The 89,622-nt window shown below is 44.4% G+C and carries 79 protein-coding genes; 32 read left to right on the plus strand and 47 right to left on the minus strand.

The window, feature by feature from the left end:
* Window positions 1–635: 635 nt before the first annotated feature.
* Together secA and K5R16_RS14105 are read right to left on the minus strand one after the other, a co-directional pair.
* Window positions 636–3,359 (minus strand): preprotein translocase subunit SecA, encoded by a 2,724-nt coding sequence (gene secA / locus K5R16_RS14100; RefSeq protein ID WP_220738201.1) that lies wholly within the window; start codon window positions 3,357–3,359, stop codon window positions 636–638.
* A gap of 59 nt (window positions 3,360–3,418) precedes the next feature.
* Window positions 3,419–4,318, minus strand: coding sequence for a M23 family metallopeptidase (locus K5R16_RS14105; protein WP_220738202.1), 900 nt, complete (start codon window positions 4,316–4,318; stop codon window positions 3,419–3,421).
* A gap of 27 nt (window positions 4,319–4,345) precedes the next feature.
* Between K5R16_RS14105 and K5R16_RS14110 the strand changes: the two genes are divergently transcribed.
* Entirely contained in the window at window positions 4,346–4,798 is a 453-nt protein-coding gene (locus K5R16_RS14110; RefSeq protein ID WP_220738203.1) for a DUF721 domain-containing protein, read from the plus strand.
* Window positions 4,799–4,805: 7 nt separating this feature from the next.
* Here the strand turns inward: K5R16_RS14110 and lpxC are convergent, their stop codons facing one another.
* The 15 genes from lpxC to mraZ form a co-directional block, all read right to left on the minus strand.
* The gene (gene lpxC, locus K5R16_RS14115) at window positions 4,806–5,726 is read right to left on the minus strand and encodes a UDP-3-O-acyl-N-acetylglucosamine deacetylase (RefSeq protein ID WP_220738204.1); all 921 of its coding nucleotides are present in this window, start codon (window positions 5,724–5,726) and stop codon (window positions 4,806–4,808) included.
* A 177-nt stretch (window positions 5,727–5,903) separates the two neighbouring features.
* The gene (ftsZ, locus tag K5R16_RS14120) at window positions 5,904–7,088 is read right to left on the minus strand and encodes a cell division protein FtsZ (protein ID WP_220738205.1); all 1,185 of its coding nucleotides are present in this window, start codon (window positions 7,086–7,088) and stop codon (window positions 5,904–5,906) included.
* A 31-nt stretch (window positions 7,089–7,119) separates the two neighbouring features.
* Window positions 7,120–8,355 (minus strand): cell division protein FtsA, encoded by a 1,236-nt coding sequence (gene ftsA / locus K5R16_RS14125; protein ID WP_220738206.1) that lies wholly within the window; start codon window positions 8,353–8,355, stop codon window positions 7,120–7,122.
* A gap of 3 nt (window positions 8,356–8,358) precedes the next feature.
* A complete protein-coding gene (locus K5R16_RS14130) occupies window positions 8,359–9,123 on the minus strand; it encodes a cell division protein FtsQ/DivIB (protein ID WP_220738207.1) in 765 nt (254 codons plus the stop codon).
* Between the two features lie 105 nt (window positions 9,124–9,228).
* Window positions 9,229–10,698, minus strand: coding sequence for a UDP-N-acetylmuramate--L-alanine ligase (gene murC, locus K5R16_RS14135; protein WP_220738208.1), 1,470 nt, complete (start codon window positions 10,696–10,698; stop codon window positions 9,229–9,231).
* A gap of 1 nt (window position 10,699) precedes the next feature.
* Entirely contained in the window at window positions 10,700–11,797 is a 1,098-nt protein-coding gene (murG, locus tag K5R16_RS14140; protein WP_220738266.1) for an undecaprenyldiphospho-muramoylpentapeptide beta-N-acetylglucosaminyltransferase, read from the minus strand.
* Window positions 11,798–11,808: 11 nt separating this feature from the next.
* Window positions 11,809–13,026 carry a cell division protein FtsW gene (gene ftsW / locus K5R16_RS14145; protein ID WP_220738209.1) on the minus strand — a complete coding sequence of 406 codons (1,218 nt, stop codon included), beginning with the start codon at window positions 13,024–13,026 and terminating at the stop codon, window positions 11,809–11,811.
* A complete protein-coding gene (murD, locus tag K5R16_RS14150) occupies window positions 13,019–14,335 on the minus strand; it encodes a UDP-N-acetylmuramoyl-L-alanine--D-glutamate ligase (RefSeq protein WP_220738210.1) in 1,317 nt (438 codons plus the stop codon). Before murD ends, ftsW begins: the two co-directional genes overlap by 8 nt.
* A 14-nt stretch (window positions 14,336–14,349) precedes the next feature.
* Window positions 14,350–15,432 (minus strand): phospho-N-acetylmuramoyl-pentapeptide-transferase, encoded by a 1,083-nt coding sequence (gene mraY, locus K5R16_RS14155; protein WP_020912338.1) that lies wholly within the window; start codon window positions 15,430–15,432, stop codon window positions 14,350–14,352.
* Window positions 15,432–16,799, minus strand: coding sequence for a UDP-N-acetylmuramoyl-tripeptide--D-alanyl-D-alanine ligase (gene murF, locus K5R16_RS14160; RefSeq protein ID WP_220738211.1), 1,368 nt, complete (start codon window positions 16,797–16,799; stop codon window positions 15,432–15,434). Before murF ends, mraY begins: the two co-directional genes overlap by 1 nt.
* Complete coding sequence (gene murE, locus K5R16_RS14165; protein ID WP_220738267.1) at window positions 16,796–18,265, minus strand: UDP-N-acetylmuramoyl-L-alanyl-D-glutamate--2,6-diaminopimelate ligase; 1,470 nt, start codon at window positions 18,263–18,265, stop codon at window positions 16,796–16,798. Before murE ends, murF begins: the two co-directional genes overlap by 4 nt.
* A complete protein-coding gene (locus K5R16_RS14170) occupies window positions 18,262–19,998 on the minus strand; it encodes a penicillin-binding protein 2 (RefSeq protein ID WP_220738212.1) in 1,737 nt (578 codons plus the stop codon). Before K5R16_RS14170 ends, murE begins: the two co-directional genes overlap by 4 nt.
* Complete coding sequence (gene ftsL / locus K5R16_RS14175; RefSeq protein ID WP_220738213.1) at window positions 19,995–20,309, minus strand: cell division protein FtsL; 315 nt, start codon at window positions 20,307–20,309, stop codon at window positions 19,995–19,997. The genes K5R16_RS14170 and ftsL overlap by 4 nt, the downstream gene beginning before the upstream one ends.
* Window positions 20,310–20,317: 8 nt before the next feature.
* Complete coding sequence (gene rsmH, locus K5R16_RS14180; RefSeq protein WP_220738214.1) at window positions 20,318–21,274, minus strand: 16S rRNA (cytosine(1402)-N(4))-methyltransferase RsmH; 957 nt, start codon at window positions 21,272–21,274, stop codon at window positions 20,318–20,320.
* Between the two features lie 30 nt (window positions 21,275–21,304).
* Entirely contained in the window at window positions 21,305–21,763 is a 459-nt protein-coding gene (gene mraZ / locus K5R16_RS14185) for a division/cell wall cluster transcriptional repressor MraZ (RefSeq protein ID WP_220738215.1), read from the minus strand.
* A gap of 842 nt (window positions 21,764–22,605) precedes the next feature.
* On the opposite strand from mraZ, the gene K5R16_RS14190 reads away from it, so the two are divergent.
* Window positions 22,606–22,938 (plus strand): hypothetical protein, encoded by a 333-nt coding sequence (locus K5R16_RS14190; protein ID WP_220738216.1) that lies wholly within the window; start codon window positions 22,606–22,608, stop codon window positions 22,936–22,938.
* On the opposite strand, the gene glpK is transcribed toward K5R16_RS14190, so the two are convergent.
* From glpK to leuA, 7 genes are all read right to left on the minus strand, one after another.
* On the minus strand, window positions 22,935–24,416 hold the full coding sequence (glpK, locus tag K5R16_RS14195; RefSeq protein WP_220738217.1) for a glycerol kinase GlpK: 1,482 nt from the start codon (window positions 24,414–24,416) through the stop codon (window positions 22,935–22,937). The genes K5R16_RS14190 and glpK overlap by 4 nt on opposite strands.
* Window positions 24,417–24,426: 10 nt before the next feature.
* Complete coding sequence (locus K5R16_RS14200; protein ID WP_220738218.1) at window positions 24,427–24,948, minus strand: nuclear transport factor 2 family protein; 522 nt, start codon at window positions 24,946–24,948, stop codon at window positions 24,427–24,429.
* 224 nt (window positions 24,949–25,172) lie between these two features.
* The gene (locus K5R16_RS14205; RefSeq protein ID WP_220738219.1) at window positions 25,173–26,486 is read right to left on the minus strand and encodes an outer membrane protein transport protein; all 1,314 of its coding nucleotides are present in this window, start codon (window positions 26,484–26,486) and stop codon (window positions 25,173–25,175) included.
* A 509-nt stretch (window positions 26,487–26,995) separates the two neighbouring features.
* Window positions 26,996–27,601, minus strand: coding sequence for a 3-isopropylmalate dehydratase small subunit (gene leuD, locus K5R16_RS14210; RefSeq protein WP_220738220.1), 606 nt, complete (start codon window positions 27,599–27,601; stop codon window positions 26,996–26,998).
* An 11-nt stretch (window positions 27,602–27,612) separates the two neighbouring features.
* Window positions 27,613–29,013, minus strand: a complete 1,401-nt coding sequence (gene leuC, locus K5R16_RS14215; protein WP_220738221.1) for a 3-isopropylmalate dehydratase large subunit — start codon at window positions 29,011–29,013, stop codon at window positions 27,613–27,615.
* A 2-nt stretch (window positions 29,014–29,015) separates the two neighbouring features.
* Complete coding sequence (leuB, locus tag K5R16_RS14220; protein WP_220738222.1) at window positions 29,016–30,110, minus strand: 3-isopropylmalate dehydrogenase; 1,095 nt, start codon at window positions 30,108–30,110, stop codon at window positions 29,016–29,018.
* A gap of 71 nt (window positions 30,111–30,181) precedes the next feature.
* Window positions 30,182–31,753: a 2-isopropylmalate synthase gene (gene leuA, locus K5R16_RS14225; protein WP_220738223.1), complete on the minus strand. Its 1,572-nt coding sequence runs from the start codon at window positions 31,751–31,753 to the stop codon at window positions 30,182–30,184.
* Between the two features lie 516 nt (window positions 31,754–32,269).
* Here leuA and K5R16_RS14230 point away from each other — a divergent pair.
* Window positions 32,270–34,018 carry a lipopolysaccharide assembly protein LapB gene (locus K5R16_RS14230; RefSeq protein ID WP_220738224.1) on the plus strand — a complete coding sequence of 583 codons (1,749 nt, stop codon included), beginning with the start codon at window positions 32,270–32,272 and terminating at the stop codon, window positions 34,016–34,018.
* An 8-nt stretch (window positions 34,019–34,026) separates the two neighbouring features.
* On the opposite strand, the gene recQ is transcribed toward K5R16_RS14230, so the two are convergent.
* Window positions 34,027–35,850 (minus strand): DNA helicase RecQ, encoded by a 1,824-nt coding sequence (gene recQ, locus K5R16_RS14235; RefSeq protein ID WP_220738225.1) that lies wholly within the window; start codon window positions 35,848–35,850, stop codon window positions 34,027–34,029.
* Between the two features lie 173 nt (window positions 35,851–36,023).
* Here recQ and K5R16_RS14240 point away from each other — a divergent pair, with 173 nt between their 5' ends.
* A complete protein-coding gene (locus tag K5R16_RS14240) occupies window positions 36,024–36,488 on the plus strand; it encodes a thioesterase family protein (protein WP_220738226.1) in 465 nt (154 codons plus the stop codon).
* A gap of 162 nt (window positions 36,489–36,650) precedes the next feature.
* Entirely contained in the window at window positions 36,651–37,538 is an 888-nt protein-coding gene (gene rarD, locus K5R16_RS14245; RefSeq protein ID WP_220738227.1) for an EamA family transporter RarD, read from the plus strand.
* A gap of 89 nt (window positions 37,539–37,627) precedes the next feature.
* On the opposite strand, the gene K5R16_RS14250 is transcribed toward rarD, so the two are convergent.
* From K5R16_RS14250 to radC, 5 genes are all read right to left on the minus strand, one after another.
* Window positions 37,628–38,146, minus strand: coding sequence for a PH domain-containing protein (locus K5R16_RS14250; RefSeq protein ID WP_220738228.1), 519 nt, complete (start codon window positions 38,144–38,146; stop codon window positions 37,628–37,630).
* A gap of 79 nt (window positions 38,147–38,225) precedes the next feature.
* Window positions 38,226–39,545 carry an amino-acid N-acetyltransferase gene (argA, locus tag K5R16_RS14255; RefSeq protein ID WP_220738229.1) on the minus strand — a complete coding sequence of 440 codons (1,320 nt, stop codon included), beginning with the start codon at window positions 39,543–39,545 and terminating at the stop codon, window positions 38,226–38,228.
* Between the two features lie 443 nt (window positions 39,546–39,988).
* Window positions 39,989–40,162, minus strand: coding sequence for a 50S ribosomal protein L33 (gene rpmG / locus K5R16_RS14260; RefSeq protein WP_011494790.1), 174 nt, complete (start codon window positions 40,160–40,162; stop codon window positions 39,989–39,991).
* 6 nt (window positions 40,163–40,168) lie between these two features.
* Complete coding sequence (gene rpmB, locus K5R16_RS14265; protein ID WP_020912316.1) at window positions 40,169–40,405, minus strand: 50S ribosomal protein L28; 237 nt, start codon at window positions 40,403–40,405, stop codon at window positions 40,169–40,171.
* Window positions 40,406–40,533: 128 nt separating this feature from the next.
* The gene (gene radC / locus K5R16_RS14270) at window positions 40,534–41,211 is read right to left on the minus strand and encodes a DNA repair protein RadC (RefSeq protein WP_220738230.1); all 678 of its coding nucleotides are present in this window, start codon (window positions 41,209–41,211) and stop codon (window positions 40,534–40,536) included.
* A gap of 140 nt (window positions 41,212–41,351) precedes the next feature.
* Here radC and coaBC point away from each other — a divergent pair, with 140 nt between their 5' ends.
* The 5 genes from coaBC (at window position 41,352) to folE (ending at window position 46,673) form a co-directional block, all read left to right on the plus strand.
* The gene (gene coaBC, locus K5R16_RS14275) at window positions 41,352–42,548 is read left to right on the plus strand and encodes a bifunctional phosphopantothenoylcysteine decarboxylase/phosphopantothenate--cysteine ligase CoaBC (RefSeq protein WP_220738231.1); all 1,197 of its coding nucleotides are present in this window, start codon (window positions 41,352–41,354) and stop codon (window positions 42,546–42,548) included.
* Window positions 42,545–43,003, plus strand: a complete 459-nt coding sequence (gene dut / locus K5R16_RS14280; protein WP_220738232.1) for a dUTP diphosphatase — start codon at window positions 42,545–42,547, stop codon at window positions 43,001–43,003. Before coaBC ends, dut begins: the two co-directional genes overlap by 4 nt.
* 96 nt (window positions 43,004–43,099) lie before the next feature.
* Window positions 43,100–43,693 (plus strand): nucleoid occlusion factor SlmA, encoded by a 594-nt coding sequence (gene slmA / locus K5R16_RS14285; protein WP_020912312.1) that lies wholly within the window; start codon window positions 43,100–43,102, stop codon window positions 43,691–43,693.
* A 137-nt stretch (window positions 43,694–43,830) separates the two neighbouring features.
* On the plus strand, window positions 43,831–45,795 hold the full coding sequence (locus K5R16_RS14290) for a S9 family peptidase (RefSeq protein WP_220738233.1): 1,965 nt from the start codon (window positions 43,831–43,833) through the stop codon (window positions 45,793–45,795).
* A gap of 218 nt (window positions 45,796–46,013) precedes the next feature.
* A complete protein-coding gene (gene folE, locus K5R16_RS14295) occupies window positions 46,014–46,673 on the plus strand; it encodes a GTP cyclohydrolase I FolE (RefSeq protein WP_220738234.1) in 660 nt (219 codons plus the stop codon).
* A 118-nt stretch (window positions 46,674–46,791) separates the two neighbouring features.
* Here the strand turns inward: folE and pyrE are convergent, their stop codons facing one another.
* Complete coding sequence (gene pyrE / locus K5R16_RS14300; RefSeq protein WP_220738235.1) at window positions 46,792–47,433, minus strand: orotate phosphoribosyltransferase; 642 nt, start codon at window positions 47,431–47,433, stop codon at window positions 46,792–46,794.
* 118 nt (window positions 47,434–47,551) lie between these two features.
* The gene (rph, locus tag K5R16_RS14305; protein ID WP_020912308.1) at window positions 47,552–48,265 is read right to left on the minus strand and encodes a ribonuclease PH; all 714 of its coding nucleotides are present in this window, start codon (window positions 48,263–48,265) and stop codon (window positions 47,552–47,554) included.
* Between the two features lie 199 nt (window positions 48,266–48,464).
* Between rph and K5R16_RS14310 the strand changes: the two genes are divergently transcribed.
* Window positions 48,465–49,328, plus strand: coding sequence for a YicC/YloC family endoribonuclease (locus tag K5R16_RS14310; RefSeq protein ID WP_044555825.1), 864 nt, complete (start codon window positions 48,465–48,467; stop codon window positions 49,326–49,328).
* Between the two features lie 94 nt (window positions 49,329–49,422).
* Here the strand turns inward: K5R16_RS14310 and K5R16_RS14315 are convergent, their stop codons facing one another.
* Window positions 49,423–50,196 carry a DUF1223 domain-containing protein gene (locus K5R16_RS14315; protein WP_259649887.1) on the minus strand — a complete coding sequence of 258 codons (774 nt, stop codon included), beginning with the start codon at window positions 50,194–50,196 and terminating at the stop codon, window positions 49,423–49,425.
* 89 nt (window positions 50,197–50,285) lie between these two features.
* Here K5R16_RS14315 and K5R16_RS14320 point away from each other — a divergent pair, with 89 nt between their 5' ends.
* Window positions 50,286–50,549 (plus strand): Rho-binding antiterminator, encoded by a 264-nt coding sequence (locus K5R16_RS14320; RefSeq protein WP_220738237.1) that lies wholly within the window; start codon window positions 50,286–50,288, stop codon window positions 50,547–50,549.
* Here K5R16_RS14320 and K5R16_RS14325 read toward each other — a convergent pair.
* Window positions 50,542–52,023 (minus strand): Na+/H+ antiporter NhaC family protein, encoded by a 1,482-nt coding sequence (locus K5R16_RS14325; protein ID WP_220738238.1) that lies wholly within the window; start codon window positions 52,021–52,023, stop codon window positions 50,542–50,544. The genes K5R16_RS14320 and K5R16_RS14325 overlap by 8 nt on opposite strands.
* A gap of 179 nt (window positions 52,024–52,202) precedes the next feature.
* Here K5R16_RS14325 and K5R16_RS14330 point away from each other — a divergent pair, with 179 nt between their 5' ends.
* Complete coding sequence (locus tag K5R16_RS14330) at window positions 52,203–52,406, plus strand: cell division protein ZapB (protein ID WP_220738239.1); 204 nt, start codon at window positions 52,203–52,205, stop codon at window positions 52,404–52,406.
* Between the two features lie 184 nt (window positions 52,407–52,590).
* On the opposite strand, the gene K5R16_RS14335 is transcribed toward K5R16_RS14330, so the two are convergent.
* From K5R16_RS14335 to K5R16_RS14360, 6 genes are all read right to left on the minus strand, one after another.
* On the minus strand, window positions 52,591–52,803 hold the full coding sequence (locus tag K5R16_RS14335) for a DUF1107 domain-containing protein (RefSeq protein ID WP_020912289.1): 213 nt from the start codon (window positions 52,801–52,803) through the stop codon (window positions 52,591–52,593).
* A gap of 793 nt (window positions 52,804–53,596) precedes the next feature.
* A complete protein-coding gene (locus tag K5R16_RS14340; RefSeq protein WP_220738240.1) occupies window positions 53,597–54,208 on the minus strand; it encodes a thiol:disulfide interchange protein DsbA/DsbL in 612 nt (203 codons plus the stop codon).
* 155 nt (window positions 54,209–54,363) lie between these two features.
* Window positions 54,364–55,398, minus strand: a complete 1,035-nt coding sequence (locus K5R16_RS14345; RefSeq protein WP_220738241.1) for a serine/threonine protein kinase — start codon at window positions 55,396–55,398, stop codon at window positions 54,364–54,366.
* A 36-nt stretch (window positions 55,399–55,434) separates the two neighbouring features.
* Complete coding sequence (locus K5R16_RS14350; protein ID WP_220738242.1) at window positions 55,435–55,734, minus strand: DUF3630 family protein; 300 nt, start codon at window positions 55,732–55,734, stop codon at window positions 55,435–55,437.
* 41 nt (window positions 55,735–55,775) lie between these two features.
* The gene (locus K5R16_RS14355) at window positions 55,776–56,069 is read right to left on the minus strand and encodes a hypothetical protein (protein ID WP_220738243.1); all 294 of its coding nucleotides are present in this window, start codon (window positions 56,067–56,069) and stop codon (window positions 55,776–55,778) included.
* A 111-nt stretch (window positions 56,070–56,180) separates the two neighbouring features.
* Entirely contained in the window at window positions 56,181–56,945 is a 765-nt protein-coding gene (locus K5R16_RS14360) for a hypothetical protein (protein WP_220738244.1), read from the minus strand.
* A 346-nt stretch (window positions 56,946–57,291) separates the two neighbouring features.
* Here K5R16_RS14360 and K5R16_RS14365 point away from each other — a divergent pair, with 346 nt between their 5' ends.
* The 14 genes from K5R16_RS14365 (at window position 57,292) to K5R16_RS14430 (ending at window position 72,626) form a co-directional block, all read left to right on the plus strand.
* The gene (locus K5R16_RS14365; RefSeq protein ID WP_220738245.1) at window positions 57,292–57,687 is read left to right on the plus strand and encodes a nitrous oxide-stimulated promoter family protein; all 396 of its coding nucleotides are present in this window, start codon (window positions 57,292–57,294) and stop codon (window positions 57,685–57,687) included.
* Window positions 57,688–57,901: 214 nt separating this feature from the next.
* Window positions 57,902–59,119 carry a SpoIIE family protein phosphatase gene (locus tag K5R16_RS14370; RefSeq protein WP_259649888.1) on the plus strand — a complete coding sequence of 406 codons (1,218 nt, stop codon included), beginning with the start codon at window positions 57,902–57,904 and terminating at the stop codon, window positions 59,117–59,119.
* A 12-nt stretch (window positions 59,120–59,131) separates the two neighbouring features.
* The gene (locus K5R16_RS14375) at window positions 59,132–59,464 is read left to right on the plus strand and encodes an STAS domain-containing protein (protein ID WP_220738246.1); all 333 of its coding nucleotides are present in this window, start codon (window positions 59,132–59,134) and stop codon (window positions 59,462–59,464) included.
* A gap of 13 nt (window positions 59,465–59,477) precedes the next feature.
* On the plus strand, window positions 59,478–60,671 hold the full coding sequence (locus K5R16_RS14380) for a sugar phosphate nucleotidyltransferase (protein WP_220738247.1): 1,194 nt from the start codon (window positions 59,478–59,480) through the stop codon (window positions 60,669–60,671).
* Between the two features lie 9 nt (window positions 60,672–60,680).
* A complete protein-coding gene (locus K5R16_RS14385; protein ID WP_259649889.1) occupies window positions 60,681–61,130 on the plus strand; it encodes an ATP-binding protein in 450 nt (149 codons plus the stop codon).
* 100 nt (window positions 61,131–61,230) lie between these two features.
* Window positions 61,231–63,090 carry a glycosyltransferase gene (locus tag K5R16_RS14390; protein ID WP_220738248.1) on the plus strand — a complete coding sequence of 620 codons (1,860 nt, stop codon included), beginning with the start codon at window positions 61,231–61,233 and terminating at the stop codon, window positions 63,088–63,090.
* The gene (locus K5R16_RS14395; protein WP_220738249.1) at window positions 63,077–64,411 is read left to right on the plus strand and encodes a DUF3131 domain-containing protein; all 1,335 of its coding nucleotides are present in this window, start codon (window positions 63,077–63,079) and stop codon (window positions 64,409–64,411) included. The genes K5R16_RS14390 and K5R16_RS14395 overlap by 14 nt, the downstream gene beginning before the upstream one ends.
* A gap of 10 nt (window positions 64,412–64,421) precedes the next feature.
* Complete coding sequence (locus K5R16_RS14400; protein WP_220738250.1) at window positions 64,422–65,816, plus strand: DUF3131 domain-containing protein; 1,395 nt, start codon at window positions 64,422–64,424, stop codon at window positions 65,814–65,816.
* A gap of 23 nt (window positions 65,817–65,839) precedes the next feature.
* On the plus strand, window positions 65,840–67,228 hold the full coding sequence (locus K5R16_RS14405) for a DUF3131 domain-containing protein (RefSeq protein ID WP_220738251.1): 1,389 nt from the start codon (window positions 65,840–65,842) through the stop codon (window positions 67,226–67,228).
* Window positions 67,218–68,195, plus strand: a complete 978-nt coding sequence (locus K5R16_RS14410; RefSeq protein ID WP_220738252.1) for a hypothetical protein — start codon at window positions 67,218–67,220, stop codon at window positions 68,193–68,195. Before K5R16_RS14405 ends, K5R16_RS14410 begins: the two co-directional genes overlap by 11 nt.
* A 191-nt stretch (window positions 68,196–68,386) precedes the next feature.
* On the plus strand, window positions 68,387–69,664 hold the full coding sequence (locus K5R16_RS14415; protein ID WP_259649890.1) for a glycosyltransferase: 1,278 nt from the start codon (window positions 68,387–68,389) through the stop codon (window positions 69,662–69,664).
* Window positions 69,665–69,773: 109 nt separating this feature from the next.
* Window positions 69,774–70,100 carry an Hpt domain-containing protein gene (locus K5R16_RS14420; RefSeq protein ID WP_220738254.1) on the plus strand — a complete coding sequence of 109 codons (327 nt, stop codon included), beginning with the start codon at window positions 69,774–69,776 and terminating at the stop codon, window positions 70,098–70,100.
* Between the two features lie 8 nt (window positions 70,101–70,108).
* Entirely contained in the window at window positions 70,109–71,572 is a 1,464-nt protein-coding gene (locus tag K5R16_RS14425) for a DUF3131 domain-containing protein (RefSeq protein WP_259649891.1), read from the plus strand.
* Window positions 71,573–71,630: 58 nt separating this feature from the next.
* Complete coding sequence (locus K5R16_RS14430) at window positions 71,631–72,626, plus strand: hypothetical protein (protein WP_259649892.1); 996 nt, start codon at window positions 71,631–71,633, stop codon at window positions 72,624–72,626.
* 22 nt (window positions 72,627–72,648) lie between these two features.
* Here the strand turns inward: K5R16_RS14430 and K5R16_RS14435 are convergent, their stop codons facing one another.
* Genes K5R16_RS14435 through K5R16_RS14445 form a run of 3 tightly spaced genes read right to left on the minus strand, consistent with a single transcriptional unit; the run spans window position 72,649 to window position 74,446 of the window.
* The gene (locus K5R16_RS14435) at window positions 72,649–72,903 is read right to left on the minus strand and encodes a hypothetical protein (RefSeq protein ID WP_259649893.1); all 255 of its coding nucleotides are present in this window, start codon (window positions 72,901–72,903) and stop codon (window positions 72,649–72,651) included.
* A 2-nt stretch (window positions 72,904–72,905) separates the two neighbouring features.
* Window positions 72,906–73,946, minus strand: coding sequence for a hypothetical protein (locus K5R16_RS14440; RefSeq protein WP_220738256.1), 1,041 nt, complete (start codon window positions 73,944–73,946; stop codon window positions 72,906–72,908).
* 2 nt (window positions 73,947–73,948) lie between these two features.
* Entirely contained in the window at window positions 73,949–74,446 is a 498-nt protein-coding gene (locus K5R16_RS14445) for a hypothetical protein (protein WP_220738257.1), read from the minus strand.
* A gap of 100 nt (window positions 74,447–74,546) precedes the next feature.
* Between K5R16_RS14445 and K5R16_RS14450 the strand changes: the two genes are divergently transcribed.
* The 4 genes from K5R16_RS14450 to K5R16_RS14465 all read left to right on the plus strand — a co-directional run bounded on the left by K5R16_RS14450 (window position 74,547) and on the right by K5R16_RS14465 (window position 81,131).
* The gene (locus K5R16_RS14450) at window positions 74,547–77,201 is read left to right on the plus strand and encodes an ATP-binding protein (RefSeq protein ID WP_220738258.1); all 2,655 of its coding nucleotides are present in this window, start codon (window positions 74,547–74,549) and stop codon (window positions 77,199–77,201) included.
* A 147-nt stretch (window positions 77,202–77,348) separates the two neighbouring features.
* Complete coding sequence (locus K5R16_RS14455; protein WP_220738259.1) at window positions 77,349–78,230, plus strand: hypothetical protein; 882 nt, start codon at window positions 77,349–77,351, stop codon at window positions 78,228–78,230.
* A 108-nt stretch (window positions 78,231–78,338) separates the two neighbouring features.
* Window positions 78,339–80,408, plus strand: coding sequence for a S9 family peptidase (locus tag K5R16_RS14460; protein WP_220738260.1), 2,070 nt, complete (start codon window positions 78,339–78,341; stop codon window positions 80,406–80,408).
* Between the two features lie 156 nt (window positions 80,409–80,564).
* A complete protein-coding gene (locus K5R16_RS14465; protein WP_220738261.1) occupies window positions 80,565–81,131 on the plus strand; it encodes a YSC84-related protein in 567 nt (188 codons plus the stop codon).
* 95 nt (window positions 81,132–81,226) lie between these two features.
* On the opposite strand, the gene K5R16_RS14470 is transcribed toward K5R16_RS14465, so the two are convergent.
* Window positions 81,227–81,754: a MarR family winged helix-turn-helix transcriptional regulator gene (locus K5R16_RS14470; RefSeq protein WP_248976024.1), complete on the minus strand. Its 528-nt coding sequence runs from the start codon at window positions 81,752–81,754 to the stop codon at window positions 81,227–81,229.
* Between the two features lie 698 nt (window positions 81,755–82,452).
* Between K5R16_RS14470 and K5R16_RS14475 the strand changes: the two genes are divergently transcribed.
* Window positions 82,453–84,003, plus strand: a complete 1,551-nt coding sequence (locus tag K5R16_RS14475) for an Ig-like domain-containing protein (RefSeq protein WP_259649894.1) — start codon at window positions 82,453–82,455, stop codon at window positions 84,001–84,003.
* Between the two features lie 91 nt (window positions 84,004–84,094).
* Here the strand turns inward: K5R16_RS14475 and K5R16_RS14480 are convergent, their stop codons facing one another.
* The 3 genes from K5R16_RS14480 to K5R16_RS14490 form a co-directional block, all read right to left on the minus strand.
* Window positions 84,095–84,679: a hypothetical protein gene (locus tag K5R16_RS14480; protein ID WP_220738263.1), complete on the minus strand. Its 585-nt coding sequence runs from the start codon at window positions 84,677–84,679 to the stop codon at window positions 84,095–84,097.
* A gap of 595 nt (window positions 84,680–85,274) precedes the next feature.
* Window positions 85,275–88,313 carry a molybdopterin-dependent oxidoreductase gene (locus K5R16_RS14485; protein ID WP_220738264.1) on the minus strand — a complete coding sequence of 1,013 codons (3,039 nt, stop codon included), beginning with the start codon at window positions 88,311–88,313 and terminating at the stop codon, window positions 85,275–85,277.
* Window positions 88,314–88,322: 9 nt separating this feature from the next.
* Window positions 88,323–89,018, minus strand: a complete 696-nt coding sequence (locus K5R16_RS14490; RefSeq protein WP_220738265.1) for a 4Fe-4S dicluster domain-containing protein — start codon at window positions 89,016–89,018, stop codon at window positions 88,323–88,325.
* Between the last annotated feature and the right edge of the window lie 604 nt (window positions 89,019–89,622).

Genomic DNA, 89,622 nt, shown 5'->3' on the forward strand with positions numbered 1-89,622 from the left:
GCGTGAAGTCATCTTTCATACTTCGCCGAAGACGCTAGGTCGTTGGCTTGAGGAGGCGTATTCTACACTCTCCAGTGGCGGCGTCAAGCGCTTATTTTAAGAAGTTTTTCAAGCGATGATTTCTTAATCACTCTCGTGAAAAGAAGCATTACCCGAAGCCCTTAAAGCGTTTGTCACCTGAGGTTAATTCCCGAAGAAGTTAATCTCTCTAACACCGCTGCAAGTCCCGTACTACCTAAGCTTTCGTTTAGTTAGTTGGCCTGCTGTGCCGTGTCAGTGGTTGCGCATTATAGGGAGATCTTGAGTAAGCGCAAGCGCTTTTTAAAGAAATAATACCTTTTTTATCATGTTTTTAGTTAAGCACATTTTAGCCACTAGTTACCCTCAGAGTTATCCACAAACAACAGTTGAAATGGCTATTTTATCGGCATGCGGTCTCAATACCGTTATGGAGTACATTATATAACTGAGCCTTTAATGTTAGTGGTGTTTTCAATTCGTGCTAGTCAAAGTGCTAAGAACTTTAGAACAAGCAGCATGAAGCCCTTATTCGTTTAAAAATACATTAGCTAATAATAAGCAAAAAAAAGGGCGACTTTAATAAGTCACCCTTCTATATCTTGTGTATGGCAGTCTTAGCTTAGCTTACCGTGACACTGTTTGTACTTCTTACCAGAACCACATGGACAAGGATCATTTCGGCCCACTTTCTCGCCTTCACGTACCTGAGGTTGAGTTGCAGCTAATGCTGCGCTCTCTTCTGCACCGACTATAGCTTCTGCTGCAGCGTGTTGGTAATCACGACGGATCTTTGCATCTTCTTGACGACGACGCTCTTCCATCTCTTCAACATCTGACTGCGCTTGAACTTGTACCTTAGACAAAATACTAATCACGTCGTGCTTTAATGATTCAAGCATCTGCTGGAATAGCTCAAACGATTCACGCTTATACTCTTGTTTAGGATTCTTTTGCGCGTAACCACGTAAGTGAATACCTTGACGTAGATGATCCATTGCCGATAGATGTTCTTTCCAAAGCCCATCTAATGTCTGCAGCATAACGGCTTTTTCAAATTGACGTAGAACTTGCTCGCCTACCATCTCTTCTTTTGCTTTATATGCATTTATCCATGTATCTACAATACGCTCACGTAATGTTTCTTCATGAAGATCATCTTCCTTATCTAGCCACTCTTGGATAGGAAGTACCATCGTATATTCTTGCTGCAATCGCTGCTCTAAACCAGCGACATCCCATAACTCTTCTACTGACTGAGGCGGGATATACTGATCCATTAATTCATTGATTACATCAGTCTGAATATTAGTAATGGTATCTTTGATACTTTCAGCATCCATAAGCTCATTACGTTGAGCGTAAACAACCTGGCGCTGATCGTTAGCTACATCATCAAACTCAAGCAGTTGCTTACGAATATCAAAGTTACGAGCTTCAACTTTACGTTGTGCGTTCTCAATGGCACGAGATACCCACGGATGCTCAATAGCTTCGCCTTCTTCCATACCAAGTTTCTTCATCATTGAAGATACACGGTCTGACGCGAAGATACGCATTAAGCTATCTTCCATTGATAGATAGAAGCGAGAAGAACCTGCGTCACCTTGACGACCAGAACGACCACGTAGTTGGTTATCGATACGGCGAGACTCATGACGCTCTGTACCTAAAATATGTAAGCCGCCAGCGTCAACAACTTCGTCATGACGTATTTGCCAATCAGCCTTAATTTTAGCTCGTTGCTCATCGGTAGGATTAGCAAGAACTTCAATTTCCATATTCCAATTGCCACCCAACACGATATCGGTACCACGACCGGCCATGTTAGTTGCGACTGTTACTGCGCCAGTACGACCCGCCTGGGCAACAATGTCAGCTTCACGCTCATGGAATTTAGCATTCAAGATCTCATGTGGGATCTTTTCTTTCTTCAATAAGCTGTGCAGTAATTCTGATTGCTCAATTGAAACAGTACCAACTAGTACTGGTTGACCGCGCTCACGACAACCTACGATATCTTTTACAATCGCGGCATACTTCTCTTCTGCAGTTAGATAAACCAAATCAGGATTATCTTGACGAACCATTGGGCGGTTAGTCGGTACCACTACGGTATCGAGGCCATAGATATGTTGGAATTCGAAAGCTTCAGTATCGGCAGTACCTGTCATACCAGCAAGCTTTTCATACTGACGGAAGAAGTTCTGGAAAGTAATCGATGCTAAAGTTTGGTTTTCATTTTGAATATGAACGCCTTCTTTTGCTTCCACAGCCTGATGTAGACCCTCAGACCAACGGCGTCCAGGCATAGTACGACCAGTGTGTTCATCAACGATGATCACTTCATTGTCTTGAACTATGTAGTCGACATCTTTTTCAAATAAGGTGTGTGCACGTAGCGCTGCATTTACGTGATGCAATAAAGAGATGTTAGCTGCAGAATACAGAGAATCGCCTTCGGCTAACATGCCACGCTCAGTCAACAAGACTTCGACCTTTTCTTGGCCTCGCTCTGTCATATGAACTTGCTTAGCTTTTTCATCGATAGAGTAATCACCTTCACCGATCTCTTCTTCAGTATCTTCTTTCTCTTGCTGAATTAGATTTGGGATCAAGGTATTTATCTTGGTGTATAGTTCTGAACTATCTTCAGCTGCACCAGAAATAATAAGTGGTGTACGCGCTTCATCAATTAAGATTGAATCGACTTCATCGATAAGTGCGTAATGCAAAGGACGTTGAACACGTTCGGCAGGTGAGAACGCCATGTTGTCACGCAGGTAGTCAAAGCCAAACTCGTTATTGGTACCGTAAGTGATATCGGCATCATAAGCGGCTTTCTTTTCTACTTGTCCAAGGCCTGCAACGTTAATTCCTACGCTTAAACCAAGGAACTCAAAAAGAGGACGGTTATTTTCAGCATCACGACCAGCTAGGTAGTCGTTAACTGTAATAACATGAACGCCTTTACCTGTTAAACCATTTAAGTATGCTGGCAACGTCGCCGTAAGCGTTTTACCTTCACCGGTACGCATCTCTGCAATTCGGTTACTATCTAGGATCATGCCACCAATAAGCTGCACATCGAAATGACGCATTTCGAAAACACGCTTTGATGCTTCACGTACGGTTGCAAATGCCTCAGGTAAAACGTCATCTAGGGTTTCCCCAGCCTCTAGACGTTCACGAAAGATTATTGTTTTTGCTTTTAAGTCTTCATCTGATAACTGCCCGTACTCTTCTTCAAAACCATTAATTTTATTAACGACTTTACCGAAAGCCTTAAGCGTACGATCGTTGCGACTACCAAATACTTTTGTCAGTAATTTACCAAACATCTGAACCACTTCTATGTTGTTGGCCAAGTCCCTTTTAGAGCCTGAAAGCCTATTTTCGATTAACCTGCCTTGCGGTAGACATATTTTTGCGGATCAATTTGCTGTCCACCGCGCAACACTTCATAGTGCACATGAGGCCCGGTTGAGCGCCCAGTACTTCCCATAACAGCGATCTTATCGCCTTTAGCGACCACGTCGCCTACGGTTACTGACAAAGCTTTATTGTGACCATAACGAGTTCGCAGACCATTACCATGGTCAATTTCAACTAGCTCGCCATACCCAAACATCTTGTCCGCCCACATAACTACGCCACCTGCGGTAGCGACTACATCGACGCCCTCTTCTCCAGCAAAGTCGATGCCTTTGTGCATCGTACGTTTACCGCTAAAGGGATCATTTCGTAAACCATAGGGCGATGATAACCAACCTTTCTTAATTGGTCGCCCAGATATATAACGTTCTTCATCTATATGGAGATTAGATGCTACCGTTTCAAGTAGTGAGAGCTGAACATTATTATTATCCATTCTTAATACCAGCGCATCCATATCTGCAATGAGCTGTTCGAGTTCGATATTAGTGCCTAATTCACTCACACCACCAACACCGACTTCTGAAGAGAAATCAAATTGATCTTCTAATTGATTATTTAGAGCAACTTGCTGACCCAACGCTTCTATACGCGTGAGTTTAGCTTGCATACGTGCAACGTGCGCCACTAACATCGACAATTGAGTCTCAGTTGCACTCTTTAAAGAGATCAACTCGCTTTTTTGCTCTTCACGAGCCAAGCGTTCACTGTCGGCATTGGTCTGTTGCTCTATAAGCTGCTTAGCATTGTGTTGATAAAGACCTGTTCCTGCTGCAATGAGCAAGATAGGTAATAACAACCAACGCTTTCCCGGTTGCCAGCGTGTGGCACCGTTTCGACCTTGAATAAAAACTGTTACACTCATAGCCTAATTAAGCCATTTTATTATCATATGAAAAAGCCCCCACAGGATCTCAGTCAATTACTGCATCAGCAAGGGAACATGCCCAACTTGGCTGAAAAAGCAGAACTGCTATTACACTTAGATCACTACGTCAAAAAAGTGCTTACTGGTCCAGTGATAGAGCAGCTAAAGGTTGCCAATCTACGCCAAGGTACCTTGGTAATTGAAACAACAACGGCGGCCTGGGCTGCAAGAATTAACTTCCAAAAACCCAAAATATTGCAAATACTGCAAGCCGAAACGCTACCCATGCTTACCGCTATCGAAGTCAAAGTCAACCCAAGCTTGTTAATGTATGAAACAAAATCCAAACCTGCTCACAACCACATAAGTGAAAATGCGGCAGCTCACATTGAAGCTTTAGCTGAACATGCAGAAGGTACGTTGGCGGTAAAACTAAAACGGCTGGCTGCATTAGCCAGCCGTTCAAGGCAATCTTAATTCGTTATTAAGCGAATACTGCACCCGAAGGTACTGAGAAACTTACTGGAGCATCAGCTTCTTTTTCAAAGCTAACGATCTCCCAAGCATCTTGCTGTGCAAGCATTGCACGCACTAACTGGTTATTCAGTGCATGCCCTGTTTTATAGGCACAGAACTCACCAACAATTGCATGACCAGCAACATAGAGGTCACCAAATGCATCAAGAATCTTGTGCTTAACGAACTCATCCTCATAACGCAGGCCATCGGGGTTGAGGACTCGATATTCGTCAAGTACAACTGCATTTTCCATACTGCCACCAAGCGCAAGATTATTTGCTCTCAAGTATTCAATATCGCGCATAAACCCAAAGGTTCTCGCACGACTAATATCTTTTACAAAGGCGGAAGATGAAAAATCCATCACCATATGCTGTTGGCTGCGGGCGATCTCAGGGTGATTAAAGTCAATGGCAAAATCAACTCTAAAACCTTTGAAAGGTTTTAACTCAGCCCACTTATCACCGTCTTCAACACGAATAGGTTTAGTGATCTTGATGTACTTCTTAGCGGCTGCTTGCTCTTCTATACCAACTGATTGGAGTAGGAATACAAAAGGACTCGCACTGCCATCCATGATCGGGATTTCAGGAGCATCGACTTCAATAATAGCGTTATCAATGCCCAAACCAGCAAGTGCCGCAAACAGATGCTCAATTGTCGAAATACGAACACCGTCGTCATTTACCAGCGCAGTACACATTGTCGTTTCACGCACTTGATCAGCAACAGCTGGAATTTCAACTGCCGGAGACAAATCGGTACGAACAAGCATGATGCCAGTATTAACAGGTGCGGGTTTAATGATCAAAGTAACCTTGTTGCCGGAATGCAATCCGACACCAGTAGTTTTAACCATTTCTTTGACTGTTCTTTGAAAAATCATGTATTTACCCGTTTATTCGCTCAACAAAAAAGCACAAACTATACACTTTTTAACCGTGTACAGGCGATGCTGGTCGGATATCTTAGCATATCTTTGCAAATACACCAAAAACACACCCACTATAAGACAATACATTAGTATAGCCTTATAATAGTTAACACCTTATTAACATTCGTTTTAATCAGCTTGCTTACGCAAAAATGCTGGAATGTCTAAGTAATCAAGGTCGCTCTTTTTCTCTGCTGTTGGTGCTGCTGCTGGTTGAGTTGCAGCGGCTGTATTCCCGTGTGATAACGTTGGCGAAATTGGATCTTCCGCAGCAAAGGTTTCAGTACGAGTTTCCGCCGGAACAATCGGCTCTGGACGCGGAGCAGGCTTTGTTACCAACTGAATATCAGGCTTTTTCTCAGCGCCAATACCAGTTGCTACAACCGTTACACGCAGCTCATCTGACATTTCAGGATCAATAACGGCACCGACAACCACAGTCGCATTGTCAGAAGCGTAAGCTTTAACGTGGTTACCCACAGTCTCAAACTCTTCGATGCTCATATCCATACCGGCTGTGATATTCACAAGTACACCACGAGCACCAGCAAGATCGATATCTTCTAGTAGAGGACTTGCAACAGCGGCTTCTGCCGCTTCTTCAGCACGATCTTCGCCACTTGCTACACCTGTGCCCATCATGGCATTACCCATTTCTGACATAACCGTTTTCACATCGGCGAAATCGACGTTAATCAAACCTGGACGCGTGATAAGCTCAGCAATACCTTGCACCGCACCAAGTAGTACGTTGTTTGCTGCAGCAAAAGCGTCAAGCAATGATGTACCGCGACCCAGCACTTTTAATAACTTTTCATTTGGAATCGTGATCAGTGAGTCAACATTTTTAGCCAGTTGCTCAATACCTTGATCAGCGAAGGTCATGCGCTTCTTACCTTCGAATGGGAATGGCTTAGTCACAACTGCAACAGTAAGAATCCCCTCTTCACGAGCAACTTCTGCCACTACTGGAGCTGCACCCGTTCCGGTACCACCGCCCATACCCGCAGCAATAAAGATCATGTCAGATCCTTTAATCGCGTTGCGAATACTTTCTTTATCTTCTTCAGCCGCTAGACGACCAATTTCTGGATTCGCCCCAGCACCTAAACCTTTAGTGACATCGCGGCCTAGCTGAATCGTTGTGCTAGCAGCTGATTTACGTAATGCTTGCGCATCAGTATTTGTCGCTACGAATTCAACACCTTCGATATTGTGCTTAACCATATGCTCGACAGCATTACCGCCACCGCCACCGACACCGATGACCTTGATCACCGCTTCATCTGTATGACTATCCATGATCTCAAACATGGTATTTTCTCCGTTTGCCTGCGTTACTAAATTAAAACTCGCCTTTAAACCAACTTTGGACCCGATTCCAAAGACTGGTGACCCCTTGTCGTTCTGGGCGCTCAAACTGACGTTCAATCACTCTGCGCGCACCATAATGAAGCAGCCCAACCCCTGTGGAGTAGATAGGCTGATCGACATATTCATATAAACCTTTAACTGGTAACGGTTGTGCCATTCTTACGGGCATACCGAACGTTGCTTCAGCAACATCAACCGCGCCTTCAATTGAAGCCGTACCACCTGTTAGCACAATGCCCGCTGCGACTTGATCTTCAAGCCCACAATCGCGCAACTGCTTTAAAATTAATTCAAATAGCTCTTGGTATCTTGGCTCAACCACTTCTGCCAGCGTATGCCGAGACATACTGCGCGATGGACGCCCACCGACGGAAGGTACTTCAATACTGTCTTCTCGGCTTACCATTGAGCTTCGCGCACTAGCATGCTGCACTTTAATTTGCTCAGCATGGGATAACGGAGTGCGGAAAATCTTAGCGATGTCGTTAGTCACCTGGTTGCCAGCAACTGGAACTACCGCACAATGGCGTAATGCACCGTTGGTATAAACTGCGATATCAGTTGTACCGCCACCCATATCAACTAAGCAGACACCCAGATCTTTTTCATCATCGGTTAACACCGAGTCAGCAGAGGCAATGGCCGAAAACACGAGGTCATCAACTTTTAGCCCGCAACGCTCAACACTCTTAGTAATATTCTTAGCCATGTCATTAGCACAAGTCACGATATGCACTTTTGCTTCCATACGCATACCCGACATACCAATAGGGCTCTTAATCCCATCTTGTACGTCGATAGCATATTCTTGCGGCAATACGTGCAAAATTCGTCTCTCAGTTGGAATCTTTACTGAGCGCGCTGTATGAATAACGTTGTCGACATCTTCTTGTGTCACTTCTTCATCATTAATCGATACCATGCCATTTTCGTTCTGACATTCGATATGCTTGCCTGAAATACTCAGGTAAACCGAAGAGACTTGGCAGTCTGCCATTAATTCTGCTTGATCGAGTGCGCGTTGCACACTGCGTACAATAGAATCAAGATCGTTTACACCGCCTTTATCCATCCCTCTTGAAGGGTGGTTGCCGAGGCCGACAATACTGATCTCGCCATCAGGCAATACTTCACCAATGATCACAGCAACTTTTGAAGTTCCTATGTCCAAGGCAACGATCAGATTTCTATCTAGATTCTTAGTCATTAATTAACGGCTCTCTGTTTGTGCATCATCCCAATCTACGGCCAGTCCAGTGTCGTAGCGCAAATCCACCACCCCTACCTTTTTATCTTGCGCTGCAAGCTTGGGGTAGACGTGAATAAACCTTTGTATCCTTGTCATACTATCTTCTCGGCCAAGCTCAAGCCTGATACCGTTATTTAACTCTGCATGCCATGCATGTCTTGCACTTAAGCTCAAACTCTTCAAGCTAAACCCATTGATTGTTAACAGCTCACCTAGTTGCTGGTAGGTTGTCAGCACTGACTTACCTTGTGCCTCAGGCCCCGTCAACGAAGGTAAATTGGGTATCCCCTCTTTTGCTGGAGCATCAAACACATCACCATAGGTGTTGAGCCAAGCATCCCCATTCCAATGGGCAACAGGAACTTGTTCGATTAAATACACTTTTAACTTTGCAGGCCACTCGCGCCTTACCGATGCCTGATAAACCCATGGCAGCGCTTCCAATGCCTGCTGCACTTGATTCACGTCTGCAGAGAAAAAACTCCTTTGCATCAAATCTTGCAGTGCAACTTGAATCTCTTGGTCAGCGGTATAATTCCGCTCACCGTTAATCGCGACAGCTTCAATCGGTAACGCATCCGCATCATTCAATACTGCATTGAGCTTAAAAGCCGCAGCCGAAAGTCCAATTAAAACGCACGCTAAAAACACTAACCCAAAGCATAAATACCAGTCGGTTTTTAACAGCAAAACACGAACACGTTGGCCTTTATCGCTCCAAGACATCCTCACGCCCTCTTTTTAGGTCGTGAAGACGGAAAACCGGCCATTATATAGACCTTATCCTGAGCGTCAAAATTTGCAGTGTAACTCATTGTATATATTTCTAAGTTACTCATTTTTATCTTCAGCTTCTTTTGCTTCGAAACCTAAATTTGACTGTGCCAAATTTCGTGATAACACGCCAATGTTACCCGCGCCTTGAGTGAGAAGCAGATCACCATTTTGAAGTAATTCTGGCAATACCGTTTGTAACTGCTCATTATTGGCAACAAATACAGGCTCTAGCTGACCACGGACTCGAATAGAGCGACACAAAGCACGACTATCGGCCCCTGGTATAGCGGCTTCTCCAGCGGCATAAACATCAAGCAATAACAAGCAATCAACCTGAGACAGTACTTCAACAAAATCTTCATAAAGATCACGAGTACGACTATAACGATGCGGTTGATAGATCATCACTAATCGGCGCTCTGGCCAACCCTGTCTTGCCGCTTTTATTGTTGCTGCGACTTCACTTGGATGGTGACCGTAATCATCTACCAGTTTTATCTCGCCTTTACTGGTTTCAAAATCACCGACCTGCTGGAAACGGCGACCAATTCCCTGAAATTCAGCAAGTGCTTTTACGATAGCCTCGTCTTCTATATCATCTTCACTCGCGACAGCAATTGCCGCTAAGGCATTTAACACATTGTGTTCGCCCGGCAAGTTTACCGATAGTTGCAGATCTGCCACGCCGTTACGCTTAACAGTAAATTGACTGCTATAACCTGTTTGAGTGAAACCAACCGCTTGTACATCGGCTTCGTCACTAAAGCCATAGGTGACCACTCTTCTGCTAAAACGTGGTAATAATTCGCGCACGATAGGATCGTCGATACAAACCACCGCAACACCATAAAATGGCAGATTATGGATGAAATCGACAAAAGTATTCTTAAGCTTTTCTATATCGCCGCCGTAGGTATCCATATGATCGGCTTCGATGTTAGTCACCACACTGACCATTGGCTGCAGGTGCAAAAAGCTCGCATCACTTTCGTCGGCTTCGGCGATCAAGTAACGGCTATGACCTAAGCGGGCATTAGTGCCTGCGCTATTTAATAAGCCACCAATAACAAAAGTAGGATCACGATCTGCTTGGCCATAAACACTGGCAATTAAACTGGTTGTGGTTGTTTTACCATGGGTGCCAGCAACCGCAACGCCGTGGCGGTAACGCATCAGCTCAGCCAACATCTCTGCACGCTGCACCACAGGGATCCGCAACTCTTTCGCGGCTACCAATTCTGGGTTATCAGCACTAATTGCAGTAGAAACTACAACTACATCAACATCTTTAACGTTTGCTGCACTGTGGCCAACATGGATAACAGCACCTAACTGGCTTAGCCGCTCGGTAACTGCATTTTCAGCGATGTCGGAGCCACTTAACTTGTAGCCCTCGTTAACAAGCACTTCCGCTATGCCGCCCATACCCGCACCACCTATTCCAACAAAATAGATATGCTTCACCCTACGCATTTCAGGGATCATGGTTCTTAGCTGCGAATACTTCTCTGCTTTGTTACTCATCTCAACCCTTTTCCGCTAATTTAATACAGACGTCGGCTACTCGTTGTGTTGCATCGAGTACAGCCACATCTCGGGCGCGCTCGCCCATTTTGCATAACTCTTTTCTGTCTGACGCTAGCATCGACAATTTACTTATCAACTTACTGCTATCCACTAAAGGTTGTGGTAGTAAAAATGCAGCACCTGCTTCAACCAGTACTTGGGCATTTTTGGTTTGATGGTCATCTACAGCATGGGGATATGGCACTAATAGGCTCGGCAAACCAACTGCTGCAAGTTCTGACACCGTCAATGCACCCGAACGGCACACAACCACATCAGCCCAACGATATGCGGCTTCCATATCATCAATAAACTCAGCGACCTTCACGCTACCATCTTGGCCTAAGTGCTGATATTCGGCCTTAACCGAAGCTAAATTATTACGTCCAACTTGATGCCAGACAGTCATAGGATGAGTTTTACTTACGCCCTCAAGCGCTCCAGGCATGACATCGTTAAATATCTTGGCACCTAAGCTCCCCCCCACGACTAAAACCTTCAGCGCTTCCTCTTCACAAGCTTTATCTCTGTTACCACCCAGTGCAATTAACTCTTTACGAATAGGATTACCTACAGTTTCAGCACTGACATCTGTAAATGTGTCCGGGAATGCGCACAACACTTCAGAGGCGACCTTGGATAAAAGCTTATTGGTCATCCCTGGAATAGCATTTTGCTCATGCAAAACTAATGGGATGCCTGATAATCTTGCAGCAACTCCGCCGGGGCCGCTGGCAAAGCCACCCATGCCCATCACCACATCAGGTTTAAAATCTTGGATCACTGAGCGAGCTTGCATAACTGAACGCAGGATCTTGAAAGGAGCAGCCAATTTACGTAATAAACCGTTACCTCGGACTCCCTTGATATCAAGAAAGTCGATATCGAAGCCGTGTTGAGGCACTAATCTCGCTTCCATTCTATCGGCTGTACCTAACCAGCGTACCTTCCAGCCCTGCTGACTTAGGTATTTAGCAACCGCAAGCGCAGGAAAGACATGACCGCCAGTGCCGCCTGCCATAATTAAAATGCGCTTCTGTTGTGCTTGGTCAGTCATTAATTCACTCATTATTTTGGACCTCGGCCTTCAACGGCTTGGATCACACTTAATCGTCTTTCATAATCAATTCGGATCAACATCATCGCAGCTGCCGTCATGACCCATAAACTACTACCACCATAGCTAATGAATGGCAGAGTCAAACCTTTTGTGGGTAACATGCCGATACTTGCTCCCACATTGACCACCGTTTGAAAGCAGATCCAAATACCAATGCCGTAGGCAAGGTAGCCATCAAATGCGCGCTCAAGCGATAAACACATATTCCCCAGTTTTATCGCTCTCAAAGCGACAAACAGCAGCACCGCAAGTACCACAATAATGCCGATAAACCCTAATTCCTCACCAATAACGGCAAAGATGAAATCGGTATGAGCTTCAGGCAGGTACTCTAATTTTTGAATGCTATTTCCTAAACCTTGTCCAAACCAGTCGCCACGCCCATAAGCCATCAACGATTGAGTTAGCTGATAACCACTACCAAATGGATCTTGCCAAGGGTCTAAAAATGACGTCACTCGTCGCATACGGTATGGCTCTAATGCCACCAAAGCCACAAACGCTAATACTCCGGTGAGGATCAGTGCGAAAAAGTCTAACAATCTGGCTCCAGCCAAAAAGAGTAAGCCTACAGTGCCAACAAATAGCACTACTACGGTACCTAAATCCGGCTGCATTAAAATTAGAAATGCATACACCGCGAAGACAGCGATTGGTTTATAAAACCCTTTGGCATTTTCTCTAATCTCTTGGTGACGTCTTACTAAGTAGCCCGCCATATAAATTGCAAAGACAAACTTGGCGATCTCTGCAACCTGTATCCGAATCGGCCCGACAGCTAACCAGCGCGTGGCACCATTTACGGTGGTCCCCACTAACAATACTGCGACCAGCATGATGCCAACAATCAACAGTAAAAATGGACTAAAGTTTTGCCAATGGCGCATCTCTACTTGTAAAACGACTGCCGCGATAATCATACAGCCCACCAAATACGCGCCATGGCGCCATACAAAGTGAAATGGATTACCCGTTAAACTCTGCGCTTCAGGCATGGAGGCGGACATCACCATCACAAATCCAAAGCAGATTAACGACAATACCGCGAACAGCAATGCTCGATCATACAGCTGCATGCCAGGCGCAGCTCTATCTGCAAATAGGTTTGCTAGCGACCACTTAAAGCGGCCGCTAAACAGACTGAGTTGCTTCTCAGCGCTAGGCATTTAACTTGCCAACTTCAGCGCGAAAGTCATCGCCACGCGCCATAAAATTAGGGTACATATCTAAACTGGCACATGCTGGTGACAGAATAACGATATCACCTGCTGTTGAAATTTCATTGGCTAACGCTACCGCTTCAGCCATGGTTTCAACGGACTGTGCGCCCTCTTTGAGAACGGCAATTTTGTCACCATCTTTACCTAAGGTGATTAAACTACTGACCTTTTCGAGTGCCGCTGCTAAAGCGGAAAAATCTGCACCTTTACCGTCACCGCCAGCAATCAAAATCAATTCACCTAAGTGCTCACTCAAGCCTTCGATGGCTGCTACTGTTGCACCGACATTGGTTGCTTTAGAGTCGTTAACATAAGTCACTCCAGCAATATCGGCGACCACTTCACAGCGATGAGTCAGCCCAGTGAACTGTTTAGCAACTGCGACTAAGTCTTTCCTGCCGATATCAACGCTGCTCGCCAGCGCCATTGCCGCAATCAAATTAGCGTAGTTATGGCTGCCCACCAAAGCGACTTCGCTAATAGGCATAATCACACTGCTACCACGCACGATATTGCCATCGGCAATGCCCCAAGCATCCACTTCTGGCGCATCTAAACCAAAGCTATTTTGGTTCATAGGGCTATTTGGCAACGTCAACAGATCTTCTCGATTAAACAGTACACTTTTGCTTTGGTCATACAGATTCAATTTGGCTTGTCGGTAAGACTCCAAATCACTGTAACGATCCATATGATCTTCACTAATGTTTAAACAGGTTGCCGCAATACAGTTGAGGCTATGGGTGGTTTCAAGCTGGAAACTTGATAACTCAAGCACATAAAGCTCTTTTGGATTCAATAACAGATCCAATACAGGAATACCTATATTGCCACCCAAGGCATAAGATAACCCTGCCGCGGCGGCCATTTCGCCGACTAAGGTAGTGACTGTAGACTTACCATTTGAGCCGGTGATGCCTATGACACGAGCGGAGCTATTGGCGATCGCTCTAGCGAATAGCTCGACATCACCAATCACTTCAATGCCCATATCAAATGCAGCGCGTACCTCTGGCGTTTCAACAGAAATACCCGGGCTAATGATAATCTGAGAGGCTTGAACTAAGTAACGGCAATCAAACCCGCCAGCGATTAGCTCAACATCAGGGTAAGCGGCAGCCAGTTGATCTGCACCAGGAGGCTGCTCTCGACTGTCCATCACCAAAGGGATTACTCCCTGATCACACAGGTAGCGAACAACCGATAAGCCAGTTGCTCCCAAACCTAATACTATGTGTGAATACTGCTGCGCCATGTTATATGTCCGTTTTATCTAAGCTTCAACGTTGCAAGACCAAGCAACACTAAGAACAAGGAGATGATCCAAAAGCGTACGATAACCCGCGGCTCTGGCCACCCTTTTAACTCATAATGATGATGTATCGGTGCCATACGGAAGATACGCTGGCCTCTTAGCTTGTAAGAACCGACCTGCAATATAACGGAGACGGTCTCCATCACGAACACGCCGCCCATAATGACAAGCAAGATCTCTTGACGCACTAATACCGCGATTGCGCCAAGTGCTGCACCAAGTGCTAGAGAACCTACATCCCCCATAAATACTTGTGCTGGATAGGTGTTAAACCATAAAAACCCAAGCCCGGCACCGACAATCGCAGTACAGACAATCACTAACTCACCCGCTCCGGGTAGATAAGGAATGTGCAAATAGTTTGCAAATTGAACGTGTCCAGAAAGGTATGCTATCAATGCAAAAGCAGCTGCGACCATAACGGTTGGCATAATAGCTAGACCATCGAGACCATCTGTTAAGTTAACCGCGTTACTTGAGCCCACAATCGTGAAGTACACTAATACAATAAAGAAAGCACCCAGTTGTGGCATCACATCTTTAAAGAAAGGCACGACTAACTGCGTTTCTCCAGCCGTATCAGCTGATGCGTAAAGGTAAACAGCAATCACAATGGCAGCGATAGATTGCAATAGGTATTTCCAGCGTGCGATCAAGCCTTTAGTGTCTTTTCGAACCACTTTACGATAATCATCGATAAAACCAATGGTGCCGAAACTTGCCAGCACAAACAGCACAACCCACACATAGCGACTACCTAAATCGCCCCAAAGCAGTACACTAATAAAAATACCAGCAAGAATAAGTAAGCCACCCATTGTCGGTGTTCCACGCTTACTAAAATGAGACTCTGGGCCGTCGTTACGTACGACTTGGCCAATTTGTAATAACTGCAAGCGTTCTATCATCTTTGGTCCCCACCAAAGACTAAACATCAATGCCGTCATCAATCCAAGAATGGCTCGGAAGGTGACATAAGAAAATACGTTAAACCCACTGTAAAACTGGGTTAAATACTCCGCCAGGTAAACCAGCATTAAACAAACTCCCCGCGACCAAAGGCCATTGTTAAAGCTTCAACTACACGTTCCATTCTCGCACTGCGAGAACCTTTGACTAAGATTGTGATATCGCCATTAGACTCATTAATGTGAGCGACTAATTTTTCGACTAATCCATCAATATTTTTGTGGTGTGCAGCACCAAAAGCATGACTCGCACCTTCACTTAGCTCGCCAACACAAAACAGTGCATCAACACCTTTTGCTTTAGCTTCTGCGCCTAGCTCATTGTGCAAAAGGGCGGCATTGTCGCCTAATTCTCCTAAATCACCCAGCACTAAACACCGATTTCCGTTAATTTCTTGAAGCCAGTCAATCGCAGCGCCTACTGAGGCGGGGTTAGCATTATAGCTATCATCAATTACTGTCACTCTGCCGAAACGAGTTGGCAACATTCTGCCCTTAACGGGTTCAAGCAGGCTCAGTCCTTGATTGATAAAGCTTAATGACATACCAAGTGCCAAACATATACTACTAGCAGCCAATGCATTAAGTACCTGATGGCGGCCTGCAAGCGGTAAAACCACAGATTCAACTTGCTCAGCATAAGAAATATCGAAGCGGTATCGCCCACCTTTATCGGCGTGCAAAGCAGTCGCTTTCACATCAGCGTCCGCATCAATAGCAAAGGTCAACTGAGTTAAATGGCTAGATGCCGCTAACATCACTGCAGCAAAAGCATCGTCAGCATTGATAACAGCGGTACCATCTGTAGCAACGTGATTGAATATCTCAGATTTAGCCTTGGCAACTCCCGCTAACGAGCCAAACCCTTCAAGGTGTGCCGAGGCGACATTATTCACCATCGCCACACTGGGTTTCACTAGGCTAGAGGTATAATCGATTTCTCCAGCATGATTAGCACCAAGTTCAAATACACCAAACTGATCACCAGCTTGTAAACGTAACAATGTCAGCGGTACACCGATTTCGTTGTTAAAATTACCTGCGGTATAAAGCACTGGGTGTTGTTGTGTCAGAATCGTAGCAACCATCTCTTTTACGCTGGTTTTGCCGTTTGACCCTGTTAATGCAACACAGACTGGCGCTAGCTTTTCGCGTACATAAGCGCCAATTTCACCCATCGCTCGCTGGCTGTTATCTACAATGATTTGCGAGATGGCAAGAGGGAGTTCCCGTTCAACCATCACCGCTCTTGCACCATTTTCAGCGGCTGATGCAACAAAGTTATGGCCATCAAAGTTGTCACCCTTCAGTGCTACAAATAGTGTTTGCCCATCCACAGCGCGACTATCACTCGATACCTGTTCTATCGACAAATCTTCCCCAAGCAACTTGCCACCAAGGTGCTCAGCGATTTCAGTTAACGATAGCTTTATCATGCGTTACCTTCCGCTATGGCTTTGGTAAACGCGCGTTCGTCATAATTCAATTTTTCACCATTAACTTCTTGGTAGGTTTCATGCCCTTTACCGGCAAGTAGCACCATGTCACCAGGCTTTGCCTGTGCAACAACTTCTCTAATAGCGGCTTTACGATTAACTTGAGATTGTGCCTTTTGCGGCTCAGTAAATCCTGAAAAAACATCTGCGATGATATCTTCAGGGTTTTCACTGCGTGCATTATCGCTGGTCACCATCACGTGATCGGCAAACTGCTCTGCACTGCTTGCCATCATAGGTCGCTTACCCGAATCTCTATCTCCGCCACAACCAAACAAGCACCATAATTCACTCTTACAGTGCACTCTCAATGCTTGTAAAGCCTGCTGGATAGCATCTGGCGTGTGGGCATAATCGACGACTAAGGTTACATTAGCGGTGGTGGTAAATCGCTCCATTCGACCAGCAACAGGCGTCAGGGCTGAGGCGAGTTTAACCAGTAGCGCCATATCTTCGCCTACCAGATAGAGTGCGCCTAAAGCTGCCACTAAATTGGAAAGGTTAAAGTCACCTAATAGCCGCGACTGCAACTTAGCTTCACCTTCAGGCCAAACTAACGTGCACGACACGCCGCCATCATGGTATTGGCACTGCTTGGCATAGATATCCGCTTTGGCATTACCCTTAATGCTGAAACCTAGCGTTTTAGTTGATGTAGCTTGTGCTAACCATGATGCTCCGGTTTCGTCATCACAATTTATCAAGCCTGCACGTAATGAGCTGAAATTAAACAGACGTTGCTTAGCTGCGCCGTATGCTTCCATCGTATGGTGGTAATCGAGATGATCACGGCTCAAATTGGTAAATACGGCCACATCAAAAGGCACCGCTTCTACGCGGCCCTGTACTAAGCCATGACTAGATACTTCCATAGCGCAGGTATCAGCATGGCTTTTTTCAAAATTCTGTAACTGCTTAATCAGGGTAATAGCGTCGGCAGTCGTGTTGCCACTATCGACGAGCTCGCCCCATAAACCATTACCAAGTGTACCCATCACGGCAGTTTGCTTCTGTTGCAGTTGCTGTAATTGAGCAATTAACTGCGTCACAGAGGTTTTGCCGTTAGTGCCTGTCACACCGATAATCCGTGGACGCTGACTCGACAAAGGGTATGCCTGCGCAGCTAACGCTGACACTTGACGATTTAATTGGAAAAACGCAATCTGCAAGCCATTTTCGTTGCTAATTTTGCCATGTTCTTCTGGCGAGTCGGTATGTACCAACACTGCTGCAGCACCGTTATCCAATGCGGTTTGAATATACTGTCGTCCATCTACCTGATAACCAGGTACTGCGACAAAAAGATCGCCCGCTTTTAGCGCACGGCTATCAAGCGTGAGATCATTGAAAACTTCTATTCCTGAATAGTGAAACCAGGGAGCAAGGAGATCTCGAATTAACATTATTCTGCACTCCTAGATAAAGCCGCCAAACGAACTTTTTCGCGGCTGGAAATGGGTTCAACATTCAACATTTGTAATGCACCGGACATCACTGATGCAAATACGGGAGCAGCAATATCGCCACCATAGTATCTATCGCCCTTAGGTTCATTAACGACCACCGCGATAGCAAGTCTAGGGTTATGCACTGGCGCCACACCGGCAAAAATAGCCACGTAGTCTTCGCCGTAACCACCGGCAACGGCTTTACGTGCGGTGCCCGTTTTACCCGCAACTGGGTAACCTTCAATATGGGCCTTACGTGCTGTGCCGCCTTTCTCGGTGACGCCAACCAGCATTTCCATCACATTCTGCGCGACATCAGCAGATATGACCTGGGTACCTTCAGGCTTTTTCTTAAGCTTGAGAATAGAGGTAGGATAAAGTACCCCTTTACTGCCAAGCGTTGCGTACATTCTGGCGATCTGTAATGGCGTAGCCATTAAGCCGTAACCGAACGACAGTGTCGCTCGCTCAAACTCAGACCAACGACGTCGATCATGAATAAGGCCCGCACTCTCGCCCTCAAGGTTAATGCCTGAGTAGTTGCCGAGTCCCATCGCTTGATACGAACCAAGCAACTCTTGCACAGGCATCGATAATGCAATTTTTGTCATGCCAACGTTACTTGAATGCACCAAGATTCCGGCTAGCGACAGATCGCCATAGTTGCGAGTATCACGTACAATTTTACCGCCAATACGCATTCGACCGGGATTCGTTTTAATGATGTCGTCGAGCTTAATAGTCCCCGCTTCAAGCGCTGCCGCGACTACGAAGGGTTTAATGGTTGAGCCTGGCTCATAAGCATCAGTAAGTGCACGGTTGCGCATCCGATAACTCTGCAAGTTCTCACGCGAATTTGGGTTGTAAGAGGGAGTATTAGCCATCGCCAACACTTCACCAGTATTGACATCGAGCACCACAATCGACGCTGATGTTGCTTGGTTCGCTTCAGTGGCCTTTTTTATCTCTCGATATGCCAATTGCTGAATACGTTGGTCGAGGCTTAAAACGAGATCATTGGGGCTTTCACCCTCTTGCACCATGTCGAGTCTTTCAACAACATGGCCATCGCGAGATTTACGCACTTTCTGTTTACTCGGCGTGCCCGTTAACCAATCGTTATAGGTATTTTCTATCCCTTCAATGCCTAAATCGTCAATATTGGTAATCCCAACTAACTGAGCCGAGATCTCGCTAGTTGGATAGTAGCGACGTGATTCAGGCTTGAGGTAAACACCGGGTAATTTGAGTTTTTTAATATAATCAGCAACAGCTGGGGTAACTTGACGCTTTAAGTAGGTAAATCGTTTACGCGGATTACTTTGGACTCGTTTTAGAATTTTATCTTTCGGTTCATGCAGCACATCAGCAAGTGCTTGCCAACGGCGCATATCAACAAAACCATTTTCGTCATGCACCACTTTAGGATCGGCATATACAGCTTTAACAGGCACACTGACCGCTAACATCTCACCGTTTCTGTCGGTGATCAGTCCGCGTTGCACCTCTCGGCTAGTGGTTCTTAAAGTGCGCATATCACTTTCATGGCGCAGCTTCTCTGGCTCGATAATTTGAATATAAGCCGCTCGACCAATAAGACTGGTAAATAGCATGCAAACAAACGCCACAACAACGTATAAACGCCATTGAATCAATTGTGGTTTCTGCTTACGCTTTGCCTGTTTACTCATGGGACTCTAACTACCACCTCTTCTTTGGGTAAAGGGCGCCTCATATTGAGCTCTTTAGTCGCCATCCGGGTTACTCGGCTATGTTCTGAGCGAGACTGCTCTTCAAGTAACAGGTTTCGCCATTCAATATCTAATCGGTCACGCTCTTGCAGCAACTGTTCCCACTTACTGGTGTACTTTCGCCCTTCGTAACTGGTGTAAACCACTGCAATAGCGTTGAGCATGACGAGTAATGCGACAACCATGACCCATTTGTGATGCCATAGATCTAGCAACACAATGCGGGTTAGGTTTAGCTGCGATTTACTCACCAAAGCCTCTACACAGACTCGAGATCATAAGGTAAGCGCTCACCAATACGCAGTACTGAACTTCTCGCTCTAGCGTTACGTTCTATCTCTTCTGCCGACGGCTTAATCGCTTTGCCTATACCTTTCAACTTACGAGATTTGTTGATTTCAGCTTCGGTGATAGGCAGCCCATGTGGCACGCTTTCACCTTGGCTATGACGACGAATAAAGCGCTTAACCATACGATCTTCCAATGAATGAAAGCTTATTACTGACAAACGCCCTTCAGGTGCAAGCACTGTCAACGCACCTTCTAGTGCTTGATCAATCTGCTCTAGTTCACTATTGATATAGATACGAATAGCTTGGAATACTCGTGTCGCGGGGTGTTTATTGCGCTCTTTATTCTTAGTAATACGTGCAATAAGATCGGCTAACTCTTTAGTTCGTAAAAAGGGTGTCTTTTCGCGATCAGCTGCAATGCAACGAGCAATATGACGCGAGTTTTTCTCTTCGCCATAGGTTTTAAATACCCAAGCCATATCTTCAATTTCGGCACGAGCAATCCACTGTGCTGCAGTTTGGCCTTGAGAGTTATCCATACGCATATCCAGCGGACCATCGCGCAGGAAGCTAAAACCACGTTCAGCATCATCAAGTTGAGGTGAAGACACACCGAAGTCCAGCAGTACACCGTCAATCTTGCCCTTTAGCCCAAGCTCTTCTACATACTGCGCTAACTGACCAAAGCCACCATGCACAATCTGAAAGCGACTGTCGTCTTTAAACTGCTCTGCGGCCAAAATGGCCTGTGGATCTCTATCAATCGCAATCAAACGGCCATTAGGCCCGAGTTGCTCAAGCACTTTTCTTGAATGACCACCGCGGCCGAAAGTACCATCTATGTAGATGCCATCTTCGCGTATATTTAGGCCCGCTACGGTTTCTGTCAGCAAAACCGATAGGTGTTCAAATGATTGCATCATGTTTATCTTCTATTTGGTTAATATCGCTCATTAGAGCGAAAAATCAGCTAAACGTTGGTTAGCTGCTAAATCTTCATTAAGAATCGCAATGCGACTCTCTTCAATCTGCTGTTGCCATGCAGCTTCATCCCATAACTCAAACTTATTAAGTTGCCCGACTAACATCGCCCGTTTTTCCAAATTGGCGTATTGACGTAAGGGAGTTGGTAACAGAATGCGGCCATTGCCGTCTAATTCACATTCATGGGCATAGCCGAGTAACATGCGCTTAATGGCTCGCTCCGCTGGCTGGGTATCTGATAATTGAGATAATTTAACCGCTATTGTCTGCCACTCTTGCACTGGATAGAGCAGTAAACAGGGCGATTGGATATCGACAGTGATCACTAATTGACTGTTATGATGGGCGTGCAAAGGCTCACGGTGCCGTTTTGGCATCGCAATTCGTCCTTTCGCATCTAAATTGATAGCGCTCGCCCCAGAAAACACGTTATGTCGTCCTTGTTAAATTATCAAAAATCCACAAATATCCACATTTACCCACAACAGCTAAGTTTAGGGACACAATGCAAGAATTGTCAAGGGGTCGGTGTTATTTAAAATCCAGTAACCAAGCGGGTTAGCAGGGAGTTTTAATCTAAATGCTATCGAGTGCACAAATAGGGATTTTTGTGGGAGATGGGTTATTATAAATATCTAAAAAGTAGGAAAAACAGACAGAAGAGAGCGGTACAGTGGACTTGCAGTAACACTTAAGTGGAGTTTATTCCCCTTTGCTCTTCATTAATGAAGCCTAAATTACACTCGCTATTGGCTAAAAATCTAGCTTCAATATCTAGCAACTAAAATTAGGTTAACGATATTTAACCCATTTTCGATTCTATCGAGAGCCATATGCACTTCGCCGCGCTTTCAGATAAGGGATCTGCTTTCACAGCAGATCAAATAGTGTCATTCGCAATAATTTTTATTATATAGCTCATATTTGACTAAATTTTAACCGCAAGCTGCCGATATATAAGTAATCAATAACTTATACCAATTGCATTAAGTATTTGATCCGTTCAGAGCCCATCAGTCTTTTCAATTCAAAGCGCATTGGTAAAGAAATGGTTATTCCCTTTTAAGCCAATGCAAAGCAGAAGTGGAAAGACTGAGGGACTCACGAAGTGCGGCAGAGGTAAAAAATTGGCAAAACGCTGTATGCTTCATTATGGGATTTGGATATAGAATAACTATTAGCACAAATCCCACTACTTGCCTGCAGCGTTTCGAATTCCCGTTGAATGGTCAAACTTTTAATGCAATTGGTATTACAACATGGAGGTTCTATGATTAGTTTAGACAGCGTTTATGCCATGCTAGCTCGGCCACCTCTACGTGAAATCAAACAGAAAAAAGGCGTAAAGCCGGTTGATAGCAGCGCAGCAATAGCCGCTGATAGCCATGAACAGCCTCAAGCTCAGCTGCCACCCCACTTAGAAAGGCGTCAGTCCCGTGAAGATAGACGTAAAAACCCGTCAACACTTTATCAACTCGATCCTAGCTTAGAAAGGCGTAAAAATTACGTTGAAGACAGAAGAGAAGATGAGCCACAGCAAGCATCAAGTCATATAAAAGACGAGGATGACTCGCCTTTTGGGCATATTGACATCAATGTTTAGCGCGTTCTCGCCACAGCCTCTTGCCAGCCGTTATAAAGTGTTACTCTCTGCGCATCATTAAGCTGTGGTTTGAAGCGTCGCTCAACGACCGCCTTATGTTTAAGCTCTGCTGTAGAGTTCCAAAAACCTACCGCGAGTCCAGCTAAAAAAGCTGCCCCCATGGCTGTGGTTTCGGTTAACTCTGGGCGCAACACATCCACATTGGTAATATCGGCTTGAAACTGCATTAAAAAGTCATTGGCAACCGCTCCACCATCGACTTTTATCTGTTTTAGCTCTACCCCGCTATCTTTACTCATAGCATCAAGCAGATCCCGACTTTGATAAGCAATCGCTTCCAAGGCTGCACGAATAATATGATTGCGATTAGCCCCGCGAGTTAACCCCACTAAAGCCCCTCTCGCATCAGGATCCCAATAAGGTGCGCCTAATCCAACAAAAGCTGGCACTAGATATACGCCATTGGTGTCGTCGACTTTTGATGCAAAGTACTCGGTATCTTGCGCATCTCGGATCAGGCCAAGTTCATCACGCAGCCATTGAATCGTTGCTCCGCCCATAAATACCGAGCCTTCAAGTGCATAGTTGATTTCACCTTTAGCGCCCACGGCAATGGTTGTTAATAAGCCATGTTGAGATCTTACCGCCTCAGCACCGGTGTTCATCAGTAAAAAACAGCCTGTTCCATAGGTATTTTTTGCCATCCCTTCATCAATACAGAGTTGGCCGAATAGCGCTGACTGTTGATCACCAGCAATACCTGCGATGGCAATACTACTGCCTTCACCTGCAATGCGGGTTTGACCATAGACAGCAGATGAAGGTTTAACCTCTGGCAGAAGAGAGCGCGGTATATCTAACGCTTCCAGCAGCTTTTCATCCCAAGCTTGTTGGTGAATATTAAACAATAGCGTTCGGGAGGCATTGGTTGGGTCTGTGACATGCACTTTACCTTCGGTAAGCTTCCATACCAGCCAGCTATCGATGGTACCAAACAGTAACTCGCCCTTTTCAGCCCGCGCCCTTGCACCTTCAACGTTATCAAGGATCCACTTAATTTTAGTCCCTGAAAAGTAAGGGTCTAACAATAAGCCAGTTGCGTCTTTTACGTACTCTTCTAACCCTTGCGCCTTTAACTCATCACAGATAGCTTTGCTTCTTCGGCATTGCCACACAATGGCGTTATACACCGGTTTACCAGTCACTTTATCCCAGATAACCGTGGTTTCACGCTGATTGGTGATCCCTATCGCAGCGACATCTTCACTATGAATATCAGCTCGTGCTAGCGCTTCAATTAAGGTTGAGCTTTGTGATGCCCAGATCTCCATAGCATCATGCTCTACCCAACCTGGTTGTGGGTAAATTTGGCCAAATTCTCGTTGTGAGCTCGCCACCATATTGGCATCGTGATCGAAAACAATCGCTCTTGAACTCGTGGTACCTTGATCCAATGCGATGACATATTTCTTTGACACAAAAACTTCCTTATTGACGTGTATCTTTTAGTAAACCGATTTCTGGTTGCACGATATTATCGCCGCCAGACTCAAGGTCACAGGCATGGGCAGGGTAATACCACACAGCATTAATTTTTCCCTGTTTTAGCTCATAAACCCCGATGCTACATTGGCTGTCTAGCTCACCGTCATGACTCCAAGTCACCTTTTCTACAGTGCTCACATAATTGGCTGAGCTCACCGCCTGCGTCAACGTGGCTTTGGCATCCGGCAGCGTTTGAAAATAGTCCGCCATCGCCGAACCAAGCTCATTTTTAGACGAGGTCTCTATCAGCATTTTACTGCCCGATATATTGAGCCAATGCACAGTGTCGGTTGTGTGCGATAAGAGTTTCCCGACGTTATGTTCATTAAAAGACTCTATAAACTGCTCAACAACCTCAATCGAAGCATTAGTATTGCTTGGCATTACATCATCGGCACTAGAATAGGCAGGGACAAAACTGATTAACAGCAAACAAACCGATAAGTTCAGAGATCTAATATTCATTTGAAACCTCTATTTTTAGTTAAAGTGAGTTCCAGCAAAAACACGGGGTTATGTCGAGTACTGAATTTGAAAATCAGCCGCTCTTATACCACTGCAAGTTAACTCTTTTACCATGAAAGCCACCTAATAATCCAATAGCTAACAAAGTAAAAAGCCCCGCTAATGCGAGGCTTAAACTTACCGGCAAACATGTTAAATACATGCCAACTTGTTAGTCGTACACTTTAAAAGCGGTAGCTTGTTTGGATACCGACTAACAAAATATTACCGCTGGTAGTGCCGGTAAAAGTACCACCAAAGTAAGCAGAAGAATCATCTGATGGGATACCTGGACGCGGTTCAACAACTGGAGATTCATCAGCAAAGATATAAGTCAGACCAAAATCCATATCAAAATTTTCGCTAATACGGTAACCCATACCTGCACTCAACCATAGACGATCCATCTCAGGAATTGTCAGAGTACGGTTAGCATCAGACACTGCAGATTTGTCGTAAGCAACACCCGCTCGCATGCTTACAGTGTCGTTCAACTGATAGGTCGTACCCAGCGCAAAACGGTAGTTATCTTCCCAGTTTTCTTGCTTCACTAGCTGAGTAGGCTCAGATAATTCAGGAATAACCGCTTCTAACTTCTCGAAAGAACTCCAATCAGTCCAGTTAATGCTGGCATGAATAGCAAGTTTTTCACTTAATTGATGGTAAGAAGCAAGCTCTGCCGTTGCAGGTAATGACAGCTCCATAGAACCCGCCATTTTCAAAGTTGGGTCCATTGGGTTAAAGGCTAAACCATTAGCTTCGCCTTCAAGGTTTTGATCTACTGCTGAGCGGTAGTTAAAACCAACTCTGTTGTCAGCATTTATCTGCCAAGCACCGCCTAATTGCCATCCCCAAGCGGTATCATCTCCTTCCATGTACTTCAATGCGGTACCTTTCGGTACTGGTAAGTTACCAACTGGTGTAGGAAGAACAGTATCAGCTGAGCTTTTTGCGCCAATGCTACCTTCACCAATCACAAAGCGCACACCGCCACCGATACTAAACTGATCGTTGATACGGTAAGCGACGTTAGGATTGATCTCTATCGTGGTAACTGATGCTTCATTACCAAACTGAGTGCCACGGAAGTTGTCATCCAGTTCAGTTGCCATACCAAAATTACTGCCAAGTGCTAAACCAACAAACCAGTTATCATCTATCTGGTGAGAGACATAGAAATTAGGAATAACAGCATCATCGGCAATGTCGTGAGCAGATGTAGGATTAGTGCCATCGACATAAGTCACTTCACCATTGATATCAATATTCGGCATGACCAAGATCGCACCAGCTGTCATTTGAGTACCATTTAAATAGGTAAGCATTGCAGGGTTACGAAACTGTGCAGCCGCGTTATCAGCCATTGCCGCTTCACCAGCAAACGCACGCCCAAGTCCCGTAGCTGAGTATTCAGCTAACTGAAATCCAGCAGCTTGAACCTGTGTTACATTCCCCAAAAGTACCGTACTAACGGCAAGTGTTAATAAACGCTTATTCATTTGTATTCTCTAATTATGTAATTACAACAAGTAGAGCAATTACTCCACTTAAAAGTGGAGCGGATTTTACAACCACAGAATATCTTTACAAGTGTTTTAATAAAAACAGCGTAAAACACTGGAGAAACACAAGAAGGGCAGTGAAAACAAAAGAGAGATCACGTTTTAAAATAAGAAATAGAATACAAACCGGCAAAAAAGCTCGCTAAGTAGAAATGAAACATGGGCACATAACCAGACAAAACCTAGAAATACAACAACTTACAAAAGAACAGCAAGTAGACAGGTGTTCACTCAAAATAAGCTCAACCAACAGCATAAATGACTAGCACAAAACCAAAATTCAAAGCCTTACTAACAGATGTGAAAAATAACCTTTTAATACAGAACATTAAATCAATGCCATCTGCAATTAAAACAAAAGCCACCTAGCTTTAACGCTAAATGGCTTTGATATATCAACAGCATGGTACAAGTGTACGCTTAAAGCATATTACTTAAGATTCGCGTTAAGCTCTCCAAGCCGGAAGATTTTCTTCGTAGTGACTGATTGCATCGGCATGAGCCAAAGTTAGCCCAATAGCATCAAGTCCATTAAGCAGGTTATGCCTAGCCGATTCAGCTATCTCAAAGCTAAACGCGGCGCCAGATGGTGAGGTTACTGTTAATGCTTGCAGATCAACGGTCACTTCTGCACCTGGTAACGCTACAACTTCAGCCATAATTTGCTCAACTTCAGCTTCAGTCAACTTAACGGGCAATAAACCGTTATTAATCGAATTACCATAGAAAATATCAGCAAAGCTCGGCGCAATAATCGCTTTCAAACCGAAGTCAGCTAATGCCCACGGCGCATGCTCACGGCTTGAGCCACAGCCAAAGTTCTCTTGCGATACCAAGATTGACGCGCCTTTATAGCGCGGTTTATTTAAATTAAAATCAGGATTAGGCTGATCGCCAGCATCATCTAGATAGCGCCAATCATGGAATAGGTGAATACCGAAACCATCACGAGTGACCTTCGACAAAAACTGTTTTGGAATGATCTGATCAGTATCAACGTTTGCGCTATCAATGATAACCGCAAGCCCTGTGTGTGCAATAAATGGTTGCATAACTTAACTCTCTAGTAAGGTTTACGGATATCAACAAAATGACCAGCAACTGCAGCAGCTGCAGCCATAGCAGGACTCACTAAGTGAGTACGACTGCCTCGCCCTTGTCGCCCTTCGAAGTTACGATTACTTGTCGACGCACAGCGATCGCCAGCTTCTAGCTTATCGTCATTCATCGCTAAGCACATTGAGCAACCAGGTAAACGCCATTCAAAGCCTGCATCCAAAAATATTTTATCTAAGCCTTCGGCTTCGGCTTGCTCTTTGACCAACCCTGAACCTGGCACGACTATCGCCTTAACGCCGTCTGCAACCTGACGCCCTTTGGCATGCACGGCAGCAGCACGTAGATCCTCTATGCGTGAGTTAGTACACGAACCAATAAAGACCTTATTGATCCCAACGTCTGTCATTAAAGTACCTGCGCTTAAATCAACATATTCAAGCGCTTTTTCGATGCTTGAACGAACTGTTGAGTTAGTCTCTTCAGCAGGATTAGGTACCAGTTGGTCAATCGCGACCACTTGTCCAGGGTTAGTCCCCCAAGTTAGCTGCGGCGCAATGTCACTAGCTTGCAATACCACTGTTGCATCGAATGTCGCATCAGCATCAGTTTTCAATTCAGCCCATGCCGCTAAAGCCTGCTGCCAGTTATCGCCTTTAGGTGCAAATTCACGCCCTTTAAGATACTCTGCAGTCGTTGCATCAGGCGCTATCATGCCCGCTTTAGCGCCCATCTCAATCGCCATGTTACACACCGTCATGCGCCCTTCCATTGTGAGCGCTTCTATCGCTTCACCACAGAATTCAACCACATAACCAGTACCACCATCCATGCCGATTTTACCAATAATCGCAAGCACAATATCTTTAGCAGTAATGCCCTCTGCCACGTGACCGCGTACTTCAATCTTCATGGTTTTGGCTTTTAGCTGACGCAAGGTTTGCGTCGCCATAACATGCTCAACTTCTGAAGTACCAATACCAAAGGCTAGTGCGCCAAAGGCACCATGAGTCGCGGTATGTGAATCACCACAAACAATCACAGTTCCAGGTAAAGTGATGCCCAACTCAGGGCCCATAACATGCACAATACCTTGGTTCTTATGATGGATATCATAAAGTCTGACGCCAAATTCTTTACAGTTTCGCTCAAGAGTTTGTACTTGAGTGCGTGCCATAGGGCTAAGTGCATCAAGACTTGCACTAGTTGTTGAGGTGTTATGATCCATAGTGGCGAAAGTCTTTTCAGGCGCACGCATTTTACGACCTGCGACCTCTAAACCACTAAACGCTTGAGGTGATGTCACCTCATGCACTAAATGCCTATCAACATAGATAATTGGCGCTTCACCTTCGGCGGCAACCACGATATGTGCATCCCATACCTTTTCATATAATGTCTTAGCCATTGTTAAACACCTTCTTTTACAAGCTGGGCAATATAATCGCCCATTTCACTGGTTGATTTTGCATTATGACGCTCTTCGCTCGATAGCAACTCGCCAGTCAGGTAGCCATCACTTAATGCTTTGCCCACTGCAGTTTCAATTGCAGTAGCAGCCGCTTCTTGCTTTAGGCTATGGCGAAGTAGTAGTGCTGCAGACAAAATCTGCGCCACTGGGTTAGCAATACCCTGACCAGCAATGTCTGGCGCACTGCCGCCTGCGGGTTCATATAAACCAAAACCAGAACTATTCATACTGATAGACGACAATAGCCCCATAGAGCCTGTAAGCATGGCTATTTCATCAGAGATAATATCACCAAATAGGTTTGAACAAAGCATGACGTCAAACTCATCAGGACGACGCAGTAGTTGCATAGTCGCATTGTCGATATAGATATGTTCAAGCTCAACATCTGGGTAATCTTTAGCAACCGTTTCTACCACTTCACGCCAAAGTACAGAACAAGCAAGTACATTCGCTTTATCAACAGAGGTCACCTTTTTGCGGCGACCTTGAGCAGTCTCAAAGGCAATCTTAGCAATACGGGTGATCTCTTTACGGGTATAACGCATGGTATCGAACGCTTCTTCATTCTCACCTTCGCCTTGACGCCCTTTCGGTTTACCAAAGTAAATGCCACTGGTGAGTTCACGTACACACAGCACATCAAAACCACGTGATGAGATATCACTACGTAGCGGCGACATATGCTCAAGACCCGCATGCAATTTTGCTGGGCGCATATTACAGAACAACTCAAAGTGTCCACGTAGCGGCAATAATGCACCGCGCTCAGGTTGATCATTGGGTGCTAGGTGCTCCCACTTAGGACCGCCTACTGAGCCAAAAAGAATCGCATCAGCAGCTTCACAGCCTTTAAGTGTCGCGTCCGGCAGCGGACAACCTTGGCTATCAATCGCAGCGCCACCAACATCGTAATCAGTATACTCAATAGAAAGGGCAAAACGTTCCTCTACAGCCGTAAGTACTTTACGGGCTTCCGCCATGACTTCAGGACCAATCCCATCTCCAGCTAATACAGCTATTTGATAACTCATACGACAACTAACTCCTTTAATTTTCTTTATAATCTAAAATCGGGTACATGAAACACTTGGGTGCCTAAAGCCTAAACACCGCCTAACACGCGCTTCTCTTGTTGTATTTTTTGTTTGCAATCAGCAACTTTATCCGCGCGCCAAGTCAGGTTCATCACATGAATTAAGGCCTTCACAGATGCTTCGACAACATCAGTTGCCAGGCCAACACCATGGAAATTCTGGTTGCGGTAACTAGCAGTGATATCGACTTGACCCAGTGCATTTTGCCCCTCGCCTTTCGCGCCCAGTTGATAACTGGTGATATCAATTTCACAACCACTTGCGCGTGCGACCGCTTTATAAGCGGCATCAACAGGGCCATTACCAATGGCCGCTTCGGTAACTGTTTCGCCATTCACCTCAACTTTAACCGTGGCAGTTGCACTGCCTTCTGTTGAATCTGAATGTACAACTAACTGCTGCAATTTAAAATGGTCATCATCTTCAGCTTGCGCTTCCATAAAGGCCAATGCTTCAAGATCATAATCAAATACCTGCCCTTTCTTGTCTGCAAGTACAAGGAAGTCTTCGTATAGAACATCCATATCATAGTCTTGCTCACCGTAACCAAGCTCACTCATGCGGTGCTTAATGACATGTCGGCCTGAGCGCGAAGTCATATTCAAGTTGTTACGGTTAAGACCAATACTTTCAGGCGTCATAATCTCATAGGTATTTTGCGCTTTAAGCATGCCATCTTGGTGAATACCTGAAGAGTGTGTAAAAGCATTCGCGCCAACAATTGCCTTATTAGCTTGTACTGGCATATTACATAGCTGACTGACCAAACTAGAGGTGCGGTGGATCTCTTTTGCATTAATGCCTGTTTCTAAACCTAGCTCACCTTGACGGGTAGAAAGGATCATCGCTATCTCTTCCAGAGAACAGTTACCAGCGCGTTCTCCGATGCCATTCACGGTACACTCAATTTGGCGAGCACCATGCTGCACAGCTGTAATAGAGTTAGCTACGGACAAACCCAAGTCATCATGACAATGCACAGAGATGACCGCTTGATCGATATTCGGGACGCGATTAAACAAGGTCTGAATAATACCGCCAAATTCACTTGGTACTGTGTAACCCACGGTGTCAGGAATGTTAATCGTGCGAGCGCCAGCCTTAATCGCTTCCTCTACCATTCGGCATAAGTTATCGATGGGAGTGCGGCCAGCATCTTCACAGGAGAACTCGACATCATCAGTAAATCGGCGCGCATATTTAACCGCACCAACAGCCATTTCTAATACTTGGTCGAATGAGCGCTTTAGCTTGCTCTCAACGTGAATGGTTGATGTTGATATAAAAGTATGGATACGGAACTGATCAGCAGCCGATAATGCTTGTGCCGCAGCATCAATATCTTTCTCTAGTGCTCTGGATAGGGCACAAACACGGCTATTTTTTACCGTTCTAGCAATTGTCTGTACTGATTCAAAGTCACCAGGAGAAGAAACGGGGAACCCCACTTCCATAACATCAACGCCTAATCGTTCCAATGCTAACGCTATTTGAAGTTTTTCCTTAACCGTTAAACTGGCAGCTAATGCTTGCTCACCATCACGTAGTGTCGTGTCAAATATAATTACGCGGTCAGACATCTATTCTCTCCATTGAACTTCAAACGTTCAGTTATGCTTTCAGGCAATTTAAATACAAAAAACCCCGCGAATTGTTCGCGGGGTTTATAAATGCAGGCTTTCTTAAGCGTGTAGCACTATATCCTCCGCGCAGTGACTGCGAGAATGAGACTGAGGAGTATGAGTAAAGTGCTTGTATGCTTCATAAATGGTTATTCAACTTTTCTAGATAACTATGTCAGCGTGTTCTGCTGCTTGGGTTAATTTTTAACGCGAGCAGCCATCTATGTCAAGCCTAAATTGCTCAACTTAGGCATTTCACAAACTGAACATTGCTCACAAAAATTACAACCTTGATGATTAACCCTACAAAAAAGACTTTGAAGGCGATATTATTGCGCAGCATCTCTAATAATGCTGTTAAGTCGCAATATTCTCAACTGTTAAGCTTTTTTATGCATATTTTTAGATAAAATGGTTATAATAGCCCCACTCTGCTATTGGAAAGCGGATATAGAGTCACTACTGGAGCTACAAATGGACTTTAGGAGCATCGTACTATGTCTAATACTATGGGTTTCCCCAGTATTTGGCGGTACGTTGGAACAACTAGATCAGTTAAATACACTCGTCTACCAATATCCAAGCAAAGCATTATCAGAGATCAATGCGCTTGAGCGTCACTATTTGGGTGTATCAAGATCTGACACTATATTGATGCGCTTAAACGCACTCAAATGTGAGTCCTATATTCAATTGGGTGAAAATGCTGCCGCCATTAATCTGGCTCGCTTGAATGATGCCAAAGCAAAGCAATTAGCGCTTGAGCATGCCAGGCCCTATTTTCTAAATTGCATGGCGCAAGCTTATGCAAGTTTTGGCGACTACCAGCAAGCACTACCGCTTCTATACTCTTCCATTTCATTGTCGCGCAAACTAAAACAACCTCAAGCCCTAATCGGTGGGCTCTGGCTGCGAAGTAAGCTCAATGCCGATGTAAAACACAACAATGCTGCAATTGAAGACATAAGACTTGCCCTGGATATTTATCCCGAGATCACTTTACAAGATCAGCGCTGGACTTGGCCTCCAAAAGGTTACTTATATACCTCAATGGCTAAGCAGTTAGCCGATATTGGTGAGCCCAAAGAAGCGGCAACAAACCTCAAAAAAGCACTGGATGAACCCACAACGCTAGGTAAAGTGAAGCTTTTCATTGCGCTGGATATGGCCCGATTCGCTCAGCAAAATCAACAGCCGAATCTGCGAGATAAATACACCCAAATAGCCAGGGTTACACTCGCTGAACTCAGTACCCCACTAGAGCTCGCCATTGCTTACAATGCAATCGCTTTAATTGATTTTGATAGTGGTAAATACAGTAGCGCAGAACAACTGATTAACCTTAGTTTGGCGACCTTTCGCAAGGAAGCAGACTCCATCGGCACTATTAGCGCTTTATCGCTCAATGCTCGGATCAAGCTGAAACAGTACCGCGAAGCTGCTGGTCTCACATTAATGGAGCAGGCTATATCGTTAGCGAAAGAGAAAGCGCGCTACTCAGATTTGAAACATAGCTATGCCACCTTGGCAAACTATTTTGCTAAACAGGGAAAGTTCTCACAGGCCTATCAATATCAACTCAAACAATTAGAGGCACTAGAAAGCGAGACACTATCAATTAAAAATATTTGGTTATCGCAACTCAAGTCGGGGTTAAGTCGTGAGGAGCAGATAGCCGCGCCTAATCATTCTCTCATGACAGCAACAACTGTAAACGGCATTATTCCCAGTTCACTTTTCCCTATCGCTCTCATGATCATCAGCCTAATCATATTCATTACTTGGCATCAAAAGAAAGCACCGAAACCAACGCAGCCAGAGCAAATAGTACTGAATCTAGATACTAAAGTTGATAAAAAGAAGTCACTTGAAGACCTGTTAAACATAAGCAAGCAGGCGGGTTATCCGTTGTCATTATTAGTCTTTAACCCTAACCACATTTTTAAAACAGACGTGCCAATAGTGATAGAGCAGTTAAAAACTAAGCTCAGAGAGCAGGATGTGCTTTTACAGCAAAATGATCAGCAGATCGTAATTATGCTGCCGCACACCTCTGAGCAAGGGGCAATAAACGTCATTGATCAATTAGCAAGTACCATTAAAGTTTGGCAAGAAGACTCCAAAGTGAATATTGGTCTTGCCTGTATGCAGCAGTTTGATAATTTAGAGTCGATGATCAAGCGAGCCAATATCAGCCAGTTGAGAAAGCTAAAAGTTAACTGATTGTCCTGCTAACCTTCCGCTAAGTAGTTTTCAATCTCATCTAAAAACTCACCGCCAAAACGCTCCAACTTACGTTCACCAACTCCATTGACAGCCAATAACTCACCGGGACTTGTCGGCAATATTGCAGCCATTTCAGCCAAAGTTGCATCGTTAAAAACTAAGTATGGTGGTACATCTAACTCTTCAGCCAGTGTTCGCCTTAATAACTTCAATCGAGCAAACAGCTTACGATCATAGTTAAGCGGCGCTTTCGGGTTATGACCGCGACGCTTAGTGGTTTGAATCACGATTCTTGGCTCTGCGAGTAACAACTCCACCTCGCCTTTTAACACCATGCGTGCTGATGGATTAAGCGTTACCGATGAACCTCGAGTAATGTCCTGATTAGCAAGCCCAAGATGGATCAACTGCCTAATCACACTCAACCAATGTTCATGACTTTTCTCTTTGCCAATGCCCCAGGTTGAAAGTTTATTATGGCCTCTATCCATTACAGTGGCAGCTTTTGAACCTCGCAGCACCTCGATAAGATGATTGACACCAAAGCGCTGTCCAAGCCGATAGATACACGACAGCACCTTTTGCGCATCTTGAATGCCATTATACTTCTTAGGTGGGTCTAAACAGATATCACAGTTACCACATGGTTCTAACGCACTTTCGTCAAAATAGTGCAGCAACACTTGGCGGCGACAAGTCTGCGCCTCAGCGAACGCAGCCATGGTGTTGAGTTTATGGAACTCAACTTGCTGCTGTGGCCCGGGCTCTGACTGTTCAATAAGGTGCCTGACTCTGCCAATGTCAGCAGGGTCAAACAACATCAAAGCTTCAGAGTCCAAACCATCACGGCCTGCTCGTCCGGTTTCTTGGTAGTAGGCCTCGACACTTTTCGGGATATCGTAATGCACCACATAACGCACATTTGATTTGTTGATCCCCATACCAAAAGCGACCGTGGCAACGACAATATCGAGTTGATCTTTTAAGAACCGGTCTTGGACATCAGCCCGCTCTTCTTGGGTTTTACCAGCATGGTATGCCTCAGCTTGATGCCCCTGCATACGCAAACGGTCAGCAACCTCATCCACTCGACGACGGCTACTGCAATAAACAATACCGCTATTCCCATTCTGCGCATCAATAAACTGTCGTAGCTGGTTGGCGGCATTAAGCTTTTCAGCAACGGTATATCGAATATTAGGTCTATCGAAGCTGGTGAGTAGCGAAAATGGTTCAATGGTTAACCGCTCGCAGATATCGACGCGCGTGGCATTATCTGCCGTTGCTGTTAACGCCATAATCGGCACTTGAGGAAACTGCTGACGTAAACGTCCAAGCGCGGCATATTCGGGTCTAAAATCATGACCCCACTGGGAAATACAGTGAGCTTCATCAATAGCAAATAGCGAGATATTTAACTCGTGCAAACGATCAATAAAGCTGGCTTGCAACAACCTTTCTGGCGATACGTATAGCAGTTTTAGTTCGCCATAACGCATCTGCTGTAAGATCTTTAGGCTCTCTTCTCTTGGCTGAGAAGAGTTAAGATAAGCTGCCGAAACACCGGTCTGAATAAGGCTATCAACCTGATCTTTCATTAATGAGATCAGCGGTGAAACAACCACAGTTAAACCAGAAAGTTGCAGTGCGGGCAGCTGATAACATAGGCTTTTACCACCGCCAGTCGGCATGATCACCAAGCAATCTTGGCCGGCACAGATCTGTTCAATTACTTCACGCTGGCCATCCCTAAACGTGCGATAACCAAATACCGACTGAAGGCTTGCTGATAATTGATCGACCGGATGTTCGAGTGCCGCCTGATCCATAGTGAACCTGTGTTAATCATAAGGCCGACCATTCTAATCGAGCGAACCTCTCTTGTCTCTCTTGAAACGATTTATCGGCCAAAATTTAAACTTGCAACACAGGCTCCATTAGCGATAGATTAAATGCTCTAATACTAAGCGATTGATCCTACTAGGAACACGCAGGGAGCCGTATGAGCAATATTATTCAACAGGAAACATTACGCAGGGTTGCAGAAGTTTTTGACAAGCATGTGCCTTTTCATAACTTACTTGGGATGGATATCAAGCGTTATGATGTGGACGGTGTAGAAGTTGTCGTAAAAATGAAGCCTGAATTAATTGGTAATATCCATCAGCAAATATTGCATGGGGGCGTAACCGCCACCGTCCTTGACGTCGTCGGCGGGCTCACCGCTTTTTCGGGCTTAGTCGCCAGTCGTGACGATTGGAGCCTTGAGGAGCTAGAAAAGCGTATTCAGACATTAGGTACTATCGATCTAAGGGTTGATTATTTACGTCCTGGCCGTGGCGAGATTTTTACTGGCACCGGCACCGTGATCCGCGCCGGAAATCGAGTTTCAGTTTCGAGAATGGAGCTACATAACGAAAAGGGTGACCACATTGCCTTCGGCACCGGTACCTATATGGTTGGCTGATAGCGTTAAAATGCCGTTATATGCGGCGTTTTATGCCATGAATAATCTGTTTATTGATTGAGATGACGTTACCAGCAGTGCGGATAAACAGCGCGGTTAGCTTGAGTCTGCGCTTAGGCAAGATTACAATCACCACTTACTCCCTCTTTTTAGCACATTCCAATGCAAGATAATGAACATCGTAAAGGCATAGTGTTTGCCATTTGCGCTTATACCCTGTGGGGCTTTGCTCCGCTGTACTTTAAATTGCTTACCGATGTGTCTGCTGCAGAGATTTTGCTGCACCGTGTACTTTGGTCATTTGTTTTTGTCGCTATGCTGATGAGCCTCTTCGGCGGTTTTGGTCGCGCCAGACAATTACTTAAAAAGCCAAAGCAATTGGCCGTCTTATGTATAACCTCCTGTTTAATTGCAGCTAACTGGTTGCTATTTATCTGGGCCGTTAACAACGACCACATGTTAGATGCCAGTCTAGGCTATTTTATCAATCCCCTTGTTAACGTGCTCTTGGCGATGCTATTCCTAGGTGAACGCCTGCGCAAACTACAATGGGCCGCAGTATCACTGGCCGCGATCGGGGTATCAGTACAACTAATTTCATTTGGATCAATACCATTGGTATCGCTGGGCTTGGCAGGTTCTTTTGCCTGTTACGGCTTATTGCGTAAAAAGGTGAATATCGATGCGAAAACGGGTCTGCTGGTTGAAACAGCAATCTTAATGCCTATCGCACTGTTTTACTTGCTTACCAATATGGGTGACTCAATGACACACCTGATGAACAACGATATGCAGTTGAACTCATTGCTGCTGGCTGCGGGAGTCGTCACCACAATACCACTGCTATGCTTTGCCGCATCTGCCGTCAGGATCCCTTTCACTATGCTGGGATTCTTTCAGTACATTGGCCCAAGTATTATGTTTATCCTCGCAGTTAGCTTGTATAACGAGCCTTTCGATATGGAAAAAGGCATTACTTTTGGCTTTATTTGGGCTGCTCTTGCGCTTTTCACTACCGACATGTTTTATAAGCGCAAACAAAAAAAGTAATCCTTACCAATGTAAAAAAGCGAACCTAATTGGGTTCGCTTTTTATTATTTTACCAACAATAACCATCTCACCCGTCCGAGAAATAGTTTTACCGCAAGTGGCTTAACAGTGTATCGGGTTGCTCAAGGTCTAATAGTATCGAATAACCTTTGGTAGTCGGGATTAACAGCACATTGTCAGCTTCTGTGACCGCAACAAATGCTTTCGAGTGACCGACTAAACTGAACCAGCCTAATTGAAATCCAGGCATACCCACGCCATTAACCCGAAGATCGGGTTTAAATTCAATATCAGCTCCTGTTGACCAATTTAATTGACGCACTCCCATTAAATCTACCTCTTCTATCGGTAGGCTAAACCGATAAAATGGCACATCAACAGTAACCAAATCCGGCGTCACAATCAGTTTTGCATCATTAACTTTATAGAACATCCAGCTGAATGCTATCAGCATCGGCAGTAACACTGCAGCAATAACAACCTTACTCGTTTGCGGCAGCGCTTTATAATAAATATAAACCCCGATTCCAATTAAGCCGATGAGTAAGGCAATAAAGCTCAACGTACCTGTTGAGCCTAGAGGATTAAGAGCAAAACTTTGAGTCATCATCTAGTCCTGTCAATAAGATAACCTCATCTTTGACTAGAGGACATATTATGTCAAGCTAAGGTTTTCGGCTGCAAGTTTACAGATCCAACGCTAAGATCTTCGATTTGCGTTGATAATTGTAGAGCTGTTTCTTCTTTCCTGGTAACTCATCAACTTCAACAATATTAAAACCATGCTCTAAGAACCAGTGAATACTGCGTGTCGTCAGTGCAAATAATCTTGAATAACCTCTCACCCGCGCTTGGCTAATAATATTTTGCAGCAGCAAACTGCCCCTATCGGCATCTCGATACTCAGGGTGAACCACTAAGCAAGCAAATTCACCTGCATTATCCTCCTCAAACGGATAGAACGCCGCACAGCCAATCACTAAACTGTCACGCTCAATCAGCATAAACTGCTCAATTTCGACCTCTAGCTGCTCTCTTGAACGGCGCACCAGTATGCCTTTTTCTTCCAGTGGACGGATAAGATCGAGTATGCCACCGATATCCCGAATAGAAGCACGCCGCAGACGTTCGGCACTTTCTGTGACAATTTGGGTGCCGATACCATCGCGGGAGAAAAGCTCTTGCAGCAGTGCTCCATCATCTAAATAACTAACAAAGTGACAACGACTTACCCCATTTCTGCAAGCATCGATACTGGCTTGTAAAAATGCCTTGGTACTCAAACAAAGTGGCGCTTGTTCAGGCAAATTATTAAGAATGGCTTGCGCATCTGTAGGCATCAGCTCTGCAAGCACTTCGCCAGCCTCATCCATAATTCCTTTATGTGCACTAAAGCCAATCATCTTATCTGCTTTGAGTTTTACCGCTATTTGGGTTGCAACCTCTTCAGCCGTTAAGTTAAAGCTCTCACCCGTCACTGATGCAGCCACAGGGCCTAACAATACAATGCCACCATTGTCCAGTTGACGCTTTAAGCCTTGGCTATCTATACGCCTCACCCTGCCGCTAAGACTATAATCAACTCCATCTTCTACCCCTAATGGCTGTGCAATCACAAAGTTACCGCTCACCACATTAATCTGTGCCCCTTGCATAGGCGTGTTGCTCAAACTCATCGACAACCGCGCCGTAATATCAAGCTGTAATGCACCTACGACCTGTTTAATGACTTTAAAGGTCTCTTCTTCGGTAATTCTCACACCATTGTAATATTCAGGAGTTAAGCTTTGTTGTGCCAACGCATCATCAATCTGTGGACGAGCACCGTGCACTAGGACGATTTTAATCCCTAGACTATGCAACAACGCGATATCGTTAATAATGGCTTTAAACTGCGGCTGAGCAAGCGCTTCACCGCCAAGCATAACCACAAAGGTTTTGCCTCTGTGGGCGTTAACATAGGAAGCTGAATGACGAAAACCATCGACGAGTTCTGTAGTACGCACGCTAAATCCACCTTTAAGTCTAAATAGACAGTCGCAACAATCTGATTTATTGATAACACCTACAATGATATTGCATTTTAATTCATTTAAAAAGCATTTATTTTCACTATATTTATTAACAAATATCACGTCAAAGCTGTGAAATTAAAAAGATTGAGTTTGATATAATCAAGATCGAATAAGTGAATAGTGTTGCAAACTACGCCATAATGACGCGGACATTAAGCAATCTCATAAATTCTTAAATGGCTGAGACTCTTAATTGAAACAGTGGGATGAAAATGAGGGTGAATAATGGCTATCAGGCCAATAGCTGAAATTAGATAGTTATAGCCACTAAGATCATGATTTAATTGTTCTGCAGGAGTTTGGCGTCGTGGTAAATTTAAGCCAAAAAAAAGCCTCTAAAAATAGAGGCTTTTGAAGATGCTTTAAACGAGTTATTACTTGATTTTAGCTTCTTTGTACATAACGTGCTGACGGATAACAGGATCAAATTTCTTGATTTCCATCTTTTCAGGCATGTTACGCTTGTTCTTTTCAGTCGTGTAGAAGTGACCAGTTTTAGCGCTAGATACTAGCTTGATCTTCTCACGATTACCTTTAGATTTAGCCATGGTTTATTATACCTTCTCGCCGCGGGCACGAAGTTCAGCAACAACAACTTCAATACCTTTCTTATCGATGATACGCATACCTTTAGTAGAGATACGTAGCTTAACGAAACGCTTTTCAGTTTCTAACCAGAATCTGTGATTCTGTAGGTTAGGTAAAAAACGACGACGCGTAGCATTCTTCGCGTGCGAACGGTTGTTACCAACCATTGGTTTCTTGCCAGTTACTTGGCATACTCTTGACATGTCAAACTTCTCCAAAACAATATATATAACGCTCGAGCATTAATGTACCTCGAACACGGCCGTCGCCTGAGGCACACAACAGAGGGCGCATTTTATACAGGATCTAAAATCAAAGATCAAGGGTTAGATTAATCTATCCACCCTCGTTCAGCGAAAGAAACTATCTCTCGATCGCCTACAACCATATGGTCCAGCAAGGAAACATCGATGGTTTGTAGTGCTTGTTTCAATCGCTCAGTAATTCGTCTATCGGCTGTACTTGGCTCTGCAATTCCAGAGGGATGATTGTGACACACGATCACAGCCGCAGCCTTTTTCTCAAGCACCAAGCTCACCACATCTCGTGGATAAACCGACGCTGAGTTAATGGTACCCCTGAACAATTCAACGAATTGAATCACCCGATGTTGGCTATCAAGTAGTAAAATAGCAAACACTTCGTAGGCACGATCTCCCAATTGTCTCATTAAATAGTCTCGAGTTAAATCAGGATCCGATAAAATTTTGCCTCTTTTTAGATTTTCTTTCGAAATTCGCTTGCCAATCTCTACCGCAGCTTGCAATTGAGCAAACTTAACCGGGCCTATTCCATCTAGCCGACACATTTGTGCTTGAGAGGCTGTCAGTAAGCTTCTAAGCCCACCAAACTCCGTAATCATCATACGAGCAAGCTCTACGGCACTTAATCCCTTTAAGCCGACTCTGAGCAATACAGCGAGTAATTCTGCATCCGACAGGTGCTCTGCACCATTAAGTAGTAGTTTTTCTCTTGGTCCTTCACCCTGCGGCCAATCTTTAATTCCCACAATAACCTCCTTGTCATTATTTCTAGTTGAGTATGGTCGACAATTTACTAACTTGTTCATCAACTGCAGAGTGATTGTGATATCTTACGGCTGCGCGGATAATATTTTGATCTGTAAAAATGATTATGGAAAGAGTAGCTATGGGTTTGAAAAACAAGAAAGTACTTTTAGGAATTGGCGGTGGTATTGCAGCCTATAAATCTGCTGACTTAGTTCGCAAACTAAAAGATCGCGGCGCTGATGTTAGAGTGGTTATGAGCCAGAGCGCGCAGGAATTTATTACCCCACTCACCCTGCAAGCATTATCAGGCTATCCAGTCTCGACCGACCTACTTGACCCAAGTGCTGAAGCATCCATGGGGCATATTGAATTAGCTCGTTGGGCAGACTTAGTGATTGTGGCACCAGCTACGGCGAATTTAATTGCGCGTATCAGTAGCGGCATGGCAGATGAACTCATCACCACGACTTGCCTAGCCACCGAAGCGCCTATCGTGCTTTGCCCTGCAATGAACCAGCAGATGTATCGCAATGCCGCAACCCAAGCCAATTTAGTCACAGTCGCTCAACGCGGTATGACGATTTGGGGCCCCGACTCTGGCTCTCAAGCCTGCGGAGAAGTTGGCCCAGGTAGAATGTTGGAGCCTGTGGATATCGCTGAAAAAGCCGTACAGTTCTTTGGCCCTAAATTGTTAGCAGGCATCTCTTTACTGTTAACCGCAGGGCCTACACGCGAAGCGATCGACCCCGTTAGGTACATCTCTAACCATAGCTCAGGCAAAATGGGCTTCTCTCTAGCGAGTGCCGCAGCAGCAATGGGCGCTAAAGTTACGCTAGTTGCGGGCCCCGTTAATCTAGCAACACCAGCGAATGTCAGCCGTATCGATGTTGAATCGGCACAAGAGATGCTTGATGCCGTGCTGCCAGAAGTGGAAAAAAACCAAATTTTTATCGGTTGTGCCGCAGTAGCTGATTATCGAATTGCGGATGTGGCCGAGAGTAAGATTAAAAAATCAGCTGAGCAGATGCAGCTTGCGCTAGTGCGAAATCCTGATATCTTAGCCAGCGTTGCCAGCCATCCAAAACGTCCGTTTACGGTTGGTTTTGCAGCAGAAACCAATAATGTTGAGCAATACGCAAAAGGTAAACTTGAGCGCAAAAAACTTGATATGATTGCCGCCAATGATGTGTCGAATAGCAGCATTGGTTTTAATAGCGACGATAACGCGCTTAGCGTCTTTTGGCATGATGGTGTAACCCACCTCCCCGCTGTCGACAAGCAAACTCTGGCCAAGCAATTACTGACCCTAATCGCAGAAAAAGTAAAAAATAAATGAAAACACCGATCGAACTAAAAATTCTCGACTCACGCATTGGTACACAGTTTCCGTTACCCGCCTACGCAACTCCAGGTAGTGCAGGTATGGATCTACGTGCAATCACTGATACTGCACTCACCATACAGCCTGGTGAAACCGTACTTATTCCAACGGGTATTGCTGTACACGTCGCGGATCCGAGCTTGGCAGCTATTATTCTGCCTCGTTCAGGCTTAGGCCATAAGCACGGTATCGTACTCGGTAACTTAGTTGGACTGATTGATTCTGATTACCAAGGCCCATTAATGGTCTCTTGCTGGAATCGCGCCAGTGAGCCATTCACCATAGAAATAGGTGACCGCCTCGCGCAATTAGTATTTGTTCCCGTTGTGCAGGCAGAGTTTAAGCTTGTTGATGAGTTTGATAGCTCAGATCGCGGTGCAGGCGGCTTTGGCCATTCAGGCACAAAATAACAACCACATTTAAGCATATCACTACATTTTATGGACAGCACGGAGCGTTGTTTCCTTGCCGTCTCGCTCAGTAGTAATCGAGTGAAGGACTGATAAATGGCTGCAAGCCCAAAGATTAATCGCCGCGAACACATTCTACAATGTTTAGCGACCATGTTAGAGACAAGCCCAGGACAACGCATCACTACCGCTAAACTGGCAGCAGAAGTGGGCGTATCAGAAGCCGCACTTTACCGCCACTTTCCGAGCAAAGCTCGGATGTTTGAAGGCCTCATTGAGTTTATCGAAGAGTCATTACTGTCTCGTATCAATCTCATCATGGATGAAGAGAAAGACACCATGAAGCGCTGCCAGCAATTGCTGCAACTGCTGTTGGTTTTTGCCGAACGTAACCCAGGGATTTCACGAGTGCTCAATGGCGATGCATTATTGGGTGAAAACGAACGTTTACGCAGTCGAATTAGCCAGCTTTTCTCAAAAATTGAAACTCATCTGAAGCAGATTTTACGCGAGAAGAGTCTACGCGAAGGGCAAGCCTTTAGCATTGATGAAGCGGTGTTAGCTAACTTATTAATGGCGATTGCCGAAGGCCGAATTGCCCAGTTTGTTCGCAGTGAATTTAAGCTTAAACCGACTAAGCACTTTAACGAACAGTGGACATTCGTGCAGCAGCAATTATTGCAGAGCTAAATACTCTAAAACAAAAAGGCAGCAGACTAAACATGCTGCCTGATCATACAAAACTATTGTTTCCCTCCTACTTTTGGTTTACTTTCCCTGTGATAAACACTTATAAAGTTTAACATTTGTTCTCACAAGGAAGTTGTATGAAACTCATTAAAACCATTGGCCTAGTATGCCTAGCTTGGTTTAGTTGCTATGCATCAGCAAAAACCAACGATGCAGCCAATTTATTCAGCCGTTCGGCTGAGTTCTCGCAAGTCAAAATATCTCCAGCAGGAGATTATCTAAGCGTGATTACCAAAAAAGATGGTAAAAACATGCTACTTATCCTAAAAGCTGCAGATAGATCCTATGTACACGCCATTTTCTTTGAAAGTAATGCACAAGTAGGTCATTACGAATGGGTTAATGATGAACGACTAGTGATGCAAAAAGAATATTTGAAAGGTTGGAGTGACCACCCGCTCTATTATGGCGAATTAATGGCCGTAAATGCCGACGGCTCTAAGGCTACTTACCTGTTTGGTTATCAAGGAGGCGAACAGCAAACAGGTTCAAATCTGAAAAAAAACACCCCAATACGCGCCACAGCTTATATTCTAGATCCACTGCCAGAAAATGATCGTTATATGCTCGTTCAAGCACTTCCCTGGGGGAGTGGCGGTAGCAACATGGCAGAAAACACTCAAAAAGTGTATCGCGTTGATGTTTATAAAGGTCGACGCAAAAAGGTAGCAACCGCGCCCATCACCTACCCGAACTTCCTAACCGATCATGACGGCACTGTACGCTTTGTCAGTGGCACCCGAGATTACGTCAATTCTAAATTATACTACCGAAATGACGGTAATTGGATAGATACTGATAAGTTAAATCTTGGCTTAGACGCAATAAAGCCAATTGCATTTAGCGATGACAAAGATAGCTTATATGTCACCGCAAGCGAAGCAGGTAAACCAGCTGGCGTATACTTAGTGAACATCAAAACTGGCGATAAAAAGCTCGTAAGCCAAGATAAAGTGGTAGACCCAAGTAATGTATGGATTAACGCTATCACCAAAAAGCTATACGCTATCGAGTATGAAAACGGTTACCCAACTTATGAGTTTGTCGATTCAAAAGATCCCTCAGCCAAACTCATTAAACAACTTTTAGCTGCTCTACCGGGGCATCAGATCCATTTAGTTAGCCAAACAACCAGTGCCGATAAAATCATCATCAAAGCCTTCAATGATCGTAATCCCGGCGACTACTATCTATTTAATACAAAGACTAAAAAGCTAGAGTATCTGGTGTCAAAAAAGAAATGGCTAGACCCAGACCAAATGGGCGAAATTAAACCGATTAAATTTACCAGCAGAGATGGCGTAACAATACATGGCTACATAACCTTACCCTACGGTGTTGAAGCTAAAAACCTACCACTAGTTGTGAATCCTCATGGCGGACCTCACGGCCCAAGAGACCGTTGGGGCTTTGACCCACAAAACCAAATGATCGCCAGCCAAGGCGCAGCAGTACTGCAAGTCAACTTCCGCGGTTCAGGCGGCTACGGCAATCTATTTAAAAATGCAGGTCATCAAAAATGGGGAACAAATATTCAGTACGACATTATTGATGCCACTAAGTATGTTATCGAGCAAGGCATGGTAGATAAAGACCGAATCTGTATTGTCGGAGGCAGCTTCGGTGGCTACTCAGCAATTCAAAGCTCAGCGATAGAACCAGATCTGTTTAAATGTGCTATTGGTTTCGCTGGGATTTACGATCTACAGCTCATGTTCGATGAAGGCGATGTACAAGGCCGCCGAGCAGGTAAGCGTTACCTAAAAGAGGTGCTAGGTGAAAATGAAAGCTTACTGAAGTCAATGTCACCAACCCACAATGTCGATAAGCTCAAGGCTAACATTATGCTAGTCCATGGCGGTGAAGATGAAAGAGCACCTATCGAGCAGTTTGAAGCACTCGAAGATGCCTTAGAAGAGCACAAGTACCCGTTTAAGAAACTGGTTATGGATGATGAAGGTCATGGCTTTTATGACGATGCGCATAAGGCCAAATACTACAACGAAATGCTTAGCTTCTTAAAAACCAATCTGAAATTGTAATGCTGTAAATATAAAAACCGACTAATTTAGTCGGTTTTTCTTCTCCCCAAAACGTTTTTCGGTGTATATTTGCAACAAATCGCTGTATCCTCCGTGCTTCTTAGCGCCAAGGCACCGCGTTAATGCTCTATTATTACTGTTCAGCGATACCAATAAAAATGTGAGTCGCAATAAAGAACACCGAGACAGTACCACTACCCGTTACAGTGGAGGACCTTATGACATCAAAAGAAGCTATCCTCAGTGAATCAGCGCAACTGGTTCAAACAGCTCTGCTTGAGCGTGGGCTTGAAACTCCAATGCTGCCCAGTGAGTTCACACCTGAAGAGCGTAAAGACAAAATAGAACATCATATGCGCGAGATTTTGACCTTAATGTCACTCGACCTACGCGATGATAGTTTGGAAGAAACCCCACGTCGCATTGCCAAAATGTACGTAGATGAAATTTTTTCAGGTCTCGATTACGCCAACTTCCCAAAAATCACCGTCATTGAAAATAAAATGGGTTTCGATGAGATGGTTAAAGTTAATGACATTAGCCTGACCAGCACTTGTGAGCACCACTTGGTGACTATCGATGGTTTAGCACGGGTTGCATACTTGCCACGTAAGAATATTATCGGTTTATCAAAGATTAACCGTATTGTGCGCTTCTTTGCTCAGCGCCCACAGGTGCAAGAACGTCTGACGCAGCAGGTATTAGTTGCCCTGCAAACTCTACTTGAGACTAAAGATGTCGCCGTAAAAATGGATGCGGTACATTATTGTGTTAAATCTCGCGGTGTTATGGACTCTACAAGTTCAACCACGACCACAGCGTTGGGTGGGATATTTAAATCTAACCCCGCTACTCGGGCTGAATTCTTGAGTAATTAGCTTCTAATACTAAGCAGTATAAGAATAAGTCTTACGCCTAAAACAAAAAACGCTGCGTCATCAACGCAGCGTTTTTTAGTTTTTGATTAAGCAAGGTTTCCGTCGCCGAAGCTATGCCTTAGATCCCGTATTGGTCACGGTAAGCACTGACTGAAGCAAGCTCCGTTTCCATCCCTGACTTTTCAGAAAGGTAGTTAATCAAGTCTTCTAGCTTGATGATTGAAACGATATCACAGCCAAAATCACGTTCAACTTCTTGAATAGCCGACAATTCACCTTTGCCTTTCTCTTGACGATCAAGTGCAATCAACACCCCAGCAAGCTTGGCGTTATGAGCAGCGATAATTTCCATTGATTCACGGATTGCAGTGCCTGCAGTTATCACATCATCAACTAGCATCACGCGACCTTGTAGTTCGCTACCGACTAGACTTCCGCCCTCACCGTGATCTTTTTTCTCTTTACGGTTAAAGCAGTAAGGCATATCAATATCGTGGTGGTCACACAAGGCTACTGCTGTAGTGGTTGCAATTGGGATCCCTTTATATGCAGGGCCAAATAACAGATCATACTCGATACCTGAATCAACCAACGCTGCCGCATAAAAGCGACCTAGGCGCGCTAGATCGCGGCCAGTATTGAACAAGCCAGCATTGAAGAAATAAGGGCTAGTGCGGCCTGATTTTAACGTAAATTCGCCAAATCGAAGTACCTGACGCTCAAGGGCAAACTCAATAAACTCACGTTGATAGGCTTTCACAATATCTCCTTAAAATATGTAGGGGTGATTCAATTTTTATAATAATTACTTTTATTATAAGTGCTGGCAAAAGGCACTTACAAAAAGGACCCCGCAGGGCCCGAATATCAAATGCTGTTTAGCTTAACGAAGCTTTCTGAATATCAACGATTTCTCGGATACCATGCTTAGCCAAGTCCAATAGGCTTAATAGCTCTTCATGAGTGAACGGCTCACCTTCAGCGGTGCCTTGGATCTCAATCATTTTACCCGTTTCAGTCATGACAACGTTCATGTCGGTTTCAGCAGCGCTATCTTCGATATATTCTAAATCGCAGATTGGCTCACCTTTGTAGATACCAACACTCACAGCAGCAATCAGGAACTTAAGTGGGTTCGTCTTCAATATACCTTTGCCACGAGCCCAGTTCAGTGCGTCAACTAAAGCCACACATGCACCAGTAATAGCAGCAGTACGCGTGCCACCATCAGCTTGGATAACATCACAATCGATAACGATGGTGTTTTCGCCCAAAAGCTTCATATCTACAGCGGCACGTAATGAGCGACCGATTAAACGCTGGATCTCTTGAGTACGACCTGACTGCTTACCACGAGCAGCTTCACGGTTCATGCGGCTATGAGTAGAACGCGGCAACATGCCATACTCAGCAGTTACCCAACCTTGACCTTGGCCTTTAAGAAAACGCGGTACACCCTCTTCAAAACTGGCAGTACAAAGGACTTTAGTGTCACCAAACTCAACCAATACCGAACCTTCGGCATGAGCGGTAAATTGGCGGGTAATCGTCACTGGACGAGATTGTGCTGGAGTTCTGTTGCTTGGGCGCATGGTGAATTCCTGTAGTTAAGAGCTAAGGGGTAATTTGGCTGCATATTATAGGGACATGTTGACCACTATGCCATCTCAATCACCTCAGCTAAGCAGAAAAGCTTGAAACTGTTAGCGAATAAACAGAGTTTGCTTTGACGCACTGCTTAAGCTGGCTATAATCACAGCTCACTTAGACGAACTACACTGGAAATCATCCATGATCCAAAGCATGACAGCCTATGCTCGCATTGAGCACAAAGCAGATTGGGGCACCGCCTCTTGGGAAATCCGTTCAGTTAACCAGCGCTACCTAGAAACTTACCTGCGCCTTCCGGAACATTTCCGCAGCTTAGAGCCCGTGCTTAGAGATCGTCTACGTAAACGTTTAAACCGCGGTAAAGTCGAAGTTAATCTGCGTTACGACCTTAATGAAGGTGATAGCAGCGAGCTGCAATTAAACCAAGAGCTTGCAAAGCAGATAATCAATGCTGCTAACTGGGTAAAAGATGAAGCCAAGCAAGGTGAACTCAACGTCGTTGACGTACTGCGCTGGCCAGGGGTGATGTCTAGCTCTGAGCAGGATATGGATGCCTTAGGTAAAGATCTGCTGAACGCTTTCAACTTAGCCATCGATCAATTCATTGAAGCCCGTGGCCGTGAAGGTGAAGCAATCAACACCATGTTACAAACCCGCCTTGACCAAATTGTTGATCAAGTAGCAGTTGTTCGTGAACACATGCCGGCTGTAATGCAATGGCAACGCGATAAACTGACTAACCGTCTAGCTGAAATCACCGGCGAGCTTGATCCTGCCCGTATGGAGCAAGAGATGGTATTAATGGCGCAGAAGATGGATGTTGCCGAAGAGATGGATAGACTTGATGCACACGTTGCCGAGACGCGTCTAATCTTGAAAAAAGGTGGCGCACAAGGTCGCCGTTTAGACTTTATGATGCAAGAGTTTAACCGTGAATCAAACACCTTAGCCTCAAAATCTATCAGCGCAGAAGTGACTGCCGCCGCGGTAGAGCTTAAAGTACTTATCGAGCAGATGCGCGAGCAGATCCAGAACGTTGAATAATCACCTCCTGGTTGCAATTAAGCCCAGCACTGCTGGGCTTTTGTTTATCTACGGCTAAATTACGTTAAGACGAGTCTAGAACCCAATATCAATACTAATCAACGATAGGTTGCAACCAATCTCCAACAGCTTGTATTGGTTGATGCCTCTGCTCTACCCATGCCACCCAGGCGAGTTTTTCTGCGCTGTTGATATGCTTACTTTCAATAACAACTTCACCAACAAAAGATTGTGGATGCTGCTTTTCAGGCTCAAACTCTTGATGCTCAAGCACGGTAAAGTCATGCTCTAACAGCTTATTGCGATTCTCCCCTCGAGTGACTTTGGTTTGTAGTCCTGCAGCGACTAACGCTAGGTGTAGAGTCAGTGGCACATCATTGCCGGTTTGGTTGTTAAAATGAGCCTTGAGCTGATTGCCTTTTATATTAACCGACAAAGCGCCAACCTCAACTTGTGGCTTACTGAGAACATCACCCAGCTTGCGATCGAACCATCCACGCCACTCTTGGCCATTAATCACAAACTGTGGGGTATAAACTTGGCCAGTATGCTTGGCATTAAGATGATCATATTGACGCTGGCTAAAGACTCGTTTGCCGTAGGGGTCTTTCCAGCCTATGTAGTTCCAATAAGTCACATGAAACGCTAACGGAAAGTATTTGTCCCAAAGCTCGGTCTGTTTACTAAAGGCAGATAGCCAAGTTTCGGCCGGTGGACAGCTGCTGCAACCTTGAGAGGTATAAAGCTCAATAAAGTAGGGCTTGTTGACTGTGCTCTGTTTGTTAAAGTCAGTGATGCTTTGTGCGCCAGCGTTGACTGAAAGCAGCAAAAAGAAGAGCATCGTAAAGCGTATAAATTTGGCTAACATAAACTGATACCGAATGGGCTTTTTAAAATAGACCCTGCTAAGCCAGTAAATCATTCACCAGCTAATACCGATTAGTATAAGGCGGTTTCATGGAGCACTATCAGATTGTAAATTGTCATTGTCATGACTATTTAGAGCTTGCTTGCATACGAGGCTATGCATTGCTTTTAGAGCTAAAGCAGCGCGCTAATCTAACCGCAAAAGCCATTACGCTTGAAACTCACAGCGACAAAACCGAATGGCTAATTGTTGCTAATAACGGTACACAAGAGAGCATTCGGTTAGATCAGATAGTTGCCATAACACCAACCGACAGTGGTGCTAGTTTTCAGCGTGTTAAGATTGCTAGTTAGCTGCAACCGGCATCTGTTTCGGGCTAGTTTTATGATAAAGCCCCAACATCAATAACGCACAAAGCAGTACTGCTAACCAACTCCACAAAGTTGCTATACCTAGGTTAATTAACTGAAAACCGACAAGAGCACTAAGGGCTGCGATGATTGCAAAAGGAAGTTGAGTGACAACGTGAGCGTGAGGCTCACAACCTGAGCTAGTCGCACTTATGACGCTAGTATCGGATATTGGTGAACAATGGTCGCCAAATACTGAGCCCGCCATGACCGCACTCAATACCGGTAACATCAAAGCCTGATCCACAGCCACAGCAATTTCAGCTCCGATAGGGATCATAATCGCAAAGGTTCCCCAGCTTGAACCTGTGGTAAATGCCATGATTGCACAAAGCAAAAAGGTACCAGCAACCACAACATTGCTCGAAATAAACTGCTCTGCCCAACTTGCCAGTAGCTTGGCTACACCTAAGTCACCAATAACAGCGCCTATCATCCAAGTAAACAATAAGATGGCGATTGCAAAGCTAATAACTTTAACCCCTGCCAGCATATCTACAGCCAATAATGCTAACGTTCGTCCCGAGAATTTAAGCATCAATAAGGCTATGCCTGTCGCTAGAATACAGGCATCGCGCATCGCTGCGCCAATATCGGCAGAGGTGATCCACTGGGTGATATCCATTGATTGTGAATGAGTCGCACCAGACCATAGAGTAAAGCCCACTGAAGCCAACAGTAAGCTCGCCATCGGTATACCTAATAGCCATGGGCTACCAGCGTCCACTTCATCTACTGGTTGCTCTTTTTCTGCGGTATAACCAAAGCCAATGCCAAACCATGCAATGAGTAACGACAACACTATAACGGTAATGGCGTAAAAATTGAGTTTTGCTATTTCGATAAAAGATTCAAGTGGCGACATTGGTAATAGGGCGATTCCAGCCAGAATAGCCATCACATACGGGCCCCAACTAGAAAAAGGCAACAGCGCGCATAAGGGCGAAGCATTCGAATCAACAAGATAAGCAATCTGCTCTTTACTCATGTTATAGCGTTGGCTCAAAGGCTGACAAACATGGCCAACCGCTAGGCAACTAAAGATGCCATCAATAAACACCACCCACCCCAGCAGAACCACCCCAACCCGTGCCTGACGACCACTTTGAATGCGGTGATACAACCAGTCTGCAAAGGACTTTACCGCACCGCCTCTCGCTAATAATTGGGTCATCATGCCCAATAGCACCATCGCAGCGAGTACATTAAGATGCCAAGCTTGCCACTGTCCATCAGCATAAAGCTGCATCCAAGCTTTTGATGACAAATATACAATCGTATTAAGCGGATTAAATTCGCTAAGAATAAGTGCACCAGAAACAATACCGACACCCAAGGCAACCAATGTACGCCTTAAAACTAACGCTAACACTAAGGTTAATAGCAATGGAGTGAGCATTAAGATATTGGCCAACATGGCTGCATTTCCTATAGAAATAAAGAGAAGAATACTAACGACTTAGTAACAAGTACAAAAAAAAGCCAATCTCACGACTTTTATCAGAAGATTTTGGTCCATTTAGCATAATTAACTATTCACTAAGACCCCGTCGCTGCTAGAATCGGAGCTATCATCATGCTACCAAAGGGACTCCCATGAGCCTTGAACTATTGTCAAAATTGGAAACAAAAATCCAAGCTGCACTTGAAACTATCGAGCTACTAAAAATGGAGCTTGAAGAAGAGAAACAAACAAGCACCAGTTTGACAGAACAAAACCAACACTTACAACAAGAATTGAATTCTTGGAATGAAAAAGTAACAGGTTTAGTTGGCTTACTTAACGAAGAGGTTAGCTAACCTTTTTAGGTGAGTTGGCGTAATCGTTATTTTTGCAGTTGTGTCGCTACGCTTATTTACATAGCGACACCTGCGAAAATGATTACTGTGATTTACTGAGCAGAGGCGTGTCGTTGTGCTTCAATCCTTCACTTTACACAAAATCATGTGAAACTTTGACCAATTAACAATGCAGCCACTAATACTATGCGGTTTGCATTTCACTATTTTGCGACTCAATTAACTCATTGAGCTCCAATATAGCTTGCTTAACTTTAGGTAAGCTCTTCCTTGGCAATAAAAATCTTCCTTTATCAAATTCAATTCGACCTAGGTCTTTTACCCAGATCACCCCAGTTAAAAAAATGCGCGCATGCTTTACAATTAGCTTAGGTGCATAGACAGGAAAAACTCTCACAAGACCTCCCCACAACTTTTGATTGTTGTTATATGTTTTAGTTGGACAGGTGTTTTACCATGAGAGTTTCATGAGATCGAAAATAAAATTGTAACTATTTGAATCAATTTTATACAAGCTGTAAATTCTTTTTTCCAATCAGGCACCTAAATAGAAACAATAATAAATTGTCGCTTGCCAATTTTTTGACACCCTGTTAACGTTTAACTGTTACTCAGGGTAACGTTGAGCTATATAGCTCCGTAGCCGTGCTTCTTGCGACCAGGAAGCGCGGTTTTTTTATGCCTAGATTTTAACTAATACCAATTGCATTAAAAGTTTGACCATTCAGCGGGAATTCAAAACGCTGTAGGAAAGTAGTGGGATTTGAGCTAATAGTTATTCTCGGCTCTGGCATCCTGCTTCGCTCTCGATAATTACTCCTGCATTGTTCTACCTTCGACCATCCTTGGTCTCATACCTCCTAAATCTGACCGCCAAGGAGGGCTGGAATGTCTTATTTTGTATGGAACAAAATAGACCATTTAGTCGTATATCCAAATCCCATAGCGAATCATACAGCGTATTACCCATTTTTTACCTCAGCCACACTACGTAAGCCCCTCAGTCTTTCCACTTCTGCTTTGCATTGGCTTAAAAGGGAACAACCATTTGTTTACCAATGCGCTTTGAATTGAAAAAACTGGGGGCTCTGAACGGGTCAAATACCTAATGCAATTGGTATCACTGACTCCCTTAAACAGCAGACATAAAAAAGGAGCCATTAGGCTCCTTCATTGTCATGCTATCGTGCTTACTTCATTGTTGTAAGGTAGTAAGCAATATCAAGTAGCTCGTCGTAAGACTTGATAGCACCAGTTTCTACACGGTACTTACCATTAACTACTAGCGCTGGAACGCCTGAGATCTTAGCATTTTGGGTTGCACGCTTCATTTGAGACATTTGTGCATTAACCATGAAAGAGTTAGCAGCAGCGTCAAATGCTTTACCGTCTACGCCGTTCGCCACAAATATCGCTTTAACATCATCACGGTTAGTGAAGTGCTGTTTCTTGTCATGAATTGCAGAGAAAATCGCAGTTTCCATTTTCTCATCAACTTTTAGTTGATGCGCTACAGCAAAGGCACGAGACATCTCTACACCCATGTTGCCATTAATGAAATCAACGTGATTTTGCTTAAAAGTCACGCCTTCAGGCAAGCTAGCTTTAATTTTTGGCACTTCTGATTTAGCGAAGTTATAACAGTGCGGGCAATAGAAAGAGAAATACTCGGCAATTTCAGGCTTTGCCGTTGCAGGGCCTTGATTAACCACGGTGTAATGCACACCCTCTTTATAATCTGCAGCCATTGCTGTCATTGGGGCAACTAAAAATGCTAATGCGACCAGTAATGCTTTTTTCATGTAAATTCCTTGGTGATGCTTAACGCACCTTTAATAATTTTTAAGATAACATAATGCCCTTTCGAGTCGACCTCAAGCGCATAAGTTCATTTTTCTGTTACAAAATGAGAGTCATCACAGAATTTCTCTCATGCTTTCATCGATAAAACGCCAAGCTAATACTGCGGGAGCAAACTCAGTGGTGGCTCATCAAGTGCAGCCAACTGCTCCTTAAAAGATAATATTTGCTGCTCCCAATATTTATCTTCCGCAAACCATGGGAAGTTCATTGGAAAAGCAGGGTCTGCCCAGCGACGACTGAGCCATGCGTTGTAATGCAGCATGCGCATCGCTCTTAAAGGTTCGATAAGTTGTAGCTCTCGGGTATCAAACTCACAAAACTCTTCATAAGCTTCTAGTAGCACTTCTAACTGTAAAACCTGCTGTGGTCTATCCCCAGCAAGCATCATCCAAATATCTTGCACTGCGGGCCCCATTTTGGCGTCGTCTAAATCCACAAAACCGGGGCCATCTGGCGTCCACAAAATATTGCTTGGGTGCAGATCACCGTGCAGCCGAATATTTTTATAATTTTTCGGTTGCCACATAGCGCTGGCTTTCTCGAGGATCTGTTCAACCACAGTGAAATAAGGCAGCGCTAAACCAGAGGGAATATGACCAGACTCTTTAAGCCACTTTAATGACTCGTCACCCAATAGTTGTGGCGACAACGTATCACGGTAGACAAAATCAGCTTGCTTAGAAAACTGATGAATACGACCTATAAACCGCCCCACTGACTCTAACTGATCTAAGTTATCGACCTCAAAAGCACGCCCACCGATAGAGGGAAAGAGTGCAAACCGAAATCCTTGGTATTCATGTAATGAACGGCCATCAATGATGACAGGAGTCGCAATAGGCACTTCTTGCTCGCTCAATGCCGCAGAGAAGTCATGCTCCTCTTGGATCTGTTGATCTGTCCAGCGCTCTGGGCGATAAAACTTTACCACATAGCGTTGCCCTCTATCACAGCGAAACTGATAGACACGGTTTTCATAACTATTCAGGGCCAACAAGCCTGTTTCAGGATAAATTCCTAAGGTTTCAATGGCGGTCAAAATCAGGTCTGGTGTTAAGGCTTGGTAGTGAAATGCTGAATCTTCATCTGTTGCCGTGATGATAACCTTACTAGGCTCTGCTCTATTCATTTTTTTATGCTCTAACTATTAGTCAATATGGCTGAGTTACAGCGCTAAATAAGGCTTCATTAACTTTGCTAAATACACCAGCACGTCAAATTCATCCTCTCTCTCAGTAGATAACCAACAGATATCACCATAAAATTCATAGTGCAGCTGCAAGTGTGACCCTTCAAACTCCAATAACCATTGATGCCTGTCTGCCCCCCACTGCTTTTCAACCACTCGACAATCAATCGCTTTTGCAAACGGCTCTGCAAATTGTTCAAACTGCTCGAAATCAATATCTGCCTGCACCGATAAACTTAACGTTTCACGATCTAACTTAATAGCATTTAGTTTCATCTATCTACTCTGCAACTATTTTAATTAAAACTACCTTTCAGTTAACGGCCGGACACGACTTGATTTTTACACATCAAGTTCTTACCGTCGGCAACGCACAAGTGGCCACATATATAGTCTGGATTTTTATCATCACTCAAGCGCAGCAAGCCTTTACCTTTAGCATGACACTGCTCAATTGATGCATAGTAGCCGCTGATGAACTCTCCAGAGTGCTCCACATTAGGCTTTACTGCTGCATCAGGATAATAAAGCAGCGTCCATTCTGGTGAATCGGTACAAGCTGTTAAGCCAAGAGTTATAAAAGTAATTAAGCATATTAGGCGTAATTTCATGCTAAAGATCCTATAAATAAAAAAGGCGAACAGATGTTCGCCTTTTAGTAAGCAACTTAAGTCCATTCTACACCGCTTAGATGAGAATTGATGAACTTTACTGTGATTACATTATTTATTCGCTTTGGCTTTTGCCTTTTCAATACGAGTAATACGACCTTCAAAACCAGTAACCGTTCCGTCACTCACACCGTGTTTAATTGCTGTCTTACACAACGCAATTGCAGCATCAAACTCTCCATTGTCGTTCAATAACGTCGACATATGCATAAGACCAATCCCTTTAACTTCGGTTTCAGGGTTAGTGGCTTTAGTTTCAGCAAAATATACAGTGAACAAAGCGCTATAGCGCTTAGATAAGCCTGCGCCATACTCAACATACTCGCTCTGCTTACGCTGCTTATAACATTCAGCAACCCCAACAGACATTGCAGTATATTCAGCAGCCGAATCAGTTGCTGCTGCAGTATCGGCAATCGCCTTAGTTAATTTAGCATTCGCCCAAGCTAAACCCGTCGCAGTTGCTTTTGGCTCTGGCTCTGGCTCTGGCTCTGGCTCTGGCTCTGGCTCTGGCTCTGGCTCTGGCTCTGGCTCTGGCTCTGGCTCTGGCTCTGGCTCTGGCTCTGGCTCTGGCATGATTTCAAGCGCCTCCCCTTCAATATCAAGCTTTTTATCAAAGCTGACACCTTCATCTGGAGCCGTTGACACGTCAGTATCTTCTGTAGGAGTAATATCTTTTACTGCAGTCTCAGCAGCCTCATTGGCAGCCTCATCTTGCTGAGCTTTTTGTTCTTGTTCTTCATTTGCTAATCGCTGAGTACGCTTATAGAGATAAACGCCAATTAAGATAAGCAAAATAATGGCAATAATTTTCATTGTGTTCCACCAGTGGTTGGCCAGAGACTCAATCTGTGAGTCTGTTTAAGCATGTCAAATTGCACGAAAATAGAACGTTATTATTAATCTATTCTCTTTCCTAAAATCAAGTATTTATACCTATTTTTTAATCGGGTATCAAAAATAGTGCACTATATCGGCCAATTTAGTCAAAAAGGCAGCATAATTCAGTTGAAATAGTTCACTGATAAAATGGAAAGCTTGCACTAAACGGCGTTTTAAAGCGCTATTTTGTGCGCACCTTCAAACTTTAATACATGAATTTTGTTTGTCGCTTGGTTGAGTTTTATGATGGTAATAACCCAGTAGCTTACTAAGGTATAACATGGCTTTTGAACAACTATTAACTGGCAAATTACTTAGCGAGTTTAAAACCATCTCTGCAATGGTTGATATCTATTGCAAAGCACACCATAAAAGCACTGATGGCGATGTTTGTCAGGACTGCCAAGAATTCAAAGAATATGCTCATACGCGCCTAGACCGATGTCCATATGGACAAGATAAGCCAACGTGTAATAAGTGCCCTGTACATTGTTACAAACCACATATGAAACAAAAAGCTCGCGAAATAATGATATTCGCAGGCCCTAGAATGTTACTTCCACACCCTATCATGGCCATTAGGCATTTACTCTCTGAGCGTAAAGATGCGCCTGGCAAGCCACCAGTAGAAGCTTCAAACAGACATCTTCGCATTAAAGTTAAGTCTGAAAGTTAACCTTCTAAGCACTGCTGGCTAACTCTGCTGGTTGCAGACAAATTATATATCTGACTCATTCTATTGAGAAAACATCCCTAAGCGCACAATACTCTCAAACTAGTGTTATGCGCTTTCTTGTTGTATCTAAGATTCACTACTAGACTTTCGGAAAGTAAACGGACTTATTTGAACAGCGCTGTAATAGCAATATTGCTCGCTGGGACCATTCAGCATGGAGGCTGCAGCTTTGACTAAAGAGATCCTGCTCGTAGAAGACAATAAGGTCATGTTGTTGATGATGTCGCAGATGTTGTCTTCGCGCGGATATAAAGTCGTGACCGCCAAGCACGGTATAGATGCACTCTCACAGCTCAAATCTCACCCCGACATTCAGCTTGTTCTTAGCGACTGGATGATGCCAGAGTTAACCGGTATCGAACTTTGTTACCAGCTAAAATCTCCTGAGTACGACCGCTATATCTTCTTCGTTCTACTTTCAGGCCGAGACGATAAAGAATCAATTGTGGAAGGCATCAACGCTGGCGCAAATGATTTTGTCGCAAAAGATACCAACATCAATGAACTTGATGCCAGACTAAAGGCTGGCTTTAGAACGCTTGAATTGCACAACCAGCTAGTGGCTAAAAATATCGAGCTCGATCGTGCCTACGCCACCATAAAACAAGATCTCGAGTCAGCCAGCGACCTCATTCAACGTATGCTACCAAACCAAACAAGCTTTAAAGGCGTAGAAATTAACTACACCCATATTCCCAGTGCACAAATTGGCGGTGATATGCTGGGCTGTATGCAACTCGATGAAGAACACATAGCCGTTTATCTGTTTGATGTTGCCGGGCACGGTGTTGCTTCCGCCTTAATGTCATTTTCTATTCAGCAAAGTATCAGCTCAAATTCAGGCACCGCCTCCAATGTTAAACGTAAGAAAGATACTGACCCCTTTTATAGCCTTATCGAGCCAAATGAAGTCATCTCTCACCTAAATCAAAGTTATATCAGCCAAGATCAAAATAACCTGTATTTCACTATGGTTTATGCGGTCTTAAATACTAAGAGCGGCCTTTTAAGCTATGCCTTTGCTGGTCACCCACCGATAATTTGGCTGAAGAAATCAGAACATTGTAGTGAATTTATCGAGCAAGATAGCTTTGTAGCCGGCATGTTCGACTTTGCAGAATACAAAACTGAGCAGATAAAGCTTAAGCCGGGAGATCGCGTATTCCTATATTCCGACGGCATCACAGAAGCGGAAGATCAGCAAAAAAATCAATACTCTGAAGTGAGGTTAAAACAACTCGTTCTGGAGCAGAGCGATAAACCAAGAGATCAGCAAACCGACAGTATCGTCCAAGCCGTTAGTACTTGGGCTGGCATAACACAGTTCGATGATGATATCAGCCTGCTTGCCCTTGAGTGGCAAGGCGAATAGAGAGGAAACACTATGCAATTCGATATTATAGAAAAAGGCCAGTACACCATAGTTCAAATCAATGAAGGTCGTTTTGATGCCAAACTAGCTCCGGCATTTAGAGAGCAACTAGAGCAAGTCAAAGGCAATATTCGTGACCACTTAGTACTAGATTTAGGACAAGTACGCTTTATGGATAGCAGTGGACTCGGTGCGGTAATGGGCGCTTATAAAATGCTGCGCAATACCAAAATAAGCATTGTTAACCCACAAAAGCCCGTCACGGATCTGCTCAAACTAACCCGTATGGACAAACTAATTCTCAGCCACCCAACAATTGAAGATGCACTGGCTCCAACCGCTTAAAGAGGTAGATGTTATGAAAGGAATGATCTTAGCCGCAGGGAAAGGCACGCGTATTAAGCCAATATCTTACGCAATTCCAAAGCCGATGGTGCCAATTTTGGGGAAACCCGTAATGGAATCGATGATCCAACTATTTGCCAAAAATGGCATAGATAAAATAGTGATCAACACCAGCCACTTGGCTGAAATTATCGAAAACTATTTTGGCGATGGTCACCATTTCAATGTGCAGCTTTCCTATTCATATGAAGCCAAAGAAGTTAACGGGAAGTTTGTTAGCCAAGCATTAGGTTCAGCTGGCGGTATGAGAAAAGTGCAAGATTTCTCAGGCTTTTTCGACGAAACTTTTGTGGTAGTTTGCGGCGATGCTTGGATCGATCTCGATCTAAAAGCAGCCGTCGAACATCACAAGAAGCACGGCGGTATCGCCACTATTATCACTCGCGAGGTGCCCTCTTCTGAAGTGAACAAATACGGCGTTGTGGTTACAGATAAATATGAGCAAGTGGTTAGCTTTCAGGAAAAGCCACTAGAGTCAGAGGCGCTATCAAACAAGATCAATACTGGCATCTATATTTTCGAGCCCGCCATCTTTGACTTCATCCCCAAAAATACTGAGTTTGACATTGGTAGCGATCTATTTCCTCTGTTAGTCGAAAGAAAAGCGCATTTCTATGCCGTTAATATGGACTTCCAATGGCTAGATGTTGGTAAGGTTAAAGACGTCTGGGAAGTGACCAGTGATATATTGAATGGAAAAGTGAAAGGCTATCCAATTCCTGGCACCCAGTTAGCACCCGGCATTTGGGTGGGTATCAATACCCAAATTGATATCTCTAAATGTAAGATCACTCCGCCAGTAATTATTAGCAGTGGCTGTGAAATTCAAAATGGCGCGACCATCATAGGTCCAGCTGTTGTGGGGGCTAATTGCAAAGTCGACGCTAAGAGTCTTGTCAGCAATACCCTCATCTGCGATTACATCCACTTAGCTAATGACGCCTACATCGTTAACAAAACCATGTTTGGTGATTACCTATTAGGGCACGACGGTTATACCCAGCTGTTGGCCGACTGTCAGTACGTGCATATTCTGAAAAACCGTAATGTTTCACGCCCTTTAACGGGACAAGCCACTATCAATGATTTCTATAATGCACTGCAAACACCAATCACTGCTCCTGTGCCACTACAACAGGTGAAATAAGGTCAACTTATGGATGTGAACACAAGGACGTTTCACAAAGAGTACCTCAGCAGCTTAGAGGCATCTAGAGAGGTCGCGGAAGACATAGTGCCTTACTGGAATAGCTTAGGACTTAATGAACTGATTATAGGGCAAATGGAGCTTTGTCTTGTTGAGGTGGTCAACAATGTTTTTGAGCATGCCTACAGCAATAACGAAGGCGACAAGTTTGTAGCGAAATCCTATTTGACTAAGGCTCAAAATATAATCCTAGAAATCTCTGATTTTGGTCATTCAATGCCAAGTGGCGTGCTTGAAGAGCTATTGAGTACAGACTTTGTAGAACCACTAGCCGACGACCCAGAAACTTGGCTACAGAGCAAACGAGGACTGAAGATCATTCAGGAGCTATCAGACAAGTTAGAGTATTTTTCACACCAAAATCGCAACACATTAAAGCTACAAAAAAGCGCAAGCTGAACCAATATTAATTGCAGTTCAGCCCATGCGGCAAGACTTGAGGTAGCCACAAGATAAAAGCGCCTTAGTCAAAACCGATAAGTGCACGGAGAATAGATAAATGGACTTTTACTTCAGTGAGTTTGAAAAGCGAACTCCACCGCAACCTGCAAGCTATAGCGCATCAAGAGAGCTACTTTATCAGTATCTAGCAACCTGTAATATTGCGCTAGGTATCTGGTATCTCGTGTGGCGTTGGGGATTTGCGCTCAATTACGATGCGATGTGGTTTTCGCTACCGCTGGCTTTTGCAGAGTCCTGTGCGTTTGTCGGTTCAGTGCTGTTTGCTTTTAACCTATGGAAGACTGCTGACGAGCCGATTAAGAATCCACCAGCCACGATAAATGAATGCATTATTGACCCCATGGATGATAGACCCATCGCTGTCGATATCATGTTTCCTACCTACGATGAGGAACCCGAGTTAGTTGCTCTTAGTATTCGAGATGCCTTAAATGTGCGTTACCCTCACGAAATAGAGACCCGTATTTTTATTCTCGATGATGGCCGTCGCCCTGAAATGGCACAGCTTGCTGCCGACATGGGGGTTGAGTACATCACTCGTGATAATAATATTGGTTATAAAGCCGGTAACTTGCGCAACGCACTTGAACAAACCTACGGCGATTTTATTGTTATTTGCGATGCGGATACTCGCCCTTTTCCCAGTATTTTAGAAAATACCTTAGGCTACTTTAAAGACCCCGACGTAGCTTGGGTGCAAACACCACAGTGGTTCTTCGATCTCCCAGCAGGAGAAAGATTACCTGCTTGGCTCAAGAAGCGCTTAGGAACACCGATTAGTTGGCTCGGTACGGCATTTGAGAAGATCTATGGCCCAGTCACACTCGGGCGTGACCCATACGCCAACGATCCACAGATGTTTTACGACGTAATACAACGTCGCCGTAATTGGGCCAATGCTTCATTCTGCTGCGGCGCTGGCTCGATTCATCGCCGTGAAGCTGTCATGGAGGCTGCACTAAGAAGTTATAGCCAACAGATCAGTAAAGAGCATGAGGAAGTTGAAAAACAGATCCGCAAACTCACGAAAGAAAAAAATGTCGATAGAAATATCTCCGCTAACCTGCGGCAAGAGATCATCTTCGATACTGAATTTACACCCTACAAATTTCATGTTTCCGAAGATATTTACACCTCGCTTATCCTTCATGGTGATACCGAACGAGAATGGCGATCCATTCAACATCCTCAAATCGAAAGCAAGATGCTATCGCCGCAAGACTTACAGAGCTGGACAGTACAACGCTTTAAATATTCGGGCGGTTCGATAGATATCTTCATGAATGATAATCCATTATTTAAAAAAGGCATGAATCTAAAACAGAAGCTAATGTATGGCGCCAGCTTTTGGTCTAATCTTTCAGCGATTTGGAATATCATCTTCTTAGCCTGTCCAATCGTGTATTTCCTTACCAGCATTGCGCCTGTCAGTGCTTACGACACAACATTCTATATGCACTTTCTACCTTTTGTTATTACTGCAGAACTTGCGATGATGGTCGGTACTTGGGGCGTTGCGGGTTACCAAGGCAAAACAAATTTCCTCTCTTTTTTTCCGGTCAACTTACGGGCTTTATGGACAGTTCTACGCGGTAAAAAAATCAGTTTTCCCACCACTCCAAAAAATCGTCAGCAAGGTTTATTCCTACACCTGGTGATCCCACAAATCTCAGTATTTGTACTCAGCCTTGGCAGTATGATTTTTGCCTGGTACGCCTACAGTAGTCACTCATTTGGCAGCTACTCCCTCGGCGGACTGATCCTCAATAGTTTTTGGACCATCAATAACATGATGGCCATGTGGGGCATGATCGCCGCCGCATGCTGGTCACCGCCAGCAGATGATGTACCTACCACAGTTGAAACCACCAAGGAGTTAGATTATGGAATCGAGTAGCTCATTTGTAAAAGCGCGTCACCATATCGTGTTCTTAGCAGGGCTATTTACGGCACTCGCCATCGCTTTCACAATCGAAACCCGTGAATACAATCAAGTGATGGGCAATCTCTCTTTCGCACCATCTGAGCCCATTCCTTTCAGAGAAAGCCGAGTATTGACTGATCAAGAATATCAGTGGGCAAAAACTGCTTGGCGCTACTTCGAAAATAATTATCAAGACAATACAGGCTTAGTCAACTCAGTAGATAGCTACCCTTCAACAACCATGTGGGATACAGCATCTTATCTAATGGCACTCATCTCAGCCCATCGCCTTAACGTGATTAGCTATGACGAATTCAACCTAAAAATGGAGAAGGTGTTAGTCACCTTAGCGCGACTTCCTTTAGTTAGAGATGAGTTACCCAACAAAGCTTACAATACACAAACCCTGCAAATGGTTGATTACACGAACCAACCAACAAATGGTACCGATGGCATTGGTTGGTCTGCCATTGATATCGGTCGTATTCTTGTGCCGATGAACATTCTTATTTGGCAGTACCCCAAGTTCAACAAGCAAGTAAACAGTGTATTGCAACATTGGCAAGTGGGAGAAATGACTAAAGATGGCTACCTATTTGGCTCAAGACCGGCAGCTTCTGGCGCTGGACTAGAGTTAGTGCAAGAGGGTCGTATTGGTTATGAAGAGTATGCATCGAAAGCATTAAGCCTTATGGGTCGCGATGTATTTAATGCTTTAAAATATGCCGACTATCTGAAGCTGATTACCATTGATGGCATTGAAGTTCCGACTGATAGCCGCGATCCCGCCAAGTATCACGCCCATAACTATGTGGTAAGTGAATCCTATATTCTCGACAGCATAGAGTTCGGTGCAGACAGTGTGTCACGGATCTTCGCCTTTAGAGTGTATCAAGCCCAAGAACAGCGCTACAAGCGCTCTGGCATTATCACTGCGGTCAGCGAGGATAACATCGACCAAGCTCCCTACTTTGTTTACAACACCGTGTTTTCTGATGGTAAAAAGTGGAACACCATTACCGATACTGGTGAAGATGCCTCTGACTTTAAAACGCTATCAACTAAAGCGGCTTTCGGTTGGTATGCGCTTTATGACACCCCTTATGCCGATAAGCTTATCACTGGTGTCGATAGCCTCTATTCCGATAGTAAAGGCTGGTATTCAGGTCTTTACGAAAAGACCGGCGAAGCCAATAAAGCGATTACCGCCAACACAAATGGCATCGTCTTAGAGTCATTAGCTTATATTCAAAATGGTGCCTTATTGAATGTCGGCGTAGCAAACCAACTATAGAGAGGTGCCTATGAAAATAATTTTAGTGCTATGTATCGCTCTATTTGTGGTTGCATGCGGCAATAGTTACCAAGGTTTTTCTAACGATATCGTTAAGCGACATTCTCATTGGGATGTTCCCGAGCCACGTTCAGGAGAGTTAACCGAACAAGAGATGGAAATGGCGACTATTGCATGGCAATACTTCGTCAATAACTATCAAGAGTCTACAGGTATGGTAAATGCGGTAAACGATTACCCCTCGGTCACTTGGTGGGATGCATCATCCTATCTAGCAGGAATGGTCAGTGCCTTGGAGTTTGGCATTATTGAAAAAGCAGAGTTCGATCGTCGTTTTATCCGCTTTATTGCCACTCTCAATACCATAGACCTATTTATGGGGGAACTACCAAACAAAGCGTATAACACCCAAACTGCCGCCAAGGTGGATTATGCTAACCAGCCCGGTGAAATTGGTTACTCGGCGCTAGATCTGGGGCGACTACTGATATGGCTCCACATTGTTAAACATCGATTTCCACAGTATGCCAGTGCTATCGACTCAGCTGTATTGCGCTGGAACTTCTGCAATGTGGTCGATGAGACTGGCACGATGTTTGGTGCACTGCTAGAACCTGGCAAACCTGTGCAGTATCTACAAGAAGGTCGCTTAGGCTATGAAGAGTATGCCGCTAAAGGTTTTGAGCTTTGGGGCTTTAATACCAAGCAAGCCTTGATGCCTGAACCCTACGCCACCATTAATATGTATGGTTACGACATCCCCTATGACACCCGCGATCCACGCAAGCTAAAAGCCCATAGTTATGTGGTAACAGAAAGCTATGTCCTTGACGGGATAGAATTTGGTTGGGACGTCACCTCAGATCGCAGCGCACACGACAACAATTATAGCCATGAATGGGTCGCCGAATTTGCATTGCAGATCTATCGAGTGCAAGAAAAACGCTACCACGAAACCGGCATTATCACCGCAAGAACCGAGCATCAACTCGCTGGAGCGCCCTACTTTGTTTACGACACGATTTATACCGATGGCTTTGCCTGGAACACCATTTCAGAAGCGGGTGCTTTCCTGCCTCAATACTCAGCGGTCGCTATCAAGGGCGCTATGGGAATGTGGGTGTTATGGGACACTGAATATACCGACCTGCTATTTGAGCATGTGAGCCATGTTTATGACCGCGAGAAAGGCTTCTATGAGGGGATATTTGAGAATGGCACAGGGCTGATTGACACCTTTACCTCCAACAACAACGGTATTCTACTTGAGATCCTACTGTATAAAAAGCAAGGAAAATTACTTCAGTATCAATCAACTACTGCGCCTAGTCTATGGGAAAAAGCACTGCAAAGTCCTTTTGGTTATGAAGGCCAATGTTTACCTAGAACAGTTTCAGCTGACTAGTTCAGCAACCTAACTGGGGTCATATGCTACGACAATGTGTTTTGCTGTTATTACTGCTCAACCTTCAAGCTTGTGGTCTTGTATACCAGGGAGTTCAATCCGGGGTATCTGGAGTAAATGAATCACAGTTTATACGTCAAGGTCGGCACGGTGAACTCAACGAGCAAGAAATTGCTTGGGCCAATACTGCTTGGAAGTATTTCACCAATAACACCCAACTATCTACAGGGTTAGTCAACTCCATAGACAACTATCCCACCATGGATATGACCTCTCTGGCTGATTACCTTATTGCACTGCAGGCGGCCCGTCAGTTTGAACTAATTTCCAGTAAAGCCCATGATGAAAGGCTAACCATGGCGATTGATTTTTTGGTAAAAATGCCACTCACTCGTCAGGGCGTGCCGAATAAAGTCTATTCGACCACCACCCGTACCATGGTCAACTACGCTAACCAACCTGCAGAGTTAGGCTGGTCAGCTATTGATATTGGTCGACTACTCATCGCCTTAGCGATCACCAAACAGCACAACCCAGCATTTTCAGAATATATAGATAAAGCTGTTTTGCGTTGGAATTTCTGCGCTTTAGTCTCCGATAAGGGAGAGCTTTATGGAGGCAATATTAATAATGGCCAGATACACAGCTACAAAGAGGGGCGTTTAGGCATTGAAGAGTATGCCTCTTATGGCTATTTAGACTGGCAAATCATCCCCAAAAAATCAATGAAGCTTGAACCATACGAAGTCGCGACAATCAATGGTATTGATCTGCTTTTCGATGGCAGAGATCCCCGCTTCTTTGATGTGTTAAGACCCGTATTTAGCACGCCTTATCTGTGGTTAGGGCTAGAGTTTAACTGGGACGATATTGACGATCTTAGTTCACTCGACGCCCTGCATAGTAATCAGTCTTTAGCCGCTATGGCTGACTCCATCTATCAAGTTCAGCAAAGTCGTTGGGATATGGAGCGAATTTATACCGCCCGCGGTGAGCATGTCGTTTCTGGTGAACCTTATTTCGTCTATGACGCTATTTATGCACTCGGCACCCCTTGGATAACTGTCGCTGAAGATGGTAGCAGCCACGACCAATTAGCACTTATCTCTACTCGGGTTGCCTTTCAAATGTGGGCGCTATGGAAAACAGATTATACCGAGCGGCTAATCACGCTAGTAAAAGAGTTATACCACCCACAGCGAGGCTGGTATGAAGGCCGCTATGAGCTCTCAAGCGCCTATGAAAAAAGTATCACATTAAAAACCAATGCTGGCGTGCTAGAGGCATTGCTGTACAAAGTAAATGGCAAGCTTTACCAAGCTAAAGAGGGAAAAGAATATCGCGATGTTCGTTTCAACTCTCGCTTCGATCATCCTGGTAAATGCTTAGTGGAGACATTCGATGAGATATAAATATTATTTAGCCATGGCGCTTGCACTATGGCTAGTGACGAGTGGTAAAACCGCGCTGGCTGAAGCGCTTAACCTTGAGTTACGCCCCTTTAGTAAGGGGAACTATCAATTAGCAAAAGGGCGCTATCCACAAGCTGCAGCCCATTGGCATCAACTAAGCGTTTTATTGTTAAGTAATCCGCAAAAAGTATCGCAACAACAGATGTGGCAATCGGCAGGTCTTGCCGCATCACTCGCTGCCATTGCAGCGGATAAATCCGAAGACCCAATCGCCTATCAATATTGGGCAGATAGCACTCGCTATCTGCTAACTGGCGGAACCAATTGGTCTCAAGTGCAACAAAACCTACATCAACGTCTAGAAACCGCTAACACTCAACTGTCGGTCGCCATGCAAGTCACCGATGTCACAAGCGGAATAGACGAGAATCTTGATGTAGAACTGACCGCACTGCAGCTGTGGGATGAAAAATTGAATCTATTTGCCTTTACTACACCTAGACTTGGTCTCAATCGTTATGACGCAGAAATCGACAATAGCGTAAGCCTATCTGTTCCATCTATCGCACCAAATGCTCAACGCCAAGGGACAGGTAAGAAACTATCGGGATACGATAGTAATTTTTCCCATTCCCCCTCTTTTACTCCAACCCCATCACCCACTTCAATTGACGCTACTAACGCACAAGCAGAACAACAGCCTGAAGCGCTGATAATTAACACCTCCGATGCTGGAACTGCTGCATCTGCACAAGCCCTCTCAGAAACAATTATGCCGACGCCAGATATTGCTGAAGAACAAACTACAATCGCGATTAATCCACTGGGAATTAGCAGCATCAATCAAACACAAGCAACTAAAGTAGAGTCGCTACAAAAGCGGCAAATAGAACCTACTCAGCTAACAGAAAAAACGATAGAAAACACAGTTTCAGAAACCGCTACCCAGGAGGCTAAAAGTCAATGAAATCGCTAACAAAGACTAAAGATACAGCGTTATAAACTAAACCAAGGCCGGTGGAACACTATAACCTGCAATTAATAATGTTGCTCCGCTTGCTGTTTAAAGGATCTATTACTACATTTTAATAAGCTTAATGTCGTTGCAGAATTAACTGTAGAGCACTCAGGAAGAGTCAATAAATGAAAGGATTCATTATGAAAATGCATAAAGAAGATCTCCAACAAATCTATCGCTCTGCCAGCGACCAATTTGATCTCACCGAATCCACACATCAGATTTGCCTCCTTGAGTTGGCAGACTCTTTACTCGATCTAAAACAGACCTCACCTGCACAACTCGCCGCGTTGGCTCGAAAAGAGGACTGTCCGCTGGCGTTCAAATTAGCTGTAAAGCTTGTGCAGTCACGAAAATACTTAAAGCAGATCAGCAAACCTATTTCCATTGGCGTTGTCTTTGCCATGTGGGGTGAGCACCACCGATTGCTAGAGAAAAGCCCATCAAATATCAATGGGGAAAACGCTTTACTGACCAAAGTCACTCAGCTCATATGGGCATGCAAAGGCACCAAGGTTAGTTGGCAGCTTTACCCTGTTGATGATGGTTGTCCTCACGGTAGTTTCGCTATAGCCAATCGCATAGCGAGCAGAAGTTCACAACCAGAAAAGATATCGGTGCTCAACCTCACAGACGGCATTACTGCGACTAAGGGGCCACTAGCTAAACTCAATGATGTAGATGATTCAAGAAAAGGCGGCGCGATTATTCATGGCTGCATGCAAGCACTAGACGATGGTGTTGACGCTGTTATCTACACCGATGCTGACAACTCTGTGCACATGGGACAGCTAGGGCTGATATTAGCTCCCTTTGTCGCCAACAACGCTCAGGTTGTGCTGGGTAATCGTAAAGATCCACTGTCTATTTTAGTCAAACAAGAGCAGCGCTGGGGGATCGGAATTAAAACTCTGAGGCATATGCAAAGAATGGTTGGCTCAGCCATTTTTTCACAAGGCATTTACGACACCCAAGCAGCTTACAAGCTGTTTAGTCGTGAAGCGTTGCTTGCAATTCTCGAGCAGCCAACCGTATACGACTTCTCCTTCGATACCGACTGGATTTTAGCGGCGATGCAACAGCAACAGCACATTGCCACCGTACCTTTTGCTTTTATCGACTCAGCAGCGGAGTCAGCCTCTATTACCCAAGGTCCCATGAGTACTTGGTTAACCTTACTGCAAGGCTTAGTAAAAGCACTACGTGCAAGGGGAGCGGATTACAATCAAGAGATGGCACAACTGATCGACAAAGAGATCAAAACGGTGGCAGATTTAGACCGCATCATAGATCTATTGCCAGAAGAACTTTTACATGCCAGTGACGCTGAACTTGGTAGCCCTCAATTGATGAGTCCAGCGGCATTAAAGCAGTGGTTGGATAAAGTAAAAGCCGAGCAACTCGCTACCACAGCTTAGGTAAGACTCATCCAAGCTACACACTCGTGCGCACGCCAATATTCGCACTGCTGCCCTACCTTTTAATATGCTGCACATAGCCGAAAAATGAGTAACAAAGGATCTAAAAATGATAGCCGTTAATGAATTAAAAGCACTATGTGGAGATGATGACGCCATGGTGAGAATGCTACTTAGCATTTACTTAGAAGAATACGGAGAAAGCGATAATGTACTTCAAAGTCGCTTCTCTAAGGATGACATTGATGGTTTATTTCAAATTTCTCACGAACTAAAAGGGATGTTTAGTAACCTTTGCGCTAAAGACGCAATGACATTAGCTCAAGCAATTGAATCAAGCTCTCAAGCTGGAGCACTTCCTAATCAAAATGATATCAATGCGCTTTGCGGCAAGATAAAAGAGATTAACCAGCAGATAGAAGGTATTTTGCAATAGGGTGCATATTGAAGCCACCAGCATCGCTAAAGAGCATACTGCAGATTGCAGTGTGCTCTTTCATCATTCTAAGCGCAGCGACCACGCATCATACTTGGGCAAACAATAATAAAAAGCAGCTAGATGATCAAACGCCAGCATCAGCTAGCCCACAAAGGGTATCAAGGGTCATACAGGGCTCAGAGCCTCAAGTTCAAGTGCAGATTGAGTTTCAGCGACGAGCCGTAATACCGCAAGCTAACGTTATAGAAACAAGTAAAGCAGCTGCTATAACTGCCAATAGCCAAAGCCCTGACAGTACCGTAATCCTTAAGACAAACATCCTCCCCCTCACCCCAAAGCCAATATCCGTTCCCCTAAACCGCCATGAAAAACTTCTCATTAATAAAGCCCAGCGCTACATAGATAAAAACTGGAATGAAGAAACCGGAATGATTGATTCGGTGCAAGGTTACACCCACGCCACTATGTGGGATGTAGCCAGTGGCATAGGAGCACTATTAGCCTTAGAAGCGCTCGGAGTCAGCGATCCACACATCATCGATATTCGACTTGCTAAGCTCCTTAATACTCTTTATGAATTGCCTTTGTATGACGATAAACTGCCCAATCGACAATACAATACTGTCACAGGCAAACCATCAGGTAACTTTAGCCAAACCCCATCAAATGGTAATGGTTGGTCGGCTTTGGATCTTGGACGTCTGTATATTTGGTTGACAATTGTGGCGCAAAGAAAGCCTCACCTAGCTATGGATGTCGACAACATCAAGTTTAAGTGGCAACTCAATGCAGCTGTTCACAACAAAACACTGTATGGCACTAAACTCACATCTAAAAAGGAGTACTTTCGCCAAGAAGGCCGACTGGGCTACCTACAATATGCTGCTACGGGTTATCAAATGATGAACCTGGATGTTGCTCATGCATTTAGCTGTAAGCGACTGCAACAGGTTGATATTGATAGTCTGATGCTAAAAATCGATACTCGCAACCTGCCCTTTCTAACACTTGATCCATTTCTGCTTTACACCATCGAAATTGGTAATAAAGCTTCATGTTGGAACCAGCTAGACACACTGTTCAAACTGCATAACACTCAATATCAAGCGACTCAAAGACTAACCGCTTATGCAGAGGATTCATTGAGCAAGTCGCCTTGGTTTTTATACAACAATATTTACTACCAAGGTCAGGCTTGGCATAGCGTCTCTCACTCTGGCAAAGCCATCGCTGATTCACAAATATTTAGCAATAAAGCCGCGTTTGCGATGAGTGTTATTTTTCAAAATGAGTACAGTCAGAACCTCGCAATACAGGTCATAACCAACAGTGCCCGCCATCAAGAGGTTCCTACTGGGCTTTACCGTGATGGAAAAACAAATACCGCCTATAATATAAATACTAACTCGCTGATCTTAGTCAGCCTTTGGTACAAAATGCGTGGCCGAAAAGCAATTTGGCAAGAGTAAAAACGGTCAGTAACCGAATGCCAAATGCGATTACTAGTTAGGGAAGACACATTTGAAAATGCGCCAAGGACGGACAGGCAATACTGCACAATGGATCCCTATCCTATGTTTTTTTGCGGCTGAAACCTTAGCCAGTGAACACCAAACAGAGATGGCAAAGCATGCGCCTAAACCTGTAGAGGCCAAAGTTATCAATAGTCCGGTTGCCACCAAAATAGAACAGCCGTCAGAAGCCGATCTTATATGGAAAGGCGCCACCAGCTCATTTATGTTGCCATTTGAAACTTGGAACACAGATCTCCCTTGGTATAAACGCTGGAGCGCAAGTATTGCAATAGGCTATCCGTTGGTAAATACCGCTGCCGTTATTCCCGCAAATGCGACCACAGGTCCGAGTAACCAAAACCTAACGGCTAGCCTGTCACTAAAATATTCGATCATTGGTAATTGGTTTATATCAGCAACCGCCTATCACTATTTTGACAAAGAGTTACAGCAAGCCTGGAACCCTGACTTTACCTATGTATTTGGTTATAGCGATTGGCGGCCATATACATTTAGCCTGCTGTATTCTAATTATGGTGGTAACCGTTTCTCGCCAGAGCCGGGGGGGAAGCATACAGAGTTTTCCCAAGGAACCTGGGCGCTAGGCTGGAAGTTTCCAATCAGTAAACCCTTTGTTGACTGGCTTTCTTTCACTGATGACGGGGCGATTGGTTGTCAATTTGATTACAACTATACCCCTGAGTATTTCGACTTAGACACTGTCGAATATAAAACTAGCCACCAAACGATAAGCTTAGGCTGTAAGTATTCCATTGTCGGAAATTGGTACGTTAATGGAACCGCCTTTTATTACTTAGACAGTAGCCAAAAACAACCGTGGAATCCTGATTTCACATACGGCTTTGGTTACTTTGACTGGCACCCTGGTACGATTACCATTCAATATAATAACTATTCTGGCAACCGCTGGAACAGTGCAGATAGAGGAGCTGATACCGGTAGATTTAAAGATGGTTCGATTAGTATTAGTTATTCATTCGATTTCTAATAACCATTTTGATATCTATATCTTAAAGACTCAAACGATTGAGTACTTTTTGATGGCAATGAGGACACTTGTAAGAGTGGCGATGGATCTTATTGCCACACTCTGGGCAGGGCAGCATTTTTCGATCCTTACTCAACAGTAAAATGAGTACCCCGATAGGCCCTAGAACATAACCGAGCAACGCTCCTGCCACTATATTGCCTTTGTAATAACCGATGACAGTTGAGGCCACCAGCATCACTAGATAAAAACATAGCCAAAAGGTGATGTTATCCACCACTAAAACACGAAGTTCACAGTAAGACTTAGCAAATCAACATCTTCTTTCTCGCCGTATAACAGCGGTGAGGTAATAAACTGCGCGCGATTGCCAGGCTCATGGGAAAAGATAGATTGCATCTCCAGATTTAGTGAGATCGTCGAAGTTGCATCGTAACGTAATCCTACCGTCACCCCTTTACTCTCTCTCAACTCGTGACTTTCAGCGTATACAAGGTATGGAGTCAAGTTGTCGAATGCGTATGCTGCACTGGCATACCAGTTAATCTGCAGCTCATCATATTCAATTTCAGCCATCCATAACCAATCATCTAAACTGTATTCAACCCCCAGAGTATATATGTCTAATGTTTGAGGTTCTGGTGATGGACGCTGGGTATACTTTGACTGCATGAACCCGGCATGAATTCGATAATTGAAACTGACTAAGTCAACATAAATACCCGCAAGATACTCAGTATCAAACTGCAGTATATCTGAGCCTATTTCTACTTCATTGAGTTTATCAAAACCATAATAAGGCGAGATATGTAGCGAGAGCTCGTCAGATATTTCATAACTCCACTCGAGAGAGAAGCCATCATAAGAAGTAAAGCCCAAAATTGCATCGTAGACTTCCTGCGGTGGTCTCGCCCACGTATAGGCTTGACCGACATAATAAAACTCTGACACCAAAAATAACGGAATACGTAACCTACCAGCCCTAATTTCAAAGTCAGCAAATTCATAACCTAAATAAGCCCACTCAAGCTCTGGTTCACTCCAGTTATCCTGAGTACGTTTGACCAGTTGCGCCGATGCATCCAGCCCTTCAAAAAGGCCAACATCAAGCTGTAAGCCAAATATGGTGTCGCAGTCGTAACAGGTTTCATCGGTAATTTCACGATTAACAAATAGCGGTGTTTTATTATCTGTTTTACTAATAGAGGTTGAACCAAAACCACTTAACGTGATGTCATCAGTTAGCTCTATACCGGCCTCAGCGTTGGCAATCATCCCCAAGCTCAATATTAAAATCGTACATTGACGGCTTAATAACATGGCTACTCTCCCTGTGGCACGGTAATTAAGATATTAACTTCTTCAGGAACCGACTCAATCGGTGCATAGGCGATACCATTAGGGTTTTCATTTAACCATTTAAGGATCTGCTTTATATCGTCACTATCAAGCTCTTCAGGTGGTGAGCCTTTGCCAGAAAAAGCCAAGCCTGCCCAGTAACCATTCATTTGTGTTACTGATTTCCCCAGCAACATACTGTAAAAATCTTCACGGTGCATGGAGGTTTCAGGTAAATCAACTAGCACAATTTTAAGGCTGCCACCTATCTTTTTAGATTTGCCACGATAGAGCATTCTGGCTTTGTTTTTACTTAAAGCTGGCAGTTCATTATTAAGAGTGAAGATCGCAAATTCGACATCGGAGCTGTCATCGGGATCGGCTGCCAACGCATAAATTGAAGGGAATAAATACAGAGTTGCTATCAATATGAGCAGCTTTGTGTTGCGAAACAAAGCGTTGTGGTTTAATCCATTAAACATATAAAAACCTTCAATCCTTGATAGTTTTTTGTACTATGCTGAATATAGTCAAGAGTCATGTATTACACAAGGATATACCCGTTCAATTCAAGGAGCAGAAATGAACATATTGAATCGTATTTCAATAAAGACAAGGATGTTGGCGCTAGTATTACTGCCGTTACTTTTTGCTGCATTTCTCTCAGCATTAGAGATCCAAAAACAAACTAACAATGTACGCGCACTCAATACGCTCAATAGCAAAATTACTTTCCTTGAATCTTTCTCTGCACTCAACATCAAAATAAATCAATCCAGAGAACAACTCTTTACCCAAGAGGAGTCATTTGAATTAGCAGACTTCACTCCCATTGTCGCAGAATTTGCAGTACTGCTTCCCAAAGCGTTTACCACTAAAAGCACTGACGACATTCAAGCGTGGTTTAACAGTACAAAAGAAGCGCTAACTGAATCGCCTGAGCTCACTAAAGAAAGCCTAATAGATTGGTCAACCTGGATGAGCGAATTGCAAGAACAAGCACTGATCGTACTAGAAAAAGATAAACTTGATGTGCCAGAACAAATTAACCAAAACCTCACCATATTATTTCAGTTACAGTGGCTGTCACTTTGGTCTGCCGAAGAAAAGTGGCTAATTAGCCAACTACTGACTAATCGCAATGATATTGAGCTCTTAAGTCAATTGAACATGAGCGCTGAAAGACAACAGCTTTATGTCGAACGTTTTATTAATATTAGCGCTAAACCAGCACAGGTCGACCTATTACTGAGCACTTTTTCCGACAAAGCATTTGAACAGAGCTATCAACTACGCAGTCATATCTTGCATGAAGAGTCATTGGTTGAAAGTCCTAAAGAAAGCCTCACAGCTTTTAGTCAAAGACTTAGCCTAATCCAATTTGTAGTCACCACCTTCTCAGAGAAACTGACCAGCAATATTCACAGTGAAATCGCCCAATCAAAAAATCTCATTATCGCTTTTTGTAGCGCTTTATTTGTGTCGCTATTTATCATCGCCACTATAGGCGCAAATCTATATCGACGTATCCTTTACTATCTGCAACATGTCATAAAAACCATGTCTAAGATTGAGGAAACTCATGATTATTCGAACAAAATAAATGAAAACGGTAAAGATGAACTCAGCATCTTCTCCAAAAAACTCAATAACCTTATTCATGAGAGATTCCTAAATGATGAGAAAATATTACGCGCCAAATCAGATGCAGAAAAAGCCAATCTAGCCAAAAGCTCTTTTTTAGCCAATATGTCTCATGAGATTAGAACGCCTCTAAATGGCATCATAGGGATGTCTGAGATTCTGGCAGGCACTAAGCTAACACCAGTGCAAACAGAATATCTGCACACTATAGAAACCTCATCGCACACTTTGCTATTGCTAATCAACGATATCTTAGACCTATCCAAAATAGAGTCCGGAAACCTATCGATAACCAATACCGATACCAATATTGCGGAGGTGGTTTATGACACTCTCACAATGGTATTAGCTAAGGTTTCTGAAAAAAATCTCGATTTACAAATTGATATTCCTCCCGAAACACCGCACCTTGTTTCACTCGATGAACACCGTATGCGGCAGGTGCTGATGAACCTGCTGTCGAATGCCGTGAAGTTTACAACTGAAGGTTTTATAAAAGTGGCTATCACCAGCCAGCTTGATGAACCGCCATACGCAAAAATGCAGATAAAAATCTATGATAGCGGCATAGGGATAGCTGCAGACAAACAGCAACAGATCTTCTCCCCATTTACACAGGAAGATGGCACTATCACTCGTCAGTTTGGTGGCACTGGCTTAGGTTTAGCCATTTGTAAGCAACTCGTGGAGTTGATGGGCGGAGATATACTAATTAGCTCAGAAAAAGGTAAAGGCAGCTGCTTCTCCGTTGAGCTAAAAGCACGCATAATTGCACAAGTCCCTCCCGTTAATAATGAATTCAAACACCTTACTTCAGCACTCATATCAAATGATAGCCATATTATCGATACCATTGATGATTCCTGTTTGAGGCAAGGGTTCAAGCTAAACTACCGATATCAATCCTGCTTCGATCTACTACGAGACAAACAGAAGTTTGATCTATTATTCGTAGATAACTCATCAATCACCAGAGATGCCCTAACCACATTGCCAGAGGTGCTCTCCAAACAAGATATGTTTACCATCGCGGTTAATACCCCTTCAGAGCAAAGAGCCCTCGACAATATCGACTCAACAATCACTTTGCCACTTCTAGGTAGACGCTTTAACAATGCTATTCGAAATGGCATTGAAAATAGAATACTGCGCAACGAATCCCAGATAACAACAGCAAAAACACCAACCGATGGCAATGACGACCAAGTAAAAATCGTTATTCTTATTGTCGAAGACAATCTCGTGAATCAAAAAGTAGCTTCACTGCTCGTCAAGCAAGCGGGATTTGATTTCGTTATTGCCAATAATGGTCTGGAAGCCCTTGATTTCATCAGTAAAGGAGAAGTAATCAATGCTATTTTAATGGATTGTATGATGCCCGTAATGGATGGGTTTACTGCCACAACTAAAATCAGAGAATGGGAAAAACAACACTCAGAGCAACGCCTGCCCATCATTGCACTTACCGCCAGCGTATTAGATCAAGACATCGAGAAATGCTATGAGTCGGGAATGGACGACTACCTAGCCAAACCATTTAAGAAAGATGTACTGCTCGATAAGCTCAAACAAGTTTCTAAACGCGCAAGTTAACACCCGCTGGAATAGCCCCACCTAACCCGTCGGTGATTAATCAAGGATCACCGACTACAATTTCATATGAAGCTGTCAACTAGCAACTCTCTATTTACAGACAACGAGCTTGCAACTCATAGCTTAATAGTATGAAATAACAACAATATGAATGAATTTAGTGATTTTGCAGCGCAAGGATATTGGTGGCTCTCTTTGCTTGGTGGTCTTCACTGCCTAGGCTTAGGTTTATACGTTCGTTATATTTACCATGAGAAAAATGGTAACCATAAAATATTGGGCAGTATTTTTAGCCTAATGGCGCTGTATTTCTTTACAGGCTTGCTCACTAAAGAAAATGCACCTGCACCGATACATTTCATCTATTTATTTATCATTCCCGTCTACTTCTTATTGATGCCTCTTCTTTATCTCTATTGCTATAGAAGCTTACATGATGCAAGAAAACCCATGGGATTTTCACCTCATTTCTATCCAGCCTTTGTTGTCGCCCTAATCGTTATTGCGACGGCTATTTACCGTACTTTGAATCAGACCGGATTCCCTGAAATATCACTAAGTATTACGCCAGGTTTAAGCCACCTAAGCTTGCTTGGTGCAGCGCTACCCGCCATATTGTTTATTCAAACTGCGCTGTATTTTTTCTTTATTCTGAAAATGCTAAGTCGCTATCCAGGACGAACATCTCGATTACATCAGGAAAGCCTGAAAGATATTAAGTTCAGATGGCTACTGGTACTAACACTGGCTTTAATGAGCAATTGGATTATTAGAGCGGCTTTGGTCATATTGCCCTTTTATTTTGGCGAACCGTTGGCAGGGGTGAATCATGCCGCCACCAAGTTGGTACTGCTACTAACGGTATATGTACTCGCGCTTTACGGTTTAAAACAGATCACCTATGCCGCATTTTTACGTGGAAGATTAACCCGTCCAACTGAAAAATCTCCCATGAAAGCCAGCCAACAACTACTCAACTCAGAAGAACTCGCTTACTTACAAAAACTGATGCAAGACGAAAAAAAATAATGTTGTAACTCAGCTTATGTCGTGGATTTTACTACCCAAATTGCGATAGTGTACTTAGGTCTATTTCATTATAAAAAATACAGAAATACCGTGAAGGGTAGGAACAACATGAACAAATTGAACAAGCTCACTTTAATTGCGACCGCAATGACAGCTTTGCTCGGCAGCAGTATGTCGGTCTCCGCTGCTGAAAGAACTCATGACATTATCATCGATGATTTTTTCGATATTGGCGGTATGGGCTCTGTCACCCTCAGCCCTAGTGGTAAACAAGCCGTTTGGCTTGAATCTCGCTGGGATAAAGAGCTTGATAAAAGCCAACGAGACCTATGGATTCTCGATACCAAGTCTCGTCAAACAAAGCGGTTAACTTTCACCAACGAGAGTGAATCAAGCCCGCAATGGAGCCCAAATGGTGAGTACGTTTACTATTTAGGAAAAATAAAGCAAGCTGATGCTAAAGCACCTTATAACGGCAAAACTCAAGTATTTCGTATTTCGGTGAACAATGGCGACAGCCAACCGATGACCAAAGAGAAAGAGGGCGTCAGCAGCTTCGAGCTAAGCCACGACGGTAAAAGTTTATACTTTCTAGCCAATAAGACTGTAACAGATACCGACGAATGGGCATCAATGCGCGCCAGCCATAGTGCTCCTAAATATGGTCATGGTGAGCGTAAAACTAACCCGCTTTATCAGCTCGATCTAGAGCACTTTAAACAGCAATTACTGCTCGACGATGACAAAGTTGTTTGGGAATTTAAAGTCAATAACGACGGCAGTAAAATTGCCCGCATCACCACCACCGATAACGAACTCGTGTTCCTAGAAGGCTGGTCTGACGTTGAAGTTTTCAACACTAAAACCAAACAAAATGATGTATTAGCTGATGAACAATGGCGTGAAAAAGCCCCCTCACCGTATGGTTGGTTACTCGGTTTAGCTTGGCAAGAAAATAACACCGAATTGGCATTTAGAATCGACTTTGACGGCCACCCAGGTAAGCTATTTATTAATAACACCAAAGTAATCGATAAGCCGTCACTGGAAGTTTCACGCCCAGATCTGATCACTCTCACGGCAAGCGATCTCACTTGGCGTCCAAATAGCGATGAAATCTGTTACCGCGGCGCCGATCACGCTCGAGTAAAACTGTTCTGTACCGAAATTGATGACGGCGAACAAGGTGATACTCGCACCGTGATCCCGGGCGATATGGTTATAGGTAGTTATAGCTTTAGCCAAAATGGCAAGTCTGTCGCCTTCAGTCATAACGGTTTAAACCACTTCTACGATATGTTTATTGCCGATGCTAACAGCAGCCGCGCGAAACCCCAGCGTTTAAGTAATATTAACCCTCAGGTTGATAGCTGGAAACTGCCTCAAGTGTCAGTCGTTAAATGGACAGCTCCCGATGGCTCAACGGTTGAAGGGATCTTAGACCTACCTGCAGACTATAAGAAAGAAGATGGTCCATTGCCATTGATCGTGCAAATCCATGGCGGCCCAACATCGGCAACACCTTATGCACTGCAGCACCGTTCTTACGGTCGCTCTACGTTTACCGCTAAAGGCTGGGCATTGTTATCACCAAACTACCGCGGCTCTACCGGCTATGGCGATAAGTTCCTAACCGATCTTGTCGGGCGTGAGCACGATATCGAAGTTAACGATATTATTGCTGGTGTTGATCAGCTAATAGCTGATGGCATTGTCGATGGTGACAAAATGGCAGTGATGGGTTGGAGTAACGGTGGTTACCTAACTAACGCATTGATCAGTACCACTGAACGCTTTAAAGCGGCGAGCTCTGGCGCTGGTGTGTTTGATCAACGCTTGCAGTGGATGCTAGAAGATACTCCCGGTCATGTGGTTAACTTTATGGAAGGCCTACCTTGGGAAAAACCTGACGCTTACACCCACGGCTCTACGCTCAGCCACGCTGACAAAATCAAAACACCAACGCTTATCCACATTGGTGAAGGCGATCAACGCGTACCACTCGGGCATGCACAGGGTCTTTATCGTGCACTTAAGCACTACTTAGACGTACCTGTCGAGCTTGTGGTTTACCCAGGTGAAGGTCATGGCTTGAGCAAGTATCAACACCGTAAAGCTAAGATGGAATGGGATCAGAAATGGTTCGAACATTATGTATTAGGTAAGCCAGCCGAATAAGCTTGTCTGCTACATGTATAAAAGCGCCTCATTAGGCGCTTTTATTTTGTCTTTTTAATGAGATAGAAATCGATACAAAAAGCCATTCATTTTCGGTTCAGAATGGGTATGCTAGTGTTTATACTCATTTGTAGTTTGCTAGATAAGGATAGTTTTATGACGAGCTTAATCAAACGCATCTCCAGCAGCATTTTTCTAGTCGCCAGTATGTTAATAGCACCACAAGCATTAGCAGAAGATGGTTATAGCCAAGCTAAGAGTACTTTCCAGCAAGCAAATCAAACCCAGAAATTCTTCGACACTGCCTATGGTTACGCACTTTTCCCAACCGTAGGTAAAGGCGGAATAGGCATAGGGGCCGCGTATGGCAAAGGCCGTGTTTACCAAGGCGGTAGCTATAAGGGCGACACCAGTCTGACTCAAGTTTCTTTTGGCTTTCAACTTGGTGGCCAAGCCTACAGTGAGATCATCTTCTTTAAAGATGAATCCGCTTACAAAGACTTTACCAGTGGTAGCTTTGAGTTTGGCGCACAAGCATCAGCGGTTGCCATCAATATAGGCGCGAATGCTCAAGCTGGTACAACTGGCAACTCAGCAGGAGCGGGGAAAAAAGCCGCTACAGCAGCATACATAAATGGTATGGCAGTCTTTACTGTAGCCAAAGGTGGATTGATGTTTGAAGCAGCATTAGCAGGACAATCTTTTACCTTTGAAGAGAAATAGCCAATAAAGCTGAGTAATATTCTAATCAAAAAGCCTGCCGCTCATTACAAGCGGCAGGCTTTTTAATATTTAACGTCTAAACCCAGTAGGTGCTATCAGTTTTTACTCGCTCCCATAAACTGAATTCTTGTCGGATAAGTTTCACCATTGCTGTTCATGCTTTGCGTAATCCGCTGCATCAAACCATCTAGTTGGGTTAAATCTTCAGAACTTAGCGCGGCAACCATCCGTTTTTCCCGCTGATGCAGTACAGGCATTATTTCTTCAACCAACAACTTACCTTTTTGCGACAACTTAACTAACTTACTGCGTTTATCATCTGGGTTTTCACAGCGTTCAATTAACGCTTCTTTTTCCAATCGAGTCAGTACTTTTGTCAGCCCGCCCGAGCTGAACAACATGCTTTGGTACAGCTCTGTTGGCGACAGCACGTGCGGCGATGGGTTACGGCGCAAACTGGACAACAGATTGAAATCTGAACTTTGTAATCCGTAAGACTCAACACACTCTTTAATTATCTGAATAAAAATATTGTTTACTTGCGTCAATCGCAATAAAGCTGGGTATGAGGTTGCTGCACACTCAGGCCAATTCGCGTCATTCTGTTGCAAAATGTCTTCCATGCACTTTTCCACTTGTTCTACCTCTCACTTTTATTCATTGATCACCATTATATCTTGCGAGAAAGATAAACGCCATCTAGTATCTTTCTAGAAAGATACTTTGACGATAAGCTGATAATGCCAAAAATTTTGGGCTCACACTATTTAGTGATGAAATAAATAAGCTAATAATCAAAGCTTTAAAAATAAACAGTAACGCTGTTTATGTTGAACATGCACAGACTGTTATTTGTGGCAGAGATCAGCAGCCAGTCAGTTAATTGGATTTATCGCGAATTTTTTAGCATTTTTAAACTGCCTGAACTGAATTCAGCTTTAGCAGCACATTTGCAAAACTAGGCATTTGATACGTTTTGCCAGTAAAAATTGATTATGCATAACCCTCAGTTAACTGATCACTGCTAGCAACCATGCTTACAGTGCAAGTAAGCGCGATGCTTAACACAACAATCGGTCGATGCATTCTCTAGGTCTCAAATACTCGCTTGCTGCTTTGCTAATGAGAAAAGCGACAAGCAAACCTTATTAAAACAGTAACGGTTATGGCAAAAAGTGGCTTAAACACTGAAGTGTAGCCCTAGTCCAACCGTACACAGCTGAGTAGCAGACCCGCTACTTGCACAGCAAGACTGACTTTGTGGTTAAACAAACAGACTCACTGCGCAAGTGGCATAACCCGCGCTATCCAAAGAGAGAGCGTGTATAACAAAGAGAGTGATGAGATGGGAATGTTTAAAGCAGCATCCTTAACAATGATGATGGGGCTTACCGTAGTGGGTTGCGGTAGCGATGATTCACCTGATGTAGAAAATAGACCGCCAGTCGCTGTGCCTGATACCGCAGCAGCTGTAGCCGAAGGCGCACCAATTCGTATCAATGTACTCGCCAATGATTATGATCCAGATGGCGATGCTATCGAGATAGTCGATTTTGTCATTACTGATGGCAGCGGCTCTGTATCCCAGAGCAATGACGACTTATTGTTCACACCAGAATCTGCTGGCACGACGTTAATCAACTACACCATATCCGATCCCCATGGTGCAACTGACTCAACCACAGTGACTATCACAGTCACCAATCCCGAGCCAGAAATCGCTGAATATGTAGGTTCAAATACCTGTGTTGGTTGCCACAGCGACAAAGCCACCTTTTTCGAAACTGGGCATAACTTTAAGTTGAATAAAGTGGTCGACAGTAAAGCACCTGAGTATCCATTTAGCTCGATAGACGGCGCGGTTGAGCTTATGCATGGTGTCAACAATAGCACTGGTACACCGAATGACTGGAATGACATCAGCTACGTCATCGGTGGCTACGATACTTGGGCGAATTTCCTCGATAAAGACGGTTTTATTCTGACTGGAACCGGTGTAGCAGTATCAATGCCACACAATGGCGAAGATATTACAATCAACCATATGCAGGGTTACATGCCTAATGCCGCACCAGACTCACAGCCATTCGACTGTGGCATATGCCACTCAACGGGCTGGAAAGACTACACGCCAGACTCAGATCTAAACCCTAACCATCAAGATGGTCTTAAAGGTTTTGCAGGCACTTATAATCAGCCTGGAATCCAGTGTGAAGCTTGTCATGGTGCCGGTAGTATACATATTAAAACCATGTCAGCAGACGATATTTCACGTGTCGCTAAAGGACGCTTAACCGCTGATCTTGTTAAAGATGACATGGGTTATGGTTTAGCCATTACCTGCTCAGAGTGTCACAGCAAGAAAACCAACCGTCACTACCCAGACTTTGTCAGTGAACACAATAAAGACTTTGGTGGCGACAGCATTGGTGGCCGCACGATTCCGTACTTTGACGGCGGCCGAGTGGCTGGTGATGCAATGTTAGGCTTAGATGCTAATACTGGCGAAATGACAGGTAAAAAGCATGATATGGCTTGCCATACTTGCCATAACCCTCACCGCTCAAAAGCCAATACCGATCAGCCAGGTCACGAAGATGCGATGCTAAAAGAGTGTAGTGATTGTCATGGTGATAAAGGCTTTACTCCCGATCTACAAGTACACGCATTCGTGGCAAAATGTACCACTTGTCACATGCCAAAGAGCAATCACTTCTTTAGAATTAATCTAGAGTTCCCATCGGCGAGTCCAGAAAATTTCTCTGATGACGGCATGTATGTACAGCCTTGGAATGTTGCTAAAGATAGTTGTGGCAGCTGTCATGATGATTATGACGAGCGTGCAGCAATCATTGAAAAAATGCACCAATAAGCTAAATCAATAAACGAGCTCAAAACAAAAGCCAATTAGCATCGCTAATTGGCTTTTATATGTTGAAACCCTAGTGTTAGCTAGCCTATAACTACTTATGGCCCCAAGGCACAGGCGGCAGTGCCACAGGCTTGGTTAGATCAAAGTCGACTCTAAAGTCACGTTCTTCTCGGGTTAACCGATAAGTGAACTGTTCAGGTTTAACGTACATATGCCATACGTTAGTAATCGACACATCTAGGCCGTTCTCTCTGAAGTTATTAATCGAATGTGCATCAACAGGGAAAGACTGCTCCGTGGCGCTGCCCATATCGGCTGTCATGCCGCCATACATAGTCACTTTATCTTCACTACCATCTTTATGGCGGTGATCATGGGCGAGATGCAAACCATACTGAGTCTTAGTGATCACCCAAGTTCGAGAGTGATCATCCCCAACGTGAAACGGCACTTTAAGCACAGTGTCACTGCACTCGCGCACATGCATAATCAGTTTTTTGCCACTAAATGCAGAATCCGCAGTATTACCCGCTGTCACCGTACCTTGAAATGCTTTGCCACAATGAGCCGCGAGATTATCGAAAAAAGCGCTCTGCTCTGAAGTCACAGCCATAGCTGGTAGCGATAATGCGCCAACCGTTAACAATGCAATTTGTGAGTATTTTGTTGTTTTCATTATTATCTCCGATGATTTGTGACTAACCCTATCATAAACAGATAAATTTTAACTTAAGCCCAGAAAGTCCTCTCAGCCAAATAGATTACTGAGAGGAAATTGGTCGCAGATGAACTAATACTTAATTTACGCTAGCTAGAATGCCGTGATGCCATTCCAAACCGTTAAGCATATTAGCTAGATCTGCAACTGGAACTGTCTGTATTGAAGACCATTGGCTCAAAATACTTAAGAGTATAAAAGTCCCCTCAGCCAAACAGAATGCAGAGGGGGAATTGGTTGCAGGTGAACTAAACCTTCTCAACTCAGATTGGAAGCATTTGATTAAAATGCTTAAGAGCAGAAAAGTCCCCTCAGCCAAATAGAACACTGAGGGGAAATTGGTTGCTGATGAACTAAACCTTCTCAACTCGAATAGGAATACCGTGGCGGCAGTTCGCGCCAGTCCAATAATCGTTGAGCATACTCGCAGTTTGATTACGAGTCGGATCTGCATTGGAAACATTTGATTAAAATGCTTAAGAGCAGAAAAGGCCCCTCAGCTAAACAGAATGCTGAGGGGAAAGTGTCGCAGGTGAACTAAGCTTTTTTCAAGCTAAACCTTCTCAACTCGAATAGGAATACCGTGGCGGCAGTTCGCGCCAGTCCAGTAATCATTTAGCATACTCGCAGTTTGATTACGAGTCGGATCCGACGGGATCATTTGGTTAATCGCAACACCACCGGCACGCTCTTTTAACCCAGCAAGCTTCTGCCCGTTAATCACTCTATCATCACCACCAAAACCTTTTGCATGTCCAAATCCGTGAGATACGCATACTGCCCCTTTAGCAACCCCCGAATCGGTCTGCAACAAACCAACGGCTGGCTTGCCGTTCGCCGTTATCAGCTTGACGCTATCGCCGTCGTTTAGGCCCTGCTCAATGGCGGTGTCTTGATTCATGTAGACATAGTTAGTCGGACTAATTTCGGCGATACGCTTATAGGCTACCGCATAGTTAGAGCGCACTGTTGCCTTGTAGCTTGAGAACAACAGAGGATACTCAGACTTAGGCCAATGGCTCTCCCAGGTATCTCCATTCCAGAACTTATGTTCCTGATAGGTGATAGTGCCAGGATAACGCTCTCCGGAATAAGCATGGCGCAACTGTGTCACAGCTTCATGATAGATCTGCAGACACTTAGCCCCCGCTCCCTTGATAAACTCACCGTCATAACGATCATCCGCCACATAGTAACCGCCTCGAGACAATAGAGATTCTACCTGACTGCTTTCAGTTGGAGTCAGTCTTGGAGTCAGCGGTTTCATCGCATAATCCAGTCCTGCCCACTCTCTATCCTCAGCCGTCACCTTAGGCAGATCTTCACATTGAGCCGCCACGTTAGCCAGATATTTTGAATGCCAATCATCGAAACATAGCAAGTCAGCTGGCTGGCCATCTGCATGAGCGATCGCACCTTTACCGAAGCCAGGTAGCTTCATCTCTAAGGCGATATCGATCAGCAACTGCTCCATACACACATGCTGACCACGTTCATTTTTAACCGTTCTCGGTGTGACCAATGGCGATGCAGCAACGATGCCCAGCATATGTGAACCCCACATACGATCCGCCGCATACTCTTCCAGCATTGAGCGATCCGGAATGAAATAGTCCGCATAGCGGTTAGTCTCATTCATATGACAATCGATGCCGACAATTAACGGCAGACGCTTAGGATCGGCGATGCTCGCCACTACCTCTTGGCTTATAGATGCAGCACTGTAAAGGAAGTTGTTACGCCAGTTGAACAATACCTTAGCTTGGTACGGATCATTATTGGCATGACTGGTCCACTGCTCAGCCGCGTTCATGGCCGGAAGCATTTCATTCCATGGCGTGCTAGCCGGATAAGGATTCTGTCCTTTGGCGACCTTCTGTTGATACTCGGTCGAAGACTCATAGGCACCGTCGCGACAGGCATTGACTACGCCGTCTAAACTGACACCATCGGCGATATTAGCCAGATCGTAACGCCCTTCCATGCCACCGATAGGCCCATTGCCATAACTCGCGCCACCTTTAGCGTCATGGGAGCCGACTAAGGTATTCAATGTTGCCCAAATCCACCCCATCACAAAACCATCGGAAGAGTTAGTACCGCCGTTACCCGCGATACAAGCCTTACGGCCATAATGACCTAAATCTTTCGCCACCTGACGTATATCTTCGACAGAGATACCCGATTGCTCAGCGTACACCTTCATGCTGGTGCGCAGTGCTTCTTCTCGAAGCAGAGACAGTGAAGAAACCAGTTTAACCCTACGGCCCTTGCTATCTTTAAAGATTTTACTGACAAACAGCTCTGCCTTATCACCCGACTCGGCAGACACTAAGGTCTGACTCCCAGACTTGATGATCAACGCTTCATCGCCACCAAGACCGAAATCAGCCGCTTTCGCAAAACCTTTATAGTTAGGATGCTTAGGATCCATCACCACCAGGTGACCAGCATTGGTATAGTTAAGCTCACCAGCTGCCTTCGCCGCCTTCTCACTCGCGCCTTCAAGGTGGACCTTATTAAACCAACCCTCTTCAAGCATGGTACGAATAACACCGAAGGAGAATGCCGCATCCTGGCCCGGCTTAACTGCTAACCACTTGGCATTGGTATCTGCCGCGACAGTGGTACGCAGTAGTGGGTCCACGCACACATATTTGAATTTTCTATCGACTCGACTATCGGCAAGCCCGCGCCCTACACGGTTAAGGCTGGCACCAGACGACCCTGGGCTTGTGCCCATAAACAGGCCATACTCGACATTTTCCCAATCGACATCGTTAAGCCATTCTTCGAAATCCGGCGACATGCCTAAAGCAAAGCCTGTCGCCTGAGCCGCACCACAGTATGCGTGTTTAGTACCTAAGTTACTGGTACCCCATGACTGCTGCATAAAGCGAGCATAGAAACTGCCACGCAGTGTATCTTCGGCGCAGAAGGTTGCAAACAGGTGGTTAGCCGCAGTACCAAACTCAGGGTAGCCAGGTTTAACTTGCTTATCGAGCTGGCGTATTGTCTTTAGCCCTTCAACATGGCCTTCGCCAAACAGATCACCACCGTTGACGATCTCTGATAGCGCCTGTTCATAGCTGATACTGACCCATTTGCCTTCACCGCGCTTGCCCGCACGTTTAAGCACCTGCGTAACACGGCGTTCATCATCGACCGAATCGGCACAACTTGCGCCCTTGGCACAGGTAGTAGCACGGTTTTCGAGTCCAGCCTCACCCGCCAGGGCAACATAGCTTTGCTTTACTGCTGTATCTATCGGCAGCGGAGCACCTGAGTTGTTCTCGCAATAGGGGTTACCACCCACTTTCAAAATCTTATCATTGGCATCGTCTATACGTACCCGCAGGCCACAGATGTTGTAACAGCTAAAGCAGCGTGAATAAGCGGTACGTATACCTGGGGTTCTCTGCCATTGGCCATCACTGCCTTGCTGGCACTCTGGAGGAATAGGGTGACCAAAGTGTGCCACATCCTGACTACGTTTAGGACCACTGGTGTGGCCTTTATCGCCACAGGCGACTGTCGCAGCGCCGGCAACAGAAACGATACTCGCTCGGGTTAAAAATTTACGTCTGTCCATCATCTGCTCCTAGCGTTGCCATTCAAGGAAGTTAAGCGACAAGATCTCTTGATCGTCTGCCTGCTCGGGTAAACCAATATAGAAAATATTGGGCTTAGTGCCAGAATCTGAAAGCATGGCATACACCTTATTGTCTCTGACTAACTGAGATACCTTGCTTTGGGGATCATTGAGATCACCAAAGCTTCTGGCCTCACCGATACAGGTTTCCACGCAGGCTGGAAGCAGACCCGCTGAAACGCGGTGAATACAGAAGTTACATTTTTCCGGAGGCGTTTCTAACGTTTCATCTTTACGTCTTGCGCCATAAGGACAGGCGTCGACACAGAGCTGACAATGAATACACTCTTCGTGGTCAATAACCACAATGCCATCTTCTTCACGTTTATAGGTCGCCTCAACGGGACAAACATATACGCAGGCAGGGTTATCACATTGATTACACTGATTAGGTACGGCCAGAGTCGCGAAGCTATCTCCCTGCTCAATACAAGCTTGACTAACTCGGGTTCGACCCCGTCCGGCCTCGGTCTGGTTTTCCATTGCGCAGGATACGGTGCAAGATAAACAGCCGGTACAGCGGCGCACATCAAACACCATAGCCAAGCGTTTTCCTGGAGTCTTAGCTTGCAGCTGTGCATTAGGTACGATTGCAAGCATGGCGCCGCCGGCCGCCATTTTTAATATGGAACGTCTATCTAACATACATTGCCCTTAAATATGAGAGTGAAAAGCGATCGCCTTTACTCCATACATCTATAGAAGTCTTATTATTAAAATACACGTAACTAGAATTAATATATAATACAAGACACATTTTAAGAGTCACAATTAAATAAAGATCACATTTAAAAAATAAATTGAAATACTTTGAAATAAAAACAGCATAAGGTATTCGTGAACTAGAGAGTTATTCCTGCATCAGGTCACATCTAATAAATAAATATAAAAATGGTGAAATTTTTCAAACTTAACATTTACTCAACGCATATAGACTGCAAGCTATTTCACCTTTTTCGCATATAAAACAGTAAGATATGCAAAAGAGATACATACACACCAGAAAATTCAAGCCTTTCTAAACAGTCACTTATAAATACCGGAAAACTTCTGCACAAATATCGACATCTGTATTTTGCAATTATCAACAATCGCAATTCGGGAGTTGCATCAAAGTTCTAACAATACTCATATTAAAACTGTGACATATAACACTGAATACTATTAAACATATATAGATGATACTCACATCGAAAAATAACAAGCCATGCATCATGAATAAAATAGACCAATTAAATTACAATCAATT

Origin of the sequence: Shewanella sp. c952 (genome assembly GCF_019654975.1) — a bacterium.
Taxonomy (GTDB): Bacteria; Pseudomonadota; Gammaproteobacteria; order Enterobacterales; family Shewanellaceae; genus Shewanella.

Coding starts and splice junctions, on each gene's coding strand:
- K5R16_RS14460 (WP_220738260.1), top strand. CDS start 78,339: ATGAACAAATTGAACAAGCTCACTTTAATTGCGACCGCAATGACAGCT.
- K5R16_RS14200 (WP_220738218.1), bottom strand. CDS start 24,948: ATGAATATTAGATCTCTGAACTTATCGGTTTGTTTGCTGTTAATCAGT.
- K5R16_RS14370 (WP_259649888.1), top strand. CDS start 57,902: ATGGAGGCTGCAGCTTTGACTAAAGAGATCCTGCTCGTAGAAGACAAT.
- rsmH (WP_220738214.1), bottom strand. CDS start 21,274: ATGATGCAATCATTTGAACACCTATCGGTTTTGCTGACAGAAACCGTA.
- K5R16_RS14105 (WP_220738202.1), bottom strand. CDS start 4,318: ATGAGTGTAACAGTTTTTATTCAAGGTCGAAACGGTGCCACACGCTGG.
- K5R16_RS14490 (WP_220738265.1), bottom strand. CDS start 89,018: ATGTTAGATAGACGTTCCATATTAAAAATGGCGGCCGGCGGCGCCATG.
- K5R16_RS14480 (WP_220738263.1), bottom strand. CDS start 84,679: ATGAAAACAACAAAATACTCACAAATTGCATTGTTAACGGTTGGCGCA.
- K5R16_RS14445 (WP_220738257.1), bottom strand. CDS start 74,446: ATGTTTAATGGATTAAACCACAACGCTTTGTTTCGCAACACAAAGCTG.
- rpmB (WP_020912316.1), bottom strand. CDS start 40,405: ATGTCAAGAGTATGCCAAGTAACTGGCAAGAAACCAATGGTTGGTAAC.
- lpxC (WP_220738204.1), bottom strand. CDS start 5,726: ATGATTTTTCAAAGAACAGTCAAAGAAATGGTTAAAACTACTGGTGTC.
- K5R16_RS14345 (WP_220738241.1), bottom strand. CDS start 55,398: ATGAATAGAGCAGAGCCTAGTAAGGTTATCATCACGGCAACAGATGAA.
- leuA (WP_220738223.1), bottom strand. CDS start 31,753: ATGTCTGACCGCGTAATTATATTTGACACGACACTACGTGATGGTGAG.
- murC (WP_220738208.1), bottom strand. CDS start 10,698: ATGAGTAACAAAGCAGAGAAGTATTCGCAGCTAAGAACCATGATCCCT.
- K5R16_RS14290 (WP_220738233.1), top strand. CDS start 43,831: ATGAAACTCATTAAAACCATTGGCCTAGTATGCCTAGCTTGGTTTAGT.
- K5R16_RS14470 (WP_248976024.1), bottom strand. CDS start 81,754: ATGGAAGACATTTTGCAACAGAATGACGCGAATTGGCCTGAGTGTGCA.
- secA (WP_220738201.1), bottom strand. CDS start 3,359: ATGTTTGGTAAATTACTGACAAAAGTATTTGGTAGTCGCAACGATCGT.
- K5R16_RS14430 (WP_259649892.1), top strand. CDS start 71,631: ATGCGCCAAGGACGGACAGGCAATACTGCACAATGGATCCCTATCCTA.
- K5R16_RS14395 (WP_220738249.1), top strand. CDS start 63,077: ATGGAATCGAGTAGCTCATTTGTAAAAGCGCGTCACCATATCGTGTTC.
- murG (WP_220738266.1), bottom strand. CDS start 11,797: ATGACTGACCAAGCACAACAGAAGCGCATTTTAATTATGGCAGGCGGC.
- recQ (WP_220738225.1), bottom strand. CDS start 35,850: ATGGATCAGGCGGCACTCGAACATCCGGTCGATCAATTATCAGCAAGC.
- K5R16_RS14415 (WP_259649890.1), top strand. CDS start 68,387: ATGAAAATGCATAAAGAAGATCTCCAACAAATCTATCGCTCTGCCAGC.
- K5R16_RS14380 (WP_220738247.1), top strand. CDS start 59,478: ATGAAAGGAATGATCTTAGCCGCAGGGAAAGGCACGCGTATTAAGCCA.
- murD (WP_220738210.1), bottom strand. CDS start 14,335: ATGGCGCAGCAGTATTCACACATAGTATTAGGTTTGGGAGCAACTGGC.
- K5R16_RS14320 (WP_220738237.1), top strand. CDS start 50,286: ATGGAGCACTATCAGATTGTAAATTGTCATTGTCATGACTATTTAGAG.
- coaBC (WP_220738231.1), top strand. CDS start 41,352: ATGGGTTTGAAAAACAAGAAAGTACTTTTAGGAATTGGCGGTGGTATT.
- K5R16_RS14455 (WP_220738259.1), top strand. CDS start 77,349: ATGAATGAATTTAGTGATTTTGCAGCGCAAGGATATTGGTGGCTCTCT.
- K5R16_RS14340 (WP_220738240.1), bottom strand. CDS start 54,208: ATGAAAAAAGCATTACTGGTCGCATTAGCATTTTTAGTTGCCCCAATG.
- K5R16_RS14440 (WP_220738256.1), bottom strand. CDS start 73,946: ATGTTATTAAGCCGTCAATGTACGATTTTAATATTGAGCTTGGGGATG.
- ftsW (WP_220738209.1), bottom strand. CDS start 13,026: ATGCCTAGCGCTGAGAAGCAACTCAGTCTGTTTAGCGGCCGCTTTAAG.
- K5R16_RS14230 (WP_220738224.1), top strand. CDS start 32,270: ATGGACTTTAGGAGCATCGTACTATGTCTAATACTATGGGTTTCCCCA.
- K5R16_RS14465 (WP_220738261.1), top strand. CDS start 80,565: ATGACGAGCTTAATCAAACGCATCTCCAGCAGCATTTTTCTAGTCGCC.
- K5R16_RS14310 (WP_044555825.1), top strand. CDS start 48,465: ATGATCCAAAGCATGACAGCCTATGCTCGCATTGAGCACAAAGCAGAT.
- K5R16_RS14385 (WP_259649889.1), top strand. CDS start 60,681: ATGGATGTGAACACAAGGACGTTTCACAAAGAGTACCTCAGCAGCTTA.
- K5R16_RS14405 (WP_220738251.1), top strand. CDS start 65,840: ATGCTACGACAATGTGTTTTGCTGTTATTACTGCTCAACCTTCAAGCT.
- K5R16_RS14325 (WP_220738238.1), bottom strand. CDS start 52,023: ATGTTGGCCAATATCTTAATGCTCACTCCATTGCTATTAACCTTAGTG.
- K5R16_RS14110 (WP_220738203.1), top strand. CDS start 4,346: ATGAAAAAGCCCCCACAGGATCTCAGTCAATTACTGCATCAGCAAGGG.
- K5R16_RS14485 (WP_220738264.1), bottom strand. CDS start 88,313: ATGGACAGACGTAAATTTTTAACCCGAGCGAGTATCGTTTCTGTTGCC.
- K5R16_RS14410 (WP_220738252.1), top strand. CDS start 67,218: ATGAGATATAAATATTATTTAGCCATGGCGCTTGCACTATGGCTAGTG.
- slmA (WP_020912312.1), top strand. CDS start 43,100: ATGGCTGCAAGCCCAAAGATTAATCGCCGCGAACACATTCTACAATGT.
- K5R16_RS14250 (WP_220738228.1), bottom strand. CDS start 38,146: ATGACTCAAAGTTTTGCTCTTAATCCTCTAGGCTCAACAGGTACGTTG.
- K5R16_RS14240 (WP_220738226.1), top strand. CDS start 36,024: ATGAGCAATATTATTCAACAGGAAACATTACGCAGGGTTGCAGAAGTT.
- K5R16_RS14205 (WP_220738219.1), bottom strand. CDS start 26,486: ATGAATAAGCGTTTATTAACACTTGCCGTTAGTACGGTACTTTTGGGG.
- K5R16_RS14330 (WP_220738239.1), top strand. CDS start 52,203: ATGAGCCTTGAACTATTGTCAAAATTGGAAACAAAAATCCAAGCTGCA.
- murF (WP_220738211.1), bottom strand. CDS start 16,799: ATGATAAAGCTATCGTTAACTGAAATCGCTGAGCACCTTGGTGGCAAG.
- K5R16_RS14170 (WP_220738212.1), bottom strand. CDS start 19,998: ATGAGTAAACAGGCAAAGCGTAAGCAGAAACCACAATTGATTCAATGG.
- K5R16_RS14360 (WP_220738244.1), bottom strand. CDS start 56,945: ATGAAAATTATTGCCATTATTTTGCTTATCTTAATTGGCGTTTATCTC.
- ftsZ (WP_220738205.1), bottom strand. CDS start 7,088: ATGTTTGAGATCATGGATAGTCATACAGATGAAGCGGTGATCAAGGTC.
- dut (WP_220738232.1), top strand. CDS start 42,545: ATGAAAACACCGATCGAACTAAAAATTCTCGACTCACGCATTGGTACA.
- K5R16_RS14400 (WP_220738250.1), top strand. CDS start 64,422: ATGAAAATAATTTTAGTGCTATGTATCGCTCTATTTGTGGTTGCATGC.
- K5R16_RS14355 (WP_220738243.1), bottom strand. CDS start 56,069: ATGAAATTACGCCTAATATGCTTAATTACTTTTATAACTCTTGGCTTA.
- rpmG (WP_011494790.1), bottom strand. CDS start 40,162: ATGGCTAAATCTAAAGGTAATCGTGAGAAGATCAAGCTAGTATCTAGC.
- leuC (WP_220738221.1), bottom strand. CDS start 29,013: ATGGCTAAGACATTATATGAAAAGGTATGGGATGCACATATCGTGGTT.
- leuD (WP_220738220.1), bottom strand. CDS start 27,601: ATGCAACCATTTATTGCACACACAGGGCTTGCGGTTATCATTGATAGC.
- K5R16_RS14365 (WP_220738245.1), top strand. CDS start 57,292: ATGGCTTTTGAACAACTATTAACTGGCAAATTACTTAGCGAGTTTAAA.
- K5R16_RS14390 (WP_220738248.1), top strand. CDS start 61,231: ATGGACTTTTACTTCAGTGAGTTTGAAAAGCGAACTCCACCGCAACCT.
- folE (WP_220738234.1), top strand. CDS start 46,014: ATGACATCAAAAGAAGCTATCCTCAGTGAATCAGCGCAACTGGTTCAA.
- K5R16_RS14130 (WP_220738207.1), bottom strand. CDS start 9,123: ATGTCTTGGAGCGATAAAGGCCAACGTGTTCGTGTTTTGCTGTTAAAA.
- rph (WP_020912308.1), bottom strand. CDS start 48,265: ATGCGCCCAAGCAACAGAACTCCAGCACAATCTCGTCCAGTGACGATT.
- K5R16_RS14450 (WP_220738258.1), top strand. CDS start 74,547: ATGAACATATTGAATCGTATTTCAATAAAGACAAGGATGTTGGCGCTA.
- K5R16_RS14315 (WP_259649887.1), bottom strand. CDS start 50,196: ATGTTAGCCAAATTTATACGCTTTACGATGCTCTTCTTTTTGCTGCTT.
- K5R16_RS14375 (WP_220738246.1), top strand. CDS start 59,132: ATGCAATTCGATATTATAGAAAAAGGCCAGTACACCATAGTTCAAATC.
- mraY (WP_020912338.1), bottom strand. CDS start 15,432: ATGCTGGTTTACCTGGCGGAGTATTTAACCCAGTTTTACAGTGGGTTT.
- rarD (WP_220738227.1), top strand. CDS start 36,651: ATGCAAGATAATGAACATCGTAAAGGCATAGTGTTTGCCATTTGCGCT.
- ftsA (WP_220738206.1), bottom strand. CDS start 8,355: ATGACTAAGAATCTAGATAGAAATCTGATCGTTGCCTTGGACATAGGA.
- K5R16_RS14420 (WP_220738254.1), top strand. CDS start 69,774: ATGATAGCCGTTAATGAATTAAAAGCACTATGTGGAGATGATGACGCC.
- K5R16_RS14190 (WP_220738216.1), top strand. CDS start 22,606: ATGATTAGTTTAGACAGCGTTTATGCCATGCTAGCTCGGCCACCTCTA.
- leuB (WP_220738222.1), bottom strand. CDS start 30,110: ATGAGTTATCAAATAGCTGTATTAGCTGGAGATGGGATTGGTCCTGAA.
- K5R16_RS14350 (WP_220738242.1), bottom strand. CDS start 55,734: ATGAAACTAAATGCTATTAAGTTAGATCGTGAAACGTTAAGTTTATCG.